At 72.8% G+C, this 112990-nt stretch carries 107 protein-coding genes and 6 pseudogenes (2 of these 113 only partly in view); 61 read left to right on the top strand and 52 right to left on the bottom strand.

What is annotated here, in order from left to right; all coding sequences use genetic code 11:
• Together GEV43_RS42920 and GEV43_RS42915 are read left to right on the top strand one after the other, a co-directional pair.
• A protein-coding gene (locus GEV43_RS42920) for a sensor histidine kinase (RefSeq protein WP_160826404.1) crosses the window boundary here: on the top strand, positions 1–178 show its 3' portion. Its footprint begins 1058 nt before the window's first position; only the last 178 of its 1236 coding nucleotides appear in the window; the start codon falls outside the window, past its left edge; the stop codon is at positions 176–178.
• Positions 166–813 (top strand): response regulator transcription factor, encoded by a 648-nt coding sequence (locus tag GEV43_RS42915; RefSeq protein ID WP_160826403.1) that lies wholly within the window; start codon positions 166–168, stop codon positions 811–813. The genes GEV43_RS42920 and GEV43_RS42915 overlap by 13 nt, the downstream gene beginning before the upstream one ends.
• A gap of 288 nt (positions 814–1101) precedes the next feature.
• Here the strand turns inward: GEV43_RS42915 and GEV43_RS42910 are convergent, their stop codons facing one another.
• Positions 1102–2169, bottom strand: coding sequence for an Rv2578c family radical SAM protein (locus tag GEV43_RS42910; protein ID WP_309240285.1), 1068 nt, complete (start codon positions 2167–2169; stop codon positions 1102–1104).
• Between the two features lie 171 nt (positions 2170–2340).
• On the opposite strand from GEV43_RS42910, the gene GEV43_RS42905 reads away from it, so the two are divergent.
• From GEV43_RS42905 to GEV43_RS42890, 5 genes are all read left to right on the top strand, one after another.
• Positions 2341–3495 carry a glycoside hydrolase family 10 protein gene (locus GEV43_RS42905; protein ID WP_241684483.1) on the top strand — a complete coding sequence of 385 codons (1155 nt, stop codon included), beginning with the start codon at positions 2341–2343 and terminating at the stop codon, positions 3493–3495.
• Positions 3411–3941, top strand: coding sequence for a hypothetical protein (locus tag GEV43_RS52710; RefSeq protein ID WP_241684482.1), 531 nt, complete (start codon positions 3411–3413; stop codon positions 3939–3941). Before GEV43_RS42905 ends, GEV43_RS52710 begins: the two co-directional genes overlap by 85 nt.
• A gap of 58 nt (positions 3942–3999) precedes the next feature.
• Complete coding sequence (locus tag GEV43_RS42900; RefSeq protein WP_160826402.1) at positions 4000–4203, top strand: DUF3040 domain-containing protein; 204 nt, start codon at positions 4000–4002, stop codon at positions 4201–4203.
• A 385-nt stretch (positions 4204–4588) separates the two neighbouring features.
• A complete protein-coding gene (locus tag GEV43_RS42895; protein WP_160826401.1) occupies positions 4589–4774 on the top strand; it encodes a hypothetical protein in 186 nt (61 codons plus the stop codon).
• 968 nt (positions 4775–5742) lie between these two features.
• Entirely contained in the window at positions 5743–6162 is a 420-nt protein-coding gene (locus GEV43_RS42890) for an ATP-binding protein (RefSeq protein WP_160826400.1), read from the top strand.
• Between the two features lie 263 nt (positions 6163–6425).
• Here GEV43_RS42890 and GEV43_RS47765 read toward each other — a convergent pair whose 3' ends face one another.
• Together GEV43_RS47765 and GEV43_RS42880 are read right to left on the bottom strand one after the other, a co-directional pair.
• Complete coding sequence (locus GEV43_RS47765; RefSeq protein ID WP_206681678.1) at positions 6426–7556, bottom strand: WYL domain-containing protein; 1131 nt, start codon at positions 7554–7556, stop codon at positions 6426–6428.
• 119 nt (positions 7557–7675) lie between these two features.
• On the bottom strand, positions 7676–10501 hold the full coding sequence (locus GEV43_RS42880; protein ID WP_160826399.1) for a hypothetical protein: 2826 nt from the start codon (positions 10499–10501) through the stop codon (positions 7676–7678).
• A gap of 119 nt (positions 10502–10620) precedes the next feature.
• On the opposite strand from GEV43_RS42880, the gene GEV43_RS42875 reads away from it, so the two are divergent.
• A complete protein-coding gene (locus tag GEV43_RS42875) occupies positions 10621–11604 on the top strand; it encodes a DMT family transporter (protein WP_160826398.1) in 984 nt (327 codons plus the stop codon).
• Positions 11605–11619: 15 nt separating this feature from the next.
• Here the strand turns inward: GEV43_RS42875 and GEV43_RS42870 are convergent, their stop codons facing one another.
• A complete protein-coding gene (locus GEV43_RS42870; RefSeq protein WP_160826397.1) occupies positions 11620–12468 on the bottom strand; it encodes an ABC transporter permease in 849 nt (282 codons plus the stop codon).
• A 28-nt stretch (positions 12469–12496) separates the two neighbouring features.
• Positions 12497–13447 (bottom strand): ATP-binding cassette domain-containing protein, encoded by a 951-nt coding sequence (locus tag GEV43_RS42865; RefSeq protein ID WP_160826396.1) that lies wholly within the window; start codon positions 13445–13447, stop codon positions 12497–12499.
• Between the two features lie 93 nt (positions 13448–13540).
• On the opposite strand from GEV43_RS42865, the gene GEV43_RS42860 reads away from it, so the two are divergent.
• The 3 genes from GEV43_RS42860 (at position 13541) to GEV43_RS42850 (ending at position 16752) form a co-directional block, all read left to right on the top strand.
• On the top strand, positions 13541–14284 hold the full coding sequence (locus tag GEV43_RS42860) for a TetR/AcrR family transcriptional regulator (protein WP_160826395.1): 744 nt from the start codon (positions 13541–13543) through the stop codon (positions 14282–14284).
• 76 nt (positions 14285–14360) lie between these two features.
• Positions 14361–15683, top strand: coding sequence for a VWA domain-containing protein (locus GEV43_RS42855; protein WP_160826394.1), 1323 nt, complete (start codon positions 14361–14363; stop codon positions 15681–15683).
• A gap of 79 nt (positions 15684–15762) precedes the next feature.
• The gene (locus tag GEV43_RS42850; RefSeq protein ID WP_160826393.1) at positions 15763–16752 is read left to right on the top strand and encodes an ARPP-1 family domain-containing protein; all 990 of its coding nucleotides are present in this window, start codon (positions 15763–15765) and stop codon (positions 16750–16752) included.
• A gap of 214 nt (positions 16753–16966) precedes the next feature.
• Here the strand turns inward: GEV43_RS42850 and GEV43_RS42845 are convergent, their stop codons facing one another.
• Entirely contained in the window at positions 16967–17383 is a 417-nt protein-coding gene (locus tag GEV43_RS42845; protein ID WP_160826392.1) for a thioesterase family protein, read from the bottom strand.
• Between the two features lie 132 nt (positions 17384–17515).
• On the opposite strand from GEV43_RS42845, the gene GEV43_RS42840 reads away from it, so the two are divergent.
• The 6 genes and pseudogenes from GEV43_RS42840 to GEV43_RS42825 all read left to right on the top strand — a co-directional run bounded on the left by GEV43_RS42840 (position 17516) and on the right by GEV43_RS42825 (position 23404).
• A complete protein-coding gene (locus tag GEV43_RS42840; protein WP_241684480.1) occupies positions 17516–18694 on the top strand; it encodes an AI-2E family transporter in 1179 nt (392 codons plus the stop codon).
• A gap of 70 nt (positions 18695–18764) precedes the next feature.
• Complete coding sequence (locus GEV43_RS42835) at positions 18765–20630, top strand: glycoside hydrolase family 3 protein (protein WP_160826391.1); 1866 nt, start codon at positions 18765–18767, stop codon at positions 20628–20630.
• Between the two features lie 17 nt (positions 20631–20647).
• Positions 20648–21594, top strand: a pseudogene (locus GEV43_RS42830) (acyl-CoA desaturase).
• The gene (locus tag GEV43_RS52705; RefSeq protein ID WP_241684479.1) at positions 21534–21920 is read left to right on the top strand and encodes a hypothetical protein; all 387 of its coding nucleotides are present in this window, start codon (positions 21534–21536) and stop codon (positions 21918–21920) included. The pseudogene GEV43_RS42830 and the gene GEV43_RS52705 overlap by 61 nt, the downstream one beginning before the upstream one ends.
• A 78-nt stretch (positions 21921–21998) precedes the next feature.
• Entirely contained in the window at positions 21999–22193 is a 195-nt protein-coding gene (locus GEV43_RS52700; RefSeq protein WP_241684478.1) for a hypothetical protein, read from the top strand.
• Positions 22193–23404, top strand: a complete 1212-nt coding sequence (locus GEV43_RS42825; protein WP_241684592.1) for a fatty acyl-AMP ligase — start codon at positions 22193–22195, stop codon at positions 23402–23404. The genes GEV43_RS52700 and GEV43_RS42825 overlap by 1 nt, the downstream gene beginning before the upstream one ends.
• Positions 23405–23505: 101 nt before the next feature.
• Here the strand turns inward: GEV43_RS42825 and GEV43_RS53510 are convergent, their stop codons facing one another.
• The 3 genes and pseudogenes from GEV43_RS53510 to GEV43_RS42815 form a co-directional block, all read right to left on the bottom strand.
• Positions 23506–24198: an alpha/beta hydrolase-fold protein gene (locus GEV43_RS53510; protein WP_309240284.1), complete on the bottom strand. Its 693-nt coding sequence runs from the start codon at positions 24196–24198 to the stop codon at positions 23506–23508.
• Positions 24183–24608: pseudogene (locus GEV43_RS53505) on the bottom strand (hypothetical protein); the annotation flags it as partial. The gene GEV43_RS53510 and the pseudogene GEV43_RS53505, both read right to left, overlap by 16 nt.
• A 139-nt stretch (positions 24609–24747) precedes the next feature.
• On the bottom strand, positions 24748–25542 hold the full coding sequence (locus tag GEV43_RS42815; protein ID WP_160826390.1) for a TetR/AcrR family transcriptional regulator: 795 nt from the start codon (positions 25540–25542) through the stop codon (positions 24748–24750).
• Between the two features lie 131 nt (positions 25543–25673).
• Between GEV43_RS42815 and GEV43_RS42810 the strand changes: the two genes are divergently transcribed.
• The 3 genes from GEV43_RS42810 (at position 25674) to GEV43_RS42800 (ending at position 29022) form a co-directional block, all read left to right on the top strand.
• Entirely contained in the window at positions 25674–26867 is a 1194-nt protein-coding gene (locus GEV43_RS42810) for an LLM class flavin-dependent oxidoreductase (RefSeq protein WP_160826389.1), read from the top strand.
• Positions 26868–26949: 82 nt separating this feature from the next.
• Positions 26950–27675 carry a phosphatase PAP2 family protein gene (locus GEV43_RS42805; protein ID WP_160826388.1) on the top strand — a complete coding sequence of 242 codons (726 nt, stop codon included), beginning with the start codon at positions 26950–26952 and terminating at the stop codon, positions 27673–27675.
• A 57-nt stretch (positions 27676–27732) separates the two neighbouring features.
• On the top strand, positions 27733–29022 hold the full coding sequence (locus tag GEV43_RS42800) for a cytochrome P450 (protein WP_160826387.1): 1290 nt from the start codon (positions 27733–27735) through the stop codon (positions 29020–29022).
• Between the two features lie 60 nt (positions 29023–29082).
• Here the strand turns inward: GEV43_RS42800 and GEV43_RS42795 are convergent, their stop codons facing one another.
• Positions 29083–29823, bottom strand: a complete 741-nt coding sequence (locus GEV43_RS42795) for an alpha/beta fold hydrolase (RefSeq protein WP_160826386.1) — start codon at positions 29821–29823, stop codon at positions 29083–29085.
• A gap of 93 nt (positions 29824–29916) precedes the next feature.
• Between GEV43_RS42795 and GEV43_RS42790 the strand changes: the two genes are divergently transcribed.
• Positions 29917–30870 (top strand): YafY family protein, encoded by a 954-nt coding sequence (locus GEV43_RS42790; protein ID WP_160826385.1) that lies wholly within the window; start codon positions 29917–29919, stop codon positions 30868–30870.
• A 3-nt stretch (positions 30871–30873) separates the two neighbouring features.
• Here the strand turns inward: GEV43_RS42790 and GEV43_RS42785 are convergent, their stop codons facing one another.
• A complete protein-coding gene (locus GEV43_RS42785; RefSeq protein WP_160826384.1) occupies positions 30874–31440 on the bottom strand; it encodes a GNAT family N-acetyltransferase in 567 nt (188 codons plus the stop codon).
• A 59-nt stretch (positions 31441–31499) separates the two neighbouring features.
• Between GEV43_RS42785 and GEV43_RS42780 the strand changes: the two genes are divergently transcribed.
• The 3 genes from GEV43_RS42780 to GEV43_RS55660 all read left to right on the top strand — a co-directional run bounded on the left by GEV43_RS42780 (position 31500) and on the right by GEV43_RS55660 (position 33975).
• Positions 31500–31988: an ATP-binding protein gene (locus tag GEV43_RS42780; RefSeq protein ID WP_160826383.1), complete on the top strand. Its 489-nt coding sequence runs from the start codon at positions 31500–31502 to the stop codon at positions 31986–31988.
• Positions 31989–31995: 7 nt separating this feature from the next.
• Complete coding sequence (locus GEV43_RS42775; protein ID WP_206681677.1) at positions 31996–32724, top strand: tRNA(His) guanylyltransferase Thg1 family protein; 729 nt, start codon at positions 31996–31998, stop codon at positions 32722–32724.
• A gap of 81 nt (positions 32725–32805) precedes the next feature.
• Positions 32806–33975, top strand: a complete 1170-nt coding sequence (locus GEV43_RS55660) for a cytochrome P450 (RefSeq protein ID WP_160826381.1) — start codon at positions 32806–32808, stop codon at positions 33973–33975.
• On the opposite strand, the gene GEV43_RS42765 is transcribed toward GEV43_RS55660, so the two are convergent.
• The gene (locus GEV43_RS42765) at positions 33976–34731 is read right to left on the bottom strand and encodes an SDR family oxidoreductase (protein ID WP_309240283.1); all 756 of its coding nucleotides are present in this window, start codon (positions 34729–34731) and stop codon (positions 33976–33978) included.
• A gap of 141 nt (positions 34732–34872) precedes the next feature.
• Here GEV43_RS42765 and GEV43_RS42760 point away from each other — a divergent pair, with 141 nt between their 5' ends.
• A complete protein-coding gene (locus tag GEV43_RS42760; protein ID WP_309240282.1) occupies positions 34873–36396 on the top strand; it encodes an SDR family oxidoreductase in 1524 nt (507 codons plus the stop codon).
• Positions 36397–36439: 43 nt separating this feature from the next.
• Here the strand turns inward: GEV43_RS42760 and GEV43_RS42755 are convergent, their stop codons facing one another.
• Both GEV43_RS42755 and GEV43_RS42750 read right to left on the bottom strand, forming a co-directional pair.
• Positions 36440–37198 (bottom strand): TylF/MycF/NovP-related O-methyltransferase, encoded by a 759-nt coding sequence (locus GEV43_RS42755; protein ID WP_309240281.1) that lies wholly within the window; start codon positions 37196–37198, stop codon positions 36440–36442.
• 41 nt (positions 37199–37239) lie between these two features.
• Positions 37240–38208 (bottom strand): UDP-glucuronic acid decarboxylase family protein, encoded by a 969-nt coding sequence (locus GEV43_RS42750; RefSeq protein ID WP_160826379.1) that lies wholly within the window; start codon positions 38206–38208, stop codon positions 37240–37242.
• A gap of 244 nt (positions 38209–38452) precedes the next feature.
• Between GEV43_RS42750 and GEV43_RS42745 the strand changes: the two genes are divergently transcribed.
• Positions 38453–39262, top strand: a complete 810-nt coding sequence (locus GEV43_RS42745; protein ID WP_160826378.1) for an isopenicillin N synthase family oxygenase — start codon at positions 38453–38455, stop codon at positions 39260–39262.
• Positions 39263–39270: 8 nt separating this feature from the next.
• On the opposite strand, the gene GEV43_RS42740 is transcribed toward GEV43_RS42745, so the two are convergent.
• The 4 genes and pseudogenes from GEV43_RS42740 to GEV43_RS56790 form a co-directional block, all read right to left on the bottom strand.
• Entirely contained in the window at positions 39271–40080 is an 810-nt protein-coding gene (locus GEV43_RS42740; RefSeq protein ID WP_160826377.1) for a glycosyltransferase family 2 protein, read from the bottom strand.
• A complete protein-coding gene (locus GEV43_RS42735) occupies positions 40077–41189 on the bottom strand; it encodes a beta-ketoacyl synthase N-terminal-like domain-containing protein (protein WP_160826376.1) in 1113 nt (370 codons plus the stop codon). Before GEV43_RS42735 ends, GEV43_RS42740 begins: the two co-directional genes overlap by 4 nt.
• Positions 41186–41317, bottom strand: coding sequence for a hypothetical protein (locus GEV43_RS54365; RefSeq protein WP_302931441.1), 132 nt, complete (start codon positions 41315–41317; stop codon positions 41186–41188). The genes GEV43_RS42735 and GEV43_RS54365 overlap by 4 nt, the downstream gene beginning before the upstream one ends.
• A gap of 374 nt (positions 41318–41691) precedes the next feature.
• Positions 41692–42231, bottom strand: a pseudogene (locus tag GEV43_RS56790) (AMP-binding protein); the annotation flags it as partial.
• On the opposite strand from GEV43_RS56790, the gene GEV43_RS52690 reads away from it, so the two are divergent.
• On the top strand, positions 42170–42580 hold the full coding sequence (locus GEV43_RS52690; RefSeq protein ID WP_241684477.1) for a hypothetical protein: 411 nt from the start codon (positions 42170–42172) through the stop codon (positions 42578–42580). The pseudogene GEV43_RS56790 and the gene GEV43_RS52690 sit on opposite strands and share 62 nt — an antisense overlap.
• Here the strand turns inward: GEV43_RS52690 and GEV43_RS52685 are convergent.
• Complete coding sequence (locus GEV43_RS52685; RefSeq protein WP_160826375.1) at positions 42558–43001, bottom strand: hypothetical protein; 444 nt, start codon at positions 42999–43001, stop codon at positions 42558–42560. The two genes, GEV43_RS52690 and GEV43_RS52685, sit on opposite strands and share 23 nt — an antisense overlap.
• Between GEV43_RS52685 and GEV43_RS42720 the strand changes: the two genes are divergently transcribed.
• Positions 42985–44142, top strand: coding sequence for a ribonucleotide-diphosphate reductase subunit beta (locus GEV43_RS42720; RefSeq protein ID WP_160826374.1), 1158 nt, complete (start codon positions 42985–42987; stop codon positions 44140–44142). The genes GEV43_RS52685 and GEV43_RS42720 overlap by 17 nt on opposite strands.
• Positions 44143–44497: 355 nt before the next feature.
• Here the strand turns inward: GEV43_RS42720 and GEV43_RS42715 are convergent, their stop codons facing one another.
• The 6 genes from GEV43_RS42715 to GEV43_RS42690 form a co-directional block, all read right to left on the bottom strand.
• On the bottom strand, positions 44498–45748 hold the full coding sequence (locus GEV43_RS42715) for a type III PLP-dependent enzyme (protein ID WP_206681676.1): 1251 nt from the start codon (positions 45746–45748) through the stop codon (positions 44498–44500).
• 7 nt (positions 45749–45755) lie between these two features.
• Complete coding sequence (locus GEV43_RS42710; RefSeq protein ID WP_160826372.1) at positions 45756–47057, bottom strand: serine hydrolase; 1302 nt, start codon at positions 47055–47057, stop codon at positions 45756–45758.
• A 24-nt stretch (positions 47058–47081) separates the two neighbouring features.
• Positions 47082–48800 (bottom strand): condensation domain-containing protein, encoded by a 1719-nt coding sequence (locus GEV43_RS42705; RefSeq protein WP_160826371.1) that lies wholly within the window; start codon positions 48798–48800, stop codon positions 47082–47084.
• 327 nt (positions 48801–49127) lie between these two features.
• Complete coding sequence (locus GEV43_RS42700) at positions 49128–49373, bottom strand: acyl carrier protein (RefSeq protein WP_160826370.1); 246 nt, start codon at positions 49371–49373, stop codon at positions 49128–49130.
• Positions 49360–51039 carry a thiamine pyrophosphate-dependent enzyme gene (locus tag GEV43_RS42695; RefSeq protein WP_160826369.1) on the bottom strand — a complete coding sequence of 560 codons (1680 nt, stop codon included), beginning with the start codon at positions 51037–51039 and terminating at the stop codon, positions 49360–49362. Before GEV43_RS42695 ends, GEV43_RS42700 begins: the two co-directional genes overlap by 14 nt.
• Positions 51032–52306 carry an aldehyde dehydrogenase family protein gene (locus tag GEV43_RS42690; protein WP_206681675.1) on the bottom strand — a complete coding sequence of 425 codons (1275 nt, stop codon included), beginning with the start codon at positions 52304–52306 and terminating at the stop codon, positions 51032–51034. The genes GEV43_RS42695 and GEV43_RS42690 overlap by 8 nt, the downstream gene beginning before the upstream one ends.
• Before the next feature lie 291 nt (positions 52307–52597).
• Between GEV43_RS42690 and GEV43_RS42685 the strand changes: the two genes are divergently transcribed.
• The 9 genes and pseudogenes from GEV43_RS42685 (at position 52598) to GEV43_RS42650 (ending at position 60125) form a co-directional block, all read left to right on the top strand.
• Entirely contained in the window at positions 52598–54250 is a 1653-nt protein-coding gene (locus tag GEV43_RS42685; protein ID WP_160826367.1) for a hypothetical protein, read from the top strand.
• Positions 54199–54747: a hypothetical protein gene (locus GEV43_RS42680; protein WP_160826366.1), complete on the top strand. Its 549-nt coding sequence runs from the start codon at positions 54199–54201 to the stop codon at positions 54745–54747. The genes GEV43_RS42685 and GEV43_RS42680 overlap by 52 nt, the downstream gene beginning before the upstream one ends.
• Positions 54744–55610 (top strand): MFS transporter, encoded by an 867-nt coding sequence (locus GEV43_RS42675; protein WP_160826365.1) that lies wholly within the window; start codon positions 54744–54746, stop codon positions 55608–55610. Before GEV43_RS42680 ends, GEV43_RS42675 begins: the two co-directional genes overlap by 4 nt.
• 50 nt (positions 55611–55660) lie before the next feature.
• Positions 55661–56008 carry an MFS transporter gene (locus tag GEV43_RS42670; RefSeq protein ID WP_160826364.1) on the top strand — a complete coding sequence of 116 codons (348 nt, stop codon included), beginning with the start codon at positions 55661–55663 and terminating at the stop codon, positions 56006–56008.
• 12 nt (positions 56009–56020) lie between these two features.
• A pseudogene (locus tag GEV43_RS55655) lies at positions 56021–56488 on the top strand (Mur ligase family protein); the annotation flags it as partial.
• A gap of 119 nt (positions 56489–56607) precedes the next feature.
• The gene (locus tag GEV43_RS55650) at positions 56608–57285 is read left to right on the top strand and encodes a DUF1727 domain-containing protein (RefSeq protein WP_309240280.1); all 678 of its coding nucleotides are present in this window, start codon (positions 56608–56610) and stop codon (positions 57283–57285) included.
• Positions 57278–58018, top strand: coding sequence for a peptidoglycan editing factor PgeF (gene pgeF / locus GEV43_RS42660; RefSeq protein WP_309240279.1), 741 nt, complete (start codon positions 57278–57280; stop codon positions 58016–58018). The genes GEV43_RS55650 and pgeF overlap by 8 nt, the downstream gene beginning before the upstream one ends.
• Positions 58015–59106, top strand: coding sequence for a peptidase C39 family protein (locus GEV43_RS55645; RefSeq protein WP_160826363.1), 1092 nt, complete (start codon positions 58015–58017; stop codon positions 59104–59106). The genes pgeF and GEV43_RS55645 overlap by 4 nt, the downstream gene beginning before the upstream one ends.
• Before the next feature lie 62 nt (positions 59107–59168).
• Positions 59169–60125: an alpha/beta hydrolase gene (locus GEV43_RS42650; protein WP_160826362.1), complete on the top strand. Its 957-nt coding sequence runs from the start codon at positions 59169–59171 to the stop codon at positions 60123–60125.
• A gap of 33 nt (positions 60126–60158) precedes the next feature.
• Here the strand turns inward: GEV43_RS42650 and GEV43_RS42645 are convergent, their stop codons facing one another.
• From GEV43_RS42645 to GEV43_RS42625, 5 genes are all read right to left on the bottom strand, one after another.
• Positions 60159–61283, bottom strand: a complete 1125-nt coding sequence (locus GEV43_RS42645) for an AAA family ATPase (protein ID WP_160826361.1) — start codon at positions 61281–61283, stop codon at positions 60159–60161.
• Positions 61267–62055: an RNA ligase family protein gene (locus GEV43_RS42640; protein WP_160826360.1), complete on the bottom strand. Its 789-nt coding sequence runs from the start codon at positions 62053–62055 to the stop codon at positions 61267–61269. Before GEV43_RS42640 ends, GEV43_RS42645 begins: the two co-directional genes overlap by 17 nt.
• A gap of 10 nt (positions 62056–62065) precedes the next feature.
• Positions 62066–63529 carry an MFS transporter gene (locus tag GEV43_RS42635; protein WP_241684476.1) on the bottom strand — a complete coding sequence of 488 codons (1464 nt, stop codon included), beginning with the start codon at positions 63527–63529 and terminating at the stop codon, positions 62066–62068.
• The gene (locus GEV43_RS42630; protein ID WP_309240278.1) at positions 63457–65787 is read right to left on the bottom strand and encodes a cytochrome P450; all 2331 of its coding nucleotides are present in this window, start codon (positions 65785–65787) and stop codon (positions 63457–63459) included. Before GEV43_RS42630 ends, GEV43_RS42635 begins: the two co-directional genes overlap by 73 nt.
• A 331-nt stretch (positions 65788–66118) precedes the next feature.
• On the bottom strand, positions 66119–67639 hold the full coding sequence (locus tag GEV43_RS42625; protein ID WP_160826359.1) for an MFS transporter: 1521 nt from the start codon (positions 67637–67639) through the stop codon (positions 66119–66121).
• A 124-nt stretch (positions 67640–67763) separates the two neighbouring features.
• Between GEV43_RS42625 and sigJ the strand changes: the two genes are divergently transcribed.
• Complete coding sequence (gene sigJ / locus GEV43_RS42620; protein ID WP_160826358.1) at positions 67764–68639, top strand: RNA polymerase sigma factor SigJ; 876 nt, start codon at positions 67764–67766, stop codon at positions 68637–68639.
• A gap of 40 nt (positions 68640–68679) precedes the next feature.
• Here the strand turns inward: sigJ and GEV43_RS42615 are convergent, their stop codons facing one another.
• On the bottom strand, positions 68680–69612 hold the full coding sequence (locus tag GEV43_RS42615; RefSeq protein WP_160826357.1) for a YafY family protein: 933 nt from the start codon (positions 69610–69612) through the stop codon (positions 68680–68682).
• A 79-nt stretch (positions 69613–69691) separates the two neighbouring features.
• Here GEV43_RS42615 and GEV43_RS42610 point away from each other — a divergent pair, with 79 nt between their 5' ends.
• Positions 69692–70099, top strand: a complete 408-nt coding sequence (locus tag GEV43_RS42610; RefSeq protein ID WP_160826356.1) for a VOC family protein — start codon at positions 69692–69694, stop codon at positions 70097–70099.
• Positions 70099–70638 (top strand): YdeI family protein, encoded by a 540-nt coding sequence (locus tag GEV43_RS42605; protein ID WP_160826986.1) that lies wholly within the window; start codon positions 70099–70101, stop codon positions 70636–70638. The genes GEV43_RS42610 and GEV43_RS42605 overlap by 1 nt, the downstream gene beginning before the upstream one ends.
• Before the next feature lie 30 nt (positions 70639–70668).
• Here the strand turns inward: GEV43_RS42605 and GEV43_RS42600 are convergent, their stop codons facing one another.
• Positions 70669–71382, bottom strand: a complete 714-nt coding sequence (locus GEV43_RS42600) for a GntR family transcriptional regulator (protein WP_160826355.1) — start codon at positions 71380–71382, stop codon at positions 70669–70671.
• An 86-nt stretch (positions 71383–71468) separates the two neighbouring features.
• On the opposite strand from GEV43_RS42600, the gene GEV43_RS42595 reads away from it, so the two are divergent.
• On the top strand, positions 71469–72002 hold the full coding sequence (locus tag GEV43_RS42595; RefSeq protein ID WP_160826354.1) for a YbhB/YbcL family Raf kinase inhibitor-like protein: 534 nt from the start codon (positions 71469–71471) through the stop codon (positions 72000–72002).
• Positions 72003–72010: 8 nt separating this feature from the next.
• Positions 72011–72703: a metal-dependent transcriptional regulator gene (locus GEV43_RS42590; RefSeq protein WP_160826353.1), complete on the top strand. Its 693-nt coding sequence runs from the start codon at positions 72011–72013 to the stop codon at positions 72701–72703.
• A gap of 110 nt (positions 72704–72813) precedes the next feature.
• Here GEV43_RS42590 and GEV43_RS42585 read toward each other — a convergent pair whose 3' ends face one another.
• Entirely contained in the window at positions 72814–73731 is a 918-nt protein-coding gene (locus GEV43_RS42585; protein WP_160826352.1) for a LysR family transcriptional regulator, read from the bottom strand.
• Between the two features lie 198 nt (positions 73732–73929).
• On the opposite strand from GEV43_RS42585, the gene GEV43_RS42580 reads away from it, so the two are divergent.
• From GEV43_RS42580 to GEV43_RS42555, 6 genes and pseudogenes are all read left to right on the top strand, one after another.
• Positions 73930–75117, top strand: a complete 1188-nt coding sequence (locus tag GEV43_RS42580; protein WP_375539146.1) for an MFS transporter — start codon at positions 73930–73932, stop codon at positions 75115–75117.
• Between the two features lie 181 nt (positions 75118–75298).
• Positions 75299–76489, top strand: coding sequence for an aspartyl protease family protein (locus GEV43_RS42575; protein WP_160826350.1), 1191 nt, complete (start codon positions 75299–75301; stop codon positions 76487–76489).
• 59 nt (positions 76490–76548) lie between these two features.
• Positions 76549–77859, top strand: coding sequence for a retropepsin-like aspartic protease (locus GEV43_RS42570; RefSeq protein ID WP_160826349.1), 1311 nt, complete (start codon positions 76549–76551; stop codon positions 77857–77859).
• A gap of 116 nt (positions 77860–77975) precedes the next feature.
• Positions 77976–79424, top strand: coding sequence for a M1 family metallopeptidase (locus GEV43_RS42565; RefSeq protein ID WP_160826348.1), 1449 nt, complete (start codon positions 77976–77978; stop codon positions 79422–79424).
• 186 nt (positions 79425–79610) lie between these two features.
• Positions 79611–80620 (top strand): annotated as a pseudogene (locus GEV43_RS42560) (ATP-binding cassette domain-containing protein).
• Positions 80617–81450, top strand: coding sequence for an ABC transporter permease subunit (locus GEV43_RS42555; protein ID WP_309240276.1), 834 nt, complete (start codon positions 80617–80619; stop codon positions 81448–81450). The pseudogene GEV43_RS42560 and the gene GEV43_RS42555 overlap by 4 nt, the downstream one beginning before the upstream one ends.
• Positions 81451–81462: 12 nt before the next feature.
• Here GEV43_RS42555 and GEV43_RS42550 read toward each other — a convergent pair whose 3' ends face one another.
• Positions 81463–82050 carry a TetR family transcriptional regulator gene (locus tag GEV43_RS42550; RefSeq protein WP_160826347.1) on the bottom strand — a complete coding sequence of 196 codons (588 nt, stop codon included), beginning with the start codon at positions 82048–82050 and terminating at the stop codon, positions 81463–81465.
• Positions 82051–82145: 95 nt separating this feature from the next.
• Here GEV43_RS42550 and GEV43_RS42545 point away from each other — a divergent pair, with 95 nt between their 5' ends.
• Positions 82146–83189, top strand: coding sequence for an NAD(P)-dependent alcohol dehydrogenase (locus GEV43_RS42545; RefSeq protein ID WP_160826346.1), 1044 nt, complete (start codon positions 82146–82148; stop codon positions 83187–83189).
• A 20-nt stretch (positions 83190–83209) separates the two neighbouring features.
• Here GEV43_RS42545 and GEV43_RS42540 read toward each other — a convergent pair whose 3' ends face one another.
• Together GEV43_RS42540 and GEV43_RS42535 are read right to left on the bottom strand one after the other, a co-directional pair.
• Positions 83210–84658: an MFS transporter gene (locus GEV43_RS42540; protein WP_160826345.1), complete on the bottom strand. Its 1449-nt coding sequence runs from the start codon at positions 84656–84658 to the stop codon at positions 83210–83212.
• 92 nt (positions 84659–84750) lie between these two features.
• Positions 84751–85197, bottom strand: coding sequence for an Rrf2 family transcriptional regulator (locus GEV43_RS42535; RefSeq protein WP_160826344.1), 447 nt, complete (start codon positions 85195–85197; stop codon positions 84751–84753).
• 238 nt (positions 85198–85435) lie between these two features.
• Here GEV43_RS42535 and GEV43_RS42530 point away from each other — a divergent pair, with 238 nt between their 5' ends.
• Entirely contained in the window at positions 85436–86455 is a 1020-nt protein-coding gene (locus GEV43_RS42530; RefSeq protein ID WP_160826343.1) for a hypothetical protein, read from the top strand.
• Between the two features lie 76 nt (positions 86456–86531).
• Here GEV43_RS42530 and menC read toward each other — a convergent pair whose 3' ends face one another.
• Positions 86532–87668, bottom strand: a complete 1137-nt coding sequence (menC, locus tag GEV43_RS42525; protein ID WP_160826342.1) for an o-succinylbenzoate synthase — start codon at positions 87666–87668, stop codon at positions 86532–86534.
• 16 nt (positions 87669–87684) lie between these two features.
• Positions 87685–88551 carry a hypothetical protein gene (locus tag GEV43_RS42520; RefSeq protein ID WP_206681674.1) on the bottom strand — a complete coding sequence of 289 codons (867 nt, stop codon included), beginning with the start codon at positions 88549–88551 and terminating at the stop codon, positions 87685–87687.
• 93 nt (positions 88552–88644) lie between these two features.
• Here GEV43_RS42520 and GEV43_RS42515 point away from each other — a divergent pair, with 93 nt between their 5' ends.
• Positions 88645–90243 carry a CdaR family transcriptional regulator gene (locus GEV43_RS42515; protein WP_160826341.1) on the top strand — a complete coding sequence of 533 codons (1599 nt, stop codon included), beginning with the start codon at positions 88645–88647 and terminating at the stop codon, positions 90241–90243.
• Here the strand turns inward: GEV43_RS42515 and GEV43_RS42510 are convergent.
• From GEV43_RS42510 to GEV43_RS42485, 6 genes are read right to left on the bottom strand one after another with little or no spacing between them, the layout of a single operon-like run.
• Positions 90226–91815, bottom strand: a complete 1590-nt coding sequence (locus GEV43_RS42510; protein WP_160826340.1) for an amidohydrolase family protein — start codon at positions 91813–91815, stop codon at positions 90226–90228. The two genes, GEV43_RS42515 and GEV43_RS42510, sit on opposite strands and share 18 nt — an antisense overlap.
• 38 nt (positions 91816–91853) lie before the next feature.
• Entirely contained in the window at positions 91854–92861 is a 1008-nt protein-coding gene (locus tag GEV43_RS42505; RefSeq protein WP_309240275.1) for an ABC transporter ATP-binding protein, read from the bottom strand.
• Complete coding sequence (locus tag GEV43_RS42500; protein ID WP_160826339.1) at positions 92858–93823, bottom strand: ABC transporter ATP-binding protein; 966 nt, start codon at positions 93821–93823, stop codon at positions 92858–92860. The genes GEV43_RS42505 and GEV43_RS42500 overlap by 4 nt, the downstream gene beginning before the upstream one ends.
• The gene (locus tag GEV43_RS42495) at positions 93820–94770 is read right to left on the bottom strand and encodes an ABC transporter permease (RefSeq protein WP_160826338.1); all 951 of its coding nucleotides are present in this window, start codon (positions 94768–94770) and stop codon (positions 93820–93822) included. Before GEV43_RS42495 ends, GEV43_RS42500 begins: the two co-directional genes overlap by 4 nt.
• Positions 94767–95690, bottom strand: a complete 924-nt coding sequence (locus GEV43_RS42490; RefSeq protein WP_375539145.1) for an ABC transporter permease — start codon at positions 95688–95690, stop codon at positions 94767–94769. Before GEV43_RS42490 ends, GEV43_RS42495 begins: the two co-directional genes overlap by 4 nt.
• A gap of 45 nt (positions 95691–95735) precedes the next feature.
• Entirely contained in the window at positions 95736–97343 is a 1608-nt protein-coding gene (locus GEV43_RS42485) for an ABC transporter substrate-binding protein (protein WP_160826337.1), read from the bottom strand.
• 498 nt (positions 97344–97841) lie between these two features.
• Between GEV43_RS42485 and GEV43_RS42480 the strand changes: the two genes are divergently transcribed.
• Both GEV43_RS42480 and GEV43_RS42475 read left to right on the top strand, forming a co-directional pair.
• Positions 97842–98825 (top strand): serine hydrolase, encoded by a 984-nt coding sequence (locus tag GEV43_RS42480; RefSeq protein WP_206681673.1) that lies wholly within the window; start codon positions 97842–97844, stop codon positions 98823–98825.
• A gap of 24 nt (positions 98826–98849) precedes the next feature.
• Positions 98850–99992 carry a serine hydrolase gene (locus GEV43_RS42475; RefSeq protein ID WP_160826335.1) on the top strand — a complete coding sequence of 381 codons (1143 nt, stop codon included), beginning with the start codon at positions 98850–98852 and terminating at the stop codon, positions 99990–99992.
• 37 nt (positions 99993–100029) lie between these two features.
• Here the strand turns inward: GEV43_RS42475 and GEV43_RS42470 are convergent, their stop codons facing one another.
• On the bottom strand, positions 100030–100623 hold the full coding sequence (locus GEV43_RS42470) for a TetR/AcrR family transcriptional regulator (protein ID WP_160826334.1): 594 nt from the start codon (positions 100621–100623) through the stop codon (positions 100030–100032).
• Between the two features lie 120 nt (positions 100624–100743).
• Here GEV43_RS42470 and GEV43_RS42465 point away from each other — a divergent pair, with 120 nt between their 5' ends.
• On the top strand, positions 100744–101688 hold the full coding sequence (locus GEV43_RS42465; protein ID WP_160826333.1) for an alpha/beta fold hydrolase: 945 nt from the start codon (positions 100744–100746) through the stop codon (positions 101686–101688).
• Between the two features lie 136 nt (positions 101689–101824).
• Here the strand turns inward: GEV43_RS42465 and GEV43_RS42460 are convergent, their stop codons facing one another.
• Complete coding sequence (locus tag GEV43_RS42460) at positions 101825–102280, bottom strand: carboxymuconolactone decarboxylase family protein (protein ID WP_160826332.1); 456 nt, start codon at positions 102278–102280, stop codon at positions 101825–101827.
• Between the two features lie 128 nt (positions 102281–102408).
• Between GEV43_RS42460 and GEV43_RS42455 the strand changes: the two genes are divergently transcribed.
• The 4 genes and pseudogenes from GEV43_RS42455 to GEV43_RS52665 form a co-directional block, all read left to right on the top strand.
• Complete coding sequence (locus GEV43_RS42455; RefSeq protein ID WP_160826331.1) at positions 102409–103281, top strand: sigma-70 family RNA polymerase sigma factor; 873 nt, start codon at positions 102409–102411, stop codon at positions 103279–103281.
• A gap of 120 nt (positions 103282–103401) precedes the next feature.
• Positions 103402–103902, top strand: a complete 501-nt coding sequence (locus GEV43_RS42450; protein ID WP_175251204.1) for a pyridoxamine 5'-phosphate oxidase family protein — start codon at positions 103402–103404, stop codon at positions 103900–103902.
• On the top strand, positions 103899–104426 hold the full coding sequence (locus GEV43_RS42445; protein ID WP_241684475.1) for a VOC family protein: 528 nt from the start codon (positions 103899–103901) through the stop codon (positions 104424–104426). The genes GEV43_RS42450 and GEV43_RS42445 overlap by 4 nt, the downstream gene beginning before the upstream one ends.
• 260 nt (positions 104427–104686) lie before the next feature.
• Positions 104687–104779: pseudogene (locus GEV43_RS52665) on the top strand (IS5/IS1182 family transposase); the annotation flags it as partial.
• Between the two features lie 362 nt (positions 104780–105141).
• Here GEV43_RS52665 and GEV43_RS47535 read toward each other — a convergent pair.
• From GEV43_RS47535 to GEV43_RS42425, 4 genes are all read right to left on the bottom strand, one after another.
• Positions 105142–105330: a hypothetical protein gene (locus GEV43_RS47535; RefSeq protein WP_175251203.1), complete on the bottom strand. Its 189-nt coding sequence runs from the start codon at positions 105328–105330 to the stop codon at positions 105142–105144.
• Positions 105321–106760 (bottom strand): MFS transporter, encoded by a 1440-nt coding sequence (locus tag GEV43_RS42435; RefSeq protein ID WP_160826330.1) that lies wholly within the window; start codon positions 106758–106760, stop codon positions 105321–105323. Before GEV43_RS42435 ends, GEV43_RS47535 begins: the two co-directional genes overlap by 10 nt.
• Entirely contained in the window at positions 106757–107593 is an 837-nt protein-coding gene (locus GEV43_RS42430; protein WP_160826329.1) for an oxidoreductase, read from the bottom strand. The genes GEV43_RS42435 and GEV43_RS42430 overlap by 4 nt, the downstream gene beginning before the upstream one ends.
• Positions 107594–107713: 120 nt before the next feature.
• Entirely contained in the window at positions 107714–108598 is an 885-nt protein-coding gene (locus GEV43_RS42425; RefSeq protein ID WP_160826328.1) for a LysR family transcriptional regulator, read from the bottom strand.
• Positions 108599–108702: 104 nt separating this feature from the next.
• Here GEV43_RS42425 and GEV43_RS42420 point away from each other — a divergent pair, with 104 nt between their 5' ends.
• Complete coding sequence (locus GEV43_RS42420) at positions 108703–109062, top strand: oxidoreductase C-terminal domain-containing protein (protein WP_160826327.1); 360 nt, start codon at positions 108703–108705, stop codon at positions 109060–109062.
• Between the two features lie 245 nt (positions 109063–109307).
• Here GEV43_RS42420 and GEV43_RS56785 read toward each other — a convergent pair whose 3' ends face one another.
• Together GEV43_RS56785 and GEV43_RS42410 are read right to left on the bottom strand one after the other, a co-directional pair.
• Positions 109308–109742, bottom strand: a complete 435-nt coding sequence (locus GEV43_RS56785) for a peptidase inhibitor family I36 protein (protein ID WP_160826326.1) — start codon at positions 109740–109742, stop codon at positions 109308–109310.
• 318 nt (positions 109743–110060) lie between these two features.
• Positions 110061–110807 (bottom strand): TetR/AcrR family transcriptional regulator, encoded by a 747-nt coding sequence (locus tag GEV43_RS42410; RefSeq protein ID WP_160826325.1) that lies wholly within the window; start codon positions 110805–110807, stop codon positions 110061–110063.
• 110 nt (positions 110808–110917) lie between these two features.
• On the opposite strand from GEV43_RS42410, the gene GEV43_RS42405 reads away from it, so the two are divergent.
• Positions 110918–112000, top strand: coding sequence for an alpha/beta hydrolase (locus GEV43_RS42405; RefSeq protein WP_160826324.1), 1083 nt, complete (start codon positions 110918–110920; stop codon positions 111998–112000).
• A gap of 122 nt (positions 112001–112122) precedes the next feature.
• On the top strand, positions 112123–112990 hold the 5' portion of the coding sequence (locus GEV43_RS42400) for an alpha/beta hydrolase (protein WP_160826323.1). 50 nt of this gene lie beyond the right edge of the window; the window shows 868 of its 918 coding nt (coding positions 1–868); its start codon is at positions 112123–112125; its stop codon lies off the right edge, out of view.

Below are 112990 nucleotides of genomic sequence, written 5' to 3'. Positions count from 1 at the left end.
GCGGGGCGTGCTCGTCGCGGAGGTGCGCGACGACGGACGAGGCGGCGCGCGGGCCGGCGACGGCACGGGACTGGCCGGGCTGCGCGACCGCGTCGCGGCACTCGCGGGGTCCTTCACCGTGGACAGCCCCGAAGGCGGGCCCACGGTCGTCCGGGCGGAGCTGCCGTGCGGGTCGTGATCGCCGAGGACTCGGTGCTGCTGCGCACCGGCCTGGAGCGGATGCTCGCGGGCGACGGCATCGAGGTCGCCGCGTCCGTCGGCGACGGCGAGGCGCTGCTGGAAGCCGTGCGCGCGACGCGGCCCGACCTCGCGCTGGTGGACGTCCGGATGCCGCCGTCCCACACCGACGAGGGCCTGCGCGCGGCGGTCCGGATCCGGGCCGAACTGCCCGCGACCGCGATCCTCGTCCTGTCCCAGTACGTGGAGGAGCACCACGCCGTCAACCTCGTCGCGGGCGACGCGCGCGGCATCGGGTACCTGATCAAGGACCGGGTGGCGTACGTGGAGGAGTTCCTGGAGGCGGTACGGGCCGTCGCCGCGGGCGGAACCCGGCTGGACCCGCAGGTCGTCGCGCAGCTGCTCAACCGGCGGCGCCAGGGCGGCCCGCTCAGCGCGCTGTCGCCGCGCGAGCGCGAGGTCCTGGCGCTGATGGCCGAGGGCCGCAGCAACGCCGCGATCCGCGCCGAACTCGGCATCGGGACCCGCGCCGTGGAGAAGCACGTGACCGCCATCTTCGCCAAACTGCGGCTGCCCGACTCCGAAGCCGACCACCGCCGCGTCCTGGCCGTCATGACCTACCTGCGCCACCGCTGAACCCAAAACCGCCCAGCGCCCCGCCCCGCCGCCCCTCGCTTGCCGTCACCCCTCACTTGCCGCCGCCCCTCGCTTGCCATCGGCGCACGGCCATCACGTTCGGCGCACGGCCATCGGCATCGGGAACGAACCTGGCCGGAGCCGGAGAGCATCGAAGCGATGCCGTCAGAGCAGGCTGAGCTGCTCAGCCCCCACACCTGCCCCCGCATCTGCGGACGCGCCTGGGCTCGTACGGGCCGGGGTTCGGCGCGGCTCGGCGCGCCCCGCCGGGGCCCGCGGCCGATGCCGTCAGAGCAGGGTGAGCTGCTCAGCCCCCACGCCCACACCCGCCCCCGCACCCGCACCCGGGGACGCGCCTGGGCTCGTACGGGCCGGGGGGCGGCGTGGCTCGATGCCCCGCCGGGGGCCGCGGCCGATGCCGTACTCGGCGGCCAGTTCGCGGACGCGCCCCGTGATCCGCTCCTGGTACCACTTCGGTGCGTACGCGCGGCCCCCGTACAGCCTCGCGTACGGCTCCACCAGCTCAGGACGGTGCTCGCGCAGCCACGCCAGGAACCACTCTCGCGCCCCGGGCCGCAGATGCAACGGGATTGCCCCGATCGACGTCGCTCCCGCCTGCGCCGCCTGGCGCACCACCTCCTCCAACTGTCGCGGGGAGTCGGTCAGGTACGGCAGAACGGGGCCCATCAGCACCGAGCACCGCACCCCCGCCTCGTTGAGCCGCGCGCACACCTCCAGCCGTTTGCGCGGCGCGGGCGTGCCCGGCTCCACCAGCCGCCACAGGTCCGGATCGGTCGACCCGACCGACACCGCCGTGCTCACGTCGGCCCGTTCCGCCGCGTCCATCAGCAACGGCAGGTCGCGCAGGATCAGCGACCCCTTGGTCAGGATCGAGAACGGGTTGGACGCGTCGCGCAGGGCCCCCAGGATCTCCGGCATCAGCCGGTAGCGGCCCTCGGCCCGCTGGTAGCAGTCGACGTTCGTGCCCATCGCCACGGGCTCGCCGCGCCATCGCGGCGCGGCCAGCTCCCGCCGGACCAGCTCGCCCGCGTTGACCTTCACCACGATCCGCGAGTCGAAGTCGGCGCCGGAATCCATCTCCAGGTACTCGTGCGTCTTGCGCGCGAAGCAGTAGAGGCACGCGTGCGTGCACCCCCGGTAGGGGTTGACCGTCCACGTGAACGGGACGTGCGAGGCGGCCGGGACCTTGTTGATGATGGACTTCGCGCGCACCTCGTAGAACGTCATCCCGCGGAACTCCGGCGTGTCGAACGTACGCTCCACCGCACCGCGCTCGATCAGGGGCAGCGCCCCGCCCGGCGCGCCGCCGTCGAGTCTCAGATGATCCCAGCGCACGTCCCGCCCACCCCCGATCGTTCGAACGTCTGCACGATAGTGACCTGCCCGAACAGCATGGAACACACGTTCGATGATCGCAAGTCAGCGGCGGTTTCCGGCGAACTCGGACCACACGGGCACCCGCGTTCCGTACGTAGCACGGCAACGAGTACGTAACAATGGCTCGCTATGTCATGGCGATCGGGGACATCCATCCGGGTACTGGCGGCCACCGTCTCGGCGGGGGCGCTGGCCGCCTGCGGCGTGCCGGCCCTCGGCGGCACCGACGAACGCGACGCGGGCGGCAAGGCCCCCGTGCCCGCCGACGCGCGCGCCGAGTGCGCCGCGATCGCCGCGCCCGGCGACTCCGCGGAACGCCGGCTGCGCGGCATGTGGATCGCGACCGTCGCCGGCATCGACTGGCCGAAGGGCAAGACCAGGGAACGGCAGCAGGACGACTACCGAAAGCTCCTCGACACCGCCCAGGCCATGCGCCTCAACGCGGTGTTCGTGCAGATCCGTCCCAACTCCGACGCGTTCTACCCGTCCCCGTACGAGCCGTGGTCGCAGTGGATCACCGGCAAGCAGGGCAAGGACCCCGGCTACGACGTCCTCGGGTTCATGCTCAAGGAGGCGCACGCCCGCAACCTGGAGTTCCACGCCTGGTTCAACCCGTACCGCGTCAGCCGCGACCCCGACCTGAAGAAGCTCGCGCCCAACAGCCCCGCCCGGCAGCACCCCGACTGGGTCCGCAAGTACGGCACCGGGCTGTGGTACGACCCGGGCCTGCCCCAGGTCCGCGACCTGGCCACCAAGGCCGTCATGGACGTCGTCAACAAGTACGACATCGACGCCGTCCACTTCGACGACTACTTCTACCCCTATCCCGAGGACGGCCGCGACTACCCCGACCAGGCCACGTACAAGACGTACGGCAAGGGCATGGGCAAGGCCGCGTGGCGCCGCCAGAACGTCGACACCCTCGTGCGGTCCCTGTCGCAGAACATCCACAAGGCCAAGCCGTGGGTGCGGTTCGGAATCTCGCCGTTCGGCGTGTGGCGCAACAAGTCCACCGACCCCGCCGGATCGGACACCCACGCGCTTGAGAGCTACGACGCCCAGTACGCCGACACCCGCAAATGGATCAAGGAGGGCTGGCTCGACTACGTCACCCCCAGCTCTACTGGCCCATCGGGGACCGCCGCGCCGACTACGCCACGCTCGTCGACTGGTGGTCCAAGCAGGTCGCCGGAACCAAGGTGCAGCTCACCATCGGACAGGCCGCCTACCGCGTCGGCGAGGACGCCACCTGGAAGAAGCCCGCCGAGCTGTCCCGGCACCTGACGCTCAACCGCAAGTACCCCGCCGTGCGCGGCGACGTCTTCTTCAGCGCCGCCGACCTGGCCGCCAACCGCCACGGCTTCGCCGCGCGCGTCCGCGATGACCACTACCCGCGCCCCGCCGTCCCGCCCGTCGTCCAGGACCGCGGCGGCGAGGCGCCCCCGTCCACCCAGGACCTGCGCGCCGAACCCGCGGGCAAGGGCGTCAAGGTCCAGTGGCGGCCCGCCAAGGGCGCCACCGCCTACGCCGTCTACCGCGTGGACGGCAAGCGCCCCGGCTGCGCCCCCGTCGATCCGCAGCGCCTGATCGCGAACGTGCGCGGCGGCGGCATCGTCGACCCGTCCGCCAAGCCGGGCAAGAGCTACACCTACTACGTCACCGCTCTGGACCGCCTCCACCACGAGAGCGCCCCGGGCCGAGGCTCAACGGTTACCGTCCCCCGGGGATAATGATCTTGAAGCCGGGGCAGGAACCAGTCACCTTGGAACGCCCCCCGGAGGTATGAGCATGGCGCTGTCGATGGAGGAGCAGCGGATCCTCACCCAGATCGAGGTCCGTCTCAGCGAGGACGACCCACGCCTCGCCCATCGCTTGTCAGCACTCGGCAACGGCGCCCGGCGCCGCCGCGTCCGCATCATCGCGGCCGTCGCCGTCGCCGCGATCGGCATCGCGACGATCGTCGCCGCCGCCGTCATCACAACGGTCACCTAGGAGGGCGGGCGCCGTGGACGGCGCCGGGTCCCGCCCGGCGTCTCCACAGTGCCCGCCCTCCCCACCACCCCAGCTCCCGCCCTTCCGCGCCACGACCGCCTCCGCGCCCGGCTCCGGAGCCGCTCACGCACGCCCGCCCTCCCGCCCGTCCAGGGCCCCATCGGCGTGTGCCGCCCAGCGCCCCCGAGCCAGTCCGTTCCCGGTACCGCATCACCCGCATGTCGATCAGTGCTGGGAAGTGCTGGGAAGGGTCGGCGCGGCGTCCGGGCTGGCCCCCCTAATGAGGTGGCGGATGGTAGCCGTTCGTTCACGCGGTGGATGAGAGTGGGCCTTGCGTCCAGCGAGCGGTCGCTGGAGAACACGCAACGTCCGAAGGAGATCTCACATGCGGAAGACCGGTTCCCGGTTCGCCACGATCGCGGCTCTGGCCCTCGCGGCTCTGGCGGCCCTCATCCCGCTTCAGGCCGCGCAGGCGGCTGGCCCGGCGCGTACCGCCGGCGTCTCGGCCGCCGCCCCCATGGCCGCCCCCTGCTGTCCGTACTGCGGTCTTCCCTGCGGGGAGAAGCACTGAGGACGGAAGTCCCAGCAATCTCGATGGGCACGTAGCGGTTCTTGACCATCCGCCCGGGACGGGGCTCGCAGCTTCGTCCCGGGCTCGTTGTTTGCTCGACTTGCCTGCGGGACGGGGACGTCAGGCGGGACGGAGAAACGCCGAGGCCCGGCGAGAGTGAGACTCTCGCCGGGCCTCGGCGTTAGCGCCGGTGTGGTGGTCGCCTCACGGCGAAAGGCACAACGAAACTCCGGCCCGGGCGAGGCCCGGCGGTATTCCTCGAAGGCGTTGGGTAGAGCCCGGGGGACACATGCCACACCGACGGCACCTAGCTTAACTGCATTCCGATGGTGCACCTCCCACATGGGGCGGCGTGTTCTCGATCACCTCACCCCGGAGTGAGGGTTGTGTGCGCCCGTGCACCCGCTCCGCGGGCGCCGCGTCCACAACAGTGAACGGACGCGGGGAAGCCAGGGAACCGCGGCAGGACGGCGCCGACAGCGCCCCGGGGCACGTCCCCCGGGAGGACTGGGCGGACGGGACAGGAACCCGGCCGCCGCCGGTACGGGGAACTCCCGGTTCGGCCAGATCTTTCCGCCGGGACCCATCGCGCGGCGCTGGCCGGGAACAAGCCCTGGTACAGCCGCTGACCTGCGGAAACCGGCACAGGTGAGGAGTCGGGGCATTGGACACTGACGGGCTGGGCGGAACCGGCGATCTCGACGCCGAATCGCTCGCGCACCGCGAGCCGGGGGCCGACGCGCTCGTGCCTCCCGAGCCGAAGGCCGCACCTCCCGCACCCCCCCGGCCCGAGGCCCGCGACGTTCGCTCAGGGCGGGCCGGTGCCCGTGGTCCCCGGGCAAGGCGTACCGGACGGGCTGGGACAGGTGATGGCCGAAGCGCTGGCGCACGGAGGGGCAGCGGGCGGGGCGACCGTTCCAAGCGAGACGGGGGCCGTGACACTTGTGCCGCCCGCTCCCGAAACGGTGGTGGGTGAGGCGGCCGCGGCGACGCGTGAACGCGACGAGGCGGAGCGCGAGGCGTTCGAACGCGGCGGTGCGGTGGACGAGGCTTGGGATCTGCCCGCGGAGATCCGTGCGGCGGCGCGAGCACGGGAACTCACGGGCCGGGCGCTGCGCGGCTGGCACGTGTCCGACCCGACGGACGTCGACGACATCGTTCTCATGGTCGACGAGCTCATCACCAACGCCGTCGTGCACGGCGGCGGCCCCGTACGGCTGCGGCTGCGCCTCGACGGCTCCCGCGTCATCGGCGAGGTCAGCGACGCCAACCCCGCCGGACCCCCGCGCCGAAGACCCCCGATCCGCTCGACTGGGCCGAGGCCGGACGCGGGCTGCTGCTCGTCGGCGCCCTCTCCTCCGACTTCGGCACCAGACCCGACGCGGTAGGCAAGACCGTCTGGTTCTCGCGCGTCCTGCACGGGACACGCGGCGCGGCGCACGACGCACCCACCCCGGCCACCGCGCGCGGGACCAATCCCCTCGTGAACCCCGAGCGCATCTCCCCCCGCCCCTCCTGACGGTCCGCCGTCCTGCGACCGGCCCGCGCCGCCCAGCGGCGCGGGCCGAGCCGTCAACGAGGCGCGTGACCGCCAACGACGGCACGTCCGTCAACGAGACGCGTTCGGCGATGGCGGCAACGATGGCGCGGGTCAGGGTTGCAGGGGGCAGCGGTCGACGATCCAGATGGCCTCCTCGTCATCGGCGCCCGGGGGGACGGGTGGTTCGTCGGTCAGGCGGTCGAGGTGCCACTCGATGTGGGCGAGCGGCCCGCGCCAGCCCGCGAGCAGGTCCGCGAGTGGGCGGGGCGGGCCCGGTGCGCCGAACGGCCGGGGGTCGGGGAGGGGCTCCTCCCACAGGGCGTCGTCGCAGTCGGCCGCCCAGTGCGCCACCGCCTCCAGTACGGCGCTGAGGTCGCGTGCCAGTTCGCCGAGTGAGCGCGGCGCCATCGCGTCCTGGATCATCTGCTCCCGCGTCTCGTACGGCAGCTCGGGGCCTGCGGCGTCGAACTCCGGCGGGAACGCGGGGCGCCGTCCCTCCAGGACCGGGTCGTCGCCGGTCGCCGCGGCGCGGATCGCCGCGACCTGCCAGCGGGTCCATTCCGCCAGGTGCCCGAGGACGCCTCGCAGCGCCGCCGCGCCCTCGGCTCCCGAACGGACCTCGGCCGTCGCCTCGCGCAGCCGCGACCGCACGTGCTCGACGCGGTCGAGCGTCCACGCTCGCGCACGCGTCGCTCCCGCGGGGCCGCGGGGGCTCGACTCCGCGGGCGGGCGGGGGAGCGGGATGCGCAGCGCCGCCAGCAGGTCGTCGAGGTCGCGGGCGCCCGCTCCCCGGCCCGACAGGTAGGCGGCGCCGATCCGGTCGAGCCGGAACATGCGCGGCCCGTCGCGCATCCGGCACCAGCCCACCAGGTATTCGGCGTAGGGGGCGGTCACCAGCCCGTGCGCCTCGACGTCGCGGAACGTGCGGTGGCCCGACTGGTCGTCGTAGGCGAGCCGGACGATCCGGCGCGTCCGCACCGCCTCCGACAGCGTGTCGCGCAACGGGCCCGTCAGCGACGCCGCCTCCGACAGCGCGGGCGGCGCGGGGTCGGGCGTCAGCACGTAGCCCTGCCCGCGGTCGGTCCGCACCGGCAGCCCGCCGTGGACGAGAAGCTCCAGGTCACGGCGGACGGTACGTTCGCTCACCCCGAGACGCGCGGCGAGGGCTTTCGGCTCCAGCGGCTCGGGGGCGGCCGCGCGGAGCTCCGCGACCAGTGCCAGCAGCCGGTCTACGCGATCCACCCCACCATGGTGACCCGAGCCTCCGACATTATGCGGCGCGCCCCGTCACCCCCCGGTGACACCCCGCATACCCGACCGGGCCACGGCGTACGGGCCGAGTCGCGGGGAACGGACGGGGATCACGGGGAGGACAGGTGGCCGGCCACTCCCTCGAAGTCCGCGCGGGTGAGGGTGAGCGACGAGGCGTTGCCGATCGCCTGGGTCTCCTCGGCGCGGCTCAGGTGCGCGGTCGCCGCGCGGTCCAGGTACGCCTCCACCAGGCGCGCGCCGGTCAGTCGGCCTCGGCCGCGCAGTGAGGCGAGGTCGGCGTGCACCAGGTCCCACGCGTCCGGGCCGACGCGCAGCCGCCGCTCCTCGGCGAGCAGCATCAGCAGTGCCGCGCGTGCTCGGGCGTCGGCCAGGTCCGGCAGGCGTACGGCGCGGAGGTCCGGCATCAGCTCCGGCGAGGACGCCGACAGCTCGCCCACGCGGTCGGGTTCGCAGGTGGCGAGCAGCGCGGTGTCGCTGACGCCTTCCAGGCGCGCGCGGTAGAGGACGGACGCGTACGACGAGCCGCGCGTCTCGTCCAGGATCAGCCCGTCCAGGCCGTCCAAGAGGAGCGTGTGGCCCGTGTGCCGGTCGAGCGCCTCGCGCAGCGCGTCGGGGCCGCCGTCGCGCAGGTCCTCGGCGTGGACGGTGCGGACCTCGCCGCTGGACACCTCGACCTCCGCCAGCGCGCGCGCCACCATCCGGGCGAAGCGGCGCTGCCCGCTGGACGGCGCGCCGATCAGCAGGAGCGCCGGCGCCGAAGCGCTCGACACCTCCTGGCCGCGCAGCCGCCGCGCCCACTTGCCGCGCCTGCGCACCTCGGTGACGACGCGTTCGATGTCGTCGGCGCCGCACAGGAACCGGATGCCGTACGCCTCGGCGATCTGCGTCCCCGGTTCGGGTACGGGGCCGGGCGGCATCGGCGGGGGCGGCTCGGACACCGGCGCGGGCGGCGGCGGCAAGTCGGGCTGCGCCGCCGGCGCGGGCGCCGGCGACGAACCCGTGTCGAGCTGCGTGCGGTACGGGTCGCTGTCGAGCTGGGTGGCCGGTTCGGAGGGCCACACCGGTGCCGCGCCCGGTGCCGCGCCCGGTTCCGGCGCGGCGTCGTCGTGCGGCCACGAGGGCGCGGGCGGCGCGGCTTCCGCTTCCGGCGCGCCGGACGGAGGCGGGGGAGGGGGCGGAGGCGCGATGCGCGGCGGCGGTCCCTGGGCGGCGTACGGGTCGAGCGGCGCGGGGCCTGCGTCCTGTCGCGGCTGGTTCCACTGGTCCGGTGCACCAGCGCCCGCGTTCGCAGCGTTCGGCAGGTCGGGGAGGGGCGTGCCCGACGGAGGTGAGCCGTGCACGCCGGGCACGGGCCCTCCCGAGGCGGCGGGCGGCGGAACGGGCGGCGCGGCCGGAGGTTCGGACGGGGCGACGGCCGGGGGCGGGCCGGGCGCCTCCTCCTGCGGTTGCGGAACGGGGGCCACGGGCTGGTCGCCGCCCTGCGCCTCGCGTTCGGCGGCGAGGTGGGCGCGCGCGGCCTTGATGATGTCCCACGCGCTCAGCTCGTCGGTGGACGGCGGCGTGTGCATCGCCGGGGAGGTCAGCTCCGCCGCGACCGCCTGCGGCATCGCGAAGCCCGTCGCGGGCGGCGGGACCTGCGCGAGCCTGCACCAGGTGAGGCCGATCGTGTACGTGGTGGTCAGCAGCGCGGCCAGCGCGTCGGCGTCGTCGCTGCGCAGCGCGTCCGGGAGGCGGCCGTCGCGCGGCCACAGGGAGCGCAGCGGGTGCGCCGGGTCGGTCAGGACGGCCTGGAGCGTGCGTCCGCTGTCGGGGTCGAGCCAGCGCTGGAGCGCGGGCAGGGCGTTCGGCGCCGTTTGCAGGTCGGCGGCCAGCACGGCGACGCCGGCGCGGCGCACCTCGTCGTGGCTGCGGCCGCCGGTCGCCTGGCGGGGACCGGTCAGCCCGGCGACGATCTGTTGCAGGTCGTACAGGGCGAGGCGCAGGTACTCGCCGGGCGCGGTGTCGCGCACCATCGGCGTGGCGAACTCGGCGGGGCAGCGGCGCCGCCATTCCTGGAGGATCGCCTCGGGCCCGTACCGGACGGTGGCCATGTCGTGCTGCGCCATCCGCAGCGAGGCGCCGGTCACCGCGGCGAGCGCGTCGGCGCCCGGCCGGAACCGCTCGTCGCCCTGGAGCCCGGACGCGACCTCGTACATCACGCGCGCGATGTGCGCGGCGCCGCCGACGTCGCCCGCGCCGAGCCGGTTGATGTAGTAGCCGGCGAGGGTGCTGAAGTCGGGCGGCATCATCCAGTGGAGCTGCTCGGCCGACGTCGTCAGGAACGGCACGAACGACTCGATCAGCGGGTGCTCGACCAGCGCGACGGGCGATCCCGCGCACCACAGCAGGGACCCCCACGCGGCGGCGACGGTGCTGGGCGTGCCGGGCTGGAACATCGGGTCGCGCTGCGCGAACTGCGCCGGGTTCACCGCCAGCGCGGTGGTGAGCGCCTGCGAGATGCGGGCGACCACGGCGGTCTCGGGCGCCGGGCCGAGGAACCCGGGGGAGGCCATGCGCCCGGCCGCCAGGTCGGGGCCGGTCGGGTACATCTGCGGCGGCACCGGCGGCGTCCCGGCTCCGCGCGGCGCGGGAACGGCCACGGCGCGGTCCTCGGGGGCGGGCGGCGGCGGGCAGGGGTGCCAGGCGCCGTCGAGGCCGCAGCGGTACCAGCGGCCCCACGCGCCGTACAGCCACCACTCGCCGGAGCCCCACAGCATCCGCGCGACGATCTGCTCGGCGCGCTGCTGCGGCGTGGCCGTACGCCACCACGGCGCGGCCACCAGCTCGCGCACGTTGGTCTCGACCGCAGCGAACAGGTCCCCGCCGGCCGCGCCTCCGGTTCCGCCGGGTCCCGCCCCGGCCGCTTGCCAGCTCACCCGGCGAATAGTAGTGGCCCACCGATCATCCCATCGACGTGTAAGGAGTGTTATGGCACGATGCTCATGAAATCGGGGGGTCCGGGCGGCGGCGGAGACGGGGAACGGGGGACGCGGCGATGGGCGGCGTGGTCGGCGGCGACGCGGCGCGGACGCGGGCGTGGGGGCTCGGGCTCGCGGTCTTCTCCTCGGTGTGCTTCGGCGGTTCCGGGCCGTTCGGCAAGGCGCTGATCGGTGCCGGGCTCAGCCCGCTCCAGGCGGTGTGGCTGCGGCTCGCGGGGGCCGCGCTGGTGCTGGCCCCGCTCGTGCTCGTGCTGCGCGGACGGGCCGCGGCGCGCGGGGTCCGCCCGCATCTCGGGCGGCTCGTCCTGTACGGGCTGACCGGCGTGGCGGGCTGCCAGGCGTTCTACTTCGTGGCCGCGTCGCGGCTGCCGGTCGGCGTGGCGATCCTGCTGGAGTTCACCGGCCCGGTCATGGTGCTGTGCTGGCTCCGGCTGGTGCGCCGCTCGCCCGTGCACCGCACCGCCGCGGTCGGCGTCGCCGTCGCGATGGCCGGCCTCGCGCTGGTCGTCGAGGTCTGGACCGGGCTGCGGCTGGACGCCCTCGGCCTCGCCGCCGGGCTCGGCGCCGCCGCCTGCCAGGCCGCCTACTTCCTGCTCATCGACCGGCTCGCGGGCCAGGTGGACGCGCTGGTCATGACCGCCGCCGGGAGTGTGGTCGCCGCCGTCGCGCTCACCGCAGCGGCCGCGCCCTGGACCCTCCCCTGGGACGTGCTGCCCGCTTCGGTGCCGATCGCCGGGCACACCGCCCCCGCCTGGACGCTCGCCGCCTGGATCATCCTGGTCAGCACCGTCCTGGCGTACGTGACCGGTGTCGCGGGCGTACAGCGTCTGTCGGCGCAGGTCGCGGGGGCGATCTGCTACGTGGAGGCGGTGGCGGCGACGCTCATCGCCTGGGCGGCGCTCGGAGAACGGCTCGCGCCCATCCAGATGGCAGGCGGCGCGATCGTCCTCGCGGGCGCGTTCATCGCGCAGCGCGCCGTCGCCGCCCCGGCCGTCGCCACCGGAACCCGCGCCGAGCCCGCTTCCGTCCCCGCCGCCTGACGCGCGCGGCGGCGGTCAGGCGTTCTCGCGGCGGAAGCGGTGCGCGCCCAGCACCACCGACAGCACCAGCATGGCCGCCATCACGGCCGCGCCCTCCAGCACCGCCGCCGAGGAGTACCGGCCCTGGAACGCCGCGCGCGCCGCGTCCACCACGTACCGGAACGGCGTGAAGCGCGACACCACGTCCAGCCAGCCGGGGGCCATGCTCATCGGCAGCAGGATGCCCGACAGCAGCATCAGCGGCAGCGTCACCGTCGACAGCAGCGGCGCGAACGCGTCCTCCCGCCGGGTCATCAGCGCCAGCACGTACGACAGCGAGGCGATGCTGAGCGCGAGCAGCACCACGAACGCCAGCCCGAGCACGATCCCGCCGAACGGCGCGCGCAGCCCGAGCGCGATCCCGACCGCGAGCAGCATCACCGCCTGGACGACCAGCACCAGCGTGTCGCGCAGCACCCGGCCGAGCAGCAGCGCGACCCGGCTGACGGGCGTGACCCGCAGCCGTTCCAGCACGCCGGAACGCAGCTCGGCGATCAGCCCGAACCCGACGAACCCCGCGCCGAACAGCGCGAGCTGGATGAGGATGCCCGGCACCAGCACCCGCCAGGCGTCGTCGCCGCCGAACCCCGCGACCCCGGGCAGCTCGGTCAGCAGCGGGCCGAACAGCACCAGGTACAGCAGCGGTTGCAGCGCGCCGAACACGACCGCGACCTTGCTGCGCAGCGTCTGCCGTACGCACCGCACGAAGATCAGCCGCGTGTCGCGCACCGCGCGGCCGAACGACGCCGTACGCGGTGGCCGCGCCGGGCCCCGCGACGTTCCTCCGGCTTCGGCGGCCTGCGGCACCGTGGACGAGTAGGACATCGAACGCACCTCCGGAAGGTTTCGGGGTTCAGGCGGCGTCGCGGAGCGAGCGGCCGGTGACGGTGAGGAACACGTCGTCCAGGGACGGGCGCGTCAGGTGCAGCGCGGCGAGTTCGACCCCGGCCGCGTCCAGCGTGCGGACGAGGGTCATCAGCTCCCGGTCGCCGTTCTCCACGGTGAGCCTGAGGGTGTCGCCGGTGACGGCGGCCTCCCTGATGCCGGGATGGCCGGACAGGGCGTCGCGCGCCCGCGCCGCGGCGTCGGGCCCGTCGCCGAGTTCGAGGGTGACGACGTCCCCGGCGATGCGGCGCTTCAGCTCGGCGGGCGTCCCCGCGGCGACGATCCGGCCCCGGTCGATGATCAGGATGCGGTCGCACAGCGCGTCGGCCTCGTCCAGGTAGTGCGTCGTCAGGAAGACGGTCGTGCCGTCCTCGGCGCGCATCCGGCGGATGTGCTCCCACAGGTTGCCGCGGCTCTGCGGGTCCAGTCCGGTCGTCGGCTCGTCCAGGAACAGCAGCGGCGGGCGGTGCACGAGGCCGAGCGCGAGGTCCAGCCGCCGCCGCTGCCCGCCCGACAGCTCCGCGGTCAGCCGCCCGTCCAGGCCGTCCAGGTCCAGGCGCCCGCACAGCCGGGCGATCCGCTCGCCGCGGTCCGGCACGTCGTACAGCCGCGCCTGGAGGTCCAGTTCCTCGCGCACGGGGACGAGCGGGTCGGCCCCGCCGCCCTGCGCCACGTACCCGATCCGGCGCCGCACCGCGGCCGGGTCCGAGCGCAGGTCGTGCCCGGCGACCGTCGCGCTGCCGGCCGTCGGCGCCAGCAGCGTCGTCAGCATCCGCAGGGTCGTGGTCTTGCCCGCGCCGTTCGGGCCGAGGAACCCGACGATCTCGCCGGGCGCGACGGTCAGGTCGACGCCGCACACGGCCTCGACCGCGCCGTGCTTGGTGGTGAAGGTGCGGGCGAGCCCGCGCGTCTCGATCACTGAAGCCTCCTGGGGGAACGGGCCGTTACAGTAACACCAATATTTAAGTGACCCCAAGTTTGGTGCCACTCCGGCGAAGGTAGGATCTCCGTCATGGCGGAACGCGACGTCCCGAGCACGACCGGCCTCGCCGAGAGCGGCGAGCACAGCGACCGAGGCGGCGGACGAGGCGGCGACGCGGCCACGAGGGAGCTCGGGCTGCGCGAGCGCAAGAAGCTGGAGACCCGGCGGCGGATCTCCGACATCGCCACCGGGCTGTTCATGATGCGCGGCTTCGACCAGGTCACCGTCGCCGACGTCGCGCGCACCGCCGACGTGTCGGTCAACACGGTCTTCAACTACTTCAAGACCAAGGAGGACCTGTTCTTCGACCGCGACGCCGAGATGACCGCGCAGGCCGCCGACGCGTTCAGCGAGCGCCGCCCCGGCGAGACCGCCGCCGCGGCGTTCCGCCGCTCGTTCATGGAGGGGCTGGACGCCCGTTCCATCCACACCGGCTTCCACGAGGGCTCGGAGACCTGGGCGAAGACCGTCCAGGCCAGCCCCGCCCTCGTCGCCCGCCAGCGCGAGATCGGCCAGCGGGCCGAGGACACCCTGGCCGAACGGATCGCCGAGGAGACCGGAGCGGGCGCCGACGACACCGCCCCCCGCATCGCCGCCGCCATGATCTTCGCCGTCTACCGCGGCCTGGTGAACGACATCGTCCGCCGGAAGATCGCGGGGGAGACCCTCGAAGAGATGAGCCGGAGCGTCCACGCCAACGCGCGGCGGGCGTTCGACCTGCTCGAGAACGGCCTCGGCGACTACGCCGCCAGACCCGCCGACCCGGCCGCCTAGAATCCCGCACCTGAAAAACGAGTGTCGAACCTTCCACGAAGATTCCTAAACTCGGTGGGTGCGGAGGCCGAAACAGATGGATACCCCCACGCTCCTTGCCCACCTAGAGACGCACGGCGACGCCCTGACCCTGCCCCGGGGCGGCACCCTGTGCTGGGACGACGCGGACCTGCACCGCGCCGCCTACACCGACGACCCCGAGGGCTACGCCCTCCTCGCCCTGGCGCCCGGCGTCCGGCCCTGGCAGCGCGCCCGCGTGCTGCTCCAGGTCCTCGCCGCGTCCCAGGCCGGGCTGGACGACACGACCCGCGCGACCCTCGCGCGCGTCACCCGCGTGCTGACCCTCGCGCTGCCGCCCGCCCACGTCATCACCGTGCTGCTCGGGCTGCGGCGCCTGCGCGCCAACCACAAGCACACCACCCGCGCCGCGCTGCGGTTCGTCCTCGAGCACCCCGAGGCCGACGCGCTCATCGCCGCCCGCCGTCCCGCGCTCGTGGACTGCTTCGAGCACGCGCTCGGCAAGGCGACCGCCCGCGGCGTCGCCCGGCGCGTCGGGACCGGCGACACCGGGTCCGACTACCTCCAGCGGCGGCTGCTGCGGTTCCTCGCCGCGCCGGACGCCGCCCTGCCCCGCGTGCTCGCGCTGTACGCGGGCGGCGAGCCGGGGACGGCCGCGCCCTACGAGCCCGTCCTCAGCGTCGACGCCAAGAGGGAACGGCCGCCGACCGTCACCGCGACCAACCGCGGCGACATCGCCGCCACGCTCGTGCACCTCTACCGCGGCGGCCCGGCCGAGGAGCTGTACGTCGCGCTCGGCCGCTACCTCAGCGCCGCCGTCGTCGCGTTCCCGCGCTTCGAGGGCACCGTCGCGCTCGTCATGGACGCCTCGGCGTCCATGCGCGGCTACGGCGAACGCGAGTGGGCGGTGCTGTCCCAGGCCGCCGCGCTGCGGATGGTGCTGTCGGAGGTCTGCGCCCGCCTGGAGGTCGTGGAGGTCGGCGGGGACGAACGCACTCCGCACGGCGCCACCGACCTCGCCACCGGCGTCCTCGACGCGCTCGGCGCCGCCCCCGACCTGGTCGCGGTCGTCTCCGACGGCTACGAGAACCTGTTCCCGGGCGACCTGGCCCGCGTCGTCGCCACCCTGCCCCGCGCCGGCGTCACCACCCCGGTGGTGTTCTGCCACGCGATGTTCACCGGCAGCGACGACCTGTCCGCGCGCCGTCCCGCGCCCGCTCTGCCGCAGCGCGGGTTCTGGCACCAGGACGACTTCGCCGAGCTGCTGCCCTGGATGTTCGGGCACTGCGAGGCCGGGGCCCCCTGGCTCCGTACCGCCCTGCACTCGCGGCTCGAAGCCCTCGACCGGCAGGCCGGGCTCCTCGGCGACCTCGCCGCCTGATCCGTCCCCCGCCCCCGCCCCACCCCGCAACCGCACAACGCACAACCCGACCGTGCCGCCGCACGACGAAGGGACGCCCATGAGGGAGACGACGGCGCTCGAAACGCTCGTCCCCGGTCCGCTCAGCCTCGCGGGGCACCGCCTCGGCACGCCGCAGAGCGCCGGGGCGCTGACCATGGTCCCGATCTCCGGGCCCGCCTACCCGGGAATCGTGCCGCCGCGCACCGGCCTCAAGCTGTCCAGGGTCGTCGGCTACGGCCAGGTCGAGCTGCGCAACGGCGCCCCGGAGGGCGTCGCGATCGTCCCGCTGCACATCGGCTACGTCCAGGACGCCGCGCAGAACCACGCGCTGTGCCGCTCGGCGTTCCTCGCCGCCGGGCAGAGCCTGCTGTTCGACGACGCGTGCTGCGTCCAGGAGTCGCAGGGCGGCTACCTCACCGAACGCGACCAGTGGTTCTTCGTGCTGCCCGCGGAGCTGCGCGACCGCGCCCTGGAGCTGCGCGGCGTCCAGGGTTACAGCAAGCTGTGGAGGGACATCGCCGACCTCAACGCCCGCTACGGCCTGCCCCGGCGCGGCCACCTGGAGCAGATCCTGTCGCGCAAGAGGCCGGTGCTCACCCAGTTCCAGAGCCGCCTGGAACTGCTGCCCGGACAGCTCGGCGCGCTGTTCTTCGTCGGCGGACGCTTCGCCGGGCTGGAGATCGCGCCCGACCCGCGCTACTTCGCCGAGATGTGGACGGCCCTCGTCTGCTTCGCCTACGGCGTCGCCGCCTGGCACGCCGAGCCCGACGCCGCGGCCGGGCCCGCCGAGCCGTACGAGGCGGACAGCCTGCCCGAGCTGCGCGCCGCCCTCGACCTCGACCGGGCCGAACGGCTCGCCGCGATCGCGGGCTGGCTCGCCGACGTGCCGACCGGCCCGGTCGAGGCCGTCGAGGAGGAGCGTTACCTCAGCCTGCGCCTGTCCACCCTCACGGGGCCCCACCTGGCCGGACAGGTCGTCAGCGACGGCGACCGCGCCGTCTACGCGTCCCTGTTCGCCCGCACCCCGGCCGTCGCCGCCGCGCGCTGACAAGCGGCGGCAACGGCACCCGACGGGCCGCGCAGCGGTGAACGTTCCCGGGGCGATCGATTAAATCGGTTGCCCCGGGCGGCCCCGCCCACTTCAATCAGAACCACGGGAACTGTGCCGGGCACGTCAGGCGGAACCCTGATTCCAAGTCAGGACGTCGTCATAGAAACGAACTTGAGCCTGACGAAGCGCCGGCCGCCTGTCCCGCTCCGCGTCAGCCCTCCACCGCCAGGTACGGGCGCAGCGCCGAACGGACGTCCTCCGGGATCTCCCGCTTGGCCTTGGTCGCCGGGTCGATGAACACGTGCGCCACCTCCCCCTCCGCGATCAGCCGCTCGCCCACGCGGAACTCCGGCCGCACCACCATGCTCGTCCGGCCGAGCCGCGCCACCGGCATCCGCACGTCCAGCAGCTCGTCGAACCGCGCGCCCTCCCGGTAGCGGATCCGCGCCTCGACCACCACCAGGTCGTACCCCTGCGCCACCATCTCGGAGTAATCGCCCACCGCCGCCCGCCAGAGCTCCGTCAGCGCGACGTCGTACATGAACAGGTAGTGGCCGTTGAACACCACGCCCTGCTGGTCGCACTCGCTGTAACGCACCCGCAGCCGATGCGTGAAGATCTCTCCCATACCGGCATCCTCGCCCACGCGGCCCGTACGGCACACCCCTCCCGCGAGCGGTCCTGAAGAGTCGGCAAAGGATGCGCCCGCCCGGGAGCGTGCGCCCCGTCCCCCGCATCCCTCGCGGCTAGCGTGCCGACCATGCCGCAACCGCCCGGCGACACCCCGCCCGGCACCCCGCAGGAGCCGCCGCGCAACGAGCCGCCGACGGACGAGCTTCCCGCCGCCGACTCCGCCGCCAGTGCGAGCGTCGGCGCTCTCGGACGGGACGGACGGCACATGCCGCCCTGGCTGCCGAAGGCGTTCCTGCTCGCCGGATGCGTCGTGCTGCTGTTCATGGTGGGCGTCTGGCTGCTCGAACGGCTGCGCGGGCTGCTGCTCCTGCTGGTGACCTCCCTGTTCCTGGCGTTCTCCATCGAACCCGCCGTGAACCGGCTCGCCGCCCGGGGCTGGCGGCGCGGCCTCGCGACCGGCGCGATGTTCATCCTCATCGCGGTCGTCGGCGGCGCGTTCGCCGCCGTCCTCGGCTCGCTGCTGGTCAGCCAGACCACCCACCTGATCGACGGCTTCCCGGGCTACGTCGACGACGTCATCGACTGGGTCAACGACGCCTTCGGCACGCACCTGTCGCAGCACACGCTGTTCACCAAGCTGCCGAACGTCACCGACCAGCTCTCCCAGCACCTGTCGTCGCTCGCGGGGAACGTGTGGGGGATCGGCGCGACGGCGCTCGGCCTGCTGTTCCAGGCGCTCGGCATCGTGCTGTTCACGTTCTACCTGTCCGCGCAGGGGCCGCAGTTCCGGCGCGCGGTCTGCACGCTGCTCCCGCCGCGCCGCCAGCGCGAGGTCCTGCGCGCCTGGGACATCGCCATCGACAAGACCGGCGGCTACATCTACTCGCGGGCCCTGCTGGCGCTGGTCTCCGCCGTCGCCCACTACGTCGCCCTGTACCTGCTGGACGTCCCGTACGCGGTGACGCTCGCGCTGTGGGTCGGCGTCGTCTCCCAGTTCATCCCCACCGTCGGGACGTACCTGGCGGGCGCCGTCCCGGTGCTCATCGCGCTCGCCAAGTCGCCGTCCACGGCGCTGTGGGTGCTGGCCGTCATCGCCGCCTACCAGCAGTTCGAGAACTACGTCCTCCAGCCGCGCATCACGGCCCGTACGCTCGACATGCACCCCGCCGTCGCGTTCGGGATCGTCCTCGCCGGAACGGCGATCATCGGGCCGCTCGGGCGTTGCTGGCACTGCCCGTCGGTGCCAGCCTCCAGGCGTTCCTCAGCGCCTACATCCGCCGGTACGACGTGGAGGAGCACCCCTTGACCGCTCTCGCCGCACCAGCCTCCGCCGCGCCCGGACGGCTCCGCGTCCGCTTCCGCAGGCGCCGCGACCGATGAACGACCCGCAGCCGCCGGACGTCCGGCGCATGACGCTGGAGGACAAGGCCGCCCAGCTCTTCGTCCTACGCGTCACAGGCGCGGACCCCGACGCGGCCGAGCTCGTCGCGCGGTACGGGATCGGCGGCGTCATCTACTTCGCGCCGCGTTCCGGAACGCCCGACACCCCGGCCGCGCTCGCGGAGTTCGCGGGCGCGGTCCAGCGCGCCGCCCTCGCCCGCCCCGTCCCGATCCCGGCCACGATCGGCGTCGACCAGGAGGGCGGACCGGTCGAACGACTCCCGCCGCCGTTCACCGAGATGCCCGGGGCCATGGCCCTCGCCGCCGGGCGCGACACCGGCGACGCGCGCGACCTCGCCGCCGTCACCGCGCGCGAACTGCGCGCCGCCGGGTTCACGCAGAACTACGCGCCCGACGCCGACGTCAACACCGACCCGGCCAACCCCGTCATCGGCGTCCGCTCGTTCGGCGCCGACCCGGCCCTGGCCGCCCGGATGGCCGCCGCGCAGGTCGAGGGGCTGCGCGCCGGGGGAGTGGCCGCGACGGCCAAGCACTTCCCCGGCCACGGCGACACCTCCGTGGACAGCCACACCGGCCTGCCCGTCATCACCCGCGACCGCGCCGCGTGGGAACGCGTCGACCTGCCGCCGTTCGCCGCCGCGATCGCCGCCGGAACCGACGCCGTCATGACCGGCCACCTCGCCGTCCCGGCGCTGGACCCGACCGGGACGCCCGCGACGCTGTCCCACCCGATCCTCACCGGCCTGCTGCGCCACCGGCTCGGCTTCGACGGCGCGATCGTCACCGACGCCCTGGACATGCGCGGCATCCGCGACGGCCACGACGACGAACGGATCCCGCTGCTCGCCCTCAAGGCCGGCGCCGACGTCCTGCTCAGCCCGCCGAACGAGGCGTTCCCCGCCCAGCTCGCCGCGATCGTCCGCGCCGTCCGCGACGGCGAACTGCCCGAAGACCGCCTCGACGCGTCCGTCCGCCGCGTCCTGCGCCTCAAGCGCCCGCTGTTCGGCGCGCCCGCGACGGACCCGGACGCGGCCGAGGCCGCCATCGGAACGCCCGCGCACCGCGACGCCGTCCGCGCCGCCACCGAACGCACCACCACCCTCGTCGCCGACCGCGACGCGTTCCTCCCGCTCGCTCCCGGTCCCCGGACCGTTCTGGTCACCGGCCCCGGCCCCGCCACGACCCGTACGCTCGCCGACGCGATCGCCGAACGCGGCGCGACCGTCAACGCGCACGAGACCGGACCCGACCCCGCGCCGGACAGCATCGCGCAGGCCGTGTCAGCGGCACGCGGCGCGGACCTCGTCATCGCCGCGACCTCCCACGCGGGCGCTCTGAGGCCCGGCGACGGCGCGCGGGGCGGGCAGGCCGAACTGGTCAAGGCGCTCGCCGCCACGGGACGTCCGGTCGTCGTCATCGCCGTCCGCGCCCCTACGACATCGCGCGCTTCCCCGACGCGCCCCGCGCCTACCTCGCCACCTACTCCACCGCGCCGGTCGCCCTGCGCGCCGCCGTCAGGACGGTCTTCGGCGAGAACGATCCACGAGGCCGCCTGCCCGTTCCCATTCCCACGCCCGGCCGCGACGCCGCGCCCCTCTACCCCTTCGGGCACGGCCTGTCCTACCGGCGCTGACCGCCCGCCGTCCCGGTCCGCCGCCCCGGACCGCCGCGTGGGTGCTCGCGCCCTTGACGCGGTGAGCGTTCTTGTCAACGGAACGCACAACGCGCACCGCAACTGGTGCGATGGCGCAGAAGCCCCGCCCGCGCCCGGCCCGTACGGTCGTGGCCACGCGCGGCGGCCGCGTCCCCGGCCGCCCCACCGTGACCTCCAACGACCGTGACTCGCGAAGGAGCCTCCATGACAGCGGGTGTCGCCGACGTGGGCAGCAGAGCCCCGCAGCCGGACATCTCCCCGAAGCCCGTCCCGCTCGTGGAACGGATCAGCGTCGTCGTGTTCGTGGTCGCCCCGTCGTCGGGGTCGCGGCGGCCGTCCCGTTCTTCTGGGGCTGGGGGCTCGGCTGGACCGACGTCGCCATCTTCGCCTTCCTCTACCCGTTCAACGCGCTCGGCATCACCGTCGGCTACCACCGGCACTTCACGCACGGCGGCTTCAAGGCCAAGCGCTGGCTGCGGATCGTCCTCGCGATCCTCGGCGGGCAGGCGTGGCAGGGCTCGGTCATCTTCTGGGTGAGCGACCACCGGCGCCATCACAAGTACGCCGACCAGGAGGGCGACCCGCACTCGCCGTGGGCGTACGGGCCGGGCGTGTGGGGGCTGACCAAGGGCCTCTACCACGCGCACATGGGCTGGCTGTTCCGCAAGGAGCGCACCTCGCGCAGCAAGTACGCGCCCGACCTGCTCAAGGACAAGGACCTGGTGCTGCTCGGGCGCAACGACGTGTACGCGCTGATCACCCTGACCACGCTGCTGGTCCCGATGGGCCTCGGCGCGCTGCTCACCTGGTCGTGGCACGGCGCCGTCACCGCGGTGTTCTGGGCCGGGCTGCTGCGCGTGTTCGCCGGAGACCACATCACGTTCTCGATCAACTCCATCTGCCACGTGTTCGGCAAGGAGGACTTCAAGACCCGCGACCACTCCCGCAACGTGTGGTGGCTCGCGATCCCCTCGTTCGGCGAGTCGTGGCACAACCTCCACCACGCCGACCCGACCTGCGCCCGCCACGGCGTCCTCAAGGGCCAGCTCGACATCAGCGCCCGCGTCATCTGGCTGATGGAGAAGGCCGGGTGGGTCTGGGACGTCCGCTGGCCGGACGAGCAGCGCCTCGCCTCCCGCCGCGTCCCCTGACCCCGTTCCCGCACGACCGCCCACCCCGTGAACCAGGAGCCATCGACGATGACGTCCCTGTCCGAACTGGACCGCACCCCCTGATCGACCGGCTCGGACGCTGGGCCGAGCAGTACCCCGACGACCGCGCCTACACCTACATGGACTACGCCACCGACATCGACGGCGTCGGCGTGGACATCACCTGGGGCGAGCTCGACCGCCGCTCCCGCGCCGTCGCGGCGTCCCTGCGCGCCGTCACCGACGCCGGGCAGCGCGTCGCGATCCTCGCCCGCAGACCCTCGACTACATCATCGGGTTCCTCGGCGCGATGTACGCCCGCGTGATCGCCGTCCCGCTGTTCTCGCCCGACCTGCCCGGCCACGCCGACCGGCTCCTCGCCGTCTACGGCGACTCCGAGCCGAGTGCGTGCTCACCACCACCGAGGCGCTCCCGCACGTCGAGACGTTCTTCGACGCCAACACCGTCCGCGGCCGAAGCAGATCCTCACCATCGACACCGTCGACACCTCCCTCACCTGGGAGTACGAGCCCGTCGGGCCGGACGACCTGGCCTATCTCCAGTACACCTCGGGGTCCACGCGCACCCCGCCGGGGTGATGGTCACCCACGGCAACATCGCCGTGAACGCCGAGCAGTGCTGGGGCACCTTCGACGGCATCCCCCGCGTGTCGTCCGGCGTGAACTGGCTCCCGCTCTTCCACGACATGGGCCTGGTCACCGCCGTCGCGCTGCCGCTCGCCTACGCCAGCCCCGCCGTCCTGATGGACCCCGTCGCGTTCATCATGCGGCCCATGCGCTGGCTGGAGCTGCTCAGCAAGCAGAGCCACGCGTTCACCTGCGCGCCGAACTTCGCCTACGAGTACCTCGCCGCCAAGGTCACGCCCGAGGAGAAGGCCACGCTCGACCTCAGCGGCGTGCAGGTCTTCATGAACGGCGCCGAGACGATCCGCGAGGGCACCATCAGCCGCTTCCTCGACGCGTTCCGCGAATGCGGCCTGCGCCCCGAGGTGCAGGTCCCCGCCTACGGGCTCGCCGAGGCGACCGTCTACGTCTCCTCGTCCTCGCGCTACCTGACGCCCACGATGACCTCGTTCGACCGCGACGCCCTGAACCGCGGCGTCGCCGAGCCGTGCGCCGCCGACGCCGAGCGCGCGTCGCTGCTCGTCGGCTGCGGCACGCCCTACGGGCAGCACCTGGCGATCGTGGACCCGGCGACCCGCGTGCGCGTCCCGGACGGGCGCGTCGGTGAGATCTGGGTGCACGGCCCGAACGTCACGGCCGGCTACTGGAAGCGGCCCGAGGACACCGCCGAGACGTTCGCCTGCTCCCTCGCCGGAACGCTCGGCGACCTGCCCGAACGGCCCTGGCTGCGCACCGGCGACCTCGGCGTCTGGTACGACGGTGAGCTGTACGTCACCGGCCGGATCAAGGACCTGATCATCGTCGACGGCCGCAACCACTACCCGCAGGACATCGAGCACACCGCCTACAGCGCGCACGAGGGCGTCCGCCGCGAGTACGTCGCCGCGTTCTCCGTCGCCGACGAGGAGACCGAGCGCCTCATCGTGGTCGCCGAGCGCAACCGCCGCATCCCGATCCGCAGGCTCGACCCCGAGGCCGTCGCCGACACCGTCCGCGCCGCCGTCAAGCACCACCACGACGTCGCGCTGCACGAGTTCGTCCTCATCGAGCCGGGCGGCCTGCCCCGCACCAGCAGCGGCAAGATCTCCCGCGCCGCCTGCCGCGCCGCGCACCTGAACGGCACGCTGCCGCTCACGCCGCTCGACCAGACCGCCGCCTCCGCCTGACCCGCCCCACCGAAAAGCCCCGGAGCGATGCTCCGGGGCTTTTCACGTCGAACGCCTCGCGGCGGGCGCGGCGGGTGCGGCGCGCGGGATCGCGCGGACGGTCAGCGGCGCGCCGCGGCTGCGGTGGTCTGCGCGTTCACCGCCTGCATCAGCTTCGGCCAAACGAACTGCGCCTCGCGGATCCACGCCGGCCAGTTGTGCCGGCCGTCGTCGTAGATGTGCGCGGTGTAGGGGACGTTCAGCTCGTCCAGGCGCTTCTTGAACTCCTTGTTGTTCGCGCCGATCGCGATCTCGCTCAGCAGGCCGATGTCCCACGGCGCCACGTCCGGGTCGCCCGGTCCGGGACGGCCGGTCGTGCCCGCGGAGAAGAACAGGCCCACGCCGCGCAGCTTGTCGGCCAGCGCGTACGGGTCGTGCGCCGCCCAGTTGGCGTCGTCGGCGCGCGGGACGCCCCAGATCGCGAACGGGTCCTGGCCGTTGCCCGCGTTGGTGAACATCAGCATCGCCGGGATGCCGATGCCGCGCATCGACAGGATGCCGCTCAGCGACGCCGCGTACTTGAACAGGCCCGGGTGCCGCGCGGCGTAGGAGAACGCGCCCTGCGCGCCCGAGGAGTTGCCGATCGCGGCGCGCAGCCCGCCCGCGCCGTAGTTGCGCTCGATGAGCTGGCGGACCTCGGCGGTGTGGAACGTCTCCCACTTGGGGAGCCGCCCTTGCCGTAGTTGTACCAGTCGGTGTACGAGCCGTCGGCGCCCTCGGGCATCACCACGATGACGTTGTACTTGGCCGCCCACGCCTCGATGTCGGTGTTGCGCGTCCAGGAGGTGTAGTTGTCCTGGCCGCCGTGGAAGGCGTAGACGACGGGCCAGTTGCCCTTCGCGCCGCGCTGCCAGTTCTTCGGCAGCAGCAGCCGCGTCTTGACCGACTTGCCGCCGAGGGCGGGGGAGTCGATGGTGATGTCCACCTCGCCGGCGGCGATCGGCTTCTCGTCGGTGATCTTCGCCCCGTCGTCGGCGGGCTGCGGCGCCGCCGCGAGCCTGGCCGCCGCGGCGCGGACCGCGCCGGGGGACGCCGCGGCCTGCGCGGTGGCCACGCCCGCCGTTCCCGTTCCGGCGACCGCGGCGGCGGTGATCGCCCCGATCGCGACCGAGCGGCGCCATCGGGAGGACGCATCGAGGGCCTCTCGACGGACCGAGCGTGTCATTGTCTCCACCTCGCGACAGTGCGCGGCCCCGGGTGGCCGCACGGCTGCCGCCGAGTGTCCCGTTCCAGAGAAAATGATCTACATGAGCAAGTAACAAGAAACGGGGGTCACTCCTGTGCCGAAGTGAGTCTTTCGGGGCTCAGGAGCGACCGGCGCGCCCCAGGAACTTGGCCAGGTGCCCGAACGTCCGCATGTCGAACGTGCCCGCCAGCCCGCGGACCAGCGCCCCGAACGGCGCGTCCGCCGGCTCGACCTCCATCAGCCACGCCACCCGCCCCGCCGCGGCCGGGTCCATCACCGCCGCGCCGAGCAGCATGGTCGCGAACTGCGCGGCCGCCAGGTGCTCCACGAACGGCCGCTCGGGCCGCCGCGTGCGCAGCCACTCGCCGCCCGACCACTCGACGCCGGCGATCCACGCCCGCACGGTGGCGCGCAGCACCTCGCCCGGCTCCTCGATCCGCAACGTCCGGAACGTCATCGCGCAGATCTCTTCTCGAACCTGCTGGGCGGCGGCCAGCGCCCCCTCCGGGGCCTGCGCGCCGCCCATGCCGAGCAGGCTCGCGAAGCCCGACTCGTAGTGCTCCAGGAAGTCGAAGTACAGCCCGATCCGCACCGCCATCTGCATCGACGGCGACCCGGCCGTCACCTCGTTCAGCCGTCCGATCAGCTCCGAGCTCACCCGTTCGGCCGCCGCCGCGTACAGGTCCTGCTTGCTGTCGAAGTACCGGTACAGCGACGAACGGGACGTGCCCGCCAGCGCCGCGATGTCGTCGATCGACACCTCCGGCTCGGGCCGCCGGCCGAAGCTCTCGATCGCCGCGGCGATGATGTCCTGGCGCCGCCGGTCCTGCGACAGCCGCCGGAACGGGGGACGCCGCCGTACGCCCGGCTCCAGCCCGCCCGGCTCCGCCCCGCCGGGCTCCGCATCGGCCATGGCAGTCACCTTAGCCGCGTCCCGCGCGCGTTCCCGCCCCTCCGACGCGGCCCGCGCTGGGGGGACGCGGGCCCTGCTCGTCGGGTGATCGCCCTCTCGACGGGGCGGGCGCCGGGATGGTAGGCACGTTTATGAGCACCCCCACGCAGCCAGGGCCCCGGCGGTTCGGCATCTTCCTCGCCCCGTTCCACCCGCCCGGCCAGAACCCGACCCTCGCCCTCGAACGCGACCTGGACCTCGTCGCCCACCTGGACGCGCTCGGCTTCGACGAGGCGTGGATCGGCGAGCACCATTCCGCCGGGTACGAGATCATCGCCTCGCCCGAGGTGTTCATCGGGATCGCCGCCGAGCGCACCCGCCACATCCGGCTGGGCACCGGCGTGTCGTCCCTGCCGTACCACCACCCGCTGATGCTCGCCGACCGGATGTCGCTGCTGTCGCACCTCACCCGCGGGCGCGTCATGCTCGGGGCCGGTCCGGGCGCGCTGCCGTCCGACGCGCACATGATGGGCATCGAGGTCGCCCGCCAGCGCGACATGATGGAGGAGGCCCTGGAGGCGATCCTGCTCCTGCTGCGCGGCGGCGAGCCCGTCACGATGGAGACCGACTGGTTCACGCTGCGCGACGCCCGGCTCCAGCTCCGCCCCTACCGGGACGAGCTGGAGGTCGCCGTCGCGGCGATGGTCTCGCCGAGCGGGCCCCGCGCCGCCGGGCGGTTCGGCTGCGGGCTGCTGTCGCTCGGCGCCACGCAGGCCGCCGGGTTCGACGCCCTCGGCTACCACTGGGGCGTGATGGAGGAGCGCGCCGCCGAGTACGGCACGGTCGCCGACCGGTCGAGCTGGCGGCTGGTCGGTCCCATGCACCTCGCCGAGACCCGCGAGCAGGCGGCCCGCGACGTCGCGTTCGGCCTTCCCGACTGGGTCGCCTACTTCCAGAAGGTCGCCGCCCTGCCGATCGCGCCCGACACCGAGGACCCCGCCGCGCTGGTGGAGGCCGTCAACGCCACCGGCCTCGGCGTGATCGGCACCCCCGACGACGCCGCCGCCCAGATCGAACGGCTCGCGGCGCAGTCCGGCGGGTTCGGCACGTACCTGCTGATGGGCCACGACTGGGCCGACACCGCCCAGACCCGCCGGTCCTACGAGCTGTTCGCCCGCCATGTCGCGCCGGCGTTCCAGGGGTCGGCGCGGTCGCTGGCCGCCAGCCGCGACTGGGCCGCCGCGAACCGGCCCGAGTTCATCGGCGCCACCACCGACGCCATCATGTCCAAGATCAAGCAGCAGGAGGAGGAGTCGGCCGCCAAGCCCGACCGCCCCGCGCCCTGACCCGGCGCGGCCCGCCGCCCGGCGAACCCGCGCGAAACGTCCCCGACCGGAGCACAACGGCCGGTGAGGCAGGATCGAGGACATGCAGGTGCTCCGATCGGGGGGCGGGCGCCTTCCCCTCCCGCCTTGGCGTCCCGCCCGGCCGCGGGCGTACGCGCTGCCCGTCCTCGCCGCCCTCGCCGCGGTCGCGGCCACCGCCGACGTCCTCGCCGGCGGCCCGCTGCGCCACCTCGACCACTGGACGTTCGAGGACGGGCTGCCCGCCCCCACGGGGGCCTGGCACTGGTTCTGGCGGACGGTCGTCAACGGCGGCCAGCACTCGCTGGTCGCCCCCGCCTTCGGCCTGGTCGCGGCCGTGGTCGCGTGGCGCCGCCGGAGCGCGTGGCTGCTGCTGCGGGCGGGCGTCTGGCTCGCCTGCACCGAGGCGCTCGTGCGCGGGGCGCAGATCTTCTTCGCGCGGACGCCGCCGCACAGCGAACGCGACGCGCTGTTCGACGGCGACCACCTGTCGTACCCGTCCGGGCACGCCGCCAACGCCGCGGCCTGCCTGCTGGTCATCGCCGCGCTCGCCGGCGCGCGCCGCGGCTGGACGATCGCCGCGCACGTCCTGGCCGCCGGCGTCGCCGTCGCGGTCGTCACGCTCGGCTACCACTGGCCGACCGACGCCCTCGCCGGCTGGGGGATCGGCGCGCTGCTGGCGTGCGCGGGCCGGATCCTCGTTCCGTGGGGCTCCGCGGGCGACCGCCGGACCTCCTCTGGGCGGAACACCCCGGAGTGTCCTGGGTCACAGCCTTCTTCCACCCATTGACCGTAAGCGTCTGGTTACCAAAGCATGGGCGGCAGGTGACGAGGAGCGGAGGCAGCCGTGACCATCCAGCACGCGGGCGGAGGGCTCGACGGGATCGACCTGAGCGATCTCAACTTCTGGGGGCGTCCGCTGGAGGAACGGGCCGCCGCGTTCGCCGTCCTGCGCGCCCAGGACGGGCCGGTCCGCTTCGACGACCCGCCCGTCCCGTTCACCAAGCGGGGCAACGGCTACTGGGCGCTGGTCCGGCACGCCGACGTCACCGAGGCCAGCCGCAACCCGCAGATCTTCAGCAGCGAGCCGAACGCGACCAGCATCATCGACTCGCCCGGCTTCCTCGACCGCTACGTCAACTCCATGATCAACATGGACGACCCGCGGCACGCCAAGATCCGCCGGATCGTGTCGCGGGCGTTCAGCCCGAAGATGCTCGCCAAGACCGACGAGGACGTGCGGCGCCGCGCCGCCCGCATCGTCGACGAGCTGATCGAGTCCGGGCCGGGCGACTTCGTGTCCAAGGTCGCGATCCGGCTGCCCGTCGAGATCATCTGCGACATGCTCGGCATCCCCGCCGAGATGTATCCGCGGGTGATCCGGCTGACCAACACCGTGCTCGGCAACACCGATCCCGAGTACACCGGCATCACCCCCGACATGGGGCGGATCCGCACCGGCCTCGGGCTCGCCAAGGTCGCCCTCGCCAGCCGCGAGCTGCACGTCATCGCGTCCAAGCTCGGCAGGGAGCGGATGGCCCGCCCGACCGGCGACCTCACCTCCGCCCTGGTCAACGCCAACGTCGACGGCGAGAAGCTGACCACCCGCGAGTTCGGCACGTTCTTCCTGCTGCTCGTGGTCGCCGGGAACGAGACGACCCGTACGGCCATCGCGCACGGGCTGAAGCTGTTCACCGACAACCCCGAGCAGCGCGACCTGCTCCTGGAGGACTTCGACGGCCGCATCGCCGGCGCCGTCGAGGAGATCGTCCGCTACTCCACGCCGGTCATCGTGTTCCGCCGCAACCTCACCCGCGACCACGAGATGAACGGCCACCAGTACAAGGCCGGGGACAAGGTCGTGCTGTTCTACAACTCGGCCAACCGCGACGAGGACGTCTTCAAGGACCCCGACGCGTTCGACATCACCCGTTCGCCCAACCCGCACGTCGGGTTCGGCGGCCCCGGCCCGCACTTCTGCCTCGGCGCCAACCTCGCCCGCCGCGAGATCACCGTGATGTTCCGCGAGCTGTTCACCCGCCTGCCCGACATCCGCGCCGACGGCGAGCCCGACCGCCTGATGTCGAGCTTCATCAACGGCTTCAAGCGCCTGCCCTGCACCTTCACCGCGCCCTGAGCCGCGGTTCGCCGTCGCCCGGCGCCTGCCGGTGACGGCGAACCGCGGCTCGTCCGGGCGTCAGGCGTCCTCGGCGAGCGCGGCGGCCAGCGCCGAGGGCTCGGAGAACATCGGCCAGTGGCCCGTCGGCAGCTCCCGGTACGTCCAGTCCGGGCCCGCCATCAGCGCGAACACCGGATTGCCGCTCGCCGCCATCTGCTCCACGGCCGGCAGCGGGATCGTGTTGAGGATCAGCGTCTTCGGCACGTCCGGCAGCGGTTCGGGCCGTACCAGCGGCTGCGTCGCCGTCCCGAACGGCTGCGGCGTGCCGCGCTCGCGCATCGCCGCCAGGTGCTCCTCGCTCAGCCCCGCGAGGTTGGCCGGGTCCTCGGCCGCGTCGAACGGCGGGACGGGCAGCATCCAGCCCTCACCCTCGTCGGCCACCCGCTTCTCCCAGTGCGCCCGGCTCTCGGGGTCCTGGAAGTCGATCCCCGCCATCCCGGACGGCAGCGGGCCGCTGTCGACGTAGACGACCCGGGCGATCCGTTCGGGGATCCGGTCGGCCGCGCCCGTGACCGGCATGTTGGCGCCGCTGTGCGCGACGAGCACCACGTCCCGCAGCCCGCCGTCCTCGATCACCCGGACGATGTCGGCGACGTGGGCGTCCACGTTCACCTCGGGGGACGCCTCGTCCGCCCGTTCGGCCATCCCCGTGAGCGTCACCGCGTGCGCGCCGTGCCCCGCGGCGTGCAGCTCCGCCGCCACCGCGTCCCACGCCCACGCGCCCAGCCAGAACCCCGGGACCAGTACGAACGTCGCCATGGGCACCCCCTTCTCCGAAGATCTCCTCGTTCCGACGGGTCTCACGCTACGGTGAATACTGGACGGAACCCGCCCGGATTGAGTGAGTGTCCCTTGTCACACCCGACGACCCGCATCCTGACCATGCTCGAACTGCTCCAGGCCGGGCAGCGCGTCGGCGGCGCCGACCTCGCGCGCCGCCTCGGCGTGGACGAGCGCACCGTCCGGCGCTACGCCGCGCGGCTGGACGAACTCGGCATCCCCGTCGTCGCCGAGCGCGGCCGGTACGGCGGCTACCGGCTCATGCCCGGCTACAAGCTGCCGCCCCTGATGCTCACCGACGACGAGGCCACCGCCGTCGTCCTGGGCCTGCTCGCCGGACGCCGCCTCGGGCTGCCCGGCCAGGCCACCGAGAGCGCCCTCGCCAAGATCCAGCGCGTCCTGCCCGCCGCGCTGCGCGAACGCGTCCAGGCCCTCCAGGACACCCTCGGCTTCACCCTCGCCGCCCGTGACGCCGCCGCCCCGGCCACGGCGGCGCTGCTCACCCTCGCGGCGGCGGCCCGGGCCCGCCGCCGCGTCCGGCTGCGCTACCGGTCCTGGCGCGGCGACGCCAGCGAACGCGACCTCGACCCGTACGGGCTGGTCTTCCACTCGGGCCGCTGGTACGTCACCGGGCACGACCACCGCAGCGGCGAGGTCCGCACGTTCCGCGTGGACCGGGTCGAGTCGGCCGAGCCGGGCACCGCCACGTTCGAGGACCCGGGCGACACCGACCCCGTCGGGCACGTCACCCGCTCCCTCGCCAACGTCCCGTACGCGCACGACGTCGAAGTGCTGCTGGAAACGACCCTGGACGAGGCCCGCCGCCGCATCCCCGCCGCCGTCGCGACCCTCACCGAGACCGCCGGCGGCGTGCTGATGACCACCGGCGCGGAACACCTGGACGGGATGGCGCGGATGCTCGCCGGGCTCGGCTGGCCGTTCGTCGTCCACCGCCCGGACTCGCTGCGCGACCACGTCCGCGACCTGGCCCGCACCCTGGACGAGCAGGCCGGCCGGAACCCGTGACGCTCAGCCGTTCGCGCGGGACTCCCACTCGTGGCGGAGCATCGCGTAGACGATCTCGTCAGTCCACTCGCCCTTGACGATCTCGTTCTGGAGCAGGTGCGCCTCGCGCCGCATCCCGAGCCGTTCGAGCACCCGCGCCGACGCCGCGTTGCGGGCGTCCAGCCGCCCGACCACGCGGTGCAGGCCGAGGCCCTCGAACCCGAGCCGCAGCACCACCGCGGCCGCCTCGGTCGCGAACCCCCGCCCGTGGTAGGCGGGATTGAGGATGTAGCCGAGCTCGCCCTGCCGGTGCTCGCGGCTGCGCCACTGGAGGTTGACCTCGCCGACCAGCGCGCCCGTCTCCCGCCACACGACCGCGAGGACGAGCCAGTCGCCCTCCCGCTCGACCGTCGACGCGCCGATCTTCTGCTTGAGGAACGCGCGGGACTCCTCCAGGTTGCGCGGCTCCCAGTACAGGAACCGGGCCACGTCCGGAAGCGACTGGTACGCGTACAACCCGCCCAGATCGTCCTCGTGGAACGGGCGCAGGGTCAGGCGCTCGGTCTCGATCGGGTAGGTGGGACGCAGCACATAATGATCCTATTCGGGCCACGCCCCGTTATGCGACTCGTCACACCCGAGGAGGCCCCATGGCCGGACCGCCGCGGCTGGCGCTGCTGATCGGCCTCCAGGCGTCCGGCAAGACCACCTTCTACCGGCGCCACCTGTCCGCCACGCACCTGCACGTCAGCAAGGACGCCTTCGGCCGTTCGCGCCGCAAGCAGGCCCGCCAGACGCGCCTGGTCGCCGAGGCGCTGGAGTCCGGACGCGACGTCGCCGTGGACAACACCAACCCGGCGCCCGAGGAGTGGGAGCCCCTGATCGCCCTCGCCCGCCGCCACGGCGCCCGCGTCACCGGGTACTGGTTCCCGCCGGACGTGCCGGGCTCGCTGCGCCGCAACGCCGCGCGGCCGGACGATATCCGCGTGCCCGACGTCGGCATCTATGCCACCCTCAAGCGTCTGCGCCGCCCCCGTCCCGCCGACGGCTTCGACGAGCTGCACGCCGTGCGCTTCGACGGTACGGGCGGCTTCGCCGTCACCGGCATGGGAGCCGAGGATGAACCTGAAGGATCTTGACGCCCGGATGCGCGCACGTGAGTGGTTCCACGCCCAGACCCTGCTCCCGGGCGCGTGGGCGATCGTGCGCGTCGACGGCCGCTCGTTCTCCCGCTTCACCGCCGAACACTTCACCAAGCCGTTCGACGCCCGCTTCTCCGACCTGATGGAACGGGCCGCGCGGACCCTGCTCACCGAGCTCGGCGGCCGGTACGCCTACACCGAGAGCGACGAGATCTCCGTCGTGCTCGACCCCTCGTTCGAACTGTTCGGACGCGAGGCGGAGAAGCTGGTGTCGCTGTCGGCGGGCATCGCCACCGCGGCGTTCACCCACGCGGCGGGGGAGCCCGCCGTGTTCGACGGCCGCGTGTGGATGGGCTCCGGCGTCCAGGACGTCGTCGACTACCTGGCCTGGCGGCAGGCCGACGCCGCCCGTTGCGCCCTCAACGGCTGGTGCTACTGGACCTTGCGCCACGAGGGCGCGTCCGCCCGAGCGGCCACCCGCGCGCTGGAGGGGACCACGGCCGCGGGCAAGAACGAGCTGCTGTTCGAGCGCGGCGTCAACTTCAACGAGGTGCCCGCCTGGCAGCGCCGCGGCGTCGGGCTGTGGTGGGAGACCTACGACAAGACGGGCCACGACCCGATCCGTGACAGGGCCGTCAGTGCCAGCCGGCGGCGGGTTCGCGTGGAGCGGCACCTGCCCATGAGGGACGGCTATCGGGAGCTTGTTCGCCGCGTGGTCGCCCAGGGGCGTTGAACGGGTGGGGTTTTGTGGTGAGGTGGGTGGGGTTAGGGTACGGGCGCACGGGGGGTGAGCGCCTATCGAGGGAGCGGCTCCGTGGCTGACACGACCGACCGTTTCGAAGAGCTGGACGACGCCTTCTTCGCCGATCCGTACCGGGCCTACCGGCGGTGGGGCGAGCGTGGAGTCGTGCACAAGGTGCGCTTCTCGGACGGGCGGTGGGGGTGGGTGGTCACCGGGTACGAGGAGGGCCGTGCGGCGCTCGCCGACCCGCGGCTGCGCAAGTCGGGTGCGAACGCGCGTTGGTTCGGCGGGGAGGCGCCTTCCAACAGCCACATGCTGGATTCGGACCCGCCTGACCACACCCGGCTGCGCAGGCTGGTGAATAAGGCGTTCACGCCTCGCGCCGTGGAGAGGCTCCGGCCGCGCGTGGAGGAGATCACCGGGACGCTGCTCGACGGCATGGCCAGCGAGCGGCGGGTGGATCTGGTGGCGTCGTTCGCGGTGCCGCTGCCGATCACGGTGATCGGCGAGGTGCTCGGGGTTCCGGCGGGCGAACGGATCGAGTTCCGGCGCCGGGCCGCGGCGATGTTCCAGTCGGGCGGGAGCAGGGCCGTCGCGCAGGAGCTGATGGGGTTCCTGGGCACGCTGGTGCAGTCCAAGCGGGAGCGCCCGGCGGACGACCTGCTGTCGGACCTGGTGCGGGCCCGCGACGACGGCGACCGGCTCACCGAGCGCGAACTCGTCGCGACGGCGTTCCTGCTGCTGTTCGCCGGGCACGAGACCACGGTCAGCCTCATCGGGAACGGCACGTACGCGCTGCTGCGCAACCCGGACCAGCTCAAGGCCCTGCGGGCGGACCCGGAGCTGCTGCCCGCCGCGATCGAGGAGTTCCTGCGCTACGACGGGCCGGTGGGGTTCGCGACGCTCCGCTACGCGGCGGAGCCGATGGCGATCGGCGGTCAGGAGATCGCGGCGGGGGAGTTCGTGCACGTCGCCATCGGCGCGGCCAACCGCGACCCGGCGAAGTACGCCGAGCCCGACCGTCTCGACATCACGCGCGACACGGCGGGGCACGTCGCCTTCGGGCACGGCATCCACTACTGCGTGGGAGCGCCCCTGGCGCGGATGGAGGGGACGATCGCGTTCTCCCGGATGCTGGAGCGCTTCCCCGCGTTGAGATTGGCGGACGAGGCGCAGACGCCGCGATGGCACGAGGCGTTCCGGATCCGGGGTCTGGTCAGCCTCCCGGTGGCCCTCTCCTGATCAGCCTCGGCCGACGAAGGAGGGCATGGCGGTGGCCATCACGGTGAGGAACTGCACGTTGGCGTCCAGCGGCAGCCCGGCCATGTAGACGACGGCGTCGACGACGTGCCGCACGTCCATCACCGGTTCGGCCTTGACGGATCCGTCGGCCTGGAGCGTCCCCGAGCCGAACGCGGTCGTCATGTCGGTCGCGGCGTTGCCGATGTCGATCTGCCCGCACGCGATCCGGTACGGGCGGCCCTCCAGCGACAGCGACTTGGTCAGGCCCGTCACCGCGTGCTTGCTGGCGGTGTAGGCGGCCGACCGGGGACGGGGCGTGTGCGCCGACAGCGAGCCGTTGTTGATGATCCGGCCGCCTCGCGGGTCCTGGTCGCGCATCATCCGGAACGCCCGCTGCGCGCACAGGAACGACCCGGTCAGGTTCGTTCCGATGACCTTCTCCCACTCGTCGTGCGGGACGTCCTCGACGGGCGCGGGAGCGCCGAACGTGCCGGCGTTGTTGACCAGCAGGTCCAGCCGGCCCCAGCGGTCGCGGACCGCCGCGAACAGCGCGTCGGCCGAGGCGGGCGAGGTGACGTCGGCGGTCACGGGCATCGCGTCGCCTTCCGCGGCCTCGTCCGCGGTCCGCTGGAGTGTGTCCGCGCGGCGTCCGGCGAGCGCGACCCGCCATCCGTCCCGCAGGAACGCGGTCGCGACCGCGGCCCCGATCCCCGAACCCGCGCCCGTCACCAGCGCCACCCGACCCGAGCCGTTCACGGCATCTCTCCCTTCGCTCGTCGCCCAGAGTCTGCCAGGCCGCGCATCACGGGCCCTGGAAGCGGTTGATCGCCCACGAATCGTGCAATAACAGCTACATAACGTAATCGACGCGGATCGGGTGCCGACTCGGGGGGCGTGGTGGGCGAACGGCTGAAGGTCCTGGTGACGGGGGCGAGCGGCTACATCGGGGGACGGCTGGTCCCCGAGCTGCTGGACGCCGGGCACGCGGTGCGGTGCGCCGTGCGGCGGCCCGGCTCGCTGCGCGGCCTGCCCTGGGCGGACCGGGTCGAGACGGTGGTGGCCGACGTGACCGACGGCGCGGCGATCCGCGCGGCGCTGGAGGGGATCGACGTCGCGTACTACCTGGTGCACGGCCTGACGAGCGGGCGCGACTTCGCCGCGTCCGACCGCGAGGCGGCCCGCACGTTCGCGGACGCCGCCGGCCGCGCGGGGGCTGGACGGGTCGTCTACCTCGGCGGTCTCGCCTCGGGCGGGAAGGTCTCGCCGCACCTGCGCTCCCGCAACGAGGTCGGCGAGATCCTGCTGGCGGGCGAGGCCCCCGCGATCGTGCTGCGCGCCGCGGTGATCATCGGTTCGGGTTCGGCGTCGTTCGAGATGCTGCGCTACCTCACCGAACGGCTGCCCGCCATGGTGACGCCGCACTGGGTCGACACCCGCATCCAGCCCATCGCCATCCGGGACGTGCTGCGCTATCTCGCCGCATGCGCCGTCCTGCCCGCGGGCACCAGCGGAACGTTCGACATCGGCGGCCCCGACGTGCTGACCTACCGCGAGATGATGCGCCGGTACGCGGCGGTCGCGGGCCTGAACCACCGGATCGTCTTCGGCGTGCCGATCCTCACCCCGAAGCTGTCGAGCCTGTGGGTCGGCCTGGTCACCCCGATCCCGTCGTCCATCGCGCGGCCCCTGGTGGAGTCGCTGCGCACCGAGGTGGTGTGCCGCGATCACCGGATCGCCGGCCTGGTCCCCGATCCGCCCGGCGGGCTGATCGGCTTCGACCAGGCGGTCGAGCTCGCGCTCCGCAAGATCCGCGAGGCGGACGTCGCGACCCGCTGGACGTCGGCGTCCACGCCGGGCCGCCCGAGCGACCCGCTGCCCTCCGACCCCGACTGGGCGGGAGGCAGCCTCTTCATCGACGAGCGGACGGCCACCGCGGACGCGCCCGCCTCGGCGGTCTGGCGGGTGATCGAGGGCCTCGGCGGGGAGAACGGCTGGTACTCGCTGCCGGTCGCGTGGCGGCTGCGCGGCTGGATCGACCGGGTCACCGGCGGGGTCGGGCTGCGGCGCGGGCGCCGCGACCCCGAGCACCTGCGCGTCGGCGACGCCGTCGACTTCTGGCGCGTCGAGGAGGTCGAGCCGGGCCGCCTGCTCAGGCTCCGCGCCGAGATGCGGCTGCCGGGCCTCGCCTGGCTGGAGCTCTCGGTGACGCCCGAGGACGGCCGGACGGTCCTGCACCAGCGGGCGATCTTCCACCCGCAGGGACTGCCGGGCCACCTGTACTGGCGGGCGATCTCCCCGTTCCACGCCCTGATCTTCGGCCGGATGCCGCGCAACATCGCCGCCGCGGCGCGGGGCGACGGTTCCGATGAGCCTCCGGCGCCGCGGCCCTCGCCCGGCGACCGGGCACCGGCCGCCCGCTGAGGCCCGGCCCCGGGACCGGGGGGGGACGGCGGCGGGCCGCGGGTCAGCCGGTGCGCCGCCAGTAGACCGATTCGGGGTCGATGCGGACGATGGCGTCCTCGATGCCCCGGCGCTTGCGGAACTCGGTGACGGCCTTCCGGCACGAGCCGATGGAGTAGTCGTCGATGATGACGTAGCCGCCGACCGACAGCTTGTCGTAGAGGTGGGTCAGCGCGTCCATCGTGGAGTCGTACAGGTCGCCGTCCAGCCGCATGATCGCCAGCTTCTCGATCGGCGCGTCCGGCAGCGAGTCGCGGAACCAGCCGGGCAGGAACGCCACCTGGTCGTCCAGCAGCTCGTAGCGGGCGAAGTTGGCGCGGACGGTCTCCTCCGGCACGCCGAGCACGTCGTTGAACGAGTCGAGCCTCATCCACCGGTCGAGCGGGTTGGCCGCCTCGGCCGTCGGCGGGATGCCCTGGAACGAGTCGGCGACCCAGACGCGGCGGTCGCTCACCTGGTGGGCGGCGAGCATCCCGCGCATGAAGATGCACGCGCCGCCGCGCCACACCCCCGTCTCGATGAAGTCTCCGGGCACGCCGTCGGCGAGCACGCTCTCGATGCGGCGCTGGAGGTCGTCCAGCCGGGTCATGCCGACCATCGTGTGCGCGCGGGTCGGCCAGTCGGTGCCGCTGACGCGCTTGGCGAGGTCGAACTCCGTCCCCTCGGCCAGCGGGAACCGGGGGTCCTGCTCGTCCTCGTAGATCAGGTTGACGAGGACCCTCTTCAGAAGGTCGATGTAAAGGTCGCGCGGTCGCTTGTGCACGGAGCTCCCCTCGGGGTGAAGAGTGCCGGGACCCGGCCCGTTCAGGTGGCGGTGACGCCCGCGTCCGCCGCGCGCTGGGCCTCCTCGAACCAGGCGATGGTCCATTTCAGGCCCTGGACGACGTCGACGGACGGTTCCCAGCCGAGCAGCGTGCGGGCGAGCGTGATGTCGGGCCGCCGCACCGCGGGGTCGTCGACCGGGCGGGGGACGAACTCGATCGCCGACGCCGAGCCGGTCAGGTCGATGACGAGGCGGGCGAGGTCGCGGATGGACGTCTCGCGGGGGCCGCCGATGTTCACCGGGCCCGGCGCGTCGTGCTCGGCGAGCCGGATGATCCCCTCGACGGTGTCGTCCACGTAGCACAGCGAACGGGTCTGCGAGCCGTCCCCGGTGACCGGGAGCGGAGCGCCGGCGAGCGCCCGCCGGACGAACGTCGGGACGGCCCGCCCGTCGTCCGGCCGCATCCGCGGACCGAAGGTGTTGAAGACGCGGGCGACCGCGGTGCTCATCCCGTGGCTGTCGCGGTAGGCGAACGTGAGGGCCTCGGCGAACCGCTTCGCCTCGTCGTAGACGCTGCGCGGGCCGACGGGGTTGACGTGGCCCCAGTAGCTCTCCGGCTGCGGGTGCACCTGCGGGTCCCCGTACACCTCGGACGTCGAGGCGAGGACGTACCGGGCGTTCCGTTCGCGGGCGAGGCCGAGCGTGCGCAGGGTGCCGAGGGAGCCGGCCTTGAGCGTCTCGATGGGGTACCTGAGGTAGTCGGCCGGCGACGCCGGCGACGCCAGGTGCAGGACCAGGTCCACCCGCCCGCTCACGTGCACGTACTCGGTGACGTCCCGCCGGACGAGGTGGAACGGCCCGATGTCGGCGAGGCGGGCCACGTTGGCCGGCCCGCCGGTGAGGAAGCTGTCCAGGCACAGCACTTCGTAACCGCGAACCAGCAGCCGTTCGCAAAGGTTCGAGCCGATAAACCCGGCACCGCCCGTCACGACGGCGCGTCTTATCGCCATACTTGTTTACCTCGCTACTTTCGGACGCGGCCGCCCGGTCATGCTGAAATGAATGCCACAGCGCCTTGAAAGGCTACTCAATAGCGCCGCGACAAGCGCTTGACCGGTTATCGACCACGTGTTATGCGTGCTGGTCGAATTCATCGAACAACGACTATTGACCTCCGTCATCACGATCACTAGCATCGGCTGCTGACATCACGTTCGTTCCGGACGTGCGAGCGAGACAGGGGAGTGTCAAGTCATGGCCACGACTACCGACCAGACCCGCCGCGACCTGCTCGAAACCGGTTACTCCCTGATGGAGCTCGACGCCGTCGGCGCCGACCGGCTCGCGACCGTGCTGCGCCGCGGAAAGGATTTCTTCGCCCGCTCCTTCGAGGACAAGTCCCGGCATTCCTCGGACGATCCGAATTTCGGCTTCCTGCCCATGGGCATGGAGTATTCCATCACTCCGGAGCGGCCCGACCTGAACGAGCGGTTCGCGCTCTGGTCCGATCGCGTCGACCGCATTCCGGGGTCGTCCGAGATCGCGCCGTTCACCGATGCGCTGCTGGCGTGGCGCGACGTTCTGATCCCGTTCGTGACGCGTTTGCTGGACGGCCTGTCCCGGCATTTCGGAGCCGATGGCGCCCCGGCGTTCGAGGCGGCTTCCTACCTCCAGCTCAACAATTACGTCGAGGCGCCGTCGGACCGGGAGTTCCTCCAGGACCGGCATGAGGACGGGCACCTGCTGACCGTGATCCACACGACCGGGCCGGGGCTGGAGATCTTCCCGAGCGGGGACGCGCCGGTGCCGGTGCGGACCTCTCCCGGGCAGGTGCTGGTCATGCCCGCGTCCGTGCTCAGCGGCCTCACGGGCGGGGCCGTCGGGGCCCTCGACCACCAGGTCCGCAACCTCGCGCTGCCCGAGCGCATGGCGCTGATGTACTTCGTCAACCCCGAGCTGTCCGAGCCGCTGCACCCCTGGGTCGGCGACCGGTCCGTCGACCTGCGCGACGAGGCCAGGACCAACCCGGCCGCGTTCGGGCTGCCCGAGGTGCCGGTGCTCTGAGCGCCGGTTCATGCGGACCCGAGGGCGCCGGCGTTGGAGTAGCCGCCCATGAAGTAGTTGAGGGTCGCGCGCCGGGACGGCACGACCTCGATGCCGCGGCGGTACAGAACCTGGGCGTACGCCACGTCCTCGGTGATCTCCAGCCGCCGCTTGGCCGCGGAGAAGCGCTCCGGGAACGGCACGTCCTCGAACACGGTCCGCCGCACCAGGAACTCGCTCGTGTCGACCCGCGCGACCAGCCTGCCGCCCGCGACGAACACGTCGCGGACCACGTTCGAGCCCGGCTCGAAGACGCCGTGCGCGCTGAGCTGGGCGAACGAGCGGGCCCTGCGGTCCGGGTCCGGGTGCCACGGGTCCTCGCCCGCGAGGAGGTAGGGCGTCCCGTCGGGATTCCAGACGCGCCGCCAGCTGTGGGCCGCGCCCGCGCCGGGAGCGGCCCGCAGGGCGGCGACGAGCGTCTCCAGATGGTCGGGCTCGAAGGTGTTGTCGTCGTCGAGCTGCGCGACGAACTCGCCGCTCCCCAGCCGGGCGCCCTTGTTGCGCAGGTACGCGAGCCGGGCGGGCCGGTAGTCCATCGGCAGGTCCGGGTCGCTCTCCAGCGTGACGTTCCTGACCAGCGCCTCAGGGAACCGCTCCGCCAGCTCGCCGCGCAGCGCCGCCAGCTCCAGGCAGCGGTCTCCGAGGACGATGTGCTCGACGTGGACGTTCCTTTGCGCCGCCGCCGACTCCATGGCGCGCACGAGGAGGTCCGTCCTGCCCCGGGTGGGCGTCACCACGGTCACGGTCGGCAGGGGACCCGCCTGTCGGGACTCGCTCATCCGTGCTCACTCTCCCGCCGGCGGGTCAGCACCAGCGCGGCGCTGTTGCCCGCGAATCCGAAGCTGTCGACCAGCACCGACGTCGCGTCGCACGGCGCCGCGCCGCCCAGCAGGCGCAACCGCCGGGTCGGCTCGGGATCGGCGAGGCCCGGTGTGCCGGGCGCCAGCCGTTCGCGCAGTGCGTAGACGCCGGCCGTCACGGCGGGGAACGCCGAGGCGTGCATCAGGTGCCCGATGGCGCCCTTGTGCGAGCTGACCGGAACACCGTCCCACCCCATCCGTTCGGCCAGGCGCTCCAGGCCCGCGATCTCGGCCTCGTCGCCCTGGACGGTACCGGTCGCGTGCGCGTGGACGTACGGCGGCGCGGTCAGCCCCGCCTCGCGCACGGCGCGGAGCGCGCAGTCGGTGACGACCTCCGGATCGGTGGACGAGGCGTCGCCCGCGGCGACCCGGGAGACGGCCCCGGCGAGGTCGATGTCCGTCGCCGCGCCCCGGCGGGCCGCGTGCCCGGCGGCCTCCAGGACCAGCGCGCCCGCGCCGTCCCCGAGGGCGATGCCCGAACGGGCCCGGTCGAACGGCTGCGGCCTGCTCGCCGTCAGGGCGCGGCTGACGTGCATGCCGAGGAGCTCGTAGCCGTTCAGAGCGGACGCTCCGGCGATGACGGCGACCTCGGCCAGGCCGCCCGAGAGCCAGTCCCGGGCGAGGCCGGCCGCCACCGCGCCGGACGCGCAGGCGTGGGACAGGTGGACCTGCTCGCACGACGCGGGGATCAGCGGGTGCTCCCACGGCCACGCGTCCAGCATCTCCGCGGCGTGGTCGTCGGGCGGCCGTCCCGGTTCCGGGCCCTGGCCGACGCGGATCACGAGCGCGCCGTCCGGTACGGAGGGCAGGCGCGCGTCGGCGAGGGCCTCCCGCAGCGCCAGGTCGAGCATCGCGAGCCGCCGCGGGGAGCCCTCGATCTCGTACGAGATCCCCCGCACGGGGAACGGCGCGGTGCCCGGCCGGTCGCGCACGGGCGGAAGGGCGTTGCCGAGGAGGCCGTCCCAGAAGCGCCGCGTGCCCGGTCCGTACGGCGTGACGAGGCCGGTGCCGGTGATGAGGACGCTCATGGACGGGGCTCCCGTTCGATCGCCTCCGCGAGCCGCCGGAGCCGGCGGCGGTCCATCTTCTGCGAGCGGAGGCGGGGAAGCTCGGGGACCACCATGACGCGCCGGGGGACGAACTGCGGCGGCAGCACGGCGGCCCCGCCTCCCGGACGCGCCGTTCCTCCTCGGCGCCGCCTACGCCGGTGCAGGTCTCCACGAAGGCGATGATGTGGTCGCCCTGCGGCCGGCCCGTATGCAGGCCGACGACGCCCGACGCCTTGACGCCGGGACAGGAGTCGAGGGCCGATTCGAGCGTCTCGGGCGGGAAGGTCTCGCCGTGAACGATGATCGTCTCCTTCCGCCTGCCGAGGATCCGCAGGTGCCCGCCGGGTTCGACGGCGCCCGCGTCGCCCGTCCGCAGCCAGCCGTCCCCGTCGAGGCCGGAAGGGGCGTCGCCGGGCGCGCCGAGGTAGCCGATCATGAGGCTGGGGCTACGGACCAGCACCTCGCCGGTCTCGCCGGTCTCGCCGTCGATCCGCACCCGGGTTCCGGGCAGGGGGCGGCCGACCGTTCCGGCCTTGTGGTCCGACGGCGAACCGATCGCCACGTTGGGCCCGGCCTCCGTGAGCCCGTAGCCGTCGTGGAGCGGCGCGCCGACGTCCCGGAGGAACCGCTCGGCGAACGGCTCGGGCAGGACGTCGCCTCCGCATCCGCGCACCCGCAGCGAGGCGAGGGCCCGCCGCAGGTCGGGGTCGGAACGTGCCATCCGCAGCAGGAGCACGTAGCTGGTGGGAACGCCGTCGAGCGTGGTCACGCCGTCCTCCAGCAGGGCGCGCGCGACCGGTTCGGCGCGGAACCCGTTCTGGACGTGCAGCGCGGCCCCGCTGCGCAGCCAGGTCAGCATCACGCTGTGCCCGTAGGAGTGGGTGAGGGGGAGGGGCAGCAGCAGGCCGTCGTCCTTCGCGATGGCGAGCCGCTCGGCGGTCGCCCTCGCCTGGTAGTCCATGGCCGCGGCGTGGTGCAGGACCGCCTTCGGCTCCCCTGAGGTGCCCGACGTCCAGAACACGACCGCGGTCTCCTCGGGCACCGGCGTTCCGGTCGGCTCCGGATTGCGGTGGGCCTCGACCTTCCCCGAGCGGACGAGCAGCCGCGCACCCACGCGCGGCGCGTCGGCGGCCCCGCCGAAGGGCGCGTCGCCGAGCATCACGGGGACGCCCGTACTGCGCGCGGCGAGGACGGTGACCAGGACGGTGAGCGGGTCGTCGGAAGCGCAGGCCAGGGTGTCACCGGCGGCCATCGGCGGCACGGCCGCCGCGGCGTCGTCGGCGAGACGCCGCAGCGTCGCCGCGTCCACCGGTTCCCGGTCGATCGTCAGGGGCCCGTACCGCGCCGTCATGCCGGCCCGACCAGCGTGACGTCCAGGACGAACCGGCCGGGCTCGGGGCTTACGGTCACGACCAGGGCGGGACGTCCCGCGGCGGCGGCCCACCGCTCCGCTTGGCGCGTGTCGGCGCCGGGCGTGCAGATGGCGTAGCAGGGGCCGTGCCATCCGGTGCGTTCGACGAAGGGCTGGAGGAGCCGCACGGGTTCGAGCCCGAGCGACGTGGACGGCAGCATTCGCGCGCCGCGCGCCTCGGCGGCCGTGAGGAACGACTCGACGCGCGACCGCACGTAGGCGCCCACGACCATGGCGACCGGCGTGCGGGCGGGCTCGGCGCCGCAGTCGTGCAGGTGCCTTTCGAGCAGCCCGGCCAATTCCGCGGCGAGCGCGGCGACCAGTCCGCGCTCGCCGCGCGCGCCCCCTTCGCGAACGACCTCGATGGATTCTTTCGCCAAAACAGCCGATGGTGCGGCCATCCGTCCTCCGCTGTTCACCGGACGTTTTCGGGACGAACTCGCTTCCTCGGATCATAACTCGCGGGTTACCATGGGTCCATACCGAGAAGGAGTTCTCATGGGGCGATGGAGTGCCTTCCTGCTCGACGAGGCCGAACTCGATGAGATGCCGGGCGTCCCCCTCGGGGAAATCGCCGGGCACGCGGACGCCGTGCTGGCCGGAAGGCCCGACGCCCGCGGCCTTTACCGCCGTTGGGAACGGCAGCAGTGGTCCGCCGAAGAGGTCGAACTCGGACCCGACGGCGAGGAATGGGCGCACCGTATGCCGCGAGTCCTGCGCGACCGGCTCACGCGCGTCATGCACACCTTCGTCGTCGGCGAGTACACCGGCCTTGAGCTGCTAGGACCCATCCTCGCGTCCTGTCCGGGCGAGCACGACCTGCTCTTCCTGGGAACGCAGGTCGCGGACGAGTCACGGCATACCGCGATGATGGCGAGAATTGCCGATGAGGTGCTCGGCAAGAGCGGGGGACTCGCCGCCCAACTGCCCACGGCATGGTCCGACCTGCCGCCCGCCTATCGCCAGATCAGCATTGTCGAGGCAGAGATAGTCAAGGAACTGTCGCGCAATCCCGGCGACCACGCGCGATGGCTCCGAGCGGTCACCGTCTTCCATTTCGTGACCGAGGGCCTCCTCGCGCTGGACGGTCAGCGCACGCTCGTTCAAGGGCTCGGGCGCGTCTCCTTTCTCCAAGGCATAAAAACGGGATTCACGGCGATGCTCCGCGACGAGGCACGCCATGTCGGCTACGGAATGCACGCGCTTCGACGAGGGCTCGCCGACGGATATCACGACGAGATGTTCGACCTCCTGGAGGAGATGCTCCCGCTGGCCGTCCACATCGATTTCGCGGCGACCGGCGGCGACCGGGAAGCCCCGCAGCGGCGGGACGTTCCGCCGAGGCGGAACGGCGGCGGCGCGGCGGGAGCCGAGCAGACCGCGGAACGGCTCAGGCGGCTGGCGCGGCGCCGCCTCCGCGAGATCGGCTTCGGATCAGCGGCCGTCGACCACCTGATGGACCGCTGCCGAGAGGTCCCGGCCTCCCTGACGACCGCGCCCCCCGGCGGCACAACCGGGTAGGGCTGAACCGCGCGCCGGGCCGAGACCGGGCACGGCTGAACCGCAGCCCACGTCCAGATCGGGCAGGGCTGAACCGCAGGCCGCGCCGCGACCGAGCAGGACTGAGCCGCGCGCCGGGCCGAGACCGGGCAGAGCTGAACCGCAGACCGCGTCCAGACCGGGCTCGGCTCAGCCGCAGGCCGCGCCGCGACCGGGCAGGGCTGAGCCGCAGGCGGCGCTGCGACCGGGCACGGCCGAGCTGTGGGCGGCGCCGAGATCGGGGGCGGCTGGTGCGCGGGTCGCGCCGAGGTCGGCTCTGACGGCGGGGCGTCGGTCGCGGCCCGCTGTGGGTGACGGCGGCATCCGGGCGTGGCGTTCATGGTGCGGCGTACCTCTGTCGGGGCGTGCTCGCGTGCGGAGCCACCGGCCGTTCGAGCGTGTACGTCCTCAACGGCGGGAATCCGTTGAACCCCGACGACGCGTATGTGGCGGTGTACGCGCCGGCCGACAGGATGTCCACGTGGTCGCCGTCCGCGAGGCTCAACGGCAGGCGGTAACCGGCCGTGTCGTAGAGCACGTCGGCGCTGTCGCAGGTCGGTCCGGCGATCACCACCGGCCCGGCCGGGCGGCCGTCGTGCCCGGTCACCAGCGGGTACCGGATCGCCTCGCCCTCCGTCTCGGCCAGGCCGCCGAACCTGCCGATGTCGAGGTACACCCAGCGGCGCCCGTCGCCGTGGGCCCGGTGCGTCACGAGCACCACCTGCGAGCGGATGACCCCGGCCTCCGCGGTGACCGAACGCCCCGGTTCCAGCATCAGCGCGGGGACCCGGCCGCCGAAGTGCCGCCGCAGCGAGTCGTGGACGCGGTCCGCGTAGTGCTCGATCGGCGGCACCGGGGCGGTGTAGCGGGCCGGGAAGCCGCCGCCCAGGTTGAGCAGTTCCAGCCGCAGCCCGCGCCGGGCGGACGCGCGGAACGTCTGCGCGGCGAGCTGGATCCCGCGGTCCCAACTGCACGGATCGAGCTGCTGCGAGCCGACGTGGAACGACACGCCGACGGGGCGCAGGCCGCGTCGTCGGCCCTCGTCCAGGATCTCCACCGCCGTCTCCGGCGAGCAGCCGAACTTGCGGCCGAGCGGCCACTGCGCGCCGGCGTTGTCGACGAGGAGCCGGCAGAAGACCGACGCCCCCGGCGCGTTCCGTGCGATCTTGTCCAGCTCGCCGGGGCTGTCGAAGGCGAACAGCCGTACTCCGAGCTCGTGCGCGAAGCCGATGTCGGCGGGCTTCTTGATGGTGCTGCCGTAGCAGAGCGCGGACGCGGGCGCTCCCGCGGCCAGGCACGCGCGCACCTCGGCCGGGCTCGCCACGTCGAACGACGCGCCGAGGTCCGCGAGCTCTTCGAGCACCGCGCGTTCGGGATTGGCCTTCACCGCGTAGTACACCCGCGCCCCGGGGAACGCGTCGCCGATGCGCCGGAACCGGTCCGCGGCGATCGCCGGATCGGTCACGAGGTACGGTGTCGCCCGCTGCTCGGAGTCGAGGAACGCCCGGATCCGCTCGTACTCGCGCCCGCCCCAGACCGTAGCGGCCCCAGCCTCGGCCTCGCCGCTCGTCCGGTCCGTGCCGTCCACCCCGGTCCTACCTGCCATTCATGGCCGCCAGGGCGTCGTCGATGGCCCGGCCCAGCCCCGCGAGCTTCTCGGTGAACTGCACCTGCCCGGGGTAGGACGCCGGCAGCCTCGTGAACCCGGCGAACCTGGGATCGGCGAACCTGATGCCGAGGTTCGAGAGCGCGACCACGACGTAGCGCCGCCACGGGCTGCCCGGCAGCGACCTGACGATCCCGGCGTCGGCTCCGCTGTTGAACGTCTGGCCGATCTTGTGGGCGAACGTGACCTCCGCGGCCCCCTGCCAGGGGCGCACGTCCCGTCCGTAGGCGAGGTCCGGCATGGTCACCGTGCCGTCCGCCGGATCGACCCAGCGGGACGACACGGCGTGCGGGATGCCCGGTGCGGGATAGTCGGCCCTGCCCCAGTTCGCCGTGGACAGCACCTCGTTGTACCCCTGGTCCAGGAGCAGCCCGACGAGGAACGCGCGGGAGTCCGCCGACAGCAGCCCGCCGTCCACGGGCGCGCCGGAGGCCGTGTGCCACAGCGTCCCGCGGGCCCCGTTGACGATCGTCAGCAGCCGGGCGGTGTCCAGCGCCGTCATGGTGACCCGGCCCGGCCGCCACCGCCCTCCGCTGCGCGGGTTGGTGCCGTCGAGCCGCAGCGTCCGCAGCCCGAGGCCGGCGAGTTCGGCGTGCATGGCGTCGATCTCGCCGCGGTCGTGCAGCAGCTTGATCAGCGCGCAGCCCGCCTGGTTCTCGGAGATGGAGATCATGCGGTCCAGCCAGTCGCGGAGCGTGCGCGTGCCGGGCCGGCAGGAGCCGGGCGGCCGGTCGTCCTCCTCGGGCTCGTAGGTGTGGCTCGCGTCGAGGTCGAGGACGCCCTCGTCGACGAGGCGCAGCACGCGGAAGGCGACCATCAGCTTGTGCAGGCAGGCGGGATAGGGCGACATGAAGCGGTACGGGCCGTCCGCGCTGCCGCCTTCGGCGTCCTCGGTCCCGCAGTCGGCCGTCTCCCACGCCCGGCCGTCCCACCGCTTCCACCGGACCGAGGACGTGCCCCAGTCGTCGTCGATCTCCACGGCGACCGGGTCGGGGTAGTCCGGGGAGAGCAGGGCGTTGGCGGCGGCCACGGGCCGGTCGTCGGCGCCGAGTTCGATGACGGCGAGATCGAGGTAGGGCATGGTGCGGATCCGCTCGCCCTTGACCGGATGCTCGATCTCGTCCGGCCCGAAGTCGATGATCTCCTCGAACCGCTGGGCGCGGACCGACTCGCACAGCACCTTGGCCAGGTGGGCGGAGCGCGTCTCGCGCGACGGAGGCGTTCGTGCCATCGGTGACTCCTTGGGAGGCCGGGGTCAGATGCGGCGCATGGCCGCGGCCAGCTCGGCGAGGGGCGTGAGCGTGGCGAGATCGAGATGGGTGAGGCCGGTGAACCCCCGCTCGCGCACCAGCCGTACGACCTCGCCCGCCTTCCCGAGGTCGCCGGAGCACTCCGGGTAAGAACGGGCGAGGTCCACGGCGGTCTCGCCGCAGCCCTGCGCGACCGCGTCGGAGAGGGCTCGTTCGGCGGCCGTGCGGGCAGGCCGCGGCGGGCCCGTCCGGCCCGTGCCGTCATACCGGTCGCGGCCGTCGCCCTCGCCGCTGTCGCCCTCGCGGTCCGCCGCCGTCCAGGCGTCCAGCCGTCCCGGGTCCCGCGGCGGGCGGCGGCGCACGATGAAGCGGTCGGGCATGACGACCGACGGGTCGGCCTCCATCGCCGCCAGCATCCCGCGGCGTACGGCGCGTACCGCGGCCTCGTCCGGATCGTCCGCCAGGCAGGCGACGAGCCGTTCCTCGCCGGACGGCGCGCGGTCGCACAGGACCTCGATCGCGGACGCGGACGGCGCGGCGGAGGCCAGGCCGCGCCCGACCGCCGCCAGATCGACCGGGCGGCCCTGGTAGCGGGCGGGAACGGCGTCCGGCGGCAGTTCGATGCGCGGGACGCTTTCGCTCAACGAGGCGAGACCGGCGGCGTCGAGGCTCCGCGTGCCCGAGGCGAGGTCGAGGACCGCCGTCTCCAGCCAGTCGAGCAGCTCGCGGCATCGCGTCCGGTCGGCGACGGCGGTGTTGGTGCCGAGGCGGACGTCGACGACGCCCTCGGCCTTGTGGTTGACGAATCGGATGCTGAACAGGTCCGGTAGCGGGTCCTCCTGGCTGAGCGCCCAGCGGAAACGCGTCGCCGGTGCCGCCTCGGCGGCGCGCCGGGGCGTGGCGCCGCGTTCGGCCTTGGGGACGCCGGGCGGGCCCGCGGTGTTGCGGCTGGGCACCACGTAGTTGAACTCCACGCGATGGAACAGGTTGCGCGACGTCTCCGCCTGCTTGCGGAGCACCAGCGCGAGCCGTTCGATGAGGTCGTAGCGGCCGTGCAGCATCAGCGCCCTCGCCTCGTCGCGCGTGCGCTCCAGCAGCTCCCGCAGGTCGCCCGCCGCGCCGGGTTCCAGCGCGACCGGGACGATCTGGAACGCGCACGACGCCGAGGGCGGCGCGGTGAACCGGTTGGAGACCAGGCAGTGCACCACGCACCCGCTCGTACGCGTGTACGCGGTGTAGAGCAGGGCCGTGAGCGCGAGGCACAGGTGGGACTCGGGCACCCGGGCGCGCCGCGACAGCCGCGCGAGCGCGGGCCCGAGGACGTGCGAGGTGAGCTCCGCCGTGCAGTTCTCGCCCTCGGGGAACGGCACGCGGCAGAACGGCAGCGGCGTCGGCGGGCAGCGTTCCAGCGTCGCGTCCCAGTGCCGCAGGCTCCGGGCGTTGCGCGCGCCGCCCTCGGCGGACGACTCGTACCGCGCCCTGTCGCTCGGCTGCTCGACACGCCGCGCGTTGCCGCGCGTCCGCGCCGCGGCGTCGGAGGCCAGGAGCGAGGTGAGGTCGTCCCAGAGGAACTGGACGCCCCAGTCGTCCACCACGATGTGGTGGACGAAGAAGCAGAGCTCCCGCACGCGGCCGTCGTCCGCGCGCACCACCGTGAACCGCACCGGCGGACGCGCGCCGATGTCGAACGGCAGCTCACCGGTCCGTTCCACGTAGGCCGCCACGGACCCGAACTCCGCGACCAGCGCCTTCCCGTCGGCGACCTCGACGCACGGCCCGCCTCGTCCTGGATCGACTGGTACGGCTCGCCGGTCGAGGCCGAGGTCGGGTAGCTGGTGCGCAGCGCCTCGTGCCTGGCGGTCAGGCGCTCGATCGCGCGAAGGCACGCCCGCTCGGTCACGGGCTCGGGCAGGGACCAGTGGTAGCTCAGGTTGTTGCGGTTCAGCAGTTCGGGAGCGGCGACCGCGTTGGCGGCGTCGAGGCGCCACGGGCTGAGCTGCCCCCAGGTCAACGGTGCGGTGCGTGCTCGCGGCCCCATCACGCGCCGTCCGTCATCCGGCGAGGGCGTGGCCGATGTAGTCGGCCGCGTCGCCGAGCGTGCGGAACCTGGTGAGGTCCTCCTCAGGGATCCGCACGCCGAACGTGTCCTCCGCCGTCAGGTAGATCTCCACGACGGACAGGGAGTCCACGAGGAGGTCCTCGGTGAGCGACGCCTCCGGGGTCGCGTCGCCGAGGTCCACCTCCGCGACCTCGTGCACGATGCGGGCGAGTTCCTGGACGATCTCAGTTTGCGTCACCGTTCCTCCTTGCCTCGGCGAAGTGGCGTTCGACACCGGGCGGGACGTCGGTGTCGAAGGTGGGGACGTGCACCACGGCGGCGGTGCCCGCGCGGACGAGCGGGAGCGCCTCGTCCAGGTACGCGTCGAGTTCGGCCGCGGAACGCACGGTCCGCGCGAGGGCGCCGTGCGCGCGGGCCAGCTCCACGACGGGAAGCGGGGTGGGGAAGCGGGTGAGGCTCTGCTCCCCGCCCTCGTGCCGGCGCACGGCCCGGGGCCACCCGAACCCCTCGTCGTCGAAGACGAGCACGACCAGCCGGCAGCCGTGCTCCGCCGCGGTGAACAGCGCCGGAAGGCCCATGGAGAACGCGCCGTCGCCGCATGTCGCGAGCACCGGCCGTTCGGGCTCGGCCAAGGCGGCGCCGACCGCGGCACCCAGCCCGAAGCCCATCATCGTCTGCTCGCCGGGCGTGATGGCCGTGCTCGCCGGGCCGATCCGGACGAGCGGGAAGTGGTAGCCCCAGATGTCGTGGAGCCCGTTGTCCTGGGCGAGGACGAACGACTCTCCCAGGCGTTCGGCCACGCGCCGCAGCGCCGCGCCGGTAGGGCTGCTCTGGAAGTCCACCTCGCAGTTCTGGCGGGCCTTCTCGCGCGCGACGGCCACCGTTTCCCGCCACGCCCTGCCGCCCTGTGGATCGGCGAGCGGCTCCGGCTCGGGCATGCGCGCCAGCAGGGCCCGGACGGTCGCGGCGGCGTCTCCGAGGAGGGCCACGTCGGCGGGCACCGAACGGTCGAAGGCGGTGACGTCGCGATCCACGTGGACGACGGACGCGCCGGCGAGGCCGGGCCAGTCCATCGTCGCGGTCTCCTCCCAGCGCGTTCCGACGGCGAGGACCACGTCGGCGTCGTTCAGCACCTCGTCCAGCGGCGGCGTCGCGTACAGGCCGACGAGGCCGCAGGACAGGGGGTGGTTCTCGTCCACGCCGCCCCGGCCGGACGCCGTCGTGGCGAGCGCGGCGTCCCAGACCTCCGCGAGCCGTTCCAGCTCGCGTCCGGCCGACCGCGCGCCGCCGCCCGCCACGATCAGCGGCCTGCGGGCGCCCCGCATCAGCCGTACGGCGCGGTCGAGGTCGTCGTCGAACGGCACGCAGCCGGGCGGCGGACCGGGGTCGCGCGGGGACGGCGGGATGTCGGCGCCGGCCAGCTCGTCGGTGATCTCCAGCAGGGACACCGACGGGCGGCACCGGGCCGCGAGGGCGGTCGCCCTCCGGACCGCCCAGGCCAGCCGGTCCGCTCGCTCGACCCGGTAGCTCCAGCCGACGACGGGCCCGGCGACGCCGAGCTGGTCGAGCTCCTGGAACCCTCCCCGGGCGATGCCCTCGTTCGGCGTCCGGGTGGTCACCACCACGATCGGGGCCCCGACCGACGCGGCCTCGGACACGCCGACGAGCGCGTTGAGGAACGCGGGGCCGGACGAGAGCTCGATCACCACGGGCCGTCCGGCGGCCTGCGCGTACCCGATGGCCTGGCACGCTCCCGAACGCTGGTCGCGCACCGCGAACGCCCGGGGCCGTCCGAGCACGGCGGCGGCGTCGAGCAGCCCGCGCTCGTCGCGCGGCAGCCCGAAGACCGCGGCGGCGCCCGCGTCGGCGAACGTCTCCGCGACCGCCGTCCAGAGATCAGCCACCGCCGGCGCCCCTTCCGCCGGACGTGCCGACCGCCGATCCCGCGGCCGTCCCCGGTGGTCCCACCGGCCCCGGTGGTCCAGATGAGCGCGGGCCGCCCGCCGTGACGGCGCTGGAGGCGCGCGGCGGACTCGCGTGGCGCGCCTCCGCGGCGGGGCGCCGGGCCAGCCGCGCGGCCTGCTCGGAGAGCAGCAGCGGACCGGTCCACACGCGGCCGTCCTGGTGGACGCTGCTCGCCGCCACGCCGTGGCCGCCGAACGGCCGGTTGCCGTCCTCGACGTCGAACGCCGTCGCGTCGCGGCACACGACCGCGGAGCCGACGACGTCGTGCGGCAGGGCGGGCTCGCCGTAGTTGGACAGGTACATCCCGCGCTGGACCTCGCGCGCGTCCTCGGCCCAGCGGGTGATCACGCTCGCGTCGCCGTACGGGACGATCGGGAACACGGGGGAGAACAGCTCGGGCGGATGGACCTCGGCGTCCTGCTCGAACATCAGGACCGTCGGCTCCACCACCCCCGCCTCGGCCTCCACCGCGCCGCCGTGGCGGACGCGGGCGCGGTGCTCGCGCAGGAAGCCGGCGGCGGTCTCCACGGCGTCGGGGTACACCAGGGGCGCGACCGTGGTGCGCGGGTCGGCGCGCTCTCCCACGCGCGTGTCGGCCAGGACCGCGGCGATCTCGTCGGCCAGCCGTTCGGCGACGCTCGCGTGGGCGAAGATCAGGTCCGGGCACAGGCAGTCCTGGCCGGAGTTGTAGAGGCGCGCCCGCAGGACGTCCTTGGCGGCGACGGCGGGGTCGGCGGCCGGGCCGACGACGACGGGGTTCGGCCCGGATCCGAACAGCAGCATCCGCGGCCGGCCGCCGATCCGGTCCGCGATGGACAGGCCGTTCTGGTACTGGCCGGTGAAGGCGACGATGTCCGCGTCCCTCGCCAGCTCGACCATGCGCACCTGCGTGGTGGGGAGCAGGGCGACCCGGCGGGTGAGCCCTCGCGGCAGCAGTTCGGTCATCTCCCGGTGGACCGCTTCGGCGGCGGCCATGCTGCGCGTGGACGGCCGGAGAATGACCTGCTCGGCATAGAGGGCCGGGATAAGCCCGAAGAGGACGTAGGAGTAGAGGACATTGTTGGAAGGCAGGAAGACGACGACCCGGTCGAGCCGCATCGGATCCTGGGCGCGCAGTTCCCAGCGCGCTCCCGCGAGAGTGGCGATGGAGCGGTGGACCTCGTCGGTCGCCGCGTCCGCCGTCGCTATCCCGGTCAGCGTGTCCACCAGGCGATTGCGATGGCCGGCCAATGTCCGCGCGGCGTCAAGGGAGATTTCCGTTACCTCGTCCGATGGCATGGTCGCTTTCATGCACACTCCCGCCGACGGCGTTCATCGGCCGCTGCTCGGTTCAGCGACCGCCGCTGAGGTGGCCGTCTCTCCGTGGCGGCGCGCAGGCGGCGCTTCCAATCCGCGCCGGTACGCGCACAAGGTCCCAATATGAATATCGCCGCGAAAGAATGCAATGTGATCTACATCACATGATTTCCTTAGTTCGCGTTGCTACTGTGCTGAGTCGTGGCCAGTGATTCCGACAAGCCTCCCGCCTGGTCGTACAGCAGCCCGAACCCGCCCCGGCTCAGCACCCACACCAAGATCATTCAGGCCGCGGACTGTGCGCTTTTGACAAATGTGGTCACCGGTCGGCGCATCGTGGTGACGAACCAGGTCGCCGAGGCGCTGAAGGCGCTCGGCGAGGACGGCGCGCCCCGCGCGGCGGGCGGCGGCGCCGGCCGCGACGGCGTCGACATGCCCGCTGTACTGGCGCTTCTCGCCTCGCGGGGGATGCTCGCGAGCGAGGACGACGGCGCGCTCGCGGAGCGGGCCGTGGCCGGGCTCGCCGGCGCGGCCGAGGCGCCGGAGCCGCTCGCGGGCCCGGGGCCAGAGGGATGGACGGAACGGCCGTACTGGCAGTCCGACCCGGTCGGAGTGGACGATTTCGCAAACGGCCCGCCGCTTTCGTCTTTGTCGATGCTCATCGTCGGAGGATGTGTCGGGCAGTTCACGGCCGAGAGCCTCGTACGGGCCGGGCTGCGCCGGAGAATCGACGTGCAGGTGACGCACCGCTGGCCCGCCGGTCCGGGCGCGTTGGAGCAGGACGTCGCCGCCTGCGATCCGGATATCGTCGTCTTGCAGTTCCCTGGTGAGCTATATCTGTCGCGCCTGTGGGACCACGGTGCGCTGGTGCCGCACGAAGTGCGGAAACGGCGACTTGAAGCGCTCAAACGTTCCATCGCCGGAAGAATTGGCGAACTCGACGCGGTGGCGGCGGGGCGCTTGGCGCTCGTGCACAACCTGGCCCCACCCGCATTTTCCCCGTTCGGCCGCCTCGATTACCGGGAGCCGGTCAACTTCCGGCAGATCGTCGCCGAGGTCAACTGCCATATCGACGCGCTCGCGGCGGGCGCGGAGTCCGGCCGCGTCATGGTCGTGGACGAGGAGCGCCTCGCCGTCCGCGCCGGCGCCGCGCGCCTGTTCGACGACACGGTCTTCCCTTTCGCGCACCACGGCGGAATGGTCGATCCGGAGATCGGCGAGGTGCACCAGTTGCCGGCGCTGGGCCGCGCGCTCGCCGAGGAGTACCTCGCCTGCTGGGAGATCCACCGCGGCATCGGCAGGGTCAAGTGCGTCGCCGTGGACCTGGACGGCACGCTGTGGCCCGGCGTCCTGGCCGACGACGGCCCCGAGTGGCTGGACTCCGACGGAACGGACCGCTGGATGCGTCTCGGCCTCCACCAGGCGCTCCGCCTCCTCAAGGAGCGCGGGATCCTGCTGAGCACGTGCAGCAAGGGCGACCGGGACGCGACGACGCGGGCGTGGGAGAAGCTGGCGCACCCGCTCGCCCTGCGACCGGAGGACTTCGTGACGCATCAGATCAACTGGGACGCCAAGTCGGAGAACCTGCGGACCCTGTGCGCCCGCCTCGGCCTCACCCCGACCAGGTCCTCTTCCTCGACGACCACCCGGTGGAACGTGCCGAGGTCCGCCGCAACCTGCCGGGAGTCCAGATCCTCGACGCGCCCGTGCACGAGTTCCGCGCGCGGCTCCTCGCCATGCCGGGGTGCGAGCCGCGCGCGGCCACCACGGAGGCGAGGACCCGCACCGAGACGACGCGGGCGATGCTCGACCGGGAGGACCGCGCCGGCGCGGCGAGCCCCGCCGACTTCCTGACCGACCTGCGGGTGGTGCTGGAGGTCGGTGCGCCGCCCGATCGCGGCCTCGCCCGGATCGCCGAGCTGCTGTCGCGTACGACGCAGTTCACCACCACCGGCCTGAGGGCCGACGAGCAGGACCTGCTCGCGATGGTCGAGCGCGGCTGCCGCCTGTACGCGGGATGGGTCCGGGACCGGTTCGCCGACTACGGGCTGGCGTGCGCCTGCGTGCTCGACGGGAGCACCGTCTCGGCCCTGGCGGTGAGCTGCCGGGTGATCGGCCTCGACGTCGGCCCCGTCTTCCTCGCGGCGGCATTGGAGGCGGCCGGACTCGTCCGCCGGGGAACGGTCGGCCTTCTCGTCGAGACCCCCCGCAACACCCCCGCGCGCGACGTCTTCGTGCGGGCCGGGTTCCGGCCGGACGGGGCCGGACGGTTCGTCCTGGACGACCCCGATGCCGTGCCGCGCGCGGGCACGACGCCGCACGACGTCCGCGCCGCCGGGGCGGGCCGGTGAGCGCGGTGCTCTCCCGGGCCACCGCTCCGATCACCAGGCTGGCCGGGTCGATCTTCATCCTGGGCCTCGGCACCGGCCTGGTCCTGGTCGGCCTGCCGCTGCTGATCCTGCACGAGTACGGCACCGGGCTCGGACTGGGGCTGGTGATCGGCCTGCGGATCCTGCCGAACTTCCTGCTCGGGCCCTCGGTCGGCGGGTACATCGACGCGCGGGACCCGCGGCGGATCGCCATCGTCGCGTCGCTGGCGTCCGCGGCGTTCACCGTGCTCATGCCGCTCACCTCGGCGCTGTGGCAGCTCTGCGTGCTGGCCGTGGCGCTCGGGCTGACCTCGATGTTCACCGGCCCCGCCCGGATGGCCCTGCGGAGCTGGCTGATCCCCGAGGGGCGGGAGATGGACGGCAACGCCTCGATCGTCACCGCCGAGCGCGTCCCCGACGTCCTCGGTCCCGCGATGGTCGGGCCGCTCCTGGTCGTCGGCGATCTGGACTGGCTGTTCTACGGCGGCGGGCTGCTCACCGTGCTGGCGTGCGTGCCGCTCCTCGGCCTCGGCCGGATGCCCCGTTCCTCCGCGCCCGAACCCGCCGCCCGCGCCTCGGGGGCCGGCCTGCTGTCGCTGCGGGGGATCGTCGGACGGCTGTTCACCGACAACGCCCGCAGCCTCGCGGAGGTCGTACGGGTGGACGGCACGCTGAGCGCCCTCACCATCACGGGGTTCACCTACGTCTTCGCGCTCGGGGTCGGCCGGATCTTCCTGTCGGAGTACTCGATCAGGCATTTCCCCTCCCTGCACGGCGCCCTCGGCTACCTGATGGCGGCCATGGCGTTCGGCGGGATCCTCGGGAGCATCGCCGCCCCCGGCTGAAACGGATCCAGCCGAACCGGCTCTACTTCATCGGCAACATCCTCGAAGGGGTGTGCTGGCTCCTGCTGCCGTTCACGCCGGGCTTCGCGTCCGCCTGCGCCCTCATGGTGGTCGCCGGGGTCCTGGAGTCGGCCGCGACGGTCGTGTTCTTCGCGGAGGTCCAGATCCGGTTGCCCGACTCCTTCTCCGGCCGCTACTACGCGATGCTGCTGCCCCTGACGGACGCGTGCATGCTGCTCGGCGCGGTCGTCGGCGGCACCGTGGTGCTCGCGGGCCTGCCCTGGGCGGCGGTGGTGATCTGCCTGGCCATGGCGGCCCCGATCGTCCTGCTCGGCAGGCTGTTCCTCCAGCCCACCACGCCCGCGACCACGCGGGCGCCGCAGAAGCAGGCGACCTAGCGCGGGCCCGCGATGGAGAGCCAGAGGATGCCGCGACTCAGCGTTCGGACCCAGCTCGCGTTGCTGACCGGGACCATGGCGAGCTACCTCTACCGCAAGACCTCCCGCGCCGGGGCCGGGACCGTCCTCGGCAGGACGGCCCTGGCGCTCGCACCCAACGCGCTCCGGGAACTCACCGGACCGCTGCACGTCGTACTCGTCAGCGGGACGAACGGCAAGACCACCACCACGCGCCTCATCGCCGCGATCCTGGCGGGGGAGGGCGGCGCCGTCAGCAACGCCACGGGCGCCAACATGCCCGCCGGCATCGTCAACGCGCTCGCGGGCCGCGGTCGCACCGCCCGCTACAGCGTGCTGGAGGTGGACGAACGCTACCTGCCTGGCCTGCGGGACGAGACCCGGGCCGACACCGTGGTCCTGCTCAACCTGAGCAGGGACCAGCTCGACCGCAGCCCCGAGACGTTCCTGATCGCCAAGCGCTGGCGGGAGGCCCTCGGCCGGGCGCCGCGGACGACCGTGGTCGCCAACTGCAACGACGCCCAGGTCTGCTGGGCCGCGTCCGCCGCCCGGCACGTGGTGTGGGTCGCGGTCGAGGGCAGGTGGGAGCGGGACTCGCGATGGTGCCCGGCGTGCCGGGGGCTGCTCGACCACCCGCCCGGCGGCGCCTGGCGCTGCGACGGCTGCGGCCTGGAACGCCCCGCCCCGACTGGGCGCTGGTCGGCGACCGGCTCGTCTCCGGCAGGACGGACGAGGCCACCGCGATCGGGCTCGCACTGCCCGGCCGGATCAACGTCTCCAACGCGGCCATGGCGCTCGCCACGGCGGCGTCCTTGGGCGTCGCGCCCGCCGCCGGCTCGGTACGGCTGCGGGACGTCCGCTCCGTCGCCGGACGGTACGAGATCGTCGACGTCGCCGGGCGGCGCGTGCGGCTGCTGCTGGCCAAGAACCCGGCGAGCTGGGCCGAGACGTTCTGCGTGGTGCGGGGCGCGGCGGCGGTCCTGCTCGTGCTGAACGCCCGGCAGCTCGACGGCCGGGACACCTCCTGGATCTGGGACGTGGACTTCGCCGCCCTGCGCGGGTCGGCGGTCTTCGTCGCGGGCGAGCGCCATCTGGACCTCGCGGTGCGGCTGGACCTCAACGGGATCGCCTTCACGGTCGTCTCCTCGCTGCGCGAAGCCTGCGCCGCCGCGCCGCCGGGCCTGCTGGAGGTCGTCGCCAACTACACCGGGTTCCTCGACCTCGTCCGGGCCATCAGGGAGGAGGCCGTCGGTGCCTGAGCCGCCCGTGGGCGGGCCGTCCGTGCTGGCCATCGGCGCGGCGCGCGCGGCGTTCACCGACCGCCGCGCCGGGATCAGCCTCACCCCGGAGGAGGTCGAACGGCTCGGTCCGAAGACGGCCGCGCGGGTCCGCGGCGACGCGCGGGCCAAGGTCGCCGCCTCGTTCGGGCTGGCGAGCGGCCGGGTCGTCTACATGCGCCAGACGCACGGAACGGAGGTGCGGCACGTCTCCGCGCCGTGCGCCGCGGAGGCGCCGTCCGTGGACGGGGTGTGCACCACCGACGTCTCGCTGGCGCTGGCCGTGCTGGTGGCCGACTGCGCGCCCGTCCTGCTGGCCGATCCGGTCGGCGGCGTCGTCGGCGCCGCCCACGCGGGACGGCCGGGCGTCGCCGGGGGGATCGTCCCGCGGCTGCTGGAGCTGATGACCGCGCACGGGGCCGAACGGCCGCGCGTCACCGCGCTCGTCGGTCCCGCCGTGTGCGGGCTGTGCTACGAGGTGCCCGCGCGCCTGCGCGAGGAGACCGCCGCCGCCGCGCCGGGCGCCTGGGCCACGACCCGGCGAGGCACCCCGTCCGTCGACCTGCGTGCCGCGATCGAGGTCCAGCTCCGTTCGGCGGGCGTGTCCGACGTCCGCCACGACCGGCGCTGCACGTACGAGTCGCCGGAGCTGTTCTCCTACCGGCGCGAAGGGCCGACGGGCGACTTCGCCGGCTACGTGTGGCTCGAACCGTGAACGTCGCGTTCCGCCGCGCCTCGTTCGGCGCGGGCACCGTCCAGGGCGCGGTGGTGCGGGACGGTGTGGGGTTCGGCGCTCCGGCCGGTCGTTCCGGCGCATGGGAGTACGCCCGGTGGGTCGGCCCTGAGACCGCCGTCGCGTTCGGCGCCACCGAGCTGGTCCTGTCGTGGACGGCGGACACGCCGCCCGGCACCTGGATCGAGATCGGGCTTCGCGGCACGTGCCCGTCCACCCCCTGGTACGTGCTCGGCCGGTGGGCGTACGGCGACGGGGACGTACGCCGCGCCTCGGTGCCCGCGCAGGCCGACGAGCACGCGCGAGTCGCGGTGGACACGCTCGTCGCGGCGCCCGGCAGGCCGTGGCACGCCTACCAGACCCGTCTCACCCTCTTCCGCAGGCCCGGGATGTCGTCCGGTCCGCGCGTGCTGACCCAGGGGACGATGGCCTCCGCCGTCTATCGCCGCCGTACAACACGGCCCGACGGCTTTGACGGGATCGAGCTGGAGGTGCCCAGGCGTTCGCAGTACGCGCACCGGCACCCGCACTGGGGCGGCGGCGCGGCTTGGTGCAGTCCTACCTGCATGGCGATGGTGCTCTCCTACTGGAATGCCGGGCCGGACCCCGTCGAGGAGCGGTGCCCGTCCGGTGCCGCCGCGGACGTGGACCACGCGGCCCGGCACGTCTACGACCACGCTTTCGCCGGGACGGGGAACTGGCCGTTCAACACCGCCTACGCGGGCCGGTTCGGGTTGGACGGCTTCGTCACCCGGCTCCGCGGCCTGCCCGAGGCCGAAGTCCTGCTGCGCGCGGGCGTCCCGCTCGTCGCCTCGCTCGCCTTCGGCCGGGGCGACCTGCCCGGTGCCGGATACGCCACCGGCGGTCACCTTCTCGTCATCACCGGTGTCACCCCGGACGGCGACGTGATCGTCAACGACCCCGCCGCTCCCGACCACCACGGCGTGCGCCGCGTCTACCCCCGCGAACCGTTCGAACGATGCTGGCACGCGGCGAGCGGCGGCGTCGTCTACGTCATCCACCCGCCCGGCCACGCGCTGCCCCCGCCTCCCGACCCCGCCAACTGGTGACGGCCGGGCGCCCTCGCCGTTGGGTCTCGAAAAGGCCGGGACGCGGTGCCAGGCTCGAAGCCATGGCGATCCCAGGCTTGCTCATCGACCAGGACGTGGCGGACGAGACCCGGCGCGGCAACGGGCTGCTCGCGGAGGCGCTGGCCGCCGCGCCCCTCCCGCACGAGGCCGACGACGCCCCCGCGATCCGCGCCGCCCGCGAGAACGGCGAGAGCGTCTTCCCCGCCCCCGTCCGCCTGCCCGAGGCCGTCGACCGGGCCGTTCCCGGGCGCGACGGCGACGTCCGGGTGAGGGTCCTGCCGCCGTACGGCGCGGCGCGCGGCGTCCTGCTGCACCTGCACGGCGGCGGCTGGACGCTCGGGACGGCCGACAGCCAGGACCCCGACCTGGTGAACCTCGCGCGGGCCGCGGCGGTCGCCGTCGTGAGCGTCGACTACCGGCTCGCGCCCGAGCATCCGCACCCGGCCGGACCCGACGACTGCGAGGACGCCGCGCGCTGGCTCGTCGAGAACGCGGCGGCCGAGTTCGGCACCGACCGGCTCGCGATCGCGGGGGAGTCGGCGGGCGCGCACCTGGCGGCCCTGACGCTGCTGCGCCTGGGCGAACGGGCGCGCGCGTTCCGGGCCGCGCAGTTCACCTACGGCGTGTTCGACCTGTCGATGACGCCGAGCCAGCGCGCGGGCGTCGACAAGCTGGTGATCCCGACGGCGACGATGCGCTGGTTCTACGAGCAGTTCCTCCCGGGAACGGGCCTGGAGGAACGCCGCGATCCCGCGATCTCCCCGCTGTACGCGGACCTGCGGGGCCTGCCGCCCGCGCGGTTCGTCGTCGGCACCGAGGACCCGCTGCTGGACGACTCGCTGTTCATGGCCGCGCGGTGGCGGGCCGCCGGGAACGCGGCCGAGCTCGACATCGTCGCGGAGGGGGCGCACGGGTTCGCCTCGTTCCCCTTCGTCGCGGGGCGGCGCGAGCGGGAACGGCAGGCCGCGTTCATCGGCAAGGCCGTCACCTCCTGCTGAACGCCCGTCGCCGCTACCCGCGCCGCGCGAGGGTCAGGCGGTGGAGAGCCAGCGCACCCGGTGGCCCTCGGTCGGGTCGGGCGTCTCCCAGCGGCGGACGAGCCGGTCGACGACCGCGTCCGGGACGGGCGCCTCGCGCGCCCGGTTGCGTTCCCGCAGGACGCGCGGCGGCGCCTCCAGCGCCACCAGCTCGACGCGTCCCCGGTAGTCGGCGATCGGGCCGGTGCACTGCTCGCGCAGCATCCGCGACACGTTGGTGGCGTTCCACACGAACGAGCGGCCCGCCCGCAGGTGCTCGCGCGCCAGCGCGTGCGCGGCGGCGGCCACCGGCCGCTGGTCGCCCGCGGGGGAGACGCCCATCGAGGCGCGCAGCCGGTCCAGGCTGACGACGGGCAGACCGGGACGGTTCTCGGCGATCCAGTGGTCCTTGCCGACACCGGGCAGGCCCGACAGCACCGTGACGGTCAGGCGCGTGTCGTCGTAGGCGGCGTAGTCGGGGTCGCGGTCAGGCTTGCGGAAGAACCAGAACCGGGCGTGGTCGGACGGGAACGCGCGCGGCCGGTCGAGGCAGCGCTGCTCGGCGCAGTACTCCGCGTACAGCGCGACGTTGTCGAGGATCTCCCCGGTGTCGCCGCAGACGCGACCGAGGATGTCGGCGGTGGCGAGCAGCGCCAGGTCGTCGTTGCGGGCGAGCAGGCTCACCCGGAACGCGATCTGCCGCAGGTCGGGCCGTTCCAGCGCCCAGAACGGCACCTGGTGGTGCCGCACCAGCGCCGCGACGTGCTCGCGCCACGCGACCGGGGCGCCGAGCTCCCACAGGATCCGCCGCACCATCAGGTCGCCGCGCCGCGAGTGGCCGCGCGCGGTGATCCGCCCGTCCGCGTCGGTCTGCGTGCAGGAGGGCTTGGCGACGTCGTGCATCAGGACCGCCGCGAACAGCCGGACCCGTTCGCTCGCGGGACGCTCCCGCCACTCCGGCAGCGACGCGAGGGCCTCGCACGCCATCCGCGTGTGCACCTCGACGTCGCCCTCGGCGTGGTGGACGGCGTCCTGCGGCACGCCGCTGAGGCTCCGCACCCAGCCGAACGCCTCGCGGATCTCCGGCCATGGCACCTGCCAGTGCGGCGGCGCCGGGCACAGGTCAGCGAACACCCGCATACAGCACCTCCGGGTCGGCGAGGCCGTTCGCGACGATCGGACGGTCCTGCCAGTGCGTTCCCGAGTCGAGGATCGCGGTCAGGAAGCTCGGCCGCACCCACTTGCAGCGGCCGACCGTCCGCCCGTCCTCCTCGACCTTGATGTAGAGGCCCTCCATGTCGTCGGACCGGTCGGTCTCGTCCGCGACGCGCGCGGGGTCGGCGCCGCCCGCGACGGCCGCCTCGCGCAGCGCGTCGCGCCACGCGCCGGTGCGGCAGGTGGACGGCCCGGCGAACGCGGTCAGCGCGGCGAGATCGGCGAGCGGCCCCTCGTGCAGGACCGGCACCGACACGACCGGCGCGCCGTCCAGCAGCTCACGGCGGCGGGCCGTGGACAGGAACGTCCCGTCGGACCGGTCGAGGACGTCGAACGCGCAGAAGTAGTGGGGGAGCGCGTCGTAGAACATCGTGTGCTTGGCGTACAGCCACTCCCCGTACAGCACGTAGCGGTCGCCGAGCCGTTCCCGCAGGACGTGCTGGACGGACGAGGCCCACGCCTTCAGCGGCCCGAACTGCCGCTCGCGCGGGCCGCCCGCCAGGAAGTGCCCGCGGCTCTGCAACCGCAGCCCGCCGTCGGAGGAGAAGCTGATCCCGGCGTTGGCGCCGTCCAGCTTCTCCTCCACGACCAGGTACCGCCCGGCGATCTCGCGGAACGGCACGCTGGCGAGATCGTGGTCCCCCGGCTGGAGCCGGGAGCCCTCGATGTGCCGGGTCCGGGGGTATTTGCGGAGCATGCCGACCGTTCTAACGAACGGCCGGGAACCTGCCAAGCCATTTACCGGCCGTCAGCGCCAGCGCCGCCGCCCACAGCCCCGCGCTCACCCACGCCAGCGCGTGCACGCCGGAGTGGAACGCGGGCGTCCGCGCCGCCGGGCTCGCCGGGCCCGCGATCGCGCCGTACACCGCGACGCCGAGCGCGGTCCCGACCTGCCGGGCGGTGTTGTTGAACCCTCCGGCGAGGCCCGCCCGCCCCGGCGGGGCCGACCGCATCGCGGCCGCGACCACCGCGGAGACGATCAGCCCGTCCCCGACGCCGATCCCGACCATGACGGGCAGCAGCGCCGCGTACGACCCGTCCGGCCCGACCGCGAGCAGCCCGAACGCGCCCGCGCCGGCGACCACCACGCCCGCGCCGATGGGCGCCGACGTGCCGAAGCGCGCGGCGAGCCGTCCGCTCACCGGCGCGACCAGCGCCAGCGGCACGGCCATCGGCAGCAGCAGCGCGCCCGCGGCGAGGGCGGAGCGGTGCTCGACCTGCTGGAGTTGCAGCGTCAGGACGAACAGCGTGCCGTTCGTCACCAGGTTCATGATCAGCGCGACGCCGTTCGCGCCGAGGAACGCCGGGGCGCGCAGTACCGCGCCGGGCAGCAGCGGCGCGGCGGCGCGCCGTTCGGCGGCGACCAGCGCCACCGCCGCCACGGCCGCGGCCGCCCCGGCGGCGACGGCCGTGCCGCGCTGGCCGTGCCCCGCCGCGATCACCGTCCAGACCAGCGAGCCGAGCGCGAGGGGCGCGAGGGCCATGCCGGCCCGGTCCAGCGGCGGCCGCCCGGCTGCCCCGCCCGCGCGGGCCGCGGTGGTTCCGGACGCTCCGGAACGGGCGGGCTCGTGGACGAACGCCAGCACGCCCGCGACGGCCAGGGCCACGATCGGCACGTTCAGCAGGAAGATCCACCGCCAGCCGGCCGAGTCGACCAGCACGCCGCCGAGCAGCGGCCCGGCGGGCAGCGCGGTGGACGAGACCCCCGCCCACACGCCGAGCGCCCGCGCCTGCTCGGCCCGGCCCGGATAGATCGCCGTGATCACCGCGAGGCTGCCGGGCAGCAGCAGCGCCGCGCCCGCCCCCTGCGCGACCCGGGCCGCGATCAGGGCCTCCGGGCCGGGCGCGAGCCCGCAGCCGAGCGAGGCGGCGCCGAACAGCCCGAGCCCGGCCAGCGCCATCCGGCGGTGCCCGATCCGGTCGCCGAGCGCGCCGCCGCCGAGCAGCAGCCCGGCGATCGCGACGGCGTAGCCGTCCACCACGCCCTGGAGGCCGGGCAGGCCGGTGCCGAGCGCGGCCCCGATGCCGGGCAGCGCGACGTTGACGATGGTCACGTCCAGCAGGACCAGGAACATGCCCGCGCACAGCACGGCCAGGGTCAGGCCGCGCCGTCCCGCGCCCGGGGCCGCGGAACCGTTCTCCACGGGGGTCTTCGTCGTCGCAGAAGCCATGGCCTCAGGGTGGCCCGCGATCGTTTCGTCCAGGCTCGAAGCGTCGTCCCCACTGACCGCCGCGCGGCGGCGGGCCGGGCCGCCGCCGCGAGCGGGCCCTCAGGACGTGGCGACCAGCAGCCGCGCGGGCGCCCGGGTGAGGAGGCCCGTTTCGGAGGGGCGAAATCCGGGGCCCACCGGAGGGTCGGGAGCGTCTCCAGCAGCACCCGCACCCCGATCTCCACCTCGGCCTGCGCGAGCCGCGCCCCGAGGCAGAAGTGCCGGCCCGCGCCGAACGCCAGGTGCGTCGCCGCGCCGGTGAACTCCCGCTCCACCGCCCCGTCGGTCCGGAACGGATCGAACCGGTCGGGGTCGGAGAACCGCTCGGGGTCGCGGTTGGCCGCCCCGACCAGGCACGCGACCGTCGCGCCCGCCGGGATCCGGCCCGAGGGCAGCTCCGCGGTCCCGGCCGTCTGCCGCAGGACGACCTGGACCGGCGGGTCGCGGCGCAGCGACTCGGCCCACGCCCGCGTGGCGAGGCCCGGCTCGTCCCGTACGGCCGCCAGCAGCTCGGGGTCGTCCAGCAGGCTGCGCAGCAGCGACGACAGCGACTTGTCGGTGGTCTCGCCGCCCGCGCCGAGCAGCGTCCCGCAGAACCCCATGATCATCTCGTCGGGCAGCGGGGCGCCGTCCACCTCGGCCTCGCACAGCACCGACAGCAGGTCGTCCGCCGGGCGGGCGCGCCGCTCGCGCACGAACGGGGCGAGGTAGGCGTAGAGCTCGTCGCGGGAGCTGAGGCCCCGCGCGAGCGTCGCCGGGTCCTGCCGGTAGTTGCCGAGGTAGGAGAAGCCCGCCCGGTACCAGTCCTGGAACAGCGGCGCGTCCTCGGCGGGCAGCCCGAGCGCGGTGACCACCACGGAGATCGGGAACCGGTTGCAGAACCCCGCCACGAGGTCCGCCTCGTCCCGGTCGCGGAGCGGCGCGGCGAGCGCGGCGGCGGACCGCTCGATCGACTCCGTCAGCCGCGCGAGCGCCCTGCCCCGGAACGCCGGCGTGAGGAACGCCCGGTGCGCGGCGTGCTCGCGGCCGTCCATCTGGAGCACCGTCCGCCCGAACATGGGCGCGAGCTGCCAGCCGTAGTTGCGCGAGGTGAACCGCGAGTCGGTCAGCGCGATCCGCACGTCGGCGTACCGGCTGACGAGCCAGGCGTCCAGCGGCTCGTCCCGCACGACGGGGAACTCCTCGCGCAGCCTGCGGTACAGCGGGTACGGGTCGCGCTCGAACTCCGGCCACAGCAGGCTCGGCGGCGTCCGCCGCGTGTCGACCGCGCCGCCGCCCGCGCCGGGCCCGGCCGCGTGCTGGAAGTTGTAGCGGCGCACCGAGCGGTGCCAGTCCAGCGAGGAGCGCATCGCCGCCTGGAGCCGGTCGGCGAAGACCATCGCGTCCCAGGACGGCAGCGCCGCGCGCGCCTGCTGGAAGTCCCGGAAGCGCCGCTCGACCATCTCGTGCGCGGTGTCGATCGCGTCCTGCCACGTTCCGGACCGCTCCCGCTGGAGCAGCAGCACGAGGTTGGCCCGTTCGCGGAACGCCAGGTCCTTCTCCACCGAATAGACGTCGTTGGTCCAGGCGATCACGTCGGCGGCGGCGTCGCGCAGCGCCGGCGGACGGTCCTCGTCGGCGAGCGCGAGCCCGTCCACCGCCTCGAACAGGTCGAAGAAGACGTCAGCGCCGAACAGGTCCCGCCGCAGCGCCACGTACTCCGGCACGTCCAGCTCGCGGCCGTCGCGCAGGTCCACCAGCGCGCACAGAGCCGACAGGTGCCGCGCCAGCGACCTGGCGAACCGCGCCTGCCAGCGCTCGTCCGCGAGCTCCGCCGTGCGGGGCCACAGGTCCTCGGCCAGCGTGCGCAACATCGGATCCTCCTGCGGGAGGCGCCGGTCCCGGCGCGGTCCCGGCAGGACGATCGCGGACGCGGACGCGGCGAAACCGGCGATGACCCCGCCGTCCGCCCACGGTCCGTCGTCGACCCGGTCGTCCAGCAGCAGCATCCACAGGAACCAGCCGAGCAGCACCGGCGCCCGCTCCGCCCGCGCCCCGCACGCGAGCCCGAGCCCGAGGTCCAGCAGCCGCGAGGTCATCAGGCGGGTCCGGCCGCGCGGGCCGATCAGTCCCTGCTCCTCCGCCCACCGGCACAGCCCGTCCCGCAGCTCGCCCGCGTCGCCGCGGGGCCGCGGCGCCGGGAACGGCAGCGACAGGTCGGGCAGCCTGAACTCGGCCACCGGTTTCATCTTGGCCGTGCAGTCCGTGGACACTACGGACATCTCCACCCCCGTGTGCGCGTGTCCGGCGCCGTGCGCGCCGGCACTGCTCGGATGCTCGCGGGTTCCCGGGTTCCGGACATCCCTATTGACCATCCCTTTAACCCGGATCACCCATAGCCGGAGCGAGCGGGGGCGGCCGGGCGCCCCGCGAACCGCGGAACCGTACGGGAGGAGAGGCGCTCCCATCCTTCCGTGCCGCCCCTCTCCGGCGAAGGAGGCTCGCATGACCGATTCCATGGCCGCCGCTGACCTGCCGGTGGCCTTCATCCCGTACGTCTCGTTCGTCCGGCTACTTCCGCGCGGGACTCGGAGCGGCCTCGGGGCCTGACGCCGACACGCCCGGCGGGGGAGTGGACGTCATCGACGACTTCCCGCGCGGCATCAGGAACAGCGCGAACAGCAGCGCGGCGAAACCGAAGCAGGCCGCCGACAGGAACGCGTCGTGGTTCGCCGCCGCGTGCACGTCGCGGACGCCCAGCGGGTCCAGGCCCGCCCGGGCGAGTTCGCCGCCGATCCCGTTGTAGGCGATGGTCGAGATCACGGCGAGGCCGAGCGCGCCGCCCGCCTCCTGGCTGGTGTTGATCAGCCCGGCGCCGAGACCGGCCTCCTCGTCGCCGATCCCCACGAACGCCGCGATCTGCAACGTGACGAAGCACATGCCGCACCCGAGCCCGAGCGCCACGAACGCCGGCAGCAGATGCACCGCGTAACCGCCGTCCGCCGGGGCCCGCCACAGCATGAGCAGGCCCCCGACCGTGACCGCGAGCCCGGCGACCAGCACCGGCCGCGCCGCGACCTTGGTGATCAGGGCGGAGGCGAGCCCCGACCCGACCGCCACGGACACCGCCAGCGGCACGTACGCGAACCCGGCCTTCAGCGGCGAGTAGCCGTAGACGTCCTGCATGAACAGGCTGGCGAAGTAGAACAGCGCGCCGAACGTGCCGAAGACGAGCACGGCGGAGATGTTCGCGGTCCGCAGCGTCTTCAGCCGGAACACCTTGAGCGGCATCATCGGCGCGCTCGCCCGCGACTCGACGAGCACGAACACCACCAGCAGCGCCACCACGCCGGCCAGGCTCCCGAGCGTGCGGACCGTTCCCCAGCCGACCCGGGTCGCCTCGCCGAGCGTGAAGATCAGCAATAGCAGCGCGGCGGTGAGCGTCGCCGCCCCGGCCGCGTCGAACGGCCGCCGCGCCCCGGCGTCCCCGGGCTCGCCCCGGCCGTCCCGGACGACGCGCGGGGCCAGCAGCGCGACCCCGAGCCCGATCGGCACGTTGATCCAGAAGATCCACTCCCAGCCGGGCCCGTCCGCGAGGACCCCGCCGAGGATGACGCCGGCGATCGACGCGATCCCGGCCAGCGAGCCCCAGACGCCGAGCGCCCTGTTGCGCGCCGGGCCCTCGGCGAACGTGGCGGTCAGGATCGACAGCGCGGCCGGCGCGATCATGGACGACCCGAGCCCCTGGAACCCGCGGGCGGTGATCAGCGTCGCGGCGTTCTCCGCGAGCCCCGACGCCAGGGACGCCGCGGCGAACAGCACGAAGCCGGCCTGGAGCACCCGCCTGCGCCCGAGCCGGTCGGCGAGCCGCCCGCCGAGCAGCAGGAACCCGCCGAGAACGGTCGAGTAGGCCGTGACGATGTAGTTCAGGCTGACGTCGGACATGCCGAGGCCGTCCTGGATGGACGGCAACGCCAGGTTCACGATCGAGACGTCGATGAAGACCATGAACTGGCCCACGCACAGGAAGGCCAGGATCAGCCCGGGGCCGATGCCCGCGCGGGGGCCTGGCCGTGAGCCGGATGCACGCATGACGCAACTCCTCGAAGACACGTGGAAGGGAGGAACGGAACGGGCCCGCGCCGGCGGCGCCTGTCACAACGGCCGCGTCCGATCCGTCACCGCACTGACGGACCGAGACGAACGGATGTGACCGATGACCGAGACCGAATTCCTGGCCGAGCGCTTCGAGGCCCACCGCACGCACCTGCGGGCCGTCGCCTACCGGATGCTCGGCTCGCTGAGCGAGGCCGAGGACGCCGTGCAGGAGGCGTGGTTCAAGCTGGAGCGTTCGGACACCAGCGGCGTGCGGAACCTCGGCGGATGGCTCACGACCGTCGTCGGCCGGGTCTGCCTGGACATGCTCCGTTCGCGCACCTCGCGCCGCGAGGACCCGCTGGAGGCGCGGATGCCCGACCCGATCATCAGCGCCGCGGACGGCGCGGACCCCGAGCAGGAGGCGCTGCTGGCCGACTCGGTCGGGCTCGCGCTGCTGGTCGTCCTGGAGACGCTGGGCCCGGCCGAACGGCTCGCGTTCGTGCTGCACGACCTGTTCGGCGTGCCGTTCGACGAGATCGCGCCCATCGTCGGCCGCAACCCGGCCGCCGTCCGGCAGCTCGCCAGCCGCGCCCGCCGCCGCGTCCAGGGCGCGGCGCCCGTCCCCGACGCCGACCTCGCCCGCCAGCGCCGGGTGGTCGAGGCGTTCCTCGCCGCCGCCCGCGACGGCGACTTCGACGCCCTGGTCGCCGTCCTCGACCCCGACGTCGTCGCGCGCGCCGACACCGGCCCCCTGCGTCCGGCCACCGTCGCACGCGGCGCGGAGGCGGTGGCCCGGCAGGCGCTCACGTTCGCGCGGACGGCTCCGCTCGCCCGCCACGCCCTGGTCAACGGCGCCGCCGGGATCGTCTCGGCCAAGGGCGGGCGCCTGGTCTCGGTCATGGCCTTCGCGATCCGCGACGGCAGGATCGCCGAGATCGACATCCTCGCCGACCCCGAGCGGCTGGACCGCCTCGACCTGAGCGACCTCGACTGAACGCGGAGGAGCGGGCGCGGCCCGGCGCGGAACGGCGCAGTCAGGCTTCCGCGAAGCGGGCGGCCATGCTGTGCAGCAGCTCGCGCAGCTCAGGCGGGTCGAGCACGGTGAACGGGACGTCCAGGCGTCCGAGGAAGACGGCCAGGTCGTGCAGGGTGTCGGCGCCCGTCTCCAGCACGCCGTCGTCATGCAGGAGGCCGGCGGCGGGCGGCAGGACGTCCGCGATCCGCGCCGCCGGAGCGTGCAGGCGGATGCGGGCCTGATGTTTCCACGCGGTCGAGCCGACACCGCGCACGACGTGCGTGCCGGCGTCCTCGGGGGGACGGCGCGGCGTGAAGCGCGGGCCGTTCGGCGTGCGGAGCCGGATGCGGTCGGCGCGGAACGTCCGCCAGTCCTCGCGGGCGTTGTCCCAGGCCAGCAGGTACCAGCGGCGGCCGGTGTAGACGAGCCGGTGCGGCTCCGCCGTGCGCGCGCCGGTCGTTCCGTCGCGCCCCTCGTAGTCGAACCGCAGGCCCTCGTGGTCGCGGACGGCGGCGGCGATCGCCGCGAGCGTCTCGGCGTCGACCGTGGGGCCCCGACCCGCCACCGACACCGTGGCCGCGCCCACCGCCTCGACGCGCCGCCGCAGTCGGGGAGGGAGCATCTGCCGGAGCTTGGTGAACGCCCGCAGCGAGGTCTCCTCGATGCCGGTCACGGACCCGCCGGCCGCCGCGTGCAGGCTGACGGCCACGGCCACCGCCTCCTCGTCGTCCAGCATCAGCGGCGGCAGCGCCGCTCCCGCCCCGAGCCGGTAACCGCCGGCCGCCCCCGTCGTGGAGTGGATCTGGTAGCCGAGGATGCGCAGCCGCTCGACGTCGTTGCGGACCGTACGGGTCGTCACGCCGAGCCGTTCGGCCAGCTCGGGGCCCGGCCAGTCGGGACGCGACTGCAACAGGGACAGCAGGCGGAGGAGCCGGACCGAGGTTTCCAACATGGCTTCATCCTGCCAGCCATTGCGGAACCGTACGTTCCTCAATGGCCTCTAGCCTTCCAGAAGAGGAAGGGAGCAGCGCATGTTGCGAGGACCGTGCACCATCAACTTCTGGGCCGACGACCTGGAGGCCGCCAAGGACTGGTACGTCGAACTCCTGGGCATCGACCCGTACTTCGAGCGGCCGGGCGGGGGCCTGCCCGCCGCCTACTACGAGTTCCGCATCGGCGACCACCAGACCGAACTCGGTCTCATCGACTCCGCCTACGCGCCGCAGGACGCGACCGCCGGACCCGGCGGCGCGGTGATCCACTGGCACGTCGACGACGTGCGGGCCGCGCTGGACCGGCTGCTGGCCATGGGCGCCAAGCCGTACACGCCGCTCACCGAGTACGGCGAGGGCTTCGTCACCGCCTCGGTGATCGACCCGTTCGGCAACGTCCTCGGCGTGATGTTCAACCAGCACTACCTGGACACCCTCGCCCGGTGATGCACTTCGAGGACGCCTCCGGCTGGGAGACGTGGCTGGCCGGGCACCACGAGGCGGAGGGCGGCGTCTGGCTGAAGATCGCCAAGAGGCGCTCGGCGCTCGTCTCGGTCACGATCGAGGAGGCCCTCCAGGTCGCGCTGTGCTACGGCTGGATCGACAGCCAGCGCAAGTCCTGCGACGAGCACAGCTACCTTCAGCGGTACTCGCGCCGCCGCAAGGGGAGTCCTTGGTCGCGGGAGAACGTCGAGCGGGTGGAGGCGCTGACCGCCGCCGGGCGCATGCGGCCGTCCGGGCTGGCGGAGGTCGAGGCCGCCAAGGCGGACGGCCGCTGGGACGCCGCCTACGCCGCCCAGCGCAACGCGACCGTCCCGCCCGACCTGGCGGCGGCGCTGGCGGCGCGCCCGGAGGCCGCCGCCCGGTTCGAGGCGCTCGACAAGACGGGCCGCTACCTGGTGATCCTGTCGCTGCTCAAGGCCCGGACCCCGGCCGGACGCGCGGCCCGCCTGGAGAAGGCCGTGACCGCCCTGCTCACCCGGTAGCAGGCCCTCCGGCGTCCTGTCCCCTTGCGTTCACCCCGGTGCCCCTTGTTCCGCGGGGCCGGGGTGAACGGGGTCGGCGAGCGCGGTCGCGGTGAGGGTGAGGTGCTGGATCAGCGTCTCTGCGGCGGCGTCGGCGTCGCGGGCGAGTGCGGCTTCCTCCAGCCGGCGGTGCTCGGCGATTCCGTCGCGGCCGGGGTTGCGCTGGGCGGACCAGCGGCGGGCGAGCTCGCTGGCCGTCCAGAGCCGGTCGAAGGTGTCCAGGAGGACGGGGTTGGCGCAGCCTTCCAGCAGCGTGCGGTGGAAGTCCCGGTGGGCCTGGGCCCAGGTCTCGGTGTAGTGCTCGTCGTGTCCGGGCGCGTACGGGGGCGTGCGGGCCAGGCGGTGGTGCGCGGCTCGTACGCGGGTCTCCCAGTCCAGGTCGCCTCGCTCGATGGACAGGCGCAGCATGACCGGCTCGATGCTGCGGCGGGCCTCGGCGATCTGCTGCCAGCGCTGGTCGGAGAAGGCCGGGACGGCGAAGCCGCGGTTGGGCAGCCGGTCGGCGAGGCCGTCGCCGACCACCCGTACGAGCGCCTCGCGGACCACGGCCAGGCTCACGCCCTGCTCCTTGGCCAGGTCCTGCGGTTTGAGGGCGTCGCCGGGCGCGTACTCGCCGCGCATGATCGCGTCCCGCAGGCGCGCGTAGACCTGCTCGGAGAGCATCTGCTTCCCCGAGGCGACCGGGGTGGGGGAGGTCCAACTCATGGCGTCATCATAGACGATTGGGCAAATAATCGATTCTTCGTGCTATGGTTGATTTATCCGACAGCACGGCTTGAAAGGAACTCGCCTTGAGCGTCAACGACCCCTTCGCACGCCTCCCCGAGGCGGCCGCCTTCACCCTGACCAGCGACTCCGTCGCCGACGGCGCCGCCTGGCCGCCCGAGCAGTGGTCCTCGGGCGTTCCCGGCGGCAAGGACCTCTCCCCGCAGCTCTCCTGGAGCGGCGCGCCGGACGGCACCAAGAGCTACGCCGTCACCGTCTACGACCCCGACGCCCCCACCGGCTCAGGGTTCTGGCACTGGGCGGTCGCCGACATCCCCGCCACCGTCACCGACCTGCCCGAGGGCGCCGGGGACGACACCGGCACGGGCCTGCCCGAGGGCGCCTACCAGCTGCCCAACGACGCCCGCGCGCCCCGCTACCTCGGCGCCGCCCCGCCGGCCGGGCACGGCCCGCACCGCTACTTCGTGGTGGTGCACGCCCTCGACGTCGAGTCCATCGGCGTCCCGGCCGACGCCACGCCCGCCGTCCTCGGCTTCACCATGGCCGGCCACATCCTCGGCCGCGCGGTCCTGACCGCCACCGCCGAGACCCCCGCCTGACCGACGGCATGTCCGCACTCGTCGACACCGCGGAGATGTACCTCCGCACCATCCTGGAGCTCGAAGAGGAAGGCGTGGTCCCGATGCGGGCCCGCATCGCCGAGCGCCTGAACCACAGCGGCCCGACCGTCAGCCAGACGGTCGCCCGCATGGAGCGCAACGGCCTGCTGCGCGTCACCGGCGACCGGCGCCTGGAGCTGGAGGAGGAGGGCAGGCGGATCGCCACACGCGTGATGCGCAAGCACCGGCTCGCGGAGTGCCTGCTCGTCGACGTGATCGGGCTGGAGTGGGAACACGTCCACGCCGAGGCCTCCCGCTGGCAGCACGTGATGAGCGAGTCCGCCGAACGGCACGTTCTGGAGCTGCTGCGGCACCCGACGGTGTCGCCCTACGGCAACCCGATCCCGGGCCTGGAGGAGCTCGGGGAGGAGAGCGCCGCGGACCCGTTCCCCGCCGAGAGAACGGTCAGCCTCCGCGACCTCGAGCCCGGCCCGGACGGCGCGAGCGCCGTCGTACGGCGCATCGGGGAGCCGGTCCAGACCGACCCGCGGCTGATGCACACCCTGCGGCACGCGGGGGTGCGGCCCGGCGCGGTGGTGAGCGTGACGTCGTCGCCTGGCGGCGTCATGGTCGGCAGCGGCGGGGAGGCCGCCGAACTGCCCGCGCGGACCGCCGCGCACGTCTTCGTGGCCAAGCGCTGAGCCACTGCGCCCGGCCGGGCGCGGGACCGTTGCCACGGCCCTTGCGGGATGGCCCCCGACCACGACCGTGGTCGGGGGCCATCGTGCCGTTCGGCCGCGCGCCTTTGCCTTCACTCGTCGGGGCGCGACAGGTAACGGTCCACTTCGTCGTCGAGCAGCGACAGGAGGGCCGCCAGCGGCGCGGCCGGGCGGCGGTCCGACGAGGTGGCGAGCGAGAACGACCATATGAGCGCGCGCCCGCGCGGGTGCAGCACGCTGAGGTGCTGCTGCTGCGGCTTGAGGAGGAACTCGGGGAGGAACGCGCTTCCGAGCCCGTGCCGGACGAACGCGGCGGTGGTGTTGAGGTCGGTCACTTCGAGCGTCACCCGGCGGCTCACCCCGGCCCCGGCGAAGGCGCGGTCGACCAGGTCGCGGTTGCCGTAGCCGACGGGCGAGTCGACGAACGGCTCGTCGGCCAGCTCCGGGAAGGCGAACCCCTTGCGTCCGGCCAGCCGGTGCTCCGGCGGCACCACCAGCGGCAGGCGGCTCGACGCGAGCCGCCTGACGTTCAGCCCCGGTGGGACGCGGCCGGACGGGGAGACGAACGCGGCGTCCAGGTCCCCCATGAGCAGGCTCTGGAAGTGGCCGACGGTGCCGCTGGGCGAGGTGTGCAGCCGCAGCTCGACATCCGGGTGCAGGCGGTGGTAGCGGCCGAGCAGTCCGGGGACGTCGACCAGCCCGATCCCGACCGCGGTCATGGCGCCGAGGTTCAACGTCCCGTAGACCCGGCCCTGCGTGGCCAGGACCGCGTCGCGCGCCTCCCTGGCGGCGTCCAGCGTGGCGACGGCCCTGGGCAGCAGCGCCTCGCCCGCCCCCGTGAGCGCCACGCGCTGCCCCGACCGGTCGAACAGCTCGGCGCCCAGCTCCTTCTCCAGCGCGCGGACGCCCGCGGAGACGGCGGACTGGACGACGTACAGCCGTTGCGCCGCGCGCGTGAAGTTCCGCTCGGCCGCGACGGTGACGAAGTAGCGGAGATGCTGGAGGTTCACCCCCTATCACTATCACCATTCGTGATGGGGATCAGCGAAAAGATTCGTTGGACGCGATGGAGTGGGCGGCCCGACCCTGGAGGCATGCCTATCGAAAGAAACACCCTTGTGACGTCCAGGACCAGTGCCGCGCCTCCGTCCACGCGCGCGGACGAGAGTGGCCACCGGCCCCGCCGACGGACGACCGGCGCGCCCCAGGTGTCGCATGGGGTCGGGTTCTGGTTCGCCGCCATCTCTTTCGCCGTGCTGATGGCCTTCGGAACGGCACCCGTCCCCCTTTGGCCGCTGTACGAGCAGCGCGACGGCTTCGGTGCCACGACCGTGACCGTGGCCTTCGCCATCCTCGTCGTCGGCGCTTCCGCCGGGTTCGTGGTGCTGGGCCACCTGTCGGACCATCTCGGGCGGCGCAGGGTCGTGGTGCCGGCCCTCGGCGTGGCGCTCGTGGCGGCGCTCGTGCTGGCGTTCTGGACGGACCTTGCGGGGCTGCTGGCCGGACGGCTCCTCAACGGCGTCGCCATCGGCCTCATGGCGTCGACGGCCACCGCCTACCTGCACGACCTGTACCGGCAGGAGCATCCGGACCGGGCGCGTTCCCGGCTGCCGGGCCTCGTCGCGACGACGGCGAACCTGGGCGGCCTCGCCCTCGGTCCGCTGATCGCCGGCATGATCGCGCGGTGGGCGCCGCATCCGCTCACCGTCACGCAGGTCGGGTTCGCGGCGGCGATGGCGCTGTGCCTGGTCATGGCGGTGTCCACGCCGGAGACGGTCGATCGCCGGGCGGGGGCGGCGCGGCCGCGGCGGTTCGCGCTCCGGCCCGGCGCGGGCGCGCTGTTCGGTTCGGCGTCGGCGCTCGGCTTCTTCTCCTTCGCCCTGTTCGGCCTGGTCAGCTCGCTGGGGGCGATCATCCTGCGGTCCTCGCTGGGCATCTCCTCGCCCCTGGTCGCGGGCGTCGCGCCGTTCGCGATGTTCATCGCGTCCGCCGTGGCGCAGCTGGTCCTCGGCAGGTTCGGCGCCGCGGCCACGGCCGCCGTGGGCACGATCGCCTTCCCCCTGGGGCTGGGCTTGGCGGCGCTGTCCCTGTACGAGCCGGCGCTGTGGCTGTTCCTGCTCGCCGTGTCGGTGGCCGGAGCCGGAGCCGGAGCGCTGTTCAAGACCGGCATCACGCGGGCCGGTGAGAGCGCCGTGGACAGCTCGCGGGCCGGGGTGCTGGCCGTGTACTTCGTGGCCGGGTACGTCGGCATGGGACTTCCGTCGATCCTGTTCAGCCTCGTGGTGAAGCACGTGGCCGTCGGTCCCGCGATGATCGGCTTCTCCGCGGTGCTGTCCGCCGGAGCGGTGATCGCCGTGACGCTGGCCCAGCGTACGGGCTCCCACTCGAACCGGTAGAAGGGGCCTGGCCAGGCCCGAAACGCTTTCTGTCCCGCTCGTCCTCCGCGCCGCCGGGCCGCTGTCCGCATTGCCTCGGCGCACTTACGTGGTGGAAACACGGGTTCGTGTTACCTGATCAACCGTCGGGAGCGCCACCATGCTCCGCCACCGGACACGGGACAGAAAGCGAGACCGCATCATGACGTTCGCGAGGCAGAGCGGCGATCCTGACGAAGTCTTCAAGGCGGGCAGGTTCAGGGAGGCCGACCGGGCCTATGCGCGCATCCTCGAAAAGGACCCGGACAATGCCCGTGCGAACGCGCAGCGAGGTTATATCGCACTGCTGTCCAACAAGTTCGCGACGGCGGAGAAGTTTCTGACCAAGGCCGTTCGTCTGGCGCCTGACGACAGGTTCTCGAAGGAGCAGTTGGCGGACTGTTTCGTGCGGCAGGACCAGCTCGCTCGCGCAGTGCCGTTGCTGCGGGCGGCGAGGGTCGAGGCGTACGCCAAGCAGTACGAGAGCGTGACCGGCACGCCCTACGAGGTGCGCGGCGCGCAGAGCACCCGGATTCCCTTCGTCGCGCTCAATCCCGGACCCGCCATCGAGGCGTCGGTGAACGGGGCCGAACCGGTGACGTTCGGCCTCGATACCGGCGCGCCGCTGGCGTTCACCATGGAGACGGCCGAAAAGGCGGGCCTCCGTGCGGTGGCCACCAGCAAGGGGCGCACCAGCGAAGAGGTCCTCACCATCTACCACGGCGTCGTGGAGTCGTTGAGGATGGGCGGCATCGAACTGCGGAACGTCCCGGTCGTCTGGCACGACGCCGAAATGCCGCATCCACTCGGGGTCGAGCAGCCGAAGGGCGTCATCGGCACCACGATCTTCTACCACTTCCTGACGACGATGGATTTCGCGAACCAGGCGCTCGTCCTGCGGCGGAAGACGGAGGCGCAACTGCGGAAGTTCCGCGCCGAGGCCGAACGCGCGGGAGCCGAGCGCCTGCCGCTGTGGCTCGCGGACACCCACCTTCCCCACACGCTGGGCAGTATCAACGGCTACGGCCCGAGAGTGGTGTCCCTCGACACCGGTGTCGAGGGCGCCGCCCAGGTCACCGCGGACGAGAAGACGGCCAAGCGGGCGGGCCTCACGGTCGATTACGAACGTCCGGTCACGCTCACCGCCATGGACAAGTCCTTTCCCTTCGTCGCCCCTGAGGTGAGCCTCGGGCGCGCGACCTCGCGGAACGTCTACGGAATCGCGATCCAGGATTCGGCGCTCAACAACCGGGTCGGGTTCGAGACGATCGGCAACTTCTCGCAGGAGTTCTTCAAGGCGTTCACCGTCACCTTCGACTACGTCGGCATGCACCTCTACATCGCCCGCACGTGACCGCGCCTGTCCGCGCGTTCTCGCCCCATGCCCCCTGCCGCCCGTGAGGAGCACGCACAATGAGCACTGAGAACACCGACCGGCGAAAGTTCCTGCGACAGGCCGGTCTGACCGTTGGAGCCGCCACGGTCCTTCCGCTGCTGGGAGCCGAAACGGCCGAAGCCGCCGGAGCGGGTGCCGCGACCTCCGGTTCGTCTCCCGACCGGCTGTTCAGGGACGGCAGGTTCAAGGAGGCGGATCAGGGCTATGCGAGGATTCTGAGCAAGGACCCGAACAATGCCCGCGCTAATGCGCAGCGAGGGTATATCGCGTTGCTCTCCAACAGGTTCGCCGATGCCGAGAAGTTCCTGATGAAGGCCATCGGCCTAGCGCCCGGTGACGTCTTCTCCAAACAGCAGCTCGCGGACTGCTACGTTCGGCAGGACCAGTTCGCCCAGGCGGTACCGCTCCTGCGCGCGATCGGTCAGGACGCGTACGCCAAGCAGTACGCGAGCCTGTCCGGCAAACCCTACGAAGTGCGTGGCGCGCAGAGCACGCGGCTTCCGTTCAAAGCCCTCAACCCCCTGCCTCTCATCGAGGCTTCGGTGAACGGGGGACCGGCGGCGAAGTTCATCATCGACACCGGCGCTCCACTGGCGTTCACCATGGAAACGGCCAAGAAAGCCGGGCTCCGCTCGGTGGCCACCAGCACGGAGGCCGTCGGATACCAGACGGTCACCATGCATCACGGGGTGGTGGAGTCGATCCGTTTCGGCGACATCGAGTTGCGCAACGTCCCCGTCGTCTGGCACGACGGCGAACTGCCCCATCCGCTCGGGAAGCCGCAGCCGGCGGGCACCTTCGGCAGTACGCTCTTCTACCATTTCCTGACGACGATCGACTTCGGCGACCAGACGTTCACGTTGCGTCAGAAGACCAGCGCGCAACTGAACGCGTTCCAGGCCGAGGCCAGGCGCGCCAATACCGACCGCCTGCCGTTGTGGCTGGCGGACACCCGCATCCCATGCTCGCTGGGAAGCCTCAACGGCTACGGCCCGAAAGTCGTGTCCCTGAACGCCGGGATCGAAGGCGCGGCAGGCGCCGCGAGCGTCTTCACGACCGAGGCGATAGCCAAGCGCGCGGGCGCGCGACTCGACGACACACGACCGAACCTGTACGGCACCAAGGACGACGCCACCCCGTTCGTCGTGCACAGGACGAGCCTCGGACGCATGACCGCCCGGAACCTCTACGGCTTCGCCCTCAAGAAACCGCTGATGGACGACCGCTTCCGTTTCCAGACGCTGGGCAACTTCTCGATGGAGTTCCTCAAGCCGTTCGCGCTCACCTTCGATTACGCCGGCATGAGCGTCTACGTCTCGCACACGTAGCCGGCCGCCCCCCGTCCTGTCCGCTTTCGGCGTACATGATCGACATCTCGGGCCCGGCGCGGTCGGATCGTGTCCGTTCCACGAGTGATCGTTCGACTCGACGGAGAGGACACCCGATGGCGACTCCCAGGTCCGCCCACCGGCTCGCGCTGGCCGCGGCCGGCGCCGCGGCGCTCGGACTGCTCGCGCCCGCCGCCCCCGGCGCGGCCGCCGACGTCCGGTACGAGCCCGGCGCGGCAGGGATCGGCGACCCGTACTTCCCCGATCTCGGCAACGGCGGATACGACGTCAAGCGCTACCACCTGAAGACCGCCTACGAACCCGGCACCGACCAGCTCACCGGCACGGCCACCATCAGGGCCACCGCCACGCAGAACCTGTCCCGCTTCAACCTCGACCTCTACAAGCTGAACGTGCGGTCGGTGCGGGTGAACGGCCGCGACGCCCCGTTCGCCCGCACCGGCGAGCGCGAGCTGGAGATCACACCGCCGAGGGGCCTGCGCAAGAACAGCCCGTTCAGCGTGGTCGTCCGCTACGACGGCGTGCCGCAGACGCTGAGCGGCCCGATCATCTTCGACCTGCCGTACGGGTTCCTGCACACCAGGGACGGCGCCACGATCGTCTCCGAGCCCGACGGCGCCTCCACCTGGTTCCCGGCCAACGACCACCCGAGCGACAAGGCGCTGTTCACGATCGAGACGACCGTTCCACGGGGGCTCAAGGCGATCGCCAACGGCCGCCTCGTCAAGAAGTGGAGCGCCCACGGCAAGGACACGTTCCTGTGGCGGGAGGACCGGCCGATGGCGCCGTACCTCGCGACCAACTCGATCGGACGGTTCAACGTCTCCACGACCACCACCGGCACGGGCGTCCCGCAGCTCGACGCGGTCGATCCGGAGGTTGCGTCGGACCCCGATTCGCTCAGCACCCCGCGCAACACCACGCGGGCGGTCGACGAGCTGTCCGGCTACTTCGGCGCGTACCCGTTCGGCAGCACCGGCTCGATCATCGAGAACAACGCCGTCCCGCCGCTCAACGTCGACAACGCGCTGGAGACCCAGACCCGCCCGACGTACCAGAAGCAGCCCATCGAGAAGGGCGTGGTGCACGAGATCAGCCACCAGTGGTTCGGCGACAGCGTCTCCGTCCGCCGCTGGAAGGACACCTGGCTGAACGAGGGCTTCGCGGTGTGGGTCGAGTGGTACTGGGCCGAGAAGCACGGCGGCCAGCCCGCGCGGGCGTCGTTCCAGAAGTTCTACGACGACCCGCCGTCCATGCCGCCGGGACGGCCCGCGTTCTGGGACGTCGTGGTCGCCGACCCGACCCGCGACCAGATCTTCCACCGCGCGATCTACTTCCGCGGCGCCATGACGCTCCAGGCGCTCCGGCAGAAGATCGGTGACGAGCGGTTCCTGCGGCTGGTGCGCACGTGGGTGGCGGAGCACAAGTACGGGAACGCCACCACCGAGGAGTTCGAGGCGCTCGCCGAGAAGATCTCCGGACAGGATCTCGACCCGTTCTTCAAGGTCTGGCTCCACACGCCGGGCAAGCCCACCACCTGGTGATCGTTTCCCGGGACCGGCGGCCCCGCACCGCCGGTCCCGGGCCGCCGGTCCCGGAACGCGGCGGACCGGTGGGCCGTTCGGCCAAGTCGCCCCGCCTTCCGGCTAACGGACGTCCGACTTAGGTCGGGCGCGGTCGCGACCTCTGCCCGTTACGGCGCTGGTGCACGGCTGCCTAGCGTGGTCACCGTGATCGACGTTGAAGGACTGACCAAGCGATACGGGGACAAGACGGTCGTCGACCGGGCGACGTTCACCGTCCGGCCGGGCCGGGTGACCGGCTTCCTCGGGCCGAACGGCGCGGGCAAGTCCACCACGATGCGGATGATGCTGGGGCTGGACCACCCCACGGCGGGGACGGTCGCCGTCAACGGCCGCCGCTACCGGGATCTGGCCGCGCCGCTGTGCGAGGTCGGCGCGCTGATCGACGCCAAGGCGGTCCACGGGGCCGGAGCGCGTACGACCACCTGCGGTTCCTGGCGCGCAGCAACGGCATCGGCCGGCGGCGCGTGGACGAGGTGCTGGAGACGGTCGGGTTGCGGGACGCGGCGCGCAAGGCGCCCAAGGGCTTCTCCCTCGGCATGGGGCAGCGGCTGGGGATCGCCGCGGCGCTGCTCGGCGACCCGGGCATCCTGCTGTTCGACGAGCCGGTGAACGGGCTGGACCCCGACGGGATCCTGTGGATCCGGACGCTGATGCGGCAACTGGCCGCCGAGGGCCGAGCCGTGTTCGTCTCCAGCCACCTGATGTCGGAGATGGCGCTGACCGCCGACCACCTCGTCGTGATCGGCCGCGGCCGCATCCTGGCCGACACCGGGATGAACGAGTTCATCGACGCCAACGCCGCCGGGCACGTCCACGTGGTCTCTCCCGAGCAGGACCGGCTCAACCGGCTGCTCGCCGGGCGGCGCCTGCGCCTGCGGCCCGACCCCGAGGGCGGCGTCCGCGTCTACGGGGCCACCGCCGAGCAGATCGGCGAGCTGACGGCCGCCGAGGGCCTGCGCCTGCACCAGCTCGCCACGGTCCGGCCGTCGCTGGAAGAGGCGTTCATGCGCCTGACCGGCGACTCCGTCGAGTACCACGCGGGCCCGGCGAACCCGGCGTCCGCGCAGCACCCGAACGCGCAGCACCCGTCCGCGCAGCCCCCGGACGGCGCGCGGCGTCCGAACGACACCCGAGTCTCGGAGGTACGAACGTGACCGCCGGCGTTTCCGAGCACGTCCCCGGGCAGCGCGCGCCGCGGATCGCGGGCCGCGCGTCGTTCGGCAACATCCTGGCCGCCGAGCTGATCAAGATCCGGACCGTCCGCTCGACGATGTGGACGCTGCTGTCGGGCGTGGTCGTCTCGGTCGGGCTGAGCGTGCTGCTGGCCCTGGTGACCGCCAACCAGTTCGACTCGATGAAGGCGCGGGACAGGGCGGAGTTCGACCCGACGTCCAACGCGCTGGCGGGGCTGAACCTGGGCGTGGTCGCCTTCGGGGTCCTCGGCGTCCTGGCGATCACGTCCGAGTACGCGAGCGGGCTGATCCGCACCTGCCTGGCCGCGGTCGCGCGCCGTTCGCACTACCTGGCGGCCAAGGCGCTGACGGTGGGCGTGGTCGTGCTCGTCGTCGGCGAGGTGGTGTCGCTGGTCTCGTTCGGCCTCGGTCAGGCCGTCTTCGACGGGAAGGGCATCGCCGCCGGGCTGACCGACCCGGGCGTGACGCGCGCCGTGCTCGGCGCCGGGGTCTACCTGGCCGCGACCGCCCTGCTCGGCCTGGCGCTGGGCGCGCTGCTGCGGCACACCGCCGGTGCGGTGACCACGCTGCTCGGGCTGCTGTTCGTGCTGCCGGTGATCGGCAGCTTCCTGCCCGGCGACCTCGGCGAGACCGTCAACAAGCTCCTGCCGTCCAACGCCGGGTCGGCGGTCATGTCGGCCACGACCGCCGACGGCTCCCTGTCGCCCTGGACGGGACTGGGCGTGTTCTGCCTCTACCTCGCCGCCGTTCTGGCAGCGGCGTTCTGGCGGCTGCGCACCACCGACGTGTGACGGAGCCGGGCGTCAGCCGGCGGTCAGGGCGCGCCGGACGCTCTCGCGGAGCAGGGTCCGGCGCTGCTCGTGCACGTCCGAAGGCTCCTCGGCGGTCGCCGCGTAGACGTTGCTGACCGGCGACCACGCCATGGACATGGCGATGACCAGGGCCATCACGTCGAACGGGTCGCCGTCGCGCACCAGGCCGGCGGCCTGCGCGTTGGCGATGGCGCGCAGCTTGCCGTCGTCGAGGCGGCCGCCGTCGTCGACGAGGTGGCCCTCCGGGCGCCGTTCGAGGCGTGCCCAGGTCGCCAGCCGGATGAGGTCGGGGCGGCGGAGGTACTCGTCGTAGAGGCGCACGGCCCAGTCGGCGAGGTCGGTGGCGTCGATCGGGACGACGTTGACGATCCGTTCCAGCGAGCCGGAGAAGATGGCGTCGAAGAGCCCTTCCTTGCTCCCGAAGTACGCGTAGAGCTGGGCCTTGTTGGTGCGGGCGGCGGCCACGATCCGTTCGACGCGCGCCCCGGCGATCCCGTGCTCGGCGAACTCCTTCGTGGCCACGTCGAGGATGCGCTGGCGCGTCGCGGCTCCGCGCGAGGTCAGGGGCCGATCTGCCATGCCCTCAACATAACAGACAGAACGTTCGGTTTGCTTTGCGGCAGGCCCGCGCCTACCTTGAAACAGACCGAACAGTCTGTCTGGAACGAGGGCCCATGAGAACCACGGTCGGCTGGCAAGCGGCGGGACCGGCGACGCCCCTCCTGCGGGCGCCGCTGGAGCGGCGCGACCTGCGCCCCGACGACCTCGCGGTCCGGGTGGACTATTGCGGCGTCTGCCACAGCGATCTGCACGCCATCCGCGCCCATGACGGCGCGGAGCGTCCGCCCCTGGTGCCGGGGCACGAGTTCACGGGGACGGTGACCGAGGCCGGAGCCGAGGTCACCGGTTTCAGCGTCGGGGACCGGGTGGCGGTGGGCAACATCGTCGATTCGTGCGGCGAGTGCGCCATGTGCCGGGCCGGTCAGGAGAACTTCTGCCATACGTTCCCGACCCTGACCTACGGCGGCGTCGACCGGCGGGACGGATCGACCACCCTCGGGGGCTACTCCCGCGAGTACGTGGTCCGCGACCGGTTCGCCTATCCGCTGCCCGCCGGTCTGGATCCGGCCGCCGCCGCTCCTCTGCTCTGCGCCGGGATCACCGTCTGGGAGCCCCTGCACACCCTGGAGGTGGGGCCCGGCAGCCGCGTCGCCGTCGCGGGGCTGGGCGGCCTGGGCCATCTCGCGGTCAAGCTGGCCGTCGCGCTCGGCGCCGAGACCACGGTCATCAGCCGTTCGCCCGACAAGGCGGACGACGCACGCCGTCTCGGCGCACGCGCGCTCATCGTCTCCACGGACGAGCAGCGGATGGCCGAGGCGCGGGACCGGTTCGACGTCGTCATCGACACCATCTCCGCTCCGCACGACCTCGGCCCGTACCTGCGGCTCGTCGCGCTGGACGGCACGCTCAGCCACCTCGGCCATCTCGGCCCCGTCACCGTGGACGCCATGGACCTGCTCGTGGGGCGCAAGAGGCTCAGCTCCGCGGGGAGCGGCGGCAGGCCCGCGACCGCGGCCATGCTGGACTTCTGTGCCGCCACGGGCGTCGCCGCCGAGATCGAACTGCTCCCGTCGGCCCAGGTGAACGAGGCCCTCGACCGCCTCGAACGCAACGACGTCCGCTACCGCTTCGTGCTCGACATGTCCGACCTGGACTGAGCACCGCGCGGGCCGTTCGGCTAGGAGACCCTGTCCGCGTCGCGGGACGGCGCGGGCGCCGGGGCCGCCGCGGGGCGCATCCGGAACGCGATGAACGCCGCGAGGACGACGACCCCGGCCACGGCCAGGAACGCGTCCGAGTAGGCGGCCGCGTGGTGTCCGGAGTGAAGCGGGTTGACGGCGTCGCCGCCGCTCCGCTCGCGTGCCGTCACCAGCACGCCGAGCAGGGCCGGGCCCGCGCCCGCGCCGAGGAACTGGGCTCCCTGGAGGATGCCGAGGCCGACGCCGACCTCTTCGGGCGGGAGCGCCCCGGCGGCGGCGCTGATGATCGGGGTGACCACGAGGATGAAGCCGACGCTGAGCCCGAACATCCCGATCGCCGCGGGGACCGCCGAAGCGCCGCCCGCGAAGGTCGAGAGCGACAGCGTGAACAGCCCCATGGCCGCCAGGCCCGCCAGTACCAGGGGCCGGGTGCCGATGCCGTCGGCGAGGCGGCCGATGAACGGCGAGAGGACCGCGACGGCGGCCCCGGCCGGGATCATGACGAGGGCGCCCTCGCCCGCGCTGAGCCCGTTGACGTCGACCACCAGCAGCGGAACGAACACCAGCCCGCCGAGATTGACGATCATGGCCAGGAACGCGACGAGCACCGCCGTCCGGTAGACCCGGTTGGCGAACAGCGCGGGCGGGACGAACGGCTCCGCAACGCGGACCGAGCGCCACCCGAAGAGGGCGAGCGCCGCGGCCGCCGCCACCAGGCTGCCCCACGAGGAGGGAGCGGCGAAGCCGGAGACCTGCGCCTGGGTGATGCCGAACAGCACCAGCCCGGCGCCGAGCCCGAGGAGGATCCCGCCGGGAAGGTCGAACCGGGCCGTACCGGCCGGGACGTCGCCCGGCAGCACGCGCAGCGCCGCGGGCAGCAGCACCAGAGCGGCCGCGAGCATGAGCCAGAACAGCGCGGGCCAGCCGAGGAGCTCGCCGATCCCGCCGCCGACGGCCGGTCCCGCGGCGGTGCCGACGCCGGTGGCGGCGGAGACGACGCCGATTCCCGTTCCGCGCTTGTCCGCCGGCATCAGCCTGGTGACGGCGATGATCGACAGCACGGGGATGCCCGCCGCTCCGACCCCCATCACGATCCGTCCGAGCACGAGGACGAGCAGGTCCGGCGCGACCGCGCAGACCAGGCCGCCGACGGCGTAGGTCGGCAGCGCGAAGCCGAAGAGCCGCCGCAGGCTCACCCGGTCGGAGACGCGCCCGTACAGGGGGATGCCGATCGAGAACACCAGCAGGAAGCCGGTGACGACCCACGCGAGCTCCGCCTCCGAGGCCCTGAACTCCGTGCCGATCGACGGGAGCACGAGGTTGACCATGTCGCTGGCGATGACCGTGACCAGCATCGCCGGGGTGAGCACCGCCAGCAGGGCCGGCCCTGAGCGGGCCCGTTCGGTCGTGGTCGGCGTGGGGTCCATTCGCGCATCCTCCGCACGGCAGATACTGCCACCGATTTAGTTACAGTTTGGGTGAAAGGAACGGCGGAGGACCCGCCTCCGCCGCCGGTCGGCTAGCGCTTCGACTCCGCGACCTCGCGCTCCCGGTCGAGCACCTGCCGGACCAGGTGGGCGATGGTCGTCCGGCCGAGCCGTTCCTCCATGGCCTGCTCGGCGTCCCGGAACTCCGCCTCCAGCAGGTCCTGCATGTGGCGCCCGACCGGGCACGCGTCGCTGGGCGGATGGGCGTGCCGCGCCAGGACCGGCCCCGCCTCGACGGCGGTGTAGGCGTCGTAGAGCGTGATCTCGCGCGGAGCGCGGGCGAGGGACCAGCCGCCGCCGCGCCCCTCGGTGGACCACACCAGCCCGGCGTCCCTGAGGCTTCCGAGAACGCGCCGCACGAGGACCGGGTTGCTCGCCAGGCTGTCCGCGATCTCCGCGGAGGTCAGCGAGTGGACGCCCGAGCGCCCCAGCATCGTGAGCGCGTGGATCGCGACCGCGCTCCTGCTGCTGAGACCCACCGTGCCCCCTTCGCACTCCGCCGCGGCGGCGGGCCGCGGCACCGATCGAACTGCAACAAAGCTAGTTGCAGTTCGATCGCCCCGTCAACCGTCCGCCCCGTACAGGCAGAACGGTGGCCGCGCCCGCGGCCGCGCCCGAACCGGGGACCACCTCCACAGCATCAAAGCCCTGAAGACGGTCATACGTGCCGTCCATCTGATAGGACCATGAACTGGTTCACGACCAGTGGGAGGTTGCGTGCGTTCGCTGGCCTTGCGGTTGCTCGTTCCGCTCGTCACCGCCGGATGCCTGGTCGCGTGCCAGGCGGGGGAGTCGGACAGGACGCGGGCCGGGGAGCCCGGCCGGAAGACCGGGCAGCAGGGGGCCGCGGCGCCGACGACCGGGCTGATGCATGCGCTGTCGCAGATCGAGGCCACCGAGGGCACCAGGCGGTACGTCGCGTTCACCGATCTGGCGGCCCTGCGGGCCCTCGCCGGCGCGGAGCCGGGCCGGTCGCCGTACGGCGGGCTGATGCTCGGGCTCAGCGAACTCGTCCCGTACGCCGACCGCATCGCCGAGCCGACCGGCATCGACGTCAAGCGCGCCGAACGGGCCTTCCAGGCAGGGCAGCCGCCCACGGCCGTCAACCGGCTCACCGGCGGCCTCGACACCGCGGCCGTCGGGCGCAAGCTCACCGCGCTCGGCTACCGGCTCGTCCCGGGCGCGGAGAACGCCTGGGCCGCGGGCCCGGACGGCGCGCTCGGTCTGGACGGGCCGTTGGCCAAGCTCGGCGTGAACGGCCCGAACGGTCTGAACACCGTCCGCGCGGCGTCCGACGGGATCACGTACGCCAGCAGGTCCACCTCCCTGACCCTGGCGCCAGCGGCGGACGGACGCCCGGTCCTGGCCGCCGACCCGGACTTCCGCGCGGTCGGCGGCTGCCTCGGACCTGTCGTGGCCGCCCAGTTGGTCCGCGCGCAGGGCGAGCCGGACCTCGCCGCGGCCGGCTTCCGGGGCCGTACCGCCGCCGAGGAACGCGAGGTGATGTGCGTCAAGGTGCCCGGGAACGACGCGGCGGCCGCGGTCTCCCGGCTCAGGTCGGCGGTCGCCACCGGCGCTTCACGCACCGGGCAGCCGTGGGCGGACCTGCTCCGGGAGGCGACCGTGGAGAACGCCGGTCCCGGCCTGGTGCGGCTGACGGCCCGTCCCGGGGACGGGGCCCGGAAGGGGCTTCTGATCAGCGGCTTCGTCCGCAACGACCTCCCGCGCTGGCGCTGACGCCGACTCGCTGGCACCGGCTCGCTGGCACCGGCTCGCTGACGCCGACTCGACGGACGTCGCCTCGGGCGCGCGGTCAGGTTGTCCGGGCGCGAGTGGTGTGGCCCCGCGCGTACAGCACGCGTCGGGCGACGGTGCATCGCGCCAGCGCGTCCGGCAGGACGTTCACGCCGGAACCCGGCCCGTCGGGGACGGAGAGGTGACCGTCCTCGAGTTCGAACGCCGCGGTGATGTCCTCGGCGTAGTAGCGGCCGGAGGCGGAGATGTCGCCCGGGAGCACGAACCCGGGGAGCGCGGCGAGCGCGAGGTTCTGCGCGCGTCCGATGCCGGTCTCCAGCATCCCGCCGCACCACACCGGGATGCCGTGCGCGGCGCAGACGTCGTGGATCCGCCGCGCCTCCAGGTATCCGCCCACCCGGGCGGGCTTGACGTTGACGATGCGGCACGCCCGCAGCGCGATCGCGGTCGCGGCGTCGCGGGCGGAACGGATCGACTCGTCGAGGCAGATCGGCGTGCCGAGCATCGCCGCGAGTTCGGCATGGCCGCGCAGGTCGTCCTCGGCGAGCGGCTGCTCGATCTGGACCAGCCCGAAGTCGTCCAGCCGGCGCAGGCGCTCGGCGTCGGTGAGGGAGTAGGCGGTGTTCGCGTCGACCTGGAGCGGCAGGTCGGGGCCGAACTCCTCGCGGACCGCGCGGACGGGTTCGAGGTCCCATCCCGGCTCGATCTTCAGCTTGATCCGTACGTAGCCCTCGTCCAGGTGGGCCGCGACCGTTTCCAGCAGTTCTCCGACCGTGTCGGTGATGCCCACGGACACGCCGACCGGCACCCGGTCGCGGACGGCGCCGAGGCCGGTCGCGAACGACATCCCGTGGGCGCGCAGTTCGGCGTCCAGGATCGCGGTCTCGAGCACGGCCTTGGCCAGGTGGTTTCCCTTGACCCCGGCGGCCGCCGGGCCGACGCGGGCCGCGCTCACCCGGTCGAGCCCGGTGATCCGGGGCAGCAGGTGGTCCGCGAGGACCCGCTCGGTCCCGGCCGCGAACTCCGCGCAGTACGACGGCTCCGGGTCACCGCCGTACTCGGCCCATCCCTCGGCACGGTCGGTGACGACGCGCAGCAGGAACGTCCGCCGTTCGGTGTCGCCGGAGACCGAGGTACGGAAGGGGCGGACCAGAGGCAGGCGGACGTCGACCAGTTCGACGAGCTCGATCCTCATGCCTGCTCCCTCCGCGTCAGGCGGTACCAGCCGTCCCGGCTGAATCCCGTGGCGACGAAGCCGGCGCGGAACGCCGGGTCCAGCACCTCGCGGACGGCCGCGCGCCACCGCACGGCGAGGGGCTGGTCCTCGCGGCGCAACGCGACGATGTCCGGCGGGACCCGGCACCAGAGGCCGTCGGCGGCCCGCGCGACGAACGGCTCGCCGTCCGGTGCGCGGCGCGGGTCGATCTCGGCCGCGGCGAGGTCGGGACCGGGGAGTCGAGGGGACGGCCCGCAGCGGCGGCTCCGGTGCGGGCGTGGGCCAGCGACCAGGCCGCGGTGAGCCGGTCGGTCTCGCCGTCGCCTTCGATGCCGTCGTCCATGCGGCCGTAGAAGTCCGTCTCGTACGCGACGGCGGTCGCGCCGAGCTTGACCAGGTTGAACCGCGCGTTGCGGCTCACCAGCGGGTCGAACGTCCACAGCATGGAGGTCGCGCCCTGCTGGAGCGCCCAGGCCCGCTGCGCCTGCTTGACCGCGAAGCCGACGCCGCGGTCGCGGGTGCGCGCCGCGGCGATCATCGAGTAGACGGCGCGCGACCCCGGCGCGCAGAAGGTCAGCACCGAGGCGCCGACGAGGCCGGTCCCGTCGTCCGCGCAGTGCACGGCGCCTCCCGCGTGCACGATGGCCCGCAGCACGTCCACGCCGAACGGGGGCCGGGACTCGGGGGTCCGCCACACCTCGGCGAGGAACCGCGCGACCCGTTCGAGCCGGGGCACGTCGCCGGCCAGGTCGATGCGCACCCCCGGGCCGGCCGCGGCGCGCGCGGCGTCCTCGGCGGCCGTCGCGACCGCCGCGGGCGCGGCGTCTCGGGGCGTCTGCGTCACATTGGCTGGAGAGTGCATGGTGCAAGCGTGCCGCCCGTACCGGCCGCCGCGCTTTTGTAGAGCACGCAGACATTCGGCGAATGTATTGTGTGCCCGGCTAAAGAGGCGGTGATGCTCGCGATGGAGACACCTCTGCTCAGGCAGCTCCTCGACGCGTTGGGGCCCTCGCTGTTGCGGCCGCTGCCGGCGCGCGGTGAGGCGGCCGTCCCGGTGTCGGGGACGGTCGTCTACGAACGGCGCGTGCCGCTGCCGCCCGCCCGGGACGCCGTTCTCCTCGCCGTCGGCGTGGGGACGGCGGGCGACGAGGCGGAGGACCTCGTCCGGCGGGCCGCGGAAGCGGGCTACGCGTGCGTGGTGATCAAGCGCTTCGGCGAACCGGCCGCCGAGCTGGAGGCGGTCGCCGAACGGGCGGGCATCACCCTGCTGGCCGCGGACGAGGCCGTCGGCTGGCACCACCTGGACGCCATGATCTCGTCGGCGCTCGCGACCGCGGCACGTCCCGCCGACGCGGCGAGCCCGGCCGTGGGCGACCTGTTCGCCCTGGCGAACGCGATCGCGGGCATGGTCGGCGGCGCCACCGCGATCGAGGACCCCCACCGGCGGATCCTCGCCTACTCCACCCTGCCGGACCAGCCCATCGACCAGGGCCGGCGCCAGGGCATCCTCGGCCTCCAGGTCCCGGACGCCCCGGCCTACGACGAGCAGTACGCCGCGCTCGCGCGGTCGCACGGAGTGTGCCGGTTCCCGACCCACCCGAGCGGCCTGCCCCGCCTCGGCATCGCGGTCCGCGCGGGCAGCGAGCTGCTCGGTTCGATCTGGGTCGTCGACGCCGAGAGCGACCTGGACGCGGCCGCCGAGCAGGCGCTCCGCGACGCGGCCGACATCGCCGCGCTGCACCTGCTGGCCGCCCGTACGGCCGCGGACGTCGCCCGGCGGCACCGCGCCGACCTGCTGCGGCGGCTCCTCGCCACCCCGGCCGGCGCCTCGGTGGTGGCTCCGCAGCTCGGGCTGAGCGCGGGCGCGCCGGTGGCCGTCGCCGCGTTCCTCGTCGCGCCGGACGAGCCCGACGGCGCCGTCGCCGCCCACACCGCCGCGCGCCTCGCCGACCTGGTCGGCCTGCACTGCGAGGCGCACTACGGACGGCACGGCTGCGCGCTGATCGACGGGACGGTGTACGCGCTGCTGCCCGCCGGCCATGCCGGGAGTTCGCACCGGGAGCTCGTCGCCGACATCGCCCGGCGCGCCCACGGCGCGCTGCGGGTGCGCGTCCACGCGGGGATCGGGTCGCTCGTCGGGAGCCTGCACTCGGCCGCGACCTCGCGGGAGGACGCCGACCTCGTGCTGCGCGCCCTCGCCGACCGGCCCGGCGACCCGGGCCCGTGCCTGGTCGCCACGATCGACGAGGTCCGGGCGAGCGCGACACTGGCCGCGCTGTCGCAGACCCTCTCCGGGCACGCGCGGATGGCGCAGGGACTCGGCCCGGCGATCAGCGCCCACGATGTCGAGCACGGCACGACCTACGTGGGCACGATCCGCGCCTACCTGGACGCCAACAGCGACATCCCCGCCGCGTCCGCCCGCCTCGGCGTCCACCCGAACACCGTGAGGTACCGGCTGTCCCGCGCTGAGGAGATCTTCGGCTTCGACCTCGCCGACCCGGACGAACGCCTCGTTCTGTGGCTACAGCTCCGGCTACGCGCCGCGCCGTAGGGCGCGACCGGCGAGCGCCCCCGTCGGCACGCCGTCGCGGAACGCGACCCGGCCGTTGACCAGCACGTGGCGCATGCCCCCGGCATAGCGGTGCGGGTCGAGGTAGGTGGCGTTGTCCCGGACGTCCTCCGGCACGAAGATCGCCAGGTCCGCGAACGCGCCCTCGCGGATCACCCCGCGGTCGGGGAGCCGGAGGTTCTCGGCGGGCAGGCCCGTCATCCGCCGCACGGCGTCCTCCAGGGTGAGCACTCCCGCGCGGACGTACGGCCCGAGGACCCTGGCGAACGCCCCGTACGCGCGGGGATGCGTGGACGTCGCGGTGAACGGCGGCTCTGCGGCGGCGGCCTCCGAGTCCGAGCAGACCGACACCCAGGGGTGCTGGAGCGCGCGGTGCACGTTCGGCTCAGAGGCGCAGAACTCGGCGACCAACTGTTGCGGGTACGCCGCCGCCAGGTCGAGCAGGGTGTCCACCGGATCGCCGTCGCCGCGGGCTTCGCTGACCTCGGCCAGGGTCCGGCCGCTGAGCTCCGGCGCGCCGTCGCCGAGCAGCAGGACCCCCGCCGCGCCGCCCGCGTCGAGATACAGGTTCTCCCAGTCGTCCCCGGGCCGGAGGATGGCCGATTTCATCGCGGCCCGCGCCTCGGCGTCCCCGATCCTCGCCACCAGCTCGCGCTCGCCGCCCGCGTGGAACCGCGGCGGGACGAACGCCGCGAGGAACGTCGATCCGGCCGCGTACGGGTAGACGTCGGCCGTCACCGTGATCCCGTTCGCCCTGGCCTTCTCGACGCGGTCGAGCACGGTGCCCATCAGCGGCCAGTTCCGCCGGCCCGTCGCCTTCAGGTGGTAGATCTCCGCGCGGGCCGAGGACTCCTCGGCGATCCGGACGAGCTCGTCCACCGCGTCCAGGAGCCGGTCGGACTCCCCTCGGATGTGCGAGATGTAGAGCGCGTCGTGCTCGGCGAGCACGCGCGCGTAGGCGATCAGCTCCTCGGTGGACGCGTAGCTGCCCGGCGCGTAGATCAGCGCGGAGCCCACGCCGAGCGCGCCGTCCGCGAGCTCCTCGTCGAGCAGCCGGCAGGCGGCGGCCAGCTCCCGGCCGGTGAGCGGGCGGTCGTCGGCGCCCGCGTGCGCCATCCGCAGGTTGTCCGCGCCGACGAAGCTCCCGATGTTGGGCCCGACGCCCGCCTTCACCAGGTCGTCGAGGAAGTCGCCGAGCCGCGACCAGCTAATCCGCACGCCGTCGTCCCGCTGCTCGGCGGCGACGGCGTCGACCATCCTCCCGGTGACCGGTCCGAGCGAGAACCCCTCGCCGAAGATCTCGGAGGTCACCCCCTGGTACAGGTCGGACAGGCCGCGCGGGTCTAGCTGCAACGACTCGTAGGCGTGGCTGAGGACGTTGATGAATCCCGGCGCCACCGCGCAGCCGTCGGCGTCCAGCTCCGGGCAGTCGAGCGCGGGCAGCTCGCCGACGGCCGCGACGCGGTCGCCCGCGATCGCCACGTCCGCGCGGCGGGCCGCGGCTCCCGTGCCGTCGACGACCGCGCCGCCTCGTACGACAAGATCGAAAGACATCGTGCTCCTCCGTGGGGTCCAGCGGTCGGGTCGGTGGTTCACACGAGCAGGCAGGCCGCCTGGTGTCCGGCGGTCGCGCCGCCCGCGCCGCCCGCGTCGGGCCGCAGGCTCGGATCGGTGCCCGCGCAGACGTCCCCGGCGACCGGGCAGCGGGGCCGGAACCGGCATCCGGACGGGATGTCGACGGGATCCGGCGTCTCGCCCTTGAGGACCTGCGGCGCCGTCCGCTTCCGCGGGTCCCGTTCGGGCACCGCGGACAGCAGCGCCTTGGTGTACGGGTGCAGGGGAGCGCGGACCACGTCGCGGGCGGGCCCCTGCTCGACGATCCTGCCGAGGTACATCACGATGATCCGGTCGGCGAAGTGCGCGGCCGTCGACAGATCGTGCGTGATCATCAGGATGCCCAGGTCGCGGGTCCTGCGCAGCGTGTCCAGCAGGGACAGCACCCCCGCGCGGACCGACACGTCGAGCATGGAGACGGGCTCGTCGGCGAGCAGCACGTCCGGTTCGAGGACGAGGGCGGCGGCGATCGAGACCCGCTGGCGCTGCCCGCCGGACAGCTCGTGCGGGTACCGGTCCAGGAACGCCCGCGCGGGGGAGAGCCCGCTGCGTTCCAGAGCCTCTTCGGCGAGCGCGGCCCGTCCGGCCCGGGAACCGCCGATGCCGTGGATCAGCATCGGCTCCTCCAGCGTCCGCCGGACCCGGAACAGCGGGTCCAGCGACTCGTACGGGTCCTGGTAGATCATCTGGACCCGGCGGCGGACGGGCCGCAGCCGGCGCTGGGACAGCCCGGTGATCTCGGCTCCGTCGAGCCGTACGGTGCCGGTCGTGGGCGCGGCCATGCCGCAGATCGCCTGGGCCGTGGTCGATTTCCCGCAGCCCGACTCGCCGACCACCGCCACCATCTCGCCGCGGCCCAGGCCGAAGCTCACGCCGTCGACCGCGCGGACGACGCGGCGGGCGCGCCCGGTCAGCGCCTGGAGCGGGCCGCGCCGCATCGGGTAGTGGACGGAGAGGTCCTCGACGTCCAGCAGGGTCCCGCTCACATCGGCTCCTGGGGCTCGTTGCGGAAGCAGGCGGCCTGGTGGCCGGGCCCGGCCGGACGCAGCGCCGGGTGCTCGTCGGCGCAGCGGTCCGTCGGCACGTCGCACCGCGGCCGGAACGGGCAGCCGGTGATCTCGGCGTCCAGCCGCGGCGGCGACCCGGGGATGGTCGCGAGCCGTTCCTCCCCGTACAGGTCGGGCGTGGCCGCGAACAGCAGCCGCGTGTAGGGGTGGCGGGCGGCCAGGCCGAGCCGTTCGGCCGGCCCGTCCTCCACCTTCTCCCCGGCGTACATCACCGCGGCCCGGTCGCAGACCTGCGACACCACGGGCAGGTCGTGGGTGACGAGGACCAGGGCCATGCCGAGCTCGCCGGTCAGCCGGGTGAGCAGTTCGAGGATCTGCGCCTGGACCATCACGTCCAGCGCCGTCGTCGGCTCGTCGGCGAGCAGGATCTTCGGCTCGCACGCCAGGGCCATCGCGATCGACAGCCGCTGCCGCATGCCGCCGGAGAACTCGTGCGGGTACCGGTCGGCGGCGGACGCCGGGATGCCGACCAGTTCGAGCAGCTCGCCGACGCGTGCGCGGGCCCGCGCGCCGCGGGCGGTGCCGTGGTACGCCATCGGCTCGGCGATCTGCCAGCCGACCGTCTTGACGGGGTTGAGCGCGTTCATCGCGCCCTGGAACACCATCGCGATGTCCCGCCAGCGGTGCCGCCGGACCGAGTCCTCACCGCCCGCGAGGATGTCGGCGCCGTTCAGCAGCACCCGACCGGACACCGTGGCGGACGACGGCAGCAGCCCCATCAGCGCCAGGATCGTCGTGGACTTCCCGCAGCCCGACTCGCCGACCAGTCCGAACCGTTCGCCGGGGTCCAGCGCGAAGCCCACCCCGTTCACCGCGTGGACCCGACCGCCGTGCGGCAGGTCGAACCAGACGTGCAGGTCGACGCATTCGAGCAGGCTCATCGGGCGTCCGCCCCCTTTCCGGCGAGTGTGCGGAGCCGCCAGCGGCGCGCCGAGAGGTGCGCCACCTTCAGCCGCGGGTTCAGCGCGTCCTCGATGGCCTGGCCCAGCAGGAAGCACCCGACGCTCACCGCGGCGATCACGAACCCGTCCGGAACGATCGCCCACCAGGCGTTCGAGCTGATGGCGGTACGGGCGAAGGCGTGCTGGAGGATCGTCCCCCAGGTCGTGACGCCGGGGTCCTCCAGGCCGAGGAACGCGAGCGCGGTCTCCATGTAGATCGCGGCCGAGACCGTCAGCACGGTGTTGGCGATCAGCAGCGGGCCCACGTGCGGAAGGACGTGCCGGACGATCACCCGCGCGTCGCCCGCGCCGAGCCCCCGCGCCCGCTTGACGTAGGCCCGTTCGCGCAGCGACATGACCTCCGCGCGGACGATCCTCGCGGTGGCCGTCCACTCCAGCAGGCCGATCACCAGGATCACGTGGAACAGGCTCGGCCCCCACACCGCGGCGATCACCATCGCGAGCACCAGGTCGGGGAGCACCAGCAGGCAGTCGGTGACGCGCATCAGGGCGACGTCCGTCCAGCCGCCGAAGTAGCCCGACGCGAGCCCGACCGCGCCGCCGATCAGGATCGAGACCAGCGTCGCGGTGAACCCGACGACGAGGGACGTCTGCCCGCCCCGCATCAGCAGGGACAGCATGTCCACGCCGCCGTCGTCGCAGCCGAGCCAGTGCCGCGGCGACGGCGGCGCGTAGACGGCGCACGTGCCGTCCGTGGTGCTGTACGGCGCGAGGTAGGGCGCGAACACCGAGAGCACCACGAAGACGGCGAGGATGCCGAGGCCGACCGCGGCGCCCCTGCGTTCGCGCGTCACCGTGCGGAACAGCCCGGCCGGGCGCCGTCCGGCGACCGCCGCCGGCGCGGCCTCGCCGATGTGGACGCTCATGCGGTCACCCTCCGGTCGAGGCGGAAGCAGAGCAGGTCGGCGAGGAAGTTCAGCAGGATGACCGACACGGTCAGGATCAGCAGGCAGCCCTGGACCATCGGGTAGTCCCGCTGGCTCAGCGCGGTGTAGGTGGCCATCCCGATGCCGGGCCAGCTGAAGATCACCTCGACCAGCACCGCGCCGCCGACGACGAACCCGAGGTCGAGCGCGACCATCGTGACCATCGGCAGCATCGCGTTGCGCGCGGCGTGCCGCCACACGATCCGGCGGTCCGGCAGGCCCTTGGCCCGCGCGGTGAGCACGTAGTCCTGGCCGAGCGTCTCCAGCATCGACGACCGCACGACGAGCGTGTAGCCGCCGTACGCGGTGAGGATCAGGGTCGCCGCCGGCAGCGCCATGTGGGCGGCCACGTCCGCCGCGTGCCGCCAGAACGGCGGGCTCTGGAACAGGAACTGGTCCGACATCCCGCCCGCGGGGAGCACGCCCGCGAAGACGATCAGCAGCACCAGGCCGAGCCACTGAGCGGGGAACGAGTAGGTGAGGATCGCCAGGCTGGTGTTGAGGTGGTCGAGCGCGGACGACCTCCGCCAGGCCGCCACCACACCGGAGAGGACGCCCAGCGCGATCGCGCCGAGCGTGCCCGCGCCCGCCAGCAGCACCGTGTTCTGGAGGTCGGAGAGCAGCAGGTGGCTCACCGGCCGCTGGTAGGTGAAGGACACCCCGAGGTCGCCGTGGAGCAGGTTCTTCAGGTAGAGCACGTACTGGTCCCATTCGGACCTGTCGAGGCCGAACCGCACCGTCAGCGCGTGCTGGAGCTCCGGGCTGGAGTCCGGCACCCTGGCCAGGTTGGACACCGCGCTGCCGGGCAGCGCGCGGAACAGGAAGAAGTTGAGGGTGACCGCGAGGAAGACCGTCACCACCGTGAAGATCCCTCTCCGGACCGCGTACTCCAGGCTCCGCACGGGTCAGCCCGCCCGTCGCACGGACTGGAGCGGGATCTTCGACTCCGCGGAGAACGACTCGCCGCCCACCAGCGGCAGGTCCGTCCACGACCGGGAGTGCGCCTCGATCTTGTCGGCGTAGTCCAGGACCAGCAGGATCCGCTGCCGCGCGGCCATCCGCTGCATCCGGTCGACGATCCGGCGCCGCGCGGCGGGGTCCATCGCCGCGCCCTGCTCCGCGTACAGCCGGTCCCACTCCCTGCCGCAGTACCCGGTGTCGTTGAGGGTGCCCCAGCTCCGGCAGGTGAGGTAGTTGAGCGTGTCGTCCGGGTCGCTCGCCGCCCCGCTCCAGGCCCACATGGACATCGTGAACTCCTTCGAGTCGTCGGCGGCGAGGGCGTCGTTGGCCGCGGCGTTGTCCAGCAGCCGCGGCGTGAGCCGGACGCCGATCCTGGCGAAGTCGGACCGGACGATCTGGAACGACCGCAGGCCGTACCCGCTGGAGGTGTCGTCGGGCAGGATCATCGGGTAGCGCATCGGATGGCCGTTCGCGATCCGCACGCCGCCCGGCCCCCTGCGGTAGCCGGCCTGGTCGAGCAGCCGGTTCGCGGCTTCCGGGTCGTACGGCGTCGGGGTGACCGTCCGGTCGTACCAGTGCGCGGTCCCCGGCGGGATGATCGAGGAGCCCGGTCTGCCCCGTCCGAGCAGGGAGGTCCTGACGATCTCGTCGCGGTTGATCGCACGGTCGAGCGCCTCGCGCACCCGCGGGTCGGCCAGCTCCCGGTGCGCGGCGCGCTGCTTCGGGTTCGCGTTGACGGTGAGGCTGTCGAAGCTCAGCCCCGGCGAGGACACCACCTCGAACCCGGCCGCCTCCAGATTCTCGACCGAGGTGTTCGGCACGTTCTGCACCCCGTCGAGCTGGTGGCTCTTCAACGCCAGGATCATCGCGTCGTCGGTGCCGAAGAACTGGATGCCGAAGCCCGCGATGCGCGGCTTGGTTCCGTAGTACTCCGGATTGCGCCGGAACAGCGCGACCTGCTTCGGCACGTACTTGACCAGCGTGAACGGCCCGCCGCAGACGACGGGGGCGGAGTTGGTGAAGGTGGTCAGCGCCCCGCCGTCCCCGCCGGCGTACTTCTTCCAGACGTGCTCGGGCAGGATCGGAACGCTCGTGACCTGGGTCAGCACGTTCGCGACCGGGCGCGAGTACGTGAGCACCACGGTGCGCGCGTCCGGCGCGGTCGCGCTGACCAGGCCCGTCACATGGCTGGCCATGCTGGCCGCCGGCCCGTCCTGGAACTTCTTGATCGTGCTCAGGGTCCAGGCGGCGTCGGCGGCCGTGAGCGGACGACCGTCCGACCACGTCGCGCCCGCATGGGTGTGGAACGTCCACGTCCGCCCGTCCCGCGAGGTGGTCCAGTCCGTCGCGAACTCCGGCACGTACCTGTCGCCGGGGCCGAGCTGCACGAGGTTCGGATAGATCTGCTGGAACACGGAGAACGACTCGCTCACCACGGCGACGAAGGGGTTCAGCGAGTCGATGGGCTGATCGGAGCCGAGGCGGAACATCCCGCCTTCAGCGGCCTCGCCGAGGGAGCTCTCGCAGGCGACGACCCCGCAACCGACCGCCACCGCGACACCAAGGGCGGTGGCCCCACGGCGGATACGGCGGATACGGCCCGGGCGTCGCTCCTCGTCCAGCGCCTTCAGCATGAGACTGCCACCTCCGCGGTTGGTCGACGGTGGCAAGTCTGAGTTCTGAGCGCGCCGGTGTTCCTTGGATCACACTCCAGAGAATCCTCGGCGACCTCGTGGCGACGGCTAAACGAACCCGCAACCTGAGCGGACCGGCCGGCCCGCGCGGCGTACCACCCGTTTGGAGGTGGGGCCAAAGGCAGCGCCGGGACGTCGTCCGGCACGCCAGTGCGGGCGCGCGACGTGCGAGGAATGCTTCGGGGGAGTGGGGCCGATCCACGGCCCCCTCAGAACCTCCACCCTCCAGAGCCTTTCCAGGAAGCAGAGATCGTGCGAGAGACAACGGCCCAGGACTGCCGGTGCGCGGACCCCGCCTCGCCGGAATGCAACCTCCCGCGGATCGGGAACGCGCTGCGGTTCGTACTGGAGCTCGGTGTGCCGGGCGTCGCCGCCACCGTGAAGAGCCCTCACTGCGGCCTCTGGACCGGCGGCGCCGGCGTCGCCGACCTCGAAACCGGCCGGAAGGCGCGCGGCGATGAGCACGGCCGTATCGGCAGTGACACCAAGACGTGGACGGCCACGGTGGTGCTTCAACTCGTGGGCGAAGGCAAGGTCAAGCTGGAAGACACCGTCGATCACTATCTGCCGGGGCTGGTCCGTACCAAGGACTACGACGGGCGGAAGATCACTGTGCGGCAGCTCTTGCAGCACACCAGCGGCCTGCCCGACTATCTGGACGCGCCGTTCTGGGAGGACGAGGAGGCGCACCGCTGGGACCACATCGAGCCATTGCAGACCGTCCAACAGGCACTACGCCTGCCCCCGCCCGATGACCGCGCCCGTTCCGGCTTCGCCTATTCCAACACCAACTACAACCTGGCCGGGCTGATCGTCCAGAAGGTCACCGGCCACGACATCGGCACCGAGATCACCCGACGGATCATCCAACCCCTCGGGCTCCGCGAAACCTACTGGCCCGGCGACAGCGTCACCATTCGCGACCCCCACCTGCGCTGCCACAAGAAGTCGCCGGACGGCGTCCTGTCCGACACGACCGACTGGAACACCTCCGAGGCCGACGCGTCCGGAGTGCTGATCTCCACCGCCGCGGACGCGACGGCCTTCTGGATCGCGCTGCTGACCGGGAAGCTGCTGGCCCCCGCCCAGCTCGCCGAGATGAAGGCGACCGTCCCGGCCGACGATGACGAGCAGTACGGCCTGGGCGTGATCCGCCAGCCGCCCGCGGCCGGTGGAACCGTCACCTGGGGACATTCCGGGAGCATGGCCAGCGGCCACGGATTCCTGAACTCGATCACCGCGGACGGCGAACGCGCGGTGACCCTTCTGATCAACACCGATGACTACGACCGGCGCAGGACGCAGGCGCTCGTCGACGCCCTCGTGGACGAACTGCACTGACCGGCGGAAACAGAAGGAGACATCATGCTGGGCAGAACGAGTGCCGTCGTGGCCCTGGCGATCGCGGCCTCTCTGGGAACGGCCTCCACCGCGCCCGCCGCCGCGCACGCCGCCCCCGCCGCGTCGGCCGGGCGAGGGTGCGACACCAAGCCCATCCAGACCGCGCTGAACGCACTGAAAGGCGTCGGCGCTCCCGGAATCGTCATGACGGTGAAGAGTCCGAACTGCGGCGTCTGGAACGGCGGCGTCGGCCTGGCCGACCGCGCGACGGGCCGCGAGGTCGCGGGCGACGAGCACAGCCGTATCGGCAGTGACACCAAGACGTGGACGGCCACGGTGGTGCTTCAACTGGTGGGCGAAGGCAAGGTCAAGCTCCAAGACACCGTCGACTACTACCTGCCGGGTCTGGTCCGTACCAAGGACTACGACGGCCGGAAGATCACTGTGCGGCAGCTTTTGCAGCACACCAGCGGCCTGCCCGACTATCTGGACGCGCCGTTCTGGGAGGACGAGGAGGCGCACCGCTGGGACCACATCGAACCCTTGCAGACCGTCCAGCAGGCGCTGCCCCTGCCCCCGCCCGATGACCGCGCCCCCTCCGGCTTCGCCTACGCCAACACCAACTACAACCTGGCCGGGCTGATCGTCCAGAAGGTCACCGGCCACGACATCGGCACCGAGATCACCCAGCGGATCATCCAACCCCTCGGACTCCGCGAAACCTACTGGCCCGGCGACCAGACCACGATCCGCAAGCCGGACCTGCGGAGCTACAAGAAGCTGGGCCGTTCCCTGGTGGACAGGACGGAGTGGAACACCTCCGAGGCCGACGCGTCCGGGGAGCTGATCTCCACCGGAGCCGACACGACCGCCTTCTGGATCGCGCTGCTGACCGAGAAGCTGCTGGCCCCCGCCCAGCTCGCCGAGATGAAACGGACCGTTGCGGACGGCTCCGGCGAGGGCTACGGCCTGGGCATCCAGCGCTTCAACCTCACCCCGGGCGTCGCCACGTGGGGTCACAGCGGCGGCATGCCCAGCGGCCACGAGTTCATGAACGCCGTCACCGAGGACGGCCGGCGGGCCGTGACCCTGCTGATCGACACGGACGCCTACGACACCGGCAAGGTCGACGCCGCCCTCGGCGACCTCATCCGCGACCTGCGCTGACGCACCGCGCCGGTGTCCGTGCGCGCTCCGGGCGTTCTCATCGGTTCGGTCGGCGCAGTCCCGCGATGAGGATCTCGACCAGTCGCCGCGCGTCGTAGCGGAGGTTGCCGCCGCCTCCTGCGCACAGGCCCCCGATGCCGCGCATGAGTTCGTACGCGTCCAGGTCGGAACGGATCTCACCCGAACCCGCCGCGGCGTCGAGCAGCTCGGCGCACACGGGCACGAGCCGTTCGAGGAAGTAGAAGTGCAGCGGGTCGAAGCAGGGGTCGTCGGATTGCAGCACGGCGGCGAGGCCCTGCTTGGTGACGACGAAGTCGACGAAGTGGTCGATCCATCGTTCCAGCGCGGCGTAGGGGGTCGCGCTGGTCGCCAGCAGGGAGGGGCCCTCCTCGGCGAGGGCCTCGACCTGGTGCCGGTAGACGGCGACGATGAGATCCGCCCGGGTCGGGAAGTGGCGGTAGATCGTCGCCGTCCCGACCCCGGCCTTCGCCGCGATGTCGCGGATCGGCGCCTCCACGCCCGACGTGACGAAGACCGCGGCCGCCGAGTCGAGCAGGGCCTGCTCGTTGCGTCGCGCGTCCGCCCGCTTGGTCCGGGGCGCGCGCCCCGCGTTCCGATCGTCGCCGCTCACCGCGCCGCCCTTCCCCTGGCTTGCTAAACGGGACACTGTCCCATATCTTCGAATCGGGACAACGTCCCGTTTTCATTATGCCAGGTCCAGGACCCGGCGACCGCTGAAGGAAGAGCTGCCATGAACGCATCAGACAGGGCGACGGCGGGACCGGCCCTCCCCGCGCCCAGCCCCGTCGTCTCGGTGAAGCCGGTGGTACTGCGAGCACCCGGCCGCGGTGACGACCTGGAGGTCAGGATCTCCGCGCCGGCGACCGGGAGCGAACTGCCGATCATCGTGTTCTCGCACGGCTTCGGCTCGTCGCTGAACGGCTACGGCCCGCTGGCCGACTTCTGGGCCGCGCACGGCTTCGTGGTGATCCAGCCCACCCATCTCGACTCCAGGACGGCGGGGCTTTCCCAGGACGATCCCCGCACACCGCGGATCTGGCGTTTCCGCGTCGAGGACATGAAGCGCGTCCTCGACCGGCTCGACGTGCTGGAGGCCGCCGTTCCCGGGCTCAGCGGACGGCTCGACCGGAGCCGCATCGCCGCCGCCGGGCACTCCTTCGGCGGGCAGACGGCGGGCAACCTGCTCGGCCTGCGCGTCCTCGACCCCGTGAGCCAAGAGGAGAAGGACCTGTCGGACGCGCGAATCAAGGCGGGCGTGCTCATCGCCACGGCCGGAAAGGGCGGGGCCGACCTGACGCCGTACGCGGCCGAGCACTTCCCGTTCATGAACCCGAGCTTCGCGAACATGACCACGCCGGCGCTCGTGGTCATGGGAGACAAGGACGACCTTCCGCTGTCGGTCCGGGGACCGGAGTGGCTCGCCGACCCGTACCACCTGAGCCCGGGGCCCAAGAGCCTGCTCACCCTGTTCGGCGGGGAGCACTCGCTCGGCGGGATCGCCGGCTACGAGGTCCAGGAGACGACGGACGAGAACCCCGAGCGCGTCGCCCTGATCCAGCGGACCACCTGGGCCTACCTCCGCCATGCGCTCGGCATCGAGGACACCAGTTGGACCGCCGCACAGAAGGCACTGTCGGAGAGCCCCGCCCCCTTGGGCCGACTCGAATCCAAGTAAGGGCCTGCACCTGAGTCTGGAGCGGTTCGGGTGACGCCGTCGAGCTGCACCGTCGGACCGTGGCGGGAACGGCCGGCCGCTCCCGCCACCCACGCGGCTCCGCGCCCGCCGGACTGGACGGCGCGGCGGTCCGGCGTCAGTCCCAGCGCGTCCCGGCGGGCACCCGGAGAGTGGTGTTGATGCGGTTGAAGAAGTTGGTGATCGCCACCATCAGCACCAGGGCGCCGAGCTGCCGCTCGTCGTAGTGCTTCGCCGCCTCGGCCCAGATCTCGTCGGTGACCGCGCCGGGCCGGTCGGCGAGCCGGGTCGCGGCCTCGGTGAGCGCCAGCGCGGCCCGCTCGGCATCGTCGAAGAGCGGGTTCTCGTACCAGGCGGCGAGGTTGATCAGCTTCTCGGGGGCGACACCGGCCTGCGCCGCGCTCGTGGCGCCGGCATCGACGCAGGCGCTACAGCCGTTGATCTGGCTGGCGCGCAGGTGCACCAGCTCAAGCGTCTGGCGCGGTGCGCCGCCTGCGTACACGGCTTTGTAGAGGTTCTGGATGCCCGGCATGATGTCGGGCTGGCTCTCCGGGTTCTGGATGCGTGTCATCATCTCTCCTTCATGGTCGGTGGACGGCACTACGACGTCCGGCCGCCGCAGGAGGTAACGGAGCCCGGGGCGTTACCTCACCGGCGCGCGGTACGTCCTGGTGGTGACACCCCCGCAGACCAAGGAGAACCGTGACCGAAGAGGAAGAGCTCGCCGCGGAGTTCGAGACCCACCGCTCCTACCTCCACGCGATCGCCTTTCGCATGCTCGGCTCGCACGCCGACGCGGACGACGCCGTCCAGGAGGCGTGGCTGCGGCTCGCGCGGACCGGCCGCGAGGGGATCGAGGATCTGCGCGGCTGGCTCACCACGGTCACCGGCCGGGTCTGCCTGGACGCGCTCCGAAAGCGCGGGGTGCGGGGCGAGCAGCCGCTCGTCCTCGACGTCGGCGCTCTCCCGCGGGAGGCGATGGGCGACGCCCGGACCGACCCCGAGGAAGAGGCTCTGCTCGCCGACTCCGTCGGCCTCGCGCTCTACGTCGTCATGGACGCCCTCACCCCGGCCGAACGCGTGTCGTTCGTGCTGCACGACATCTTCGAGATCCCGTTCAGCACGATCGCGGCCATTCTCGGCCGGAGCACCGCGGCCACCAAGATGCTCGCCAGCCGGGCCCGGGGCCGGCTGCGGTCGGGCACCTCCGCCGCCGACGCCCACGCCGCGGCCAGGAACGTGGTGGACGCGTTCCTCGCGGCGGCGGGCAGGGGCGACGTCGCCGCGCTGCTGTCCGTGCTCGCCCCCGATGTCGAGCTGCGGGCACAGAGCCCAGATGGGACCTTCGTCGTCCGCGGCGCGGGGGAGGTCGCGGCCCAGGCTCGCAGGTTCGCGCGCCCGGACGCGAAGGCGTACCCGGCGCTCGTGGACGGCGTCCCGGGCGTCCTCATCACCGTCGGCGGGCGTCCCGTCACGGTCATGGCCTTCACGGTCGCGGACGGTGCCGTCACGGTCATCCGAGGGCTCACCGACCCGGTCCGGCTGGGCAAGGCCGTCCCATCGTGGGTCGTGTAGAAGCGAATTCTTCGAGATCTGTGCGCTCGGGTGTCGAGAAGGCCGTACCGGCTCCGTCCCAGGGGTGCGAGCGGCCGAGAGGGGCCGCGGCAGCGGACGTGGCGAACGACAGTGGGAGAGATGACCGTGCGACAGAACGAGATCACCGAGGTCCTGAACCGGCCGATCAGCCAGGAACTGCTGGCCCGCGACCTGACCCGCCTGGCGTACGTCGCGAAGGACGGCACGCCCCGCAACGTTCCGATCGGGTTCACCTGGAACGGCTCGCAGGTCGTCATGTGCACCTCGACGAACGCGCCGAAGCTCCACTCGCTGCGCGCGAACCCGGCGGTGGCCCTGACGATCGACACCGAGGTGCACCCGCCCAAGCTCCTGCTCATCCGCGGACGCGCCGAACTGGACGCCGTCGAAGGCATCCCGGACGAGTACCTCCAGATGAACGGCAGCTACCAGATGACGCCCGAGCAGCGCGTCGAGTGGGAGGCGCAGGTGCGTTCGCTCTACGACGGCATGGTCCGGATCGTCGTCACCCCGACCTGGGTGAAGCTGATCGACTTCGAGACGAACCTGCCGAGCGCGGTCGAGGAGCTGATCCAGCAGCAGGAGCGGCAGCGCACATGAGTGCGCGGCCCCACCCCGCCGGCAGCCTCGCCAAAACCATCCGCGCGCTGAAAGGACTCATTGGACGCTGCGCGGCGCGCTATTGGCCGATTCTCTGCCTGTGGCAAGATCGCCTGATGATCCAACTCACGGATTTCATCATCGACTGCCCGAACCCGATGAAGCTGGCGGCCTTCTATGCCGCGGTGACAGGCCGTCCCATCAAGGAGAGCCACGACAAGGACAACTGGGCCGGCATCGCCTTCGGCGAGATCGAGCTGGCCTTCCAGCGGGTGGACGACTACCGTCCCCCGCGCTGGCCCGACAGCGAACACCCCAAGCAGTTCCACCTCGACTTCGAAGTGGACGAGATCGAGCCCGAACAGCGCCGCGTCCTCGAACTCGGCGCGACGCTACAGAAGGACTTCATCGGACCCGAGGGCTACGGCTGGCGGGTCTACACCGACCCGATCGGACACCCCTTCTGCCTGTGCCGCAACAAAGGGGTCACGTGGATCGATAAAAGGGCGGTGTTCCCCTACTAAGGAGCTCGTGGCCGACTCGCCGCCCACCTCGCCGAGATCCGATCAGCGGGTGTGGCGCTGACCGCCGCGTTCTGCACTGAGGCAAGGCTTGAACCTGCGGTGCCCTTCTCTCCAACCAGGTCATCCGGAGCCTCGCTCACTAGAGGGTGTCTGAAAAGGGTCAGGGTGGGGCGTGCTGGCCGTTGTCGTGCCTTGAGTGTGGAGACCGTGGTTGGCCGGGCGTGGCCTCCTGCCCGACCGTTCTGTTCGATGTCGGAGAAGAAGGCCGGGACGCGTGGCCGAGTGCGGGGATCATCGACGGCCAGAGCGTTAAGGCCACCGACCGCGGTGGCCTGCACGGCCGGGATGGCGCCACGTCCTCGTCCGCCGCCTGGCCGCTGTGGACCGGTCCCGGTGCGGCCTGTTGCACGACGGGCGGGCGCGGCGCTGCGGCTGGGCGACCGGCTCAGGGGCGCGCGGCGGGTAGGCCGGGCTGGACGCCAGGCGTTCGCGGATCGTGTCGGCGATCGTCGTTCGACATAGCAAAGATAAACAAGATCCATTTCCTTGAGCACGTCACGATAGAACAACTGGCCAAGGCCGCGTCGGAGTATTTCAGCCTGCACTCCAGTTCCACCGGCCTGGCGTTTTGTATTGTCCAGCGAACCCGGTGACAACGCGGAGTGCCCTGCGGACGTTCTCAAAGCTGAGACCCTGACTAAAAACCCATCGGTGATCAGGGCTCCCGACAGCGCTCACCTTGTCGGCCCGCAGGGTTCGCCGCCTTCACCGCGCGGTCGCCCGCGAAATGTTCCACCAGGTGGCCGTAGTTCGTGGCGGCGTCCAGGCTTGTGCCGTGGACGAGGCCGGGACCGTTGCCGGTGATGGCGTAGTGCACGTCGGTGCCGGAGGCGACTATCGGCATGGGACTCCTTCAGTCGGTGCGGCGGGGAGGCCGAACAGGGCGATGGCGGCGCCCGCGAGGGGGATCAGGGTGACGGTGATGGCGCCGAGTCGTACGGCGTGCAGGGCCGCCTCTGGAGCGATGGTGCTAGCGGTCTGGCCGTGGAGCCCTCCCGAGACAGCGGCCGCGACAGCGGCGAGGCCGATGCCGCCGCCGAGTTGGAGGGCGGTGTTGTTCAGTCCGGCCGCCGTGCCGTGGTCGGCGGGTTCGATCCGGGACACGCCACCGACGGTGGCGGCCGGGTAGGCCAGGCCCATGCCGATCCCGAAGGAGACCAGGGTGGCCGTTATGACCAGCGGGTCCGCCCGGTCGGGGGCGAGCACGATGAGCGGCGCGTTGCCGACGGCGACGATGACCAGGGCCGTGGAGTAGACGGCCCGTAGACCGAACCTGTCCAGTGCCCGTGGAGCCGTGTAGCGGCCGATCAGCGCGGACGCGATGCTGCCCGGCAGCAGCGTGAGCGCCGCGTGCATCGGCGAGTGGTGCAGCACGTCCTGGAGATACAGCGTGACGATGTACGAGACGCCGAAGGGCGCCGCGAGGATCGCGAGAGCGGCGGTGTCGGCGGCGGCCACCGCCGGGACGATCCGTGGCGGGAGCAGCGGGGACTCGCTGCGGGTCTCGATGAGGACGAAGGCGGTCAGGAGCAGCAGGGCGGCGACCAGCGGGACGGCCGTGGCGGAGGTTCCCGCCGTGGGGTTTCCGGCCTGGGTGATGCCGTAGAGGAGGAGGACCGCCCCGGCAGTCCCGGTCAAGGCCCCGGCGACGTCGTATCCGCCGCGGCGGCGCGGTCCGGAGCGGGGTACGGATCGGACGGCGGCGACCAGGGTGACCGCGACCAGGGGCACCTTGGCGAGGAAGATCCAGCGCCAGGACAGCCCACTGGTGATCAGTCCGCCCAGCACCAGACCGGCGCTGAATCCGCTGGCCGCCGCGGCGGTGAACGTGGCGAACGCGCGGTTGCGCGCCGGCCCCTCGGGGAACGCGGCGGCGAGCGTGGCGACGGCGGTCGGGACGGTCAGCGCGGCGCCGACCCCCTGGACCGCCCGGGCGCCGATGAGGACGCCGCCGCCGCCCGCGATCCCGCACACCAGCGAGGCGGCACCGAAGATCGCCAGCCCGGTGAGGAAGACCGGCCGGGCGCCGAGCAGGTCGCCCGCCCGGCCGCCGAGCAGCAGGAAGCCGCCGTACGTCACGACGTAGGCGGTCGCGACCCAGGGCAGGGCGCTCGTGGAGATGCCCAGACCTTCTTGGATGCTCGGCAGGGCTATCTGGGTGATGGACAGGTCGAGCGCGTCGAAGAAGATGGTCGCGCAGACGACCGCCAGCAACAGCCCGGTCCGCGACGCGGCTGCCGGAGTGGACTTCTGAAGGCGTTCGACGCGGCTCATGGAGTCTCGACCGGGTAGTCGGTGCCGCGGGCCAGGTCCTCCCAGGCGTCGATCTCGTTCAGCCGGGACCTGTATTCGGCCCGGAACTCCTCCACCGCGTACGCGCCGAGCGGGAGGCGCAGCGGTGGCTTGTCGTCGTCGACGACGGCGAGAATCGCCTGCGCGGCCCGGTCCGGGTCGCCCGGTTGCCGAGTGAAGCTCTCCATGAAGGCCCTGGTCTGGCCGACCGACTCTGCGTAGTCCGGCGAGGGGAGCGAACGCACCATGGACCGGGTGAAGAAGTCGGTCTTGAACGGGCCGGGTTCGACGATGGTCACCTTGATGCCGAGATGGGCCACCTCGCCGGCCAGGCTGGAGGAGAAGCCCTCGACGGCGTGTTTGGTGGCCACATAGAGGCTGAACCCCACCCATGGCTGCGCGCCGGAGATGCTGGACATCTGAAGGAGATGACCACCGCGCTGGGCGCGCAGGACGGGCAGCACGGCCCGGGTGACCGTCAGCGCGCCGAACAGGTTCACGTCGACCTGGCGCCGGGCCTGGTCGTCGGTCAGTTCCTCCAGGGCGCCGAGCACTGCGTAGCCGGCGTTGTTGACGACGACGTCGATGCGGCCGCCGTCCGCGACGGCCAGCTCGACGGCGGCACGGACGGAGCCGGGGTCGGTCACGTCGACCTCGGCGGCGCGGACACGGTCCGGATATCGGCGAACGAGACCGTCGAGCGTCGAGGCGCGGCGGGCGGTGGCGAGGACGCGGTCGCCGCGTTCGGCGGCCGCGGCGGCGACGGCGCGACCGAAACCGCTGGACGCACCGGTGATGAACCAGGCCAAGGGCATGATGGGCGTTCCCCGTTCAGTGGTGTGAATGAGGGCCGAATCGGCCCATGCGGGGAATCTAGGTCGGCGCACCAGTCGTGCGGAAACACCGATCGTGCGGCCATTGACACGCCGGCGTTGTCAATCCGCGAGCGGTGCCAGCCAGTTCTCCATGGTGCTCAGCGCGCGCACGGACTGCTGGAACGCCTGGAGCTCCGGCCGTTCCCCGGCTGCCGGCGAGGTCATCACGGCCCAGGCGAAAAGGGGTGTCGGCGTCACGAGCGGGCGGAAGACCAGGTCGGCGGGTGGGGCGTCCCAGGCGGTCGTCGGGGTGAGGCAGTCGGTCATGCGCAGCAGGTCCGCGGCGGCCGCCGAACCGTGGGTGGCGGCAGGCGAGCGGCGCGGGCGGACGCCGGCTTGGGCACAGAAGTGGGAGACGAACTCGACCCACTCGGCGGCGGCGGCGTTCGAGGGAAGCAGCAGGTCGTTCTCCGCGAGCCGGGCGACCGGCACGGCCTCGAGCGCGGCGAGCTCGTGGTGCCCGCCCATGCCGACGAGGACGGGCTCGCGGCAGATCAGCTCGGCGTTCAGTTCCGCCGGGCAGTGCGTGGCGAGTCCGAGCAGGGCGTCGAGGCGGCCCTCCAGCAGCGCGTCCAGTCCGCGCGGGACGCCGTCCTCGGTGAGCTCGACGGGCAGCTCGGGATGATCGTGCCGCAGCCGCCGCAGGATCTTCGCCGCCGTCCGCAGGCTGGTGGCGGACAGGTCGAGCCTCAGCGGGCGCGGCCGGTCGCCGTCCGCGGCACGGCGCGCGGCGCCTACGGCCTCGTCCGCGGCGGCGGCCGATCGCCGGGCCCAGCCGAGCATGGCCTCACCCGCCGGGGTGAGCCGCACCGAACGCGTGGTCCGCTCGAACAGCGCGACGCCGACCTCGCGTTCGAGTTGCTGGATCACGCGGCTGAGCGCCTGCTGCGACACGTACAACCGGCGCGCGGCGGCGGAGAAGTTGAGCTCCTCGGCAACCGCCACAAAGTAACGCAGATGCCGCAGCTCGGGATTCATGCCCCAAGACTATTCGCGAGCTGCCTCTCAAAATCGTCGTCGACGACCGGCTCACCACCTTTGACGCCGCCGTGTACGCGGCGGGGGACGCCGCCCGCCTTCCCCGCGGCCGGGGCGAGCACTGGGCCGACGCCCAGGAGCAGGGCGCCACAGCGGCGCGGAACATGCTCGGACAGGACGTCGCCCACACCACGGTCCCGTGGTGCTGGTCCGACCAGTACGGCCTGAAAATCCAGATCTGCGGCAGCCTCGTCGGAACGCCCGAGACCTCCGGTGACCCGGCGCGCCACGACGCGGCGATCTCGTTCGTCCACGACGGCGCGCTCTGCGGTGCGGTCTGCTTCAACCGGCCGAAGGAGTTCCGCGACCTCCGATCGGAAATAGCCCGCTCCGAAGACGGCCCGGAGACGGTGAAAGCGCGACCGGTGTGAAGGCGCAATTGCTTTGACGTTCCAGAAGAAGGATTCCTGAGAAGATCAGGAGGGTACATGGGTCTTTCTCCTACGGCGAACCATCACTCGCCCGGCCCACCGCCGGCGGACGACCCCCGGTTACTGCTCCCGGCGCTCGAAGCGGCCGCCGCCGAAATCACGATGGCGATCCAGCGAGCGGTTCCTGAGCACTACGGGGCGGAGTACTCCTCAGTTCGTCGTTGGTTTGATCGTCCTTTTCCACCCTATGCCGGAGGGCAGTAGGTGAGGAACGAGTCGGCCTTGTTGTAAGCCGTCGTGCCGACGTTGGCTGAGGCAGTGCTGGGGCTCTCCGTCCAGAGGTGTTTGCGCGGGGTCACCTCCTCGTCGTAGACCTGGACCGTGTTCCTTGTTGCGTTCGTCCACGATGAGGTCTTGTTGCCGAAGCCATAGTCGGTGAGGTACTGCCAGCCTCCACAGCCGCGGGAGGTGAGTTTCCGGCTGGTGAAGTTGGCGCCGTCGTAGAAGCAGTAGGCGACCGTCGCGCACGGATCGGCCGCTGCCGACCGACTGCCTGCCTGGGATGGTGAGCACGACGCGGCCGTGCTTGTAGGCCACCTCGTTGGGGCTGATCTGCACGCCGCCGGGGTAGTTGCGGAGCTGCTCGTTGACCTGCGCCTGGAGGCTGACGGGCTGGACATACTGACTCTAGGTGGCCAGTTCGGATCACTTCAGTAGTGAGTTCGAGTAAAGAAACTTCAAGCGCGCTTACCAGGGGCGTCTATATCTGGCCGCTGTGTTTGGCAAATCGAGTCCACCTTGCAGACGTCACCAAGTACCCGCACAGGCCGCTACCTGCCTGCTTTATATAGAGCAACGGGAAGATCACGGCGAAACTCCGGCGGGATGGCGGCAGCGTCCTTGGGCTCAGTATCGAGAATCCGGTTCAAAACGGATGCCGTCGTTCACCTGCGCCGCAGCTGCGTCAGCAGGTCAGCGATCGTAGGGGGTGACGCTCGCTAGGTACGGTCGATGAGCACTTGGACGCCGTCGAGGATGCGGTCAAGGCCGAAGTCGAGTGGATCGAGCTCCGTGGAGGTGAATGCGCCGCCGGCGATCGCCTTGGTCAGGGCGGGGAAGCTTTTGCTGTGGCGGTTGAGTAGTTCGCTGGTCAGGCGGCCCCATTCGCGGTTGTGGTCTTCGTCGAAGTCGGCCAGTTGCTGGGCGAGGTTGCGTACCTGCCCGGCGATCAGGAGGAAGACCTGGTGGCGTTGCCCGGCGGTCAGGCCGGTCGGTTCCAGGGCGGCAAGTGCGGCGTCCATCCAGGCGAGCTGGTGGGGGCCCATGATCTGCCGGCGCATGGCGGTGGCGGTCAGCAGCCAGGGATGGGCCTGGTAGACCCCCCACTGGCGGTGGGCCCACGCGGAGAGCCGGGGTCGCCAGCCGGAGCCGGCGGCCGACAGGTCGGGAGGTTCGGCGAGGACGGCTTCGACCATCAATTCGATGAGTTCGGTCTTGCCGGGCACATAGCGGTACAGGGCCATGGCCGAGACGCCGAATTCGGTGGCGACCTTGTTCATCGAGACGGTCTCCAGCCCTTCGGCGTCGGCGAGGGCCACGGCGGCTTCGGCGATGCGCTGGGGGGTGAGGCTGGGCTTGGGGCCGCGGGCCGGCTGGTCCTGTTCGCCCCACAGCAGCGCGATGCCCGTCGGCAGGTCGCGCGCCTTCTTGTCTTTGTTCTCGCGCGGCTTGGCTGCCCTGGCCATGGTCGCTCCCCTTGGTGAGGTCGTTCGCGGACGTCGGTTGACATCCTCTCGTAACTGTATATAGCATAAACGTACTTGTTACTACTATAAACAGTTTAGGGAAGTAACCGATGCTCGGCATCGCCATCGCCGCGACCGTCGCCGCGGTCATCACCGTCCCCGCCGCAGGTCTGCTCGGCTACCGCCAGCTCAGGCGCACCGCCCACGCCAAACGACTACGCATCACCAGCCCGCACGGCATCGAGGAATCCGGGTTCGTCCGCATCGGCGGCATCGATCAGTGGGTCACCATCCGCGGCGAAGACCGCCGCAACCCGGTGATCTTGGAACTCCACGGCGGCCCCGGCGCCAGCAACCTGATCTTCGCCTCGCGCACCCGCGCCTGGGAACGGCACTTCACGGTCGTGCGGTGGGACATGCGCGGCGCCGGCAAGACCTTCGCTCGCGGCGGGCCCGACGGGCAGGGCGCCATGAGCCTGCCGCGTCTTGAACGCGACGCCCTGGAGGTCACCCAGCACATCCGCGCCCGGCTCGGCGTCGACAAAGTCGTGCTGCTCGGCTGCTCCTTCGGTTCCTTCGTCGGGCTGCGCCTGGCCCGCAACCACCCGGAGCTGTACTGCGCCTACGTCGGCACCGACCAGAACATCAACGCCGGCGGCCGCGACCACACCGCCTACCGCGCGCTGCTGGACCGGCTCGGCGCGGCCGACAAGCGCAAGGAATTGGCCGCCGTCACCACGATGGGCGCGGACAGGACGGCCTGGGGCGTCGAGGACTGGTCGCGGTACAACAAGCACAGTGTCGGCTCCGACCCGCTCACCTTCGACACCATCAAGACCGTCGTGGTCGGCTCCCTGCTGTCCTCGCCCCTGCACTCCCTGCGCGAGCTGCCTGCCTACACAAAGGCCATGAGCTTCTCCGAGCGCGTCGCGCCCGAGTCCTCGACCATCGACGAATGGGCCGAAGGCACCACGTTCGCCATCCCGTTCTTCATCTTCCAGGGCGAGCGCGACGTGATCACCCCGCCCGAGCCGGTCCGGCGGTTCTTCGACGACGTCACCGCGCCCGTCAAGAACCTCGCCCTCATCCAGGACGCGAGCCACTTCGCCTCCTTCCGCCACCCCGACCGGTTCCTCGACCTGATGCTCACCAAAGTCCGGCCCCTGCTCACCGGCCAACCGATCACCTGGTGAAGCGCCGGCCGCTACGCCCGGCGCGGCTGCGTCACCTCGGCCTGACCCCGTGACCAGCACCACCAGGACGGGCCCCGCCGGTCCGCGTATGAACAAGATCCCTGAGTGATGAGGAAGGCCGCATGCGATTCTCGCTGAACGATCTGATTGCTGACCTACCGGCGGAGCAGGTCGATGAAGCTCGGTGCTTCTACAGTTCGAGGGCAGCCGGTCGTGGCCCCAGCACTCCGGAGGAGTTGAAGGAGGTACGCGCGAAGAGGTCCGCTCCTCCTTCGGCCGATCCACCGGCCATCGAAGAGACAGCCGAGGCCACGGGTGCGCGTGTCCCGGTGCGCGTCTTCGCTCCCTCCGACGGGCGAGCGCGAGGCGTCTATCTGGACATACACGGAGGCGGCTTCTACATGGACTCCGCAGCGCGAGGAGACGTGCGCAACCGTCGGCTCGCAGACGCCCTGCACCTCGCGGTCGTTAGTGTCGACTATCGGCTGGCCCCCGAGCATCCCTGGCCGAGCGCACCTGACGACTGTGAAACGGCGGCACTCTGGCTCGTCGAACAAGCTCGTGACCGTTTCGGAACAGCCCGACTGGTCATCGGCGGGAGCTCGGCGGGAGCGACACTTGCACTGGCGACTCTGCTCCGGCTGAGGGACAGAGGGGCCGTCGACGGATTCGTAGGTGCCGCGCTCCAGTTCGGCACCTACGACTTGAGCGCGCAGACGCCGGCCGGACGCCAAATCGCAGACGAGTACTTCATCCAGGCCTACGCCGGCCACGTCGCAGACCGCACTGTTCCAGATATCTCTCCCGTCTTCGGCGACCTCCGCGGCCTTCCTCCAGCGCTACTGGTCGTCGGAAGCGCAGACGTGCTCTTGGAAGACAACCTCGCGCTGGCAGGTCGGCTTTCCGCCGCCGGGAATCGCGTCGAACTCCGGGTCTACCCGGAGGCACCCCACGGCTTCACAGGGCACCCCACAGCAATGGCTCAGACAG

Origin of the sequence: Actinomadura sp. J1-007 (genome assembly GCF_009793335.1) — a bacterium.
Taxonomy (GTDB): Bacteria; Actinomycetota; Actinomycetes; order Streptosporangiales; family Streptosporangiaceae; genus Spirillospora; species Spirillospora yumaensis.
The sequence above is the reverse complement of the archived record's forward strand: the minus strand, read 5'-3'. Positions and strand labels throughout refer to the sequence as shown.

What these genes read in the sequence shown, in the direction of transcription:
- GEV43_RS42515 (WP_160826341.1), top strand. Translation starts at nt 88,645, where the DNA reads ATGCTCGCGATGGAGACACCTCTGCTCAGGCAGCTCCTCGACGCGTTG.
- GEV43_RS42550 (WP_160826347.1), bottom strand. Translation starts at nt 82,050, where the DNA reads ATGGCAGATCGGCCCCTGACCTCGCGCGGAGCCGCGACGCGCCAGCGC.
- GEV43_RS42405 (WP_160826324.1), top strand. Translation starts at nt 110,918, where the DNA reads ATGCTCGGCATCGCCATCGCCGCGACCGTCGCCGCGGTCATCACCGTC.
- GEV43_RS42640 (WP_160826360.1), bottom strand. Translation starts at nt 62,055, where the DNA reads ATGCTCCGCAAATACCCCCGGACCCGGCACATCGAGGGCTCCCGGCTC.
- GEV43_RS42750 (WP_160826379.1), bottom strand. Translation starts at nt 38,208, where the DNA reads ATGGCGATAAGACGCGCCGTCGTGACGGGCGGTGCCGGGTTTATCGGC.
- GEV43_RS42735 (WP_160826376.1), bottom strand. Translation starts at nt 41,189, where the DNA reads ATGAGCGTCCTCATCACCGGCACCGGCCTCGTCACGCCGTACGGACCG.
- GEV43_RS42475 (WP_160826335.1), top strand. Translation starts at nt 98,850, where the DNA reads ATGCTGGGCAGAACGAGTGCCGTCGTGGCCCTGGCGATCGCGGCCTCT.
- GEV43_RS42815 (WP_160826390.1), bottom strand. Translation starts at nt 25,542, where the DNA reads ATGGCCGATGCGGAGCCCGGCGGGGCGGAGCCGGGCGGGCTGGAGCCG.
- GEV43_RS42650 (WP_160826362.1), top strand. Translation starts at nt 59,169, where the DNA reads ATGGCGATCCCAGGCTTGCTCATCGACCAGGACGTGGCGGACGAGACC.
- GEV43_RS42845 (WP_160826392.1), bottom strand. Translation starts at nt 17,383, where the DNA reads ATGGGAGAGATCTTCACGCATCGGCTGCGGGTGCGTTACAGCGAGTGC.
- GEV43_RS56785 (WP_160826326.1), bottom strand. Translation starts at nt 109,742, where the DNA reads ATGTCCAGCCCGTCAGCCTCCAGGCGCAGGTCAACGAGCAGCTCCGCA.
- GEV43_RS42495 (WP_160826338.1), bottom strand. Translation starts at nt 94,770, where the DNA reads ATGAGCGTCCACATCGGCGAGGCCGCGCCGGCGGCGGTCGCCGGACGG.
- GEV43_RS42625 (WP_160826359.1), bottom strand. Translation starts at nt 67,639, where the DNA reads ATGCGTGCATCCGGCTCACGGCCAGGCCCCCGCGCGGGCATCGGCCCC.
- GEV43_RS42860 (WP_160826395.1), top strand. Translation starts at nt 13,541, where the DNA reads ATGGCGGAACGCGACGTCCCGAGCACGACCGGCCTCGCCGAGAGCGGC.
- GEV43_RS42545 (WP_160826346.1), top strand. Translation starts at nt 82,146, where the DNA reads ATGAGAACCACGGTCGGCTGGCAAGCGGCGGGACCGGCGACGCCCCTC.
- sigJ (WP_160826358.1), top strand. Translation starts at nt 67,764, where the DNA reads ATGACCGAGACCGAATTCCTGGCCGAGCGCTTCGAGGCCCACCGCACG.
- GEV43_RS42635 (WP_241684476.1), bottom strand. Translation starts at nt 63,529, where the DNA reads ATGGCTTCTGCGACGACGAAGACCCCCGTGGAGAACGGTTCCGCGGCC.
- GEV43_RS42460 (WP_160826332.1), bottom strand. Translation starts at nt 102,280, where the DNA reads ATGATGACACGCATCCAGAACCCGGAGAGCCAGCCCGACATCATGCCG.
- GEV43_RS42680 (WP_160826366.1), top strand. Translation starts at nt 54,199, where the DNA reads ATGCTCGACCGGGAGGACCGCGCCGGCGCGGCGAGCCCCGCCGACTTC.
- GEV43_RS42795 (WP_160826386.1), bottom strand. Translation starts at nt 29,823, where the DNA reads ATGGCGACGTTCGTACTGGTCCCGGGGTTCTGGCTGGGCGCGTGGGCG.
- GEV43_RS42445 (WP_241684475.1), top strand. Translation starts at nt 103,899, where the DNA reads ATGAGTGCGCGGCCCCACCCCGCCGGCAGCCTCGCCAAAACCATCCGC.
- GEV43_RS42450 (WP_175251204.1), top strand. Translation starts at nt 103,402, where the DNA reads ATGACCGTGCGACAGAACGAGATCACCGAGGTCCTGAACCGGCCGATC.
- GEV43_RS42610 (WP_160826356.1), top strand. Translation starts at nt 69,692, where the DNA reads ATGTTGCGAGGACCGTGCACCATCAACTTCTGGGCCGACGACCTGGAG.
- GEV43_RS42615 (WP_160826357.1), bottom strand. Translation starts at nt 69,612, where the DNA reads ATGTTGGAAACCTCGGTCCGGCTCCTCCGCCTGCTGTCCCTGTTGCAG.
- menC (WP_160826342.1), bottom strand. Translation starts at nt 87,668, where the DNA reads ATGAGGATCGAGCTCGTCGAACTGGTCGACGTCCGCCTGCCTCTGGTC.
- GEV43_RS42575 (WP_160826350.1), top strand. Translation starts at nt 75,299, where the DNA reads ATGACGTTCGCGAGGCAGAGCGGCGATCCTGACGAAGTCTTCAAGGCG.
- GEV43_RS42520 (WP_206681674.1), bottom strand. Translation starts at nt 88,551, where the DNA reads ATGCACTCTCCAGCCAATGTGACGCAGACGCCCCGAGACGCCGCGCCC.
- GEV43_RS42465 (WP_160826333.1), top strand. Translation starts at nt 100,744, where the DNA reads ATGAACGCATCAGACAGGGCGACGGCGGGACCGGCCCTCCCCGCGCCC.
- GEV43_RS42540 (WP_160826345.1), bottom strand. Translation starts at nt 84,658, where the DNA reads ATGGACCCCACGCCGACCACGACCGAACGGGCCCGCTCAGGGCCGGCC.
- GEV43_RS52690 (WP_241684477.1), top strand. Translation starts at nt 42,170, where the DNA reads ATGGCCGCGGCGTGGTGCAGGACCGCCTTCGGCTCCCCTGAGGTGCCC.
- GEV43_RS42710 (WP_160826372.1), bottom strand. Translation starts at nt 47,057, where the DNA reads ATGGCACGAACGCCTCCGTCGCGCGAGACGCGCTCCGCCCACCTGGCC.
- GEV43_RS42900 (WP_160826402.1), top strand. Translation starts at nt 4,000, where the DNA reads ATGGCGCTGTCGATGGAGGAGCAGCGGATCCTCACCCAGATCGAGGTC.
- GEV43_RS42840 (WP_241684480.1), top strand. Translation starts at nt 17,516, where the DNA reads ATGCCGCAACCGCCCGGCGACACCCCGCCCGGCACCCCGCAGGAGCCG.
- GEV43_RS42435 (WP_160826330.1), bottom strand. Translation starts at nt 106,760, where the DNA reads ATGAGCCGCGTCGAACGCCTTCAGAAGTCCACTCCGGCAGCCGCGTCG.
- GEV43_RS42570 (WP_160826349.1), top strand. Translation starts at nt 76,549, where the DNA reads ATGAGCACTGAGAACACCGACCGGCGAAAGTTCCTGCGACAGGCCGGT.
- GEV43_RS42905 (WP_241684483.1), top strand. Translation starts at nt 2,341, where the DNA reads ATGTCATGGCGATCGGGGACATCCATCCGGGTACTGGCGGCCACCGTC.
- GEV43_RS42775 (WP_206681677.1), top strand. Translation starts at nt 31,996, where the DNA reads ATGCGCGCACGTGAGTGGTTCCACGCCCAGACCCTGCTCCCGGGCGCG.
- GEV43_RS42500 (WP_160826339.1), bottom strand. Translation starts at nt 93,823, where the DNA reads ATGAGCCTGCTCGAATGCGTCGACCTGCACGTCTGGTTCGACCTGCCG.
- GEV43_RS42645 (WP_160826361.1), bottom strand. Translation starts at nt 61,283, where the DNA reads ATGCGGGTGTTCGCTGACCTGTGCCCGGCGCCGCCGCACTGGCAGGTG.
- GEV43_RS42745 (WP_160826378.1), top strand. Translation starts at nt 38,453, where the DNA reads ATGGCCACGACTACCGACCAGACCCGCCGCGACCTGCTCGAAACCGGT.
- GEV43_RS42510 (WP_160826340.1), bottom strand. Translation starts at nt 91,815, where the DNA reads ATGTCTTTCGATCTTGTCGTACGAGGCGGCGCGGTCGTCGACGGCACG.
- GEV43_RS42605 (WP_160826986.1), top strand. Translation starts at nt 70,099, where the DNA reads ATGCACTTCGAGGACGCCTCCGGCTGGGAGACGTGGCTGGCCGGGCAC.
- GEV43_RS42870 (WP_160826397.1), bottom strand. Translation starts at nt 12,468, where the DNA reads ATGTCCTACTCGTCCACGGTGCCGCAGGCCGCCGAAGCCGGAGGAACG.
- GEV43_RS42600 (WP_160826355.1), bottom strand. Translation starts at nt 71,382, where the DNA reads ATGAGTTGGACCTCCCCCACCCCGGTCGCCTCGGGGAAGCAGATGCTC.
- GEV43_RS42430 (WP_160826329.1), bottom strand. Translation starts at nt 107,593, where the DNA reads ATGCCCTTGGCCTGGTTCATCACCGGTGCGTCCAGCGGTTTCGGTCGC.
- GEV43_RS42590 (WP_160826353.1), top strand. Translation starts at nt 72,011, where the DNA reads ATGTCCGCACTCGTCGACACCGCGGAGATGTACCTCCGCACCATCCTG.
- GEV43_RS42895 (WP_160826401.1), top strand. Translation starts at nt 4,589, where the DNA reads ATGCGGAAGACCGGTTCCCGGTTCGCCACGATCGCGGCTCTGGCCCTC.
- GEV43_RS42855 (WP_160826394.1), top strand. Translation starts at nt 14,361, where the DNA reads ATGGATACCCCCACGCTCCTTGCCCACCTAGAGACGCACGGCGACGCC.
- GEV43_RS42850 (WP_160826393.1), top strand. Translation starts at nt 15,763, where the DNA reads ATGAGGGAGACGACGGCGCTCGAAACGCTCGTCCCCGGTCCGCTCAGC.
- GEV43_RS42565 (WP_160826348.1), top strand. Translation starts at nt 77,976, where the DNA reads ATGGCGACTCCCAGGTCCGCCCACCGGCTCGCGCTGGCCGCGGCCGGC.
- GEV43_RS42825 (WP_241684592.1), top strand. Translation starts at nt 22,193, where the DNA reads ATGGTCACCCACGGCAACATCGCCGTGAACGCCGAGCAGTGCTGGGGC.
- GEV43_RS42780 (WP_160826383.1), top strand. Translation starts at nt 31,500, where the DNA reads ATGGCCGGACCGCCGCGGCTGGCGCTGCTGATCGGCCTCCAGGCGTCC.
- GEV43_RS47535 (WP_175251203.1), bottom strand. Translation starts at nt 105,330, where the DNA reads ATGCCGATAGTCGCCTCCGGCACCGACGTGCACTACGCCATCACCGGC.
- GEV43_RS42805 (WP_160826388.1), top strand. Translation starts at nt 26,950, where the DNA reads ATGCAGGTGCTCCGATCGGGGGGCGGGCGCCTTCCCCTCCCGCCTTGG.
- GEV43_RS42835 (WP_160826391.1), top strand. Translation starts at nt 18,765, where the DNA reads ATGAACGACCCGCAGCCGCCGGACGTCCGGCGCATGACGCTGGAGGAC.
- GEV43_RS42875 (WP_160826398.1), top strand. Translation starts at nt 10,621, where the DNA reads ATGGGCGGCGTGGTCGGCGGCGACGCGGCGCGGACGCGGGCGTGGGGG.
- GEV43_RS42810 (WP_160826389.1), top strand. Translation starts at nt 25,674, where the DNA reads ATGAGCACCCCCACGCAGCCAGGGCCCCGGCGGTTCGGCATCTTCCTC.
- GEV43_RS42720 (WP_160826374.1), top strand. Translation starts at nt 42,985, where the DNA reads ATGGATTCTTTCGCCAAAACAGCCGATGGTGCGGCCATCCGTCCTCCG.
- GEV43_RS42740 (WP_160826377.1), bottom strand. Translation starts at nt 40,080, where the DNA reads ATGAGCGAGTCCCGACAGGCGGGTCCCCTGCCGACCGTGACCGTGGTG.
- GEV43_RS42410 (WP_160826325.1), bottom strand. Translation starts at nt 110,807, where the DNA reads ATGGCCAGGGCAGCCAAGCCGCGCGAGAACAAAGACAAGAAGGCGCGC.